This window comes from Solihabitans fulvus, assembly GCF_008386585.1.
Lineage (GTDB): Bacteria > Actinomycetota > Actinomycetes > Mycobacteriales > Pseudonocardiaceae > Solihabitans > Solihabitans fulvus.
On record NZ_VUOB01000042.1, the window covers coordinates 55,594 to 164,827 of the forward strand.

The 109,234-nt window shown below is 71.6% G+C and carries 96 protein-coding genes, 1 pseudogene and 1 riboswitch; of the genes and pseudogenes, 50 read left to right on the forward strand and 47 right to left on the reverse strand.

The genetic code is table 11. The features are described 5' to 3' along the window. Nucleotides 1–40 precede the first annotated feature (40 nt). The 5 genes from F0L68_RS24115 to F0L68_RS24135 all read right to left on the reverse strand — a co-directional run bounded on the left by F0L68_RS24115 (nucleotide 41) and on the right by F0L68_RS24135 (nucleotide 6,611). Complete coding sequence (locus F0L68_RS24115; RefSeq protein WP_149852042.1) at nucleotides 41–292, reverse strand: hypothetical protein; 252 nt, start codon at nucleotides 290–292, stop codon at nucleotides 41–43. 35 nt (nucleotides 293–327) lie between these two features. Next, on the reverse strand, nucleotides 328–1,281 hold the full coding sequence (locus tag F0L68_RS24120; protein WP_149852158.1) for an amidohydrolase family protein: 954 nt from the start codon (nucleotides 1,279–1,281) through the stop codon (nucleotides 328–330). 10 nt (nucleotides 1,282–1,291) lie between these two features. Next, nucleotides 1,292–1,858 (reverse strand): NADPH-dependent FMN reductase, encoded by a 567-nt coding sequence (locus F0L68_RS24125; RefSeq protein WP_149852044.1) that lies wholly within the window; start codon nucleotides 1,856–1,858, stop codon nucleotides 1,292–1,294. 255 nt (nucleotides 1,859–2,113) lie between these two features. Further along, nucleotides 2,114–5,749 carry a methionine synthase gene (gene metH, locus F0L68_RS24130; protein WP_188316785.1) on the reverse strand — a complete coding sequence of 1,212 codons (3,636 nt, stop codon included), beginning with the start codon at nucleotides 5,747–5,749 and terminating at the stop codon, nucleotides 2,114–2,116. 14 nt (nucleotides 5,750–5,763) lie between these two features. Further along, nucleotides 5,764–5,841: riboswitch (S-adenosyl-L-homocysteine riboswitch) on the reverse strand. A gap of 158 nt (nucleotides 5,842–5,999) precedes the next feature. Next, complete coding sequence (locus F0L68_RS24135) at nucleotides 6,000–6,611, reverse strand: LysE family translocator (protein ID WP_149852045.1); 612 nt, start codon at nucleotides 6,609–6,611, stop codon at nucleotides 6,000–6,002. Between the two features lie 58 nt (nucleotides 6,612–6,669). On the opposite strand from F0L68_RS24135, the gene F0L68_RS24145 reads away from it, so the two are divergent. Next, nucleotides 6,670–8,562 carry an aminotransferase class I/II-fold pyridoxal phosphate-dependent enzyme gene (locus F0L68_RS24145; protein WP_223199086.1) on the forward strand — a complete coding sequence of 631 codons (1,893 nt, stop codon included), beginning with the start codon at nucleotides 6,670–6,672 and terminating at the stop codon, nucleotides 8,560–8,562. 99 nt (nucleotides 8,563–8,661) lie between these two features. On the opposite strand, the gene F0L68_RS24150 is transcribed toward F0L68_RS24145, so the two are convergent. Together F0L68_RS24150 and F0L68_RS24155 are read right to left on the reverse strand one after the other, a co-directional pair. Further along, nucleotides 8,662–9,366, reverse strand: coding sequence for a nucleotidyltransferase domain-containing protein (locus tag F0L68_RS24150; protein WP_149852046.1), 705 nt, complete (start codon nucleotides 9,364–9,366; stop codon nucleotides 8,662–8,664). A 216-nt stretch (nucleotides 9,367–9,582) separates the two neighbouring features. After that, nucleotides 9,583–9,945 carry a nuclear transport factor 2 family protein gene (locus tag F0L68_RS24155; RefSeq protein ID WP_149852048.1) on the reverse strand — a complete coding sequence of 121 codons (363 nt, stop codon included), beginning with the start codon at nucleotides 9,943–9,945 and terminating at the stop codon, nucleotides 9,583–9,585. 237 nt (nucleotides 9,946–10,182) lie between these two features. Here F0L68_RS24155 and F0L68_RS24160 point away from each other — a divergent pair, with 237 nt between their 5' ends. After that, on the forward strand, nucleotides 10,183–11,121 hold the full coding sequence (locus tag F0L68_RS24160) for a bifunctional DNA primase/polymerase (protein WP_223199087.1): 939 nt from the start codon (nucleotides 10,183–10,185) through the stop codon (nucleotides 11,119–11,121). 34 nt (nucleotides 11,122–11,155) lie between these two features. Here the strand turns inward: F0L68_RS24160 and F0L68_RS24165 are convergent, their stop codons facing one another. From F0L68_RS24165 to F0L68_RS24175, 3 genes are all read right to left on the reverse strand, one after another. After that, nucleotides 11,156–11,812 carry a nuclear transport factor 2 family protein gene (locus tag F0L68_RS24165; protein ID WP_223199088.1) on the reverse strand — a complete coding sequence of 219 codons (657 nt, stop codon included), beginning with the start codon at nucleotides 11,810–11,812 and terminating at the stop codon, nucleotides 11,156–11,158. Then, nucleotides 11,809–14,172, reverse strand: coding sequence for a helix-turn-helix domain-containing protein (locus F0L68_RS24170; protein ID WP_149852049.1), 2,364 nt, complete (start codon nucleotides 14,170–14,172; stop codon nucleotides 11,809–11,811). The genes F0L68_RS24165 and F0L68_RS24170 overlap by 4 nt, the downstream gene beginning before the upstream one ends. Nucleotides 14,173–14,519: 347 nt before the next feature. Beyond that, nucleotides 14,520–15,824: a COG1470 family protein gene (locus F0L68_RS24175; protein WP_149852051.1), complete on the reverse strand. Its 1,305-nt coding sequence runs from the start codon at nucleotides 15,822–15,824 to the stop codon at nucleotides 14,520–14,522. A gap of 155 nt (nucleotides 15,825–15,979) precedes the next feature. Here F0L68_RS24175 and F0L68_RS24180 point away from each other — a divergent pair, with 155 nt between their 5' ends. From F0L68_RS24180 to F0L68_RS24195, 4 genes are all read left to right on the forward strand, one after another. Continuing rightward, entirely contained in the window at nucleotides 15,980–16,606 is a 627-nt protein-coding gene (locus F0L68_RS24180; RefSeq protein ID WP_149852053.1) for a helix-turn-helix transcriptional regulator, read from the forward strand. A 117-nt stretch (nucleotides 16,607–16,723) separates the two neighbouring features. Continuing rightward, nucleotides 16,724–19,816 (forward strand): TolB-like translocation protein, encoded by a 3,093-nt coding sequence (locus tag F0L68_RS24185; protein WP_149852054.1) that lies wholly within the window; start codon nucleotides 16,724–16,726, stop codon nucleotides 19,814–19,816. A 9-nt stretch (nucleotides 19,817–19,825) separates the two neighbouring features. Then, entirely contained in the window at nucleotides 19,826–20,512 is a 687-nt protein-coding gene (locus tag F0L68_RS24190; protein WP_149852055.1) for a Pvc16 family protein, read from the forward strand. Beyond that, nucleotides 20,509–22,542, forward strand: coding sequence for an AAA family ATPase (locus tag F0L68_RS24195; protein WP_149852057.1), 2,034 nt, complete (start codon nucleotides 20,509–20,511; stop codon nucleotides 22,540–22,542). The genes F0L68_RS24190 and F0L68_RS24195 overlap by 4 nt, the downstream gene beginning before the upstream one ends. Nucleotides 22,543–22,553: 11 nt before the next feature. Here F0L68_RS24195 and F0L68_RS24200 read toward each other — a convergent pair whose 3' ends face one another. Next, nucleotides 22,554–23,126 (reverse strand): eCIS core domain-containing protein, encoded by a 573-nt coding sequence (locus F0L68_RS24200; protein ID WP_149852058.1) that lies wholly within the window; start codon nucleotides 23,124–23,126, stop codon nucleotides 22,554–22,556. 217 nt (nucleotides 23,127–23,343) lie between these two features. Here F0L68_RS24200 and F0L68_RS24205 point away from each other — a divergent pair, with 217 nt between their 5' ends. The 14 genes from F0L68_RS24205 to F0L68_RS24265 all read left to right on the forward strand — a co-directional run bounded on the left by F0L68_RS24205 (nucleotide 23,344) and on the right by F0L68_RS24265 (nucleotide 36,860). After that, nucleotides 23,344–24,879 carry a phage tail sheath family protein gene (locus F0L68_RS24205; RefSeq protein WP_149852059.1) on the forward strand — a complete coding sequence of 512 codons (1,536 nt, stop codon included), beginning with the start codon at nucleotides 23,344–23,346 and terminating at the stop codon, nucleotides 24,877–24,879. 36 nt (nucleotides 24,880–24,915) lie between these two features. After that, nucleotides 24,916–25,356 carry a phage tail protein gene (locus F0L68_RS24210; protein WP_149852061.1) on the forward strand — a complete coding sequence of 147 codons (441 nt, stop codon included), beginning with the start codon at nucleotides 24,916–24,918 and terminating at the stop codon, nucleotides 25,354–25,356. Next, entirely contained in the window at nucleotides 25,353–25,826 is a 474-nt protein-coding gene (locus F0L68_RS24215) for a hypothetical protein (protein WP_149852062.1), read from the forward strand. The genes F0L68_RS24210 and F0L68_RS24215 overlap by 4 nt, the downstream gene beginning before the upstream one ends. Next, nucleotides 25,823–25,981 carry a DUF6760 family protein gene (locus F0L68_RS42610; RefSeq protein WP_188316786.1) on the forward strand — a complete coding sequence of 53 codons (159 nt, stop codon included), beginning with the start codon at nucleotides 25,823–25,825 and terminating at the stop codon, nucleotides 25,979–25,981. Before F0L68_RS24215 ends, F0L68_RS42610 begins: the two co-directional genes overlap by 4 nt. A 5-nt stretch (nucleotides 25,982–25,986) precedes the next feature. Next, entirely contained in the window at nucleotides 25,987–28,758 is a 2,772-nt protein-coding gene (locus tag F0L68_RS24220) for a hypothetical protein (protein ID WP_149852063.1), read from the forward strand. Nucleotides 28,759–28,777: 19 nt separating this feature from the next. After that, nucleotides 28,778–29,200, forward strand: a complete 423-nt coding sequence (locus tag F0L68_RS24225) for a phage tail protein (protein WP_149852064.1) — start codon at nucleotides 28,778–28,780, stop codon at nucleotides 29,198–29,200. A 19-nt stretch (nucleotides 29,201–29,219) separates the two neighbouring features. Further along, complete coding sequence (locus F0L68_RS24230) at nucleotides 29,220–29,948, forward strand: CIS tube protein (RefSeq protein WP_149852066.1); 729 nt, start codon at nucleotides 29,220–29,222, stop codon at nucleotides 29,946–29,948. Then, on the forward strand, nucleotides 29,945–31,744 hold the full coding sequence (locus F0L68_RS24235; protein WP_149852068.1) for a VgrG-related protein: 1,800 nt from the start codon (nucleotides 29,945–29,947) through the stop codon (nucleotides 31,742–31,744). The genes F0L68_RS24230 and F0L68_RS24235 overlap by 4 nt, the downstream gene beginning before the upstream one ends. Before the next feature lie 28 nt (nucleotides 31,745–31,772). Then, a complete protein-coding gene (locus F0L68_RS24240) occupies nucleotides 31,773–32,078 on the forward strand; it encodes a PAAR domain-containing protein (RefSeq protein WP_149852070.1) in 306 nt (101 codons plus the stop codon). Continuing rightward, a complete protein-coding gene (locus F0L68_RS24245; RefSeq protein WP_149852072.1) occupies nucleotides 32,075–32,494 on the forward strand; it encodes a GPW/gp25 family protein in 420 nt (139 codons plus the stop codon). Before F0L68_RS24240 ends, F0L68_RS24245 begins: the two co-directional genes overlap by 4 nt. After that, entirely contained in the window at nucleotides 32,494–34,419 is a 1,926-nt protein-coding gene (locus F0L68_RS24250; RefSeq protein ID WP_149852074.1) for a putative baseplate assembly protein, read from the forward strand. Before F0L68_RS24245 ends, F0L68_RS24250 begins: the two co-directional genes overlap by 1 nt. Continuing rightward, nucleotides 34,416–34,979, forward strand: coding sequence for a phage tail protein (locus tag F0L68_RS24255; protein ID WP_149852076.1), 564 nt, complete (start codon nucleotides 34,416–34,418; stop codon nucleotides 34,977–34,979). Before F0L68_RS24250 ends, F0L68_RS24255 begins: the two co-directional genes overlap by 4 nt. Before the next feature lie 4 nt (nucleotides 34,980–34,983). After that, nucleotides 34,984–35,874, forward strand: coding sequence for an NADase-type glycan-binding domain-containing protein (locus F0L68_RS24260; RefSeq protein ID WP_149852078.1), 891 nt, complete (start codon nucleotides 34,984–34,986; stop codon nucleotides 35,872–35,874). A gap of 125 nt (nucleotides 35,875–35,999) precedes the next feature. After that, nucleotides 36,000–36,860 (forward strand): NAD(P)H-binding protein, encoded by an 861-nt coding sequence (locus F0L68_RS24265; RefSeq protein ID WP_149852079.1) that lies wholly within the window; start codon nucleotides 36,000–36,002, stop codon nucleotides 36,858–36,860. Between the two features lie 32 nt (nucleotides 36,861–36,892). On the opposite strand, the gene F0L68_RS24270 is transcribed toward F0L68_RS24265, so the two are convergent. Both F0L68_RS24270 and F0L68_RS24275 read right to left on the reverse strand, forming a co-directional pair. Next, nucleotides 36,893–37,303, reverse strand: coding sequence for a nuclear transport factor 2 family protein (locus F0L68_RS24270; protein WP_149852081.1), 411 nt, complete (start codon nucleotides 37,301–37,303; stop codon nucleotides 36,893–36,895). Nucleotides 37,304–37,375: 72 nt separating this feature from the next. Further along, nucleotides 37,376–37,987, reverse strand: a complete 612-nt coding sequence (locus tag F0L68_RS24275) for a TetR family transcriptional regulator (RefSeq protein WP_149852083.1) — start codon at nucleotides 37,985–37,987, stop codon at nucleotides 37,376–37,378. Nucleotides 37,988–38,114: 127 nt separating this feature from the next. Here F0L68_RS24275 and F0L68_RS24280 point away from each other — a divergent pair, with 127 nt between their 5' ends. Beyond that, nucleotides 38,115–38,579, forward strand: a complete 465-nt coding sequence (locus F0L68_RS24280) for a nuclear transport factor 2 family protein (RefSeq protein WP_149852084.1) — start codon at nucleotides 38,115–38,117, stop codon at nucleotides 38,577–38,579. A 53-nt stretch (nucleotides 38,580–38,632) separates the two neighbouring features. On the opposite strand, the gene pip (F0L68_RS24285) is transcribed toward F0L68_RS24280, so the two are convergent. Next, entirely contained in the window at nucleotides 38,633–39,592 is a 960-nt protein-coding gene (pip, locus tag F0L68_RS24285; protein WP_149852085.1) for a prolyl aminopeptidase, read from the reverse strand. Further along, nucleotides 39,589–40,557 carry a prolyl aminopeptidase gene (gene pip, locus F0L68_RS24290; RefSeq protein WP_149852087.1) on the reverse strand — a complete coding sequence of 323 codons (969 nt, stop codon included), beginning with the start codon at nucleotides 40,555–40,557 and terminating at the stop codon, nucleotides 39,589–39,591. Before pip (F0L68_RS24290) ends, pip (F0L68_RS24285) begins: the two co-directional genes overlap by 4 nt. Before the next feature lie 428 nt (nucleotides 40,558–40,985). Here pip (F0L68_RS24290) and tuf point away from each other — a divergent pair, with 428 nt between their 5' ends. From tuf to F0L68_RS24310, 4 genes are all read left to right on the forward strand, one after another. Further along, nucleotides 40,986–42,170, forward strand: coding sequence for an elongation factor Tu (tuf, locus tag F0L68_RS24295; RefSeq protein ID WP_149852088.1), 1,185 nt, complete (start codon nucleotides 40,986–40,988; stop codon nucleotides 42,168–42,170). A 154-nt stretch (nucleotides 42,171–42,324) separates the two neighbouring features. Then, nucleotides 42,325–42,507, forward strand: a complete 183-nt coding sequence (locus F0L68_RS24300; RefSeq protein WP_149852089.1) for a hypothetical protein — start codon at nucleotides 42,325–42,327, stop codon at nucleotides 42,505–42,507. Between the two features lie 2 nt (nucleotides 42,508–42,509). Beyond that, on the forward strand, nucleotides 42,510–42,845 hold the full coding sequence (locus F0L68_RS24305; protein ID WP_149852090.1) for an ArsR/SmtB family transcription factor: 336 nt from the start codon (nucleotides 42,510–42,512) through the stop codon (nucleotides 42,843–42,845). Between the two features lie 39 nt (nucleotides 42,846–42,884). Then, nucleotides 42,885–43,895, forward strand: a complete 1,011-nt coding sequence (locus F0L68_RS24310) for an asparaginase (RefSeq protein WP_223199089.1) — start codon at nucleotides 42,885–42,887, stop codon at nucleotides 43,893–43,895. A 157-nt stretch (nucleotides 43,896–44,052) separates the two neighbouring features. On the opposite strand, the gene F0L68_RS24315 is transcribed toward F0L68_RS24310, so the two are convergent. Beyond that, nucleotides 44,053–45,573 (reverse strand): glycoside hydrolase family 28 protein, encoded by a 1,521-nt coding sequence (locus F0L68_RS24315; RefSeq protein WP_223199090.1) that lies wholly within the window; start codon nucleotides 45,571–45,573, stop codon nucleotides 44,053–44,055. 245 nt (nucleotides 45,574–45,818) lie between these two features. Next, nucleotides 45,819–46,772: a GlxA family transcriptional regulator gene (locus F0L68_RS24320; RefSeq protein ID WP_149852096.1), complete on the reverse strand. Its 954-nt coding sequence runs from the start codon at nucleotides 46,770–46,772 to the stop codon at nucleotides 45,819–45,821. Nucleotides 46,773–46,960: 188 nt separating this feature from the next. Here F0L68_RS24320 and F0L68_RS24325 point away from each other — a divergent pair, with 188 nt between their 5' ends. Continuing rightward, entirely contained in the window at nucleotides 46,961–47,467 is a 507-nt protein-coding gene (locus F0L68_RS24325; RefSeq protein ID WP_149852097.1) for a hypothetical protein, read from the forward strand. 56 nt (nucleotides 47,468–47,523) lie between these two features. On the opposite strand, the gene F0L68_RS24330 is transcribed toward F0L68_RS24325, so the two are convergent. Further along, nucleotides 47,524–48,273, reverse strand: a complete 750-nt coding sequence (locus tag F0L68_RS24330) for an alpha/beta fold hydrolase (RefSeq protein WP_188316787.1) — start codon at nucleotides 48,271–48,273, stop codon at nucleotides 47,524–47,526. 55 nt (nucleotides 48,274–48,328) lie between these two features. After that, entirely contained in the window at nucleotides 48,329–50,611 is a 2,283-nt protein-coding gene (locus F0L68_RS24335) for an ATP-binding cassette domain-containing protein (RefSeq protein WP_149852100.1), read from the reverse strand. Nucleotides 50,612–50,686: 75 nt separating this feature from the next. On the opposite strand from F0L68_RS24335, the gene F0L68_RS24340 reads away from it, so the two are divergent. Both F0L68_RS24340 and F0L68_RS24345 read left to right on the forward strand, forming a co-directional pair. Further along, nucleotides 50,687–51,484, forward strand: a complete 798-nt coding sequence (locus tag F0L68_RS24340) for a TetR/AcrR family transcriptional regulator C-terminal domain-containing protein (protein WP_149852101.1) — start codon at nucleotides 50,687–50,689, stop codon at nucleotides 51,482–51,484. Between the two features lie 55 nt (nucleotides 51,485–51,539). Beyond that, on the forward strand, nucleotides 51,540–54,575 hold the full coding sequence (locus F0L68_RS24345) for a glycosyltransferase family 4 protein (RefSeq protein WP_149852103.1): 3,036 nt from the start codon (nucleotides 51,540–51,542) through the stop codon (nucleotides 54,573–54,575). Nucleotides 54,576–54,581: 6 nt separating this feature from the next. Here the strand turns inward: F0L68_RS24345 and F0L68_RS24350 are convergent, their stop codons facing one another. The 10 genes from F0L68_RS24350 to F0L68_RS24400 all read right to left on the reverse strand — a co-directional run bounded on the left by F0L68_RS24350 (nucleotide 54,582) and on the right by F0L68_RS24400 (nucleotide 66,518). Continuing rightward, nucleotides 54,582–56,699 (reverse strand): NB-ARC domain-containing protein, encoded by a 2,118-nt coding sequence (locus tag F0L68_RS24350; protein WP_149852105.1) that lies wholly within the window; start codon nucleotides 56,697–56,699, stop codon nucleotides 54,582–54,584. 93 nt (nucleotides 56,700–56,792) lie between these two features. Beyond that, a complete protein-coding gene (locus F0L68_RS24355; protein ID WP_149852106.1) occupies nucleotides 56,793–57,425 on the reverse strand; it encodes a hypothetical protein in 633 nt (210 codons plus the stop codon). Between the two features lie 39 nt (nucleotides 57,426–57,464). Continuing rightward, complete coding sequence (locus F0L68_RS24360; RefSeq protein ID WP_149852108.1) at nucleotides 57,465–58,580, reverse strand: EndoU domain-containing protein; 1,116 nt, start codon at nucleotides 58,578–58,580, stop codon at nucleotides 57,465–57,467. A gap of 77 nt (nucleotides 58,581–58,657) precedes the next feature. Then, nucleotides 58,658–59,221, reverse strand: coding sequence for a YbaB/EbfC family nucleoid-associated protein (locus F0L68_RS24365; RefSeq protein WP_188316788.1), 564 nt, complete (start codon nucleotides 59,219–59,221; stop codon nucleotides 58,658–58,660). A gap of 40 nt (nucleotides 59,222–59,261) precedes the next feature. Next, nucleotides 59,262–60,308, reverse strand: a complete 1,047-nt coding sequence (locus tag F0L68_RS24370; RefSeq protein WP_149852111.1) for a WXG100 family type VII secretion target — start codon at nucleotides 60,306–60,308, stop codon at nucleotides 59,262–59,264. Then, entirely contained in the window at nucleotides 60,305–60,619 is a 315-nt protein-coding gene (locus F0L68_RS24375; RefSeq protein ID WP_149852113.1) for a type VII secretion target, read from the reverse strand. Before F0L68_RS24375 ends, F0L68_RS24370 begins: the two co-directional genes overlap by 4 nt. 20 nt (nucleotides 60,620–60,639) lie before the next feature. Further along, nucleotides 60,640–62,682 carry a hypothetical protein gene (locus F0L68_RS42615; RefSeq protein WP_188316789.1) on the reverse strand — a complete coding sequence of 681 codons (2,043 nt, stop codon included), beginning with the start codon at nucleotides 62,680–62,682 and terminating at the stop codon, nucleotides 60,640–60,642. Between the two features lie 66 nt (nucleotides 62,683–62,748). After that, nucleotides 62,749–64,176 (reverse strand): WXG100 family type VII secretion target, encoded by a 1,428-nt coding sequence (locus F0L68_RS24385; RefSeq protein ID WP_188316790.1) that lies wholly within the window; start codon nucleotides 64,174–64,176, stop codon nucleotides 62,749–62,751. Nucleotides 64,177–64,213: 37 nt separating this feature from the next. After that, the gene (locus tag F0L68_RS24395; RefSeq protein ID WP_149852118.1) at nucleotides 64,214–64,732 is read right to left on the reverse strand and encodes a YbaB/EbfC family nucleoid-associated protein; all 519 of its coding nucleotides are present in this window, start codon (nucleotides 64,730–64,732) and stop codon (nucleotides 64,214–64,216) included. 88 nt (nucleotides 64,733–64,820) lie between these two features. After that, nucleotides 64,821–66,518: a caspase, EACC1-associated type gene (locus F0L68_RS24400; protein WP_188316791.1), complete on the reverse strand. Its 1,698-nt coding sequence runs from the start codon at nucleotides 66,516–66,518 to the stop codon at nucleotides 64,821–64,823. A gap of 185 nt (nucleotides 66,519–66,703) precedes the next feature. On the opposite strand from F0L68_RS24400, the gene F0L68_RS24405 reads away from it, so the two are divergent. Further along, a complete protein-coding gene (locus F0L68_RS24405) occupies nucleotides 66,704–68,044 on the forward strand; it encodes an MFS transporter (protein ID WP_149852120.1) in 1,341 nt (446 codons plus the stop codon). Nucleotides 68,045–68,155: 111 nt separating this feature from the next. After that, the gene (locus tag F0L68_RS24410) at nucleotides 68,156–68,644 is read left to right on the forward strand and encodes a PH domain-containing protein (protein WP_188316792.1); all 489 of its coding nucleotides are present in this window, start codon (nucleotides 68,156–68,158) and stop codon (nucleotides 68,642–68,644) included. A 122-nt stretch (nucleotides 68,645–68,766) separates the two neighbouring features. Here F0L68_RS24410 and F0L68_RS24415 read toward each other — a convergent pair whose 3' ends face one another. From F0L68_RS24415 to F0L68_RS24430, 4 genes are all read right to left on the reverse strand, one after another. Continuing rightward, complete coding sequence (locus tag F0L68_RS24415) at nucleotides 68,767–69,675, reverse strand: Gfo/Idh/MocA family protein (RefSeq protein ID WP_149852122.1); 909 nt, start codon at nucleotides 69,673–69,675, stop codon at nucleotides 68,767–68,769. A gap of 464 nt (nucleotides 69,676–70,139) precedes the next feature. Continuing rightward, on the reverse strand, nucleotides 70,140–70,307 hold the full coding sequence (locus F0L68_RS42620) for a hypothetical protein (RefSeq protein ID WP_188316793.1): 168 nt from the start codon (nucleotides 70,305–70,307) through the stop codon (nucleotides 70,140–70,142). Nucleotides 70,308–70,437: 130 nt separating this feature from the next. Then, nucleotides 70,438–71,745: an aspartate--tRNA(Asn) ligase gene (aspS, locus tag F0L68_RS24425; RefSeq protein WP_149852123.1), complete on the reverse strand. Its 1,308-nt coding sequence runs from the start codon at nucleotides 71,743–71,745 to the stop codon at nucleotides 70,438–70,440. A 166-nt stretch (nucleotides 71,746–71,911) separates the two neighbouring features. Beyond that, nucleotides 71,912–74,656: a helix-turn-helix transcriptional regulator gene (locus F0L68_RS24430; protein ID WP_149852124.1), complete on the reverse strand. Its 2,745-nt coding sequence runs from the start codon at nucleotides 74,654–74,656 to the stop codon at nucleotides 71,912–71,914. Between the two features lie 145 nt (nucleotides 74,657–74,801). Between F0L68_RS24430 and F0L68_RS24435 the strand changes: the two genes are divergently transcribed. After that, complete coding sequence (locus F0L68_RS24435) at nucleotides 74,802–76,049, forward strand: M24 family metallopeptidase (protein WP_149852125.1); 1,248 nt, start codon at nucleotides 74,802–74,804, stop codon at nucleotides 76,047–76,049. Nucleotides 76,050–76,066: 17 nt separating this feature from the next. Then, nucleotides 76,067–76,534 carry an SAM-dependent methyltransferase gene (locus F0L68_RS24440; RefSeq protein ID WP_223199091.1) on the forward strand — a complete coding sequence of 156 codons (468 nt, stop codon included), beginning with the start codon at nucleotides 76,067–76,069 and terminating at the stop codon, nucleotides 76,532–76,534. Between the two features lie 60 nt (nucleotides 76,535–76,594). On the opposite strand, the gene F0L68_RS24445 is transcribed toward F0L68_RS24440, so the two are convergent. Beyond that, nucleotides 76,595–76,969: an STAS domain-containing protein gene (locus tag F0L68_RS24445; protein WP_149852126.1), complete on the reverse strand. Its 375-nt coding sequence runs from the start codon at nucleotides 76,967–76,969 to the stop codon at nucleotides 76,595–76,597. 320 nt (nucleotides 76,970–77,289) lie between these two features. Here F0L68_RS24445 and F0L68_RS24450 point away from each other — a divergent pair, with 320 nt between their 5' ends. The 4 genes from F0L68_RS24450 (at nucleotide 77,290) to soxR (ending at nucleotide 80,877) form a co-directional block, all read left to right on the forward strand. Beyond that, on the forward strand, nucleotides 77,290–78,240 hold the full coding sequence (locus F0L68_RS24450; protein WP_149852127.1) for a sensor histidine kinase: 951 nt from the start codon (nucleotides 77,290–77,292) through the stop codon (nucleotides 78,238–78,240). Between the two features lie 49 nt (nucleotides 78,241–78,289). Then, nucleotides 78,290–79,810, forward strand: coding sequence for a CYTH and CHAD domain-containing protein (locus tag F0L68_RS24455; RefSeq protein ID WP_149852128.1), 1,521 nt, complete (start codon nucleotides 78,290–78,292; stop codon nucleotides 79,808–79,810). 133 nt (nucleotides 79,811–79,943) lie between these two features. Next, nucleotides 79,944–80,351 (forward strand): cold-shock protein, encoded by a 408-nt coding sequence (locus tag F0L68_RS24460; protein ID WP_149852129.1) that lies wholly within the window; start codon nucleotides 79,944–79,946, stop codon nucleotides 80,349–80,351. Nucleotides 80,352–80,418: 67 nt separating this feature from the next. Next, nucleotides 80,419–80,877 carry a redox-sensitive transcriptional activator SoxR gene (gene soxR / locus F0L68_RS24465; protein ID WP_149852130.1) on the forward strand — a complete coding sequence of 153 codons (459 nt, stop codon included), beginning with the start codon at nucleotides 80,419–80,421 and terminating at the stop codon, nucleotides 80,875–80,877. 377 nt (nucleotides 80,878–81,254) lie between these two features. Here soxR and F0L68_RS24470 read toward each other — a convergent pair whose 3' ends face one another. Next, the gene (locus tag F0L68_RS24470) at nucleotides 81,255–81,974 is read right to left on the reverse strand and encodes an SDR family NAD(P)-dependent oxidoreductase (RefSeq protein WP_149852131.1); all 720 of its coding nucleotides are present in this window, start codon (nucleotides 81,972–81,974) and stop codon (nucleotides 81,255–81,257) included. Between the two features lie 94 nt (nucleotides 81,975–82,068). Here F0L68_RS24470 and F0L68_RS24475 point away from each other — a divergent pair, with 94 nt between their 5' ends. Beyond that, nucleotides 82,069–82,716 (forward strand): TetR/AcrR family transcriptional regulator, encoded by a 648-nt coding sequence (locus F0L68_RS24475; protein ID WP_149852132.1) that lies wholly within the window; start codon nucleotides 82,069–82,071, stop codon nucleotides 82,714–82,716. A 7-nt stretch (nucleotides 82,717–82,723) separates the two neighbouring features. On the opposite strand, the gene F0L68_RS24480 is transcribed toward F0L68_RS24475, so the two are convergent. Beyond that, a complete protein-coding gene (locus F0L68_RS24480) occupies nucleotides 82,724–83,206 on the reverse strand; it encodes an Lrp/AsnC family transcriptional regulator (protein WP_149852133.1) in 483 nt (160 codons plus the stop codon). Nucleotides 83,207–83,342: 136 nt separating this feature from the next. Between F0L68_RS24480 and F0L68_RS24485 the strand changes: the two genes are divergently transcribed. Beyond that, complete coding sequence (locus tag F0L68_RS24485; RefSeq protein ID WP_149852134.1) at nucleotides 83,343–86,900, forward strand: indolepyruvate ferredoxin oxidoreductase family protein; 3,558 nt, start codon at nucleotides 83,343–83,345, stop codon at nucleotides 86,898–86,900. On the opposite strand, the gene F0L68_RS24490 is transcribed toward F0L68_RS24485, so the two are convergent. Both F0L68_RS24490 and F0L68_RS24495 read right to left on the reverse strand, forming a co-directional pair. Then, a complete protein-coding gene (locus tag F0L68_RS24490) occupies nucleotides 86,823–87,401 on the reverse strand; it encodes a LysR substrate-binding domain-containing protein (protein WP_223199099.1) in 579 nt (192 codons plus the stop codon). The two genes, F0L68_RS24485 and F0L68_RS24490, sit on opposite strands and share 78 nt — an antisense overlap. Beyond that, nucleotides 87,401–87,997: a PadR family transcriptional regulator gene (locus F0L68_RS24495; protein WP_149852136.1), complete on the reverse strand. Its 597-nt coding sequence runs from the start codon at nucleotides 87,995–87,997 to the stop codon at nucleotides 87,401–87,403. The genes F0L68_RS24490 and F0L68_RS24495 overlap by 1 nt, the downstream gene beginning before the upstream one ends. A 98-nt stretch (nucleotides 87,998–88,095) precedes the next feature. Between F0L68_RS24495 and F0L68_RS24500 the strand changes: the two genes are divergently transcribed. Further along, complete coding sequence (locus F0L68_RS24500) at nucleotides 88,096–89,268, forward strand: FAD-dependent monooxygenase (RefSeq protein WP_149852137.1); 1,173 nt, start codon at nucleotides 88,096–88,098, stop codon at nucleotides 89,266–89,268. A 139-nt stretch (nucleotides 89,269–89,407) separates the two neighbouring features. Here F0L68_RS24500 and F0L68_RS24505 read toward each other — a convergent pair whose 3' ends face one another. The 4 genes from F0L68_RS24505 to F0L68_RS24515 all read right to left on the reverse strand — a co-directional run bounded on the left by F0L68_RS24505 (nucleotide 89,408) and on the right by F0L68_RS24515 (nucleotide 92,747). Further along, the gene (locus F0L68_RS24505; protein WP_149852138.1) at nucleotides 89,408–91,063 is read right to left on the reverse strand and encodes an alkaline phosphatase family protein; all 1,656 of its coding nucleotides are present in this window, start codon (nucleotides 91,061–91,063) and stop codon (nucleotides 89,408–89,410) included. A gap of 170 nt (nucleotides 91,064–91,233) precedes the next feature. Further along, entirely contained in the window at nucleotides 91,234–91,629 is a 396-nt protein-coding gene (locus F0L68_RS24510; RefSeq protein ID WP_149852139.1) for a cytidine deaminase family protein, read from the reverse strand. A 121-nt stretch (nucleotides 91,630–91,750) separates the two neighbouring features. Beyond that, nucleotides 91,751–91,912 (reverse strand): hypothetical protein, encoded by a 162-nt coding sequence (locus F0L68_RS42625; RefSeq protein WP_188316794.1) that lies wholly within the window; start codon nucleotides 91,910–91,912, stop codon nucleotides 91,751–91,753. 154 nt (nucleotides 91,913–92,066) lie between these two features. Continuing rightward, nucleotides 92,067–92,747, reverse strand: a complete 681-nt coding sequence (locus F0L68_RS24515; RefSeq protein WP_149852140.1) for a Crp/Fnr family transcriptional regulator — start codon at nucleotides 92,745–92,747, stop codon at nucleotides 92,067–92,069. Between the two features lie 203 nt (nucleotides 92,748–92,950). Here F0L68_RS24515 and F0L68_RS24520 point away from each other — a divergent pair, with 203 nt between their 5' ends. The 5 genes from F0L68_RS24520 to F0L68_RS24540 all read left to right on the forward strand — a co-directional run bounded on the left by F0L68_RS24520 (nucleotide 92,951) and on the right by F0L68_RS24540 (nucleotide 98,043). Beyond that, on the forward strand, nucleotides 92,951–93,898 hold the full coding sequence (locus F0L68_RS24520; RefSeq protein ID WP_149852141.1) for an effector-associated domain 2-containing protein: 948 nt from the start codon (nucleotides 92,951–92,953) through the stop codon (nucleotides 93,896–93,898). Nucleotides 93,899–93,989: 91 nt separating this feature from the next. Beyond that, a complete protein-coding gene (locus tag F0L68_RS24525; protein WP_149852142.1) occupies nucleotides 93,990–94,802 on the forward strand; it encodes a serine hydrolase domain-containing protein in 813 nt (270 codons plus the stop codon). A gap of 153 nt (nucleotides 94,803–94,955) precedes the next feature. Then, nucleotides 94,956–95,876: a proteasome assembly chaperone family protein gene (locus F0L68_RS24530; protein ID WP_438672313.1), complete on the forward strand. Its 921-nt coding sequence runs from the start codon at nucleotides 94,956–94,958 to the stop codon at nucleotides 95,874–95,876. 144 nt (nucleotides 95,877–96,020) lie between these two features. Next, nucleotides 96,021–97,490, forward strand: coding sequence for an SDR family NAD(P)-dependent oxidoreductase (locus F0L68_RS24535; protein ID WP_188316795.1), 1,470 nt, complete (start codon nucleotides 96,021–96,023; stop codon nucleotides 97,488–97,490). Nucleotides 97,491–97,584: 94 nt separating this feature from the next. Beyond that, entirely contained in the window at nucleotides 97,585–98,043 is a 459-nt protein-coding gene (locus F0L68_RS24540; RefSeq protein ID WP_306463180.1) for an SRPBCC family protein, read from the forward strand. Nucleotides 98,044–98,282: 239 nt separating this feature from the next. On the opposite strand, the gene F0L68_RS43645 is transcribed toward F0L68_RS24540, so the two are convergent. From F0L68_RS43645 to F0L68_RS24560, 5 genes and pseudogenes are all read right to left on the reverse strand, one after another. Then, nucleotides 98,283–98,498 (reverse strand): Atu4866 domain-containing protein, encoded by a 216-nt coding sequence (locus tag F0L68_RS43645; protein ID WP_223199100.1) that lies wholly within the window; start codon nucleotides 98,496–98,498, stop codon nucleotides 98,283–98,285. Nucleotides 98,499–98,543: 45 nt separating this feature from the next. Further along, nucleotides 98,544–98,957 (reverse strand): annotated as a pseudogene (locus tag F0L68_RS43650) (SRPBCC family protein); the annotation flags it as partial. Between the two features lie 215 nt (nucleotides 98,958–99,172). Then, the gene (locus F0L68_RS24550; protein ID WP_149852146.1) at nucleotides 99,173–99,898 is read right to left on the reverse strand and encodes a GntR family transcriptional regulator; all 726 of its coding nucleotides are present in this window, start codon (nucleotides 99,896–99,898) and stop codon (nucleotides 99,173–99,175) included. Between the two features lie 96 nt (nucleotides 99,899–99,994). Next, on the reverse strand, nucleotides 99,995–101,242 hold the full coding sequence (locus F0L68_RS24555; protein WP_149852147.1) for an ROK family transcriptional regulator: 1,248 nt from the start codon (nucleotides 101,240–101,242) through the stop codon (nucleotides 99,995–99,997). 472 nt (nucleotides 101,243–101,714) lie between these two features. After that, the gene (locus F0L68_RS24560) at nucleotides 101,715–103,547 is read right to left on the reverse strand and encodes a multicopper oxidase family protein (protein ID WP_149852148.1); all 1,833 of its coding nucleotides are present in this window, start codon (nucleotides 103,545–103,547) and stop codon (nucleotides 101,715–101,717) included. A gap of 310 nt (nucleotides 103,548–103,857) precedes the next feature. On the opposite strand from F0L68_RS24560, the gene F0L68_RS42630 reads away from it, so the two are divergent. The 6 genes from F0L68_RS42630 to F0L68_RS24590 form a co-directional block, all read left to right on the forward strand. Then, complete coding sequence (locus tag F0L68_RS42630) at nucleotides 103,858–104,406, forward strand: non-canonical purine NTP pyrophosphatase (RefSeq protein WP_188316796.1); 549 nt, start codon at nucleotides 103,858–103,860, stop codon at nucleotides 104,404–104,406. 335 nt (nucleotides 104,407–104,741) lie between these two features. Next, entirely contained in the window at nucleotides 104,742–106,082 is a 1,341-nt protein-coding gene (locus F0L68_RS24570) for an ATP-grasp domain-containing protein (RefSeq protein ID WP_223199092.1), read from the forward strand. An 87-nt stretch (nucleotides 106,083–106,169) separates the two neighbouring features. Then, nucleotides 106,170–106,775 carry an RNA polymerase sigma factor gene (locus tag F0L68_RS24575; RefSeq protein WP_223199093.1) on the forward strand — a complete coding sequence of 202 codons (606 nt, stop codon included), beginning with the start codon at nucleotides 106,170–106,172 and terminating at the stop codon, nucleotides 106,773–106,775. Between the two features lie 103 nt (nucleotides 106,776–106,878). Next, complete coding sequence (locus F0L68_RS24580) at nucleotides 106,879–107,691, forward strand: methylated-DNA--[protein]-cysteine S-methyltransferase (RefSeq protein ID WP_149852151.1); 813 nt, start codon at nucleotides 106,879–106,881, stop codon at nucleotides 107,689–107,691. Nucleotides 107,692–107,961: 270 nt separating this feature from the next. After that, the gene (locus F0L68_RS24585; protein ID WP_149852152.1) at nucleotides 107,962–108,522 is read left to right on the forward strand and encodes a methylated-DNA--[protein]-cysteine S-methyltransferase; all 561 of its coding nucleotides are present in this window, start codon (nucleotides 107,962–107,964) and stop codon (nucleotides 108,520–108,522) included. A gap of 97 nt (nucleotides 108,523–108,619) precedes the next feature. Continuing rightward, nucleotides 108,620–109,234: hypothetical protein (locus F0L68_RS24590; RefSeq protein ID WP_223199094.1), on the forward strand; the 615-nt coding region annotated here is incomplete at its 3' end.

Here is a 109,234-nt window from a genome sequence, read left to right on the forward strand (position 1 = left end):
ATTGTCCGCGGCCGGTTGTCTGCGGCCGAGCGGACAGCGATCAGCACGGCAGGGCGGACGGGATCCGGCTCTCGGCGACCGACGCGCGTGCCGGCGCGGCCTTGGCCGCCGTCTTGGCCGCCGTCTTCGCCGCCGCCATCGTGAGGGCGGTCGCGTTGGCTATCGCGTAGATCGCGACGGCGAAGGGCACCATGGTCGGCCGGTGGACAGCGAGCAGGGCGGCTGCGGCCACGGCGAGCAGCACGGCCCTGACGACGACGCCGTTGTGGGCCAGCGTCCTGATGATGGTCATGATCGGTTCTCCGTTCGGCACAGCGGGGTGGTTGGTCAGTTGGTCGCGGCCGGGAGCCGGAGCAGCGCGGCGGCGTTGTGGTCGAGGACGGCCGAGGCGTCGGCGGGGGCCAGCGCGTCCCGCACCGAGGTCACGGCCCTGCGCAGCAGATCGCCGCTCTGGTAGGGGAAGTCGGTGCCGAGCACCAGTCGGTCCGCGCCGAAGGTCTCGGCCGCGGCGCGGATGGCGGGCAGGTGGCCGTGACTGACGGTGTCGAACCACATCCTGCGAGCCGCGTCGCTCGGCTTCTCCGGCGTCTCCGGCGACTCCCAGCGGTACTGGTTGTCGGCCCGCTGCAACAACATCGGCAGCGCGCCGCCGAGGTGCGAGTTGATGATCCGCACGTTGGGATAGCGGCTGGGGACGCCGGCCAGGATGAGGTGCATCGCGGCGATGGTGTCCTCCATCGGCGCGCCGACCATCCAGCGCATCCGGTGCTCCCCGATCAGGGGAGTGTCGGCGTCGTGGCCGGACGGGTGCACGTAGAGCACGCCGGCCCGTCGGTCCAGTTCCTCGAACAGCGGCGCGAAGGCCGGGTCGGCGAGCGTGCGGCCGAGCACGTCGGTGGTGACGGCCGCGCCGACGAAGCCGAGCTCGTCGATGGCGCGGGTCAGCTCGGTGAGCGCGGCGTCGGTGTGCGGCAGGGGAAGCGCGGCGAACGCGGAGAAGCGTTCCGGCCAACGCGCTACGACCGAGGCGTAGAGGTCGTTGGCGTGCTTGGCCGCGTGCACCGCGTGCCGCTGCTCGGCGAAGTGCGGAACCTGAGGGGACACCGACAGGACCTGGTGGTCGATGCCGACGGAGTCGTTGAGGGCGAACCGCGCCGCCAGTTCCTGCTCGGTGGCCCCGGCCCCGGTGCCGCGCTGGGTGCCGGTGTCGGTGCGGCCGTAGGAGTCGAGCAGGTCGAGGTAGTCGTCGGTCCAGAGGTGGGCGTGCACGTCGATGCGCATGGTGGTCACGTCACTTCTCCGTGATCTTGTTCTTCAGGGCGGAGAGCAGGTCGCGCAGCAGTCCGATGGTGGTCTCGTCGATGAGGTTGCCCTCGTCGTCGAACCGCTCGTGCGACCGGAAGGCGATCACCTCGGGCTTGACCACGACGTCGGTGTCGGTCCACACGAACGCCTGACGCAGGGCCAGCTGGGCGCGCACCGAGCCGAAGTTCGTCGGCGCGGCGCCCATGATCGCGGCGGGCTTGCGGGCGAGCGGCTGCCCCTCGGTCCTGGTCCAGTCGGTGCTGACCCAGTCGATCGCGTTCTTGAGCACGCCGGGAATGGAGTAGTTGAACTCCGGGGTGGCGATCAGCAGGCCGTCCGCCTCGTTGACGCGGCGGCGCAGGTCGGCCACGACCTCCGGGCGGGTGTGCGGGTAGTCGAAGTCCATGTCGTAGGGCGGGATGTCGCGCAGGCCCTCGTAGATCTCGATCTGCATGCCGTCCGGGGTGAACTTCTGCGCGGCGCGCAGCAGGGATGTGTTGTGCGAGTCGGCGCGCAGGCTGCCGGAAATGCCGAGGATCTTCAGGTCACTCATGTCTGCCCCAGGTGGTGCGGTTCGGTCTGACATGGAGAACACTAAACCGTTCAGTTCAATCATGCAACTGCACGGTTTAGTTTCTTGCGACACACAACACTGTGTAGTTCAGTGCACCGGCTCCGTGACTCCCCCGCCGGATCCGCCCAGACCAGCGCTACCGCGCCTGACCAGCGCACAAAGGCGGGCCGCACGGGTTGACACACCCCTGCGGCCCGCCATCGTGCGTGCGGTCGACTACTCCGGCTAGCTCGGCTACTTCGGCTCGTAGGCGAGGTTGGGCCGCAACCAGCGCTCGACCTCGGCGAGGTCCTGGCCCCGGCGGACCGCGTAGTCCTCGATCTGGTCCCGGCCGACGCGCCCGACCGTGAAGTAGCGCGAGGACGGGTGCGCGAAGATCAGCCCGCTGACGCTGGCGGCCGGGGTCATCGCGAACGAGTCGGTCAGCCCGAGGCCGAGGCTCCCCGCGTCGAGCAGGTCGAACAGCGCCTGCTTCTCGCTGTGGTCCGGGCTCGCCGGGTAGCCCAGCGCCGGCCGGATGCCCCGGAAGCGCTCGGCGTGCAGGTCCGCGAGCAGCGGGTCCGCATCCGGCTCGAACCAGGAGCGCCGCGCCTGGAGGTGGATGTGCTCGGCGAACGCCTCGGCCAGCCGGTCGGCCAGCGCCTTCACCATGATCGCCCGGTAGTCGTCGAGCTTCGCCTCGTACTCGCCGGCCAGGTCCTGCGCGCCGTGGATGGCCACGGCGAACCCGCCGAGGTGATCCCCTTGCGGCGCAACGTAGTCCGCGAGACATCGGTTGTGCCGCCCATCGGGCTTCACGGTCTGCTGGCGCAGCATCGGCAGGCTGACGATGCCCGACGAGCCGGTGTCCAGCAGGATGTCGTCGCCGTCGGAGTGCGCTGGCCAGAAGCCGAACGCGCCCTTCGCCGTGAACCGCCGCTCGGCGATGATGGTGTCCAGCAACGTGTTCGCGTCGTCGAACAGCTCGCGCGCCTCGGGCAGGTCCAGGATCGCCGGGTACTTGCCCTTCAGTTCCCAGGCGAGGAAGAGGAACTGCCAGTCGATCATCTCGCGCAGGGTGGTCAGGTCCGGCTCGACCGTGCGGACCCCGATGAACTCGGGCACCGGCAGGTCGTCGAACGGGACCACCTCGTGGTTCGCGCGCGCCTCCGCGATCGTCAACAGCGGACGCTGCTGCTTGTTCGCGTGCTGCTCGCGCAGCTTCTCCTGCTCCTCGCGGTTGCGCACGCCGAGTTCTGCGGCCCGGTCTGCGTTGAGCAGGTCGCCGACGACGCCGACGACCCGGGAGGCGTCCAGCACGTGCACTGTGTTGGCGTCGTAGGCCGGCGCGATGCGCACCGCGGTGTGCTGGCGCGAGGTCGTCGCCCCGCCGATCAGCAGCGGCAGCTTCAGACCCCGACGCTCCATCTCGCTCGCGACGGACACCATCTCGTCCAGCGAGGGCGTGATCAGCCCGGAAAGCCCCACCGCGTCGGCGTTCTCAGCGACGGCGGTGTCCAGGATGACCGAGGCCGGCACCATCACGCCGAGGTCGATGACCTCGTAGTTGTTGCAGCCCAACACGACCCCGACGATGTTCTTGCCGATGTCGTGCACGTCGCCCTTGACCGTCGCCAGCACCACCTTGCCCTGGCCCCGGCTGAGCTCGACGCGGCCAGCCAGCCTGGCCTGCTCCTTCTCCTCCTCCATGTACGGCTCGAGGTAGGCGACCGACCGCTTCATCACGCGCGCGCTCTTGACCACCTGCGGCAGGAACATCTTCCCCGCGCCGAACAGGTCGCCGACGATCTTCATGCCGTCCATCAGCGGACCCTCGATCACGTCGAGGGGGCGCGCCGCGGTCTGCCTGGCCTCCTCGGTGTCGGCCTCGACGAAGTCGACGATGCCGTGCACGAGGGCGTAACCGAGGCGCTCGTGCACCGGGGCCTCGCGCCAGGACAGGTCCACGGTGCGCTTGGTGCCGGACCCGCTCACCGTCTCGGCGAAGGAGACCAGCCGGTCGGTCGCGTCCTCGCGGCGGTCGAACAGCACGTCCTCGACGAGTTCGAGCAGGTCGGCCGGGATGTCCTCGTAGACGGCGAGCTGGCCGGCGTTGACGATGCCCATGTCCAGCCCGGCGCGCACGGCGTGCAGCAGGAACGCCGAGTGCATCGCCTCGCGCACGACATCGTTGCCCCGGAAGGAGAACGACAGGTTGGAGATGCCGCCGCTGGTCCGCGCGCCGGGACAGCGCTGCTTGATCAGCGGCAGCGCGTCGATGAACGCCTTGGCGTAACCGTTGTGCTCGGCGATGCCGGTGGCGACCGCGAGCACGTTGGGGTCGAACACGATGTCCTCCGGCGCGAACCCCGCCCGCTGCGTGAGCAGGTCGTAGGCGCGGCCGCAGATCGACACCTTGCGCTCGACGGTGTCCGCCTGGCCCTGCTCGTCGAAGGCCATTACGACCACGCCCGCGCCGTAGTCGCGGATGCGCCGCGCCTGCCGCAGGAAGGGCTCCTCGCCCTCCTTCAGGCTGATCGAGTTGACCACGCCCTTGCCCTGCACGCACTTGAGGCCGGCCTCGAGCACGCTCCACCGCGAACTGTCGACCATGATGGGGATCCTGGCGACCTCCGGCTCGGTCGCGATCAGGTTCAGGAACGTGGTCATCGCGCGCTCGCTGTCGAGCAGGTCGGCGTCCATGTTGACGTCGAGCAGGTTCGCCCCGCCCCGCACCTGCTCAAGCGCGACGTCAACGGCGCCCTGGTGGTTGTCGGCCTCGATCAGCCGACGGAAGCGCGCGGAGCCCGTCACGTTGGTGCGCTCGCCGATCATCACGAACCCGGTGTCGGCGCCGATCGAGAACGGCTCAAGGCCGCTGAACCTCGGCTGCGTCGGCGGCGTGGGCACGTGGCGCGGCGGCAGGTCGGCCACGGCCGCCGCGATCCGCGCGATGTGCTCGGGTGTGGTGCCGCAGCAGCCGCCGACGATGTTGACCATGCCCGACTCGGCGAACTCGTGCAGCAGGACCGCGGTCTCCCCCGGTGTCTGGTCGTAGCCGCCGAACGCGTTGGGCAGGCCGGCGTTGGGGTGGCTGGCCGTGTAGGTGTTGGCGAGCCTGGACAACTCGGCCACGTGCGGGCGCATCTCCTCCGCGCCAAGCGAACAGTTCACGCCGACCACCAGCGGGTCGGCGTGCTCGATCGAACTCCAGAACGCCTCGACGGTCTGCCCGGACAGCGTGCGGCCGCTCAGGTCCACGATCGTCACCGAAATCCACAGCGGCAGGTCCGGCGCGACCTCGCGCGCGGCGGCGACCGCGGCCTTGGCGTTGAGCGTGTCGAAGATCGTCTCGATCAGCAGCAGGTCGACCCCGCCCTCCGCGAGCGCGGCCATCTGCTCGGCGTAGGAGTCGCGAACCTGGTCGAAGGACACCGCGCGGTAGGCGGGGTCCTCCACACGCGGAGACAGCGACAGCGTCACGTTGAGCGGCCCGATGGAGCCCGCGACGAAGCGCCCGTCCAGCTCGTCGACGGCCTGGCGCGCGAGTTCCGCGCCGCGCAGGTTCATGTCCCGCACCAGCGACTGGAGGCCGTAGTCCGACTGGCCGATGCTGGTCGCGGTGAACGTGTTCGTGGTGGTGATGTCCGCGCCGGCGGCGAGGTACTGGCGGTGCACGTCGAGGATGAGGTCGGGGCGCGTGAGATTCAGCAGATCGGGGTCGCCCGTGACGTCGCGCGGGTGGTCCGGCAGCAGGTCGCCCCGGTAGTCGGCCGGGGTGAGCGAGGCGCCCTGGAGCATCGTGCCCCACGCCCCGTCGAGCACCGCGACACGTCGGTCGAGCAGGTCCCGCAGTGCCTGAATCCGGTTGCTCGCAAAGGACTTGCCCAACACGCCACCTCCCGTTGTGGGAGGCGCCCTTGCTGCACGACGGCTGGTCGAGCGTGGCGGGCGAATCGCCCGTTGCAGCGCCTCTCGACCTGGGAACCAGAAGGTACCGGGCGGGCACTGGTCCACGCCAGCGACGCGGCCCGTGTCCCAGGGACTGGACTCCTTCTGGGTGGACACTTGCGGTTGCGGGGCGGACCCGCTCCACACAGGAGCGGACACGCCCCACGATCGGGCTACAGGCACGATCGGGCTACAGGTCGGTCAGGGCGAGCTTCGCGCCGAGCGCCACGAAGGAGACGGCGAAGACCCGACGCAGCCAGGCGAGCACCTTCGGCCGCGAGATCACGTGGTCGCGCACGGACGCCGCGAAAACGCCGTATGCGGCGAAGACCACAAACGTGCACACCATGAACACCGCGCTCAGCTCCACCATGCGCAGCAGGGAGTTCGGCTCGCCCGCGGTGACGAACTGCGGCAGGAACGCGAAGAAGAAAATGGTCAGCTTCGGGTTGAGGATGTTGATGAGGACGCCGGAGAGGATCACCCTGGCCGCCGACCGGGGCTCGGCCTCTCGGTCCACCACGATCGAGTCCTTGTCCCGCAGCGTCGCGATCGCCATGTAGAGCAGGTAGGCCACCCCGAGGTACCTCAGCACCTGGAAGGCCACCGCGCTGGTGTGCAGCAGGGCGGCGAGGCCGGTGATCGTCGCCAGCATGTGCGGCACGATGCCGAGGGTGCAGCCGACCGCGGCGACCACGCTGGCGCGGCGACCTCGGGAGATGCCGGCCGACAGCGTGTAGACCACGCCGGTGCCGGGCGTGACGACCACGATGAGCGTGGTCAGCAGGAACGCGAGACTCACGGTGAAACCTCCTGGAACCGGCCGGCGAACACGCTCACTGTGCTGCCACAATGGTCCAATGAGTAGGGCCAAAACTGGCCGGAATGACAGGTCCATAACTTCCGGGTCCGACTTCCTCCAGCTCGACATCAGCGACGCGCCGCGCGGCGGCCGGGCCGACTGGCTCGCCACCCGACTGCGGCTGGCGATCGCGGACGGCCGCCTGCCCGTCGGCAGCAGGCTGCCCGCCACCCGCGTGCTGGCCGGCGAACTACGCGTGTCCAGGGGCGTGGTCACCGAGGCGTACCAGCGACTGACCGAGGACGGCCACCTCGAAGGACGCGGCCGTGGCGGCACGATCGTCGTCGCCGTCCCCGTCACGGCCCGTGCAGCATCCGGGGGCGCGGGACGGGTCCCGGCAGGCTACGGCCACGCCGACGCCGTCCCCGGCGCGACGCACGCGTCCGCTGCGGCCGGGCCGCCATCGACGCCGTCCGCAGGCACTGCGAGTCCGAGACACCCTGCTTCCTCTGCCGATTGCTCTGCCGAGCCGCCGCCAACGCTGTCCGGCGGCACCCCTGACGCGGCGCAGCCGCCAACGGCGTTCGACGGCACCCCCGACGCGGTGCAGCCCTCCACCCTCACCGAGCCACCATCGACGTTGTCCGTCAGCGTTCGAGGCGCAGCGCCGATCTCAGCTCACCCCAGGCCGCCATCGACACCGTCATCCAGCGCGCCCGGCGCGACACGGCTCCCCTCGCCTGCCGAACCACCGTCGGCGCTGTCCACCCTTGCCCGAGGCGCTGCGCACCCCTCTCCGACCGGGTCGCCATCGACGGTGTTCGGCGGTACTCCCGGTGCCGATGTCTTCGACGCGTTGCGGGCGGCACCGGCCAAGATCGATCTGTCGCCCGGTGTGCCCGACCTCGCGGCGTTCCCGCGCGGGGCATGGCTACGCGCGGAACGCGGCGTGCTCAACTCGCTCGCGCCGGCCGAACTCGGCTACGGCGCCCCCAGGGGCACGCCCGTCCTCCGACGCGCCGTCGCGAACTGGTTGGCCCGCAACAGGGGCGTGCTGGTCGATCCCGACGAGGTGGTCATCGTCGCCGGCGTGGCGCAGGCACTTGGACTGCTCGCGCAGGTGCTTCGGGAGGACGGAATCACAGCGCTCGCGGTGGAGGATCCCGGTTCGCTCGGCGTGCGCCAGCACCTGTGGCACTGGGGGCTGGCGACGCCGCCGGTCGCCGTCGACGCGGCTGGCCTCCGCGTGGACGACCTGCGCGACAGCGGTGCCCCTGCGGTCGTGATCACCCCGGCGCACCAGTTTCCGATGGGTGTGGTGCTCGACGGCGACCGGCGGCGTCAGCTGATCCGGTGGGCCGACGAGGGCGGGCTGATCGTCGAGGACGACTACGACGCCGAACACCGCTACGACCGACCGCCCGTGCCGGCGCTGCGGTCCATGCTCGCCGAACAGGTCTGTTACACGGGCAGCGTGTCCAAGCTGCTGGCACCGACGCTTCGGGTGGGCTGGCTGCTCGTGCCGACGCGGTACCGGGAGGCCGTCGTGGCTGCCAAGCGGTTCGCGGACCTCGGCAATGCCGCGCTGCCGCAGCTGGTGCTCGCGTCGCTGATGGAGTCGGGCGAACTGGAGCGCCAGCTGAGGTTGTTGCGCCGCCGCCACATCCGGCGGCGCGACGCCATGATCGAGGCGATCGGGGCCGATCTGCCGGGCGCGGTCGTGCACGGCGCGGCGGCCGGCCTGCACCTCGTGATCACCTTCGATGCGGACTTCCCCGACGCCGACCTCGCCGCCGCCGCCCTGGCACGAGGCGTGAAGACGCAACCGTTGTCCTGGCACCGTCAGCGACCTGGCCGACCGGGTCTCGTGCTGGGCTATGCCGCGAACCCACCGACCGCCGTGGCGGAGGGTGTCGCGACGATCGCGGCGGCCTTGCGCGAGCTTCGATGACTGGCGTCCACGGAACCACACCAACCAGGAGAGGCTGTGGAGGCCGTGCCGGCCGGTGTCGAGAGCTGCGGCAGAGGGCTCTCCAGGAAAAACAGGTTGTCAGGCGGGTGCGGTCCAGAACTCCCTGCGGACGCGGAGGAGCCAGTCCTCCGCCTTTGCCGTGTCGGGTTCCTCGGACAGGACGCTGCGGGCCGCGTCGAACCGCGCCTCGGCGGCAGCGAGGAACGGTCGTGCCGACTCGGGGTCGGCGGCGACCCTCCGGCCGAACTCCAGGTAGCGCTCGGGATCGGACAGGCGGACCTGCATCCGGCCGGTGGCGTAAAGCTCGTAGCCCTGGTCGACCAACCGCATCAGGTGCCTGGCGTGCTTGGCGGTGCGGCGGCGCGTGTCGGCGGAGAACGTGCCGTCGGGGCGAGAGATCAGCTTGCGGAACTGTTGGCCGGCGTACCCGAGGTACGCGTCGCGGACGCGGCCGGCGCACAGGAACGCGTCCCTGATGCCGATGGCCTCGTCGCCGAGCGCGGTGCGCGTCTCGTACAGATTCTCCGGCAACCACAGCAGTTCGGCCACGGTCGGGTTGCCGCGCAGCAGCAAGCGCACCGCCTTCGCCACCTCGTGCAGGGTCACGTCGGGATCCGTGGTGACGTGGCTGTCCGCGGGCGGATGCAGACCGAGCACGGCCGAGGTCGGCGCGGCGAACATGCCAAGGCGGTCGACATCCGAATCCGGACCGGCCAGCCCGTACGCCGTCGAGCCGACGACTCCGGACAGCAGGACGGTGCCGAGGGTGGTCAGCGTCGCCATGCTCGTTCCCTTCTGTTCGTTCGGGCGCGGGATTCGGGCGGTCGCAGGACTGTAGCTGGAGGTGGATTGGGGACACTTGTGAATATCTCGCCGGTACGGCCTTGGCGGGACCCTGGTCTGGTGAGTTCGCGGTTCTGCTGTTGACGATCGAGCCTGTTGTCGGTCGAGCAGAGCGGCGTGGGTACCAGGCCGTCGCCGAGGCATGCACCCCGCGGTTCAGGCGGTGGGGACCTTGTCGAGGAAGCCGTAGACCTTGGTGATGCGGTCGTTCTCGATCACGGCGACGTCGAAGCCGATCACCAAGGGCTCGTCGCCGGGAACGCCCAGGTGCCAGGTGAAGCGCGCGGTGTTGTGGTGCGCGTCGACCGGGCCGCCCGAGGTGAACACCAGGCCGGCGAACTGGGCCTGGGCCCCGGCGATGACCTGGTCGATGACGTCGCGGCCCTCGGCGTCGACCAGCGGGTCGGTGTAGCGGGCGTCCTCGGTGAACACCTCGGCCAGCACTGCGGCGCGCTCGGCGGGGTCGGTGGTGTTCCACGCGTCGAGGTAGCGGGCGACGAGGTTCTCGGTGCTGCTCATGGTGATTGTCTCCCTGTTCGGTGGTGATCTCCTGTTGTGGGACAAGCTTCGCCGAGCAGAGGTCATCGGGTCGATTACCTCGGAAGTAAGGGTGCGGGTGACAGTCACCACACGTGGTTCCCGGCGGGAGGCGTCGTCGGATCGGCAGCGAGAGGCGTCGTCGGATCAGCTCGTCGGCGTGCTGGTCTCGGGGCTGTGGCGTTGCCTATTCTCGAGAGGCGAGGGACGGGGGTCGCGATGGCTGTCAGCGCCCGTGCACGACCGGCCAACCGCCTGCTGCGGGCGGCACTCAGCGCGGCCGAACGCGGCTGGCACGTGTTTCCGGTGTGCCCGCGCGGCAAGCGGCCGGCACTGCGCGACTGGGAACATCGCGCCACGACCGATCCCGACGTGGTGACCGCCTGGTGGACCTCCTCTCCCTACAACATCGGTGTCGCCACCGGGCCTTCGTGCCTGGTGGTGGTCGATCTGGACGCCTCGCACGGTCAGCAGCCGCCGAGCGAGTGGGCGCAGCTGGGGGTCAGCCACGGTCGTGAGGTGTTCGCTGTCCTCGCCCACCGCGCCGCAGCCCCGCCGAGCCGCACCTACACGGTGGCCACGCCGACCGGCGGTTGGCACCTGTACTACGCGGCTCCGGAATACGCGGCACCGGACCACGCGGCGCTGCGCAACACCGTCGGCGCGCTGGGTTGGCATATCGACACGCGCGCGGGCGGTGGTTACGTGGTTGCCGCCGGCTCGGTGCGCGACCAGGGCCGCTACACCGTGGTCGACGCCGGTTCGGTGGCGCCGCTGCCGGACTGGCTGCGCGACGCGCTCACGCCGCCGCCGGTGATCGTGCGTCCACGAACGCCGGCGACCCACTCACGCGCGTACCTGCGTGCCATCCTCGACGGCGAGGCCGCCACGGTGGTGCGGGCTGCGCACGGCACCCGCAACCAGACCCTGTTCAAGGCCGCCGCGACCCTCGGCCGGCTGGTCGCCGGTGGCGCGCTCGACGAGTTCACCGCAGTGTCAACGCTTCGACAGGCGGCCTCCGTCCATCTTGGAGTCGACGATTTCACGGGGGGCGGAGGCCGAGCGCACCATCGAGTCCGGGCTGCGCCGGGGCGCGATGGAGCCGCGCTCGGTCGGCTGAGACCGCCGCTCGACATCGTTGCCGTGGCGGGATGTTGAGCGCGCGTGAGGGGGCCGTGGTCCGGTGTGAAACTCACGGTGTCGGGTTCGGGCGCTGCGGACATAAGGTGTCGTTGACCGCCGCGGTGTCCCAGTAGAACGGACGGATCTCCGCTACCAGGCCGTTTCTGACCGTCATCCACTGGATGACCCAGGTGTCCAGGACCCGGCCGGTGGCCCGCGACCGCAGCAGGCCGCGGTTCATCACCATGACGGTGTCGCCGTCGACCGAGAACTCCTGTTCCAGGAACTCCAGCGACGACCATTCGCGACTCATCGCGGCCATGAATCCCGCTATGCCGGCATGTCCGCGCCATTCACCCCCGTAGGGCAGGCCGGGGGCCTGGCGCATCACGACCTCGGGGTCCAGGCACGCGGCCATGTCGGCGAAGCGCGCCCCGCCTGGGTCGACGGTGGTACCGACGGCGGCATCGACGGCGCTCAGGTAGGCGGCCTCGGCCGCGAAGAAGCGTGCCAACACGGCCAGGGTGGCGGCCCTCGATCCGGTGGCGTGGGTGGCGGTGGTGGTGGCGGGCGGTTGCGGGTGATTGGTGGTCATGTTCTCTGAACACCGGGAGGGGCGGATCGGTTGCAGTTCTGGCCGGGAAAGTTGATCTGTCCATTGGCGATGCCAGCGGCCGGGCGGCTGTTGCCGGCCATGCACCGGTCGGTCGGGTGCGGTGGCGCTCACACCACGCGGCGGACCCTCAGCGTGTCGCGGTCCGGCACGTCCGGCCTCGGGCGGTGCGCGGTCGACCGGTCCGGGTCGACGGTGGCCAGCAGGGCGAGAACCCGTTCCTGCTGCCCGGATTCGCCGATCTCCGTGAACACCTCGAGCGCCCGGCCGAGCAGTTCGGCCGCCACCGCGCGATTGCCCAGCGCCTCCTGGCACCTGGCCAGGCCGAAGGATGCCAGTCCCTCCACGACGGCGAAGTGGTCGTCCGCCGCGAGGCCGAGCGACTCGCGGAACGCCTCGGCCGCCTCCGCCGACTGGCCGGCCGCCTCCAACGCGTCCGCCAGTCGCAGCAGGCTGACCGCGAGATGATTGCGGTACTGCACCATTTCCGGCGATCGGTAGTAGCCGACCACCTTGCGGTGCACCGTGATCGCCTCCTCGAACCGGCCAACCTGGTGCAACGCCATGCCCAGCAGCGACAGCGCGACCTGCTTGCCGAACGGCTCGCCCAGCTCGTGGAACACCGCGAGCGCGGCGCGGATGCGCTCGGCCGCCTCGGTCGGCCTGCCGAGCATCAGCTGGATGCGCCCGCAGTGCTGCAACGCCCACGCCTCGAGCTTGCGGTTGCCGGTCTCGCGCGCCACGCGCCAGGCGCGCTCGTGCGCGCGCAGCGCCTCGTCGTGCCTGCCCCGCACCGCGCTGAGCACCGCGCCGAGGAAGTTCAGCTGCACGGCCTCCTCGGCGCGCATGCCGAGCGCCCGCGCCGAGGCGACCCCGTGCCCGAACACCTCGCACCACAGCAGTGGATCGGTGCGGAACTCCGAGTAGCTGTGCACCGCGTGGCTGAACGCCAACACCTCGGCGTGCCGGTCGGCGGCGGCCTCGTGCCGCAGGGCGGCCAGCCACAGCGGTTTCTCCGTGTCCAGCCAGTCGATCGCCTCCGTCCTGGTGGCGATGGCGGTGTCCTGCGGCGACGAGGCCGTCGGCAGGCAGCCCGGCGGCGAGAGCAGCACCCCGGCGTGTGTGCCGGTGGTGAGCAGCCACGTGGTCATCCGCTGTTCCGTCGCGCGGAGCTGCTCGGCGGGTTCCTCCAGCGCCAGCCGCTCGCCGGCGAACACCCGCATCAAATCGTGCAGCACGTACCTGCCGGCGACCGGCGCGCCCTCCAGCATGCTGGCGTCGACCAGCTCCTCCAGGCTGCGTTCCGCGGTGTCCCGGTCGGTCGCGCTGAGCGCGGCGACGACGTCCGCGGCGAAGTCAGGGCCTGTCACCAGCGAGATCCGCCGGAACACCGACCTCGTCTCTGGGTCGCACTGCCGGTAGGACACCTCGAACGCCGCCCGCACCTCGAGGTCGCCCGCCGTCAGCGCGTTGAGCCTGCGCTGCTCGTCGTCCAGCTGGCGCACCAGGTTGTCGACCAGCCAGCGCGGCCGGGTGGCCAGCCGGTTGCCCGCGATCCGCAACGCCAGCGGCAGGTTTCCGCACAGCGCCGCGACCCGCCGAACGGACTCCGGTTCGGCCGACGCCCGGCTCGCTCCGATGATCGACCTGAGCAGGCGCACGGAGTCGGCCGGCCGGAGCACGTCCAGTTGCATCCTGGCGACCGATTCCAATCCGGAGAGAACGCGCCGGCTGGTCACCAGGACGAGGCAGCCGGGGCTGCTCGGCAGCAGCGGCCGCACCTGCGCCTCGTCGGCGGCGTTGTCCAGCAGCAGCGCCATTCTGCGGCCGCGCAGCAGCGACCGGTAGAGGCCGGCGCGCTCGTCGACGTGCGGCGGCAGCTGCTGTTCGGCGACGCCGAGGGCCACCAGGACCATGCCGAGCGCCTGTTCCGTGGTGATCGGTTCCGGGCTGGTGCCGCGCAGGTTCACGAACAGCGAGCCGTCGGGATAGCGGTCGGCGAGCCGGTGGCCCGCGTGCACGGCGAAGGTCGTCTTGCCGACGCCGGGGGCGCCGTGGACGCTGATCACGGTGGCCGTGCGGTAGACGGGGGCCGATTCGTCGTCCAGCAGCGCGATCAGCTCGGCCAGTTCGTCCTCGCGGCCGGCGAGGTCGGCGACCTCGGGCGGGAGCTCGCGCGGCAGCGGATCCGGCTGGGCGGCCGGTTCCGGCGGCACGACACGCGGTGTCGGTTCGCCTCGGCCGACGACGCGCAGGAACTCCGACCGGTCCCGCTCCCCCAGCGCCAACGCGACGGCCAGCGCGTGCGAGGTGCGGCGTTGCGGACGGCGCACCAGGCCGCGTTCCAGGTCGCTGATGGCGCGGGTGCTGACGCCGGACTTCTCGGCCAGTTCCTCCTGGGTGAGGCCGCTGGACTTGCGGTGCTGGATGAGCAGGCGAGAGAGGGGCAGTCGTCCTGATCCACCGCTCGCCATCCGCACACCCCGCCCTCGGTCGCGACGTCCAGCGCGGATCGTCCGTCCACACGAGGCGTCGCTCTGCCCCCTCGGTGGAACCGCTTCCATCGTTCATCCTGGGGCACCGATATTCGTCCCGTGAACCGCCTTCCGGGCGACCCGAGCCCCCACGACCGGCCGCCGTGACGATCACCACAGGTGCACAGTGCATCGAGTGACGGAACGGCCGCGTCATCGGCAGATACACAGAAATCGTTCTGCGCGTGGAACTTCGTGGTGCACGGGTCGGGCCGGTGCTTGGCTCGACACAGCGGAAGCGGGTGGGAGGGCCAAATGCCGAGCAGGGCGGGGCGTGCGGTGGAGTGTCAGCGCGACGGTTGGGGCTGGTCACGCAGTTCACCGTTGACGTTGAGCACCTCGACGCAGCCGGCCGCCTGCTGCCCGCTCGCCGGGGTGCCCGGCTTGGCGCAGGTGACGGCCGCGCTCACGGTGGCGTCCGCCGGCACCTCGATGGGGGTGACCCAGTGGTAGTCCTGGTTGCGGAAGGTCTCCATCGCGATGGTGGTGATGGTCCGGTCGCCGAACGCGACGGTCAGCACGCCCTCGTCGCCCTGGAAGTTCGCCAACACCAGGTCGGTGATCAGGAACACCTTGCCGGTCGGGACGGTGTACGCGCCGGTGCTCTGCGCGCCGCCGTTCGTGCGGACCTCGATGGTGGCGGAACTCTGCTGCCCGTTGCCGCCCGCCGTGCCGGGCTGCGCTGCGCCGGTCTGCGCCGGGTTGGCCTGCGAGGTGTTCGCCGCCGCACCGGGTTTCTGGGCGGCCGGCGCGTTCGGCGCGGACGGACCCGGGGCCAACTGTCCTGCCTGGACCAGTTGGTTCGCCTTGTCCTCCGCCGCCTGCTTGGCCGCGCTGCGCACCGCGGGCCGGACCAGCGCGAACCAGGCCACCACCAGCGCGATCAGCAGCGCCAACAGGGCGAGCAGCCACCGAGGCAGAATGGCGAGTTGCACCAACTCGCCGTCGAGTGCCCTCGGCAGCGGCGGATCCTTCTCGATCGGCGGCGTGGCCTCCGGAGTCGCGACGAGCTGGAACGGCGTGCCAACGGACTTGCCGAACCAGATCAGCTTCCGCACGCGCACGCGAAGCCGGACCTCCGCCGTGTCACCGGGTTCGATGGCCACGCTGGACGGCACGCCCCGGTAGCGCAGCTCGGCGGCGGCGTCGGTCGCGTCGAGCGCCACCGTGATCGGCGTGTTGCCCTCGTTGCGCAGCTGGGCGCGGAAGCGGGCGCGCCACCAACCGCGCCGACGCTGGGGCACCAGCGTGGCGTCGAGCTGCCCGAACGCCTCAATGGTCACCGTCGTCTCCGGAACGGCCACCAGTTCGGGTTTCTCCGTCGGCAGCACCCTGACGGCGAGCGGCACTTCGCCGGCGCGCACCTCGGGCGAGCGCGGCGGGTGCAGGCGAATCGTGACGGTGCCCGAGGTGCCCGGGTACAGCGACAGCCGGGCGGGTTCGACCTCGGCCCACGGCGCGCATGGGCCGATCACCTCGAACGTGTAGGCCTCCACGATGTCGCTGTCGTTGCGCACGGTCAGGCTGGTCGTCGCGGTGTCGCCAGGGGTGACCACGACGGCCGTGAAGTCGAGCTCTGCTGAGGTCGTCACGCTCCGCACGCTAGGCGCGGCCCGCACGCGGCCGGCAGGTAACGGCGGGCACCCGGCAGGCAGACCCGGTGCCCTCGCGGGGCAGCGGGTGGTGCCCGAAGGCTCCGGAGCACGCGGGGTAGCGCGGAGTTCCGGATCGAGGAAGGGAGTTGGCGATGGGGCCACGAGTGCCGGTCGCGACGTACGCGGCTGACCCGATCCTGCGTTTCGGCGTCGCTCATCAGCTGCGTCCCCGGCCCGAGGTGGAGCTGCTCGGGCCCGACGAGGAGGACCGCGCGAAGGTCGCCCTGGTGGTGGTCGACCAGGTCGACGAGGACGCCGTGCAGTTGTTGCTGCGGCTGCGGCGTTCGTCGGCGGCCCGCACGGCGCTGGTCGTCGGCCGGTTCGAGGGCGCGGCGCTGCGCAGCGCGATCGAGTGCGGGGTCGCCGCGGTGCTGCGGCGGTCCGAGGCCGACCAGGATCGGCTCGTCGCGGTCGTCACGGCCGTCGCGCGGGGCGAGGGCGTGCTGCCTGGCGACCTGCTCGGGCAGCTGCTCGACCACGTCGGGCAGCTTCAGCGCGCCGCGCTCGACCCGAGGGGCGTGACGCTGTCGACCCTGGCGGCCAGGGAGGTCGACGTGCTCCGGCTGGTCTCGGAGGGCTTCGACACCAACGAGATCGCGGACAAGCTGTCCTACTCCGAGCGCACGATCAAGAACATCCTGTACGAGATCAACACTCGGCTGCGGCTGCGCAACCGGGCGCACGCGGTGGGGTATGCCATGCGGAACGGGCTGATCTGATCCGCCGTCCGTGCCCCAATTACTCCGGCGGACTTCCCGTGGCCGTGCCCGCGCGGTCCTGCTTGCCTCGCCCGCGCCGCAGCACGATGACTGGCAGCCCTAGGTTCGGAGGTGGCCGTGTCCGGTGGAATCCGACGTGCGGCGCGCGCCAGGATCGCCACCGCCGCCGTGGTGGTCATGCTGTCCGCGCTGGCGACCGTGGCGGGTTCCCCTGCCGCCGCAGCGGATCCGACGCCGGAGGCGAGCGGCCGGATCGGTTTCGCCGGCACCGGGCACCACAGCCTCGGGCAGGTGCTCGACCCGAATCCGGGGCGACAGCAGGGCAGCACCGAGCTGTTCGGCGCCGGCCCCGCCCACTTCGACGACCAGCCGTCGGCCAGGGGCGGCCTGCTGGTGTTCACCAGCCTGCGGGACGCGCCGACCCCGCAGGTGTACCTGCGCGACGCGACCGGGGCGACGCGGCGGCTCACCACCGGCCGGGACGCCGCGCACCCGCAGCTGTCCCCCGACTTCGCCTGGGTGGTGTTCGACTCCGCCGAGCCGGCGGCCGGCGGCCGGCAGCAGCGGGTGGTGTGGCTGGTGCGCGCCGACGGCACCGGGCTGCGCAGGCTCACCGACACGGCGGCCGACGAGGCCTGGCCGACGTTCTCCGCCGACGCCGGCCGGATCGCCTTCTCCAGCAACGCGAGCGGCCGCTGGCAGATTTTCGTGCGGCCGGTCGCCGGCGGCCCGGCCACCCGGCTGACCGACGAACCGGCCGGCGCGGCCACGCAGCCCGCGTGGAACCCGGTGAACGACGCGGCGCACCGCGACCAGCTGGTCTACGTCCTCGACGCGGACGGCGACCTCGGCACCACCCTCGACCAGAGCCTGCGGCTCACCAGGGGCGCGCCCGTCGGCGTCCCGGTGCTGACCGGCGCGCAGGCGGGCTGGCAGGGCAGGCTGCCCGCGTGGCAGCCCAACGGCGACGGGCTGCTGTTCCTCAGCGTCGACAGCAACACGGCCGCCGTCCGCGGCACCGTCGACCAGGTCTACGTCGTCCCCAACGCCTCGGCCGGGCCGCCCGGCAACGCCCCGCTGCTGCTGCTCGCCGAGGACCGGCTGGTGGACTCGGCGACCTGGTTGGTCGACGCGGCCGGCCAACATCTGGTGGTCGGCAGGACCACCGCGATCACCCGCAACGTCGTGTCGTCGCAGGACATCCGCACCGACGGCAGCGACCCGCGCGACCTGCGGGTGTCGGTACTCACCGAGGATCCGGCCGCGGCGACCAACAGCGCCGTCCTGTTCAACCCCGCCCCCGGGTTCGATCCGTGGACGATCCGGCAGAGCTACTCGCCGGACGGCCGGCGCGTCGCGGTGAGCCGGTTCGAGACGGTGAACGGCGTGCGGTCCGAGCGGATCTGGATCAGCGATCCAGACGGCACGAACGCGCACCTGCTGCCCATCGCGGACCGCAGGGACGGCGACTGGGAGACCGACGTCGAGTGGTCGCCGGACAGCAGCACGATCGCACTCGCCCGCCGCTCGCCCGGCGCGATCAACCGCAGGGGCGGCCCGAGCCGCATCATCCTGGTCCGCGTCGACACCGGCGCGGTGATCGGCAGGCTGCCCCCGAACCCGGCCGCCGACCAGGACGACGGGCAGCCGACGTGGTCCTCGGACGGCACGCTGCTCGCGTTCAGCCGGGGCACGGTGGCCGGCGGGCCGGACGGCCAGCCACGGGACCAGCACATCTGGATCACTCGCGTGGCCGCCCTTGACCAGCAGCGGGACCTGAGCGCCGCGATCTGCGGCTGCGGCGTCACGGACGACAGCCCGGTGTTCGCGCCGGACGGCCGCAGCCTGGTGTTCAACCGGGAGAGCGACGGCCTGCTCCAGATCTCGCTCGCCGACGGCGGCTGCCAGGTGTTGCTGCCGGTCGGCCAGAACTCGTGCATCGGGCCGGTGACCGCGCCGGGCGGGCCGTTCCAGCCGCGCGATGTGGCGTGGTCGCCGGACGGCAAGCGGATGGTGCTGACGGTCCGGCGCGCGGCCGACCCGAACTCGCCGGAGACCCTGGCCGTCCTCGATCCCGCGACGCGGGCGCTGACCACGCTCGGCGCCGCGCTGCCCGGCCGGCAGAAGGAACCGAGCTGGCAGGCCACCTCGGACCTGTCCATCGCGGCGCCGCCCGCCGCGCCGCCCGTGCTGACCGGGACGGACGAGCGAATCACGGCCGTGATCACCAACCGGGGCCTCGCGCCGACCGGCACGACCGTGTCGGTGTCTATGCCGGGTGGGCTGCGGCTGGACGGCCTGACCGGGCTCCAGGGCGCCTGCGACACCGCGACGCTGGCCTGCGATCTCGGCGTGCTGCCGCCGGGCGGCACGGCCACGGTCGTCGCGACCGTGACGGGGCTGGTCGCCGGCGACCAGCGGCTCGGGTGGTCGGTGGCCGGGACGGTGCTCGACCTCGCGCCGGCCGACAACGCCGCCGAGACGGTGGTCCCGGTGACCTCGCCCGCCCCGCCGCCGCCACCTCCACCGCCGCCTCCCCCACCACCGCCGCCTCCCCCACCGCCACCGCTGCCGACCTCGGCCGTACCGACCGTCGCGGTGATCGCGCAGCCGAACCCCGCCTACGTGGGCGGACGGACGACCGTGCGCTACACGGCAGGCAACCAGGGCACCGCCGTGGCCGCCGGGCTGCGGCTCGACCTCGGCCTGCCGGCCGGCATCCCCGTGGTCACCCTCCCGCCCGGGTGCACGGCGGCGAGCTGCGCGCTGCCCGACCTGCCGCCCGGCGCGACCGCCGTGGTGCAGGTCGTGCTGGCCCCGACCGCGCCGACCGTCGCCACGATCCCCACCGCGCTGCGGTCCGCCAACGCCAACACCGCGCAGGCCGCCACCACGCTGCGGGTGCTGCAACCCCGCATCGTCGCCGTGCCGCCGATCGGCAAGCCCGGCTTCGTGACCTCGGTGCGCGGCCTCGACTTCCCGCCCGGCGCGCCGGTCCAGTTGACCTGGACACCCGGCATCACCGCGGCGGCGGCCCCGACGCTGCCGCTGGCCGACGGCCGGTTCGTCGCGCAGCTGCTGATCCTGGCCAAGGACCAGACCGGGCCCCGCGTCATCACCGCGACCGGCGCGGGCTTCAGCCCGGTGACCACGCCGTTCCTGGTGGTGGCCGGCACCATCGGTCCCCCTTCAATGATCTCTCGCCGCTAGGAGGCATCGGTGATCCACGAGGTGGACGAGGGGCTGCGGCTGCTGCTCGCCGAGGAGGGCCTGCCCGGCGACGGCGTGGAACTCGTCTTCGACGCCCCGACCAAGGACTGGGCCGCCAAGCGCAACGCGCCGACCGTGAACGTGTTCCTCTACGACCTGCGCGAGGACCTGACCCGGCGGCGCACCGGCACGCAGGAGGAGCACGACGGCGACGGCACGGTCGTCGGCTGGCAGGAGCCGCCGCTGTGGTACCAGCTCTCCTACCTGGTGAGCGCGTGGACCACCCGGCCGATCGACGAGCACCGGCTGCTCTCGGAGGTGCTGCGGGGCGTGTCCCGGCACGACACGCTACAGACGGACTGGCTCACCGGATCGCTCGCCGAGCTGGGCCTGGCCGTGCTGGTCGACGCGGGAGGCGCGGTCCCCGACGGCAACGCGGCGACGGACCTGTGGTCCGGGCTCGGCGGACAGCTCAAGCCCTCGATCGGCCTGCGGGTGATCGCCCCGCTCCAGGGCAACCGCGAGCCGGCCGGGCCGCCGGTCACCGAGGGCATGGTCGTGCGCGTCGGCGGGACCGACGAGGACGGGCGGCGGCTGCGGTACGAGGGGCCGACCACCGCGCAGGGCACCGGCCTGGCGCCGACGCGGCCGAAACCGCCGCCGGGGGCCGGGCGGCGACGGCGGGGGCGCCTGTGACGACGACGGCCGACCCGCCGGGCGTCGACGACCTGCTCGCCGGGGTGGCTCGCGTGTGGGAGCTGGTGCGGGACGCGGTGGCGGCGCGGCGGGCCGTCGACCCCGACCCCGACGATCCGTTCCGGGGGCTGCACCTGAGCCACGACGCGGCGCTGCGCATCCTGCGCGCCCCGGCGAACGGCGTCGCCCGGCCGAGGGACGAGCCCCCTGCGGAGGGCTCGCGGCTGTCCCTGGTCGCCGAGGCGTTCGGTATCGACGCGCTGGACGTGGCGTTCCTGTTGGTGGCCATGGCTCCCGACCTGGACACCAGGTTCGAACGGCTCTACGGCTACCTCAACGACGACGTGACGCAGCGCCGCGCCACCGTCCGGCTGGCGCTGGACCTGCACGGCCTCGCCGCGACCGGGCCGTGGCGGTTCCGGTTCGCGCCGGACGCGCCGCTGGTGGCCGGCGGACTGGTCGAGGTCCGCGAGCGGGACCGGCCGTCGCTGTCCCGCGTGCTGCACGTGCCGGACCGGGTGCTCGCGCACCTGCTCGGCCACGACGAGCCGGACCGGAGCCTGGCGGAGCTCGCGGCGCGCGTGGCCGACGGCCGGCCGTACCCCGCCGTGTCGGCGGCGCTGCGGGTCGGCGTGTCCCCGGTGTACCTGCGGCACGACGGACCCGGCTGGCCGGAGTTCGGGGACGACACGTTCGCCGCGCTCGGCCGCGCCGCGCTCGTCGTGACCACGAGAGTCCTTGCCGGACACCAGGAACCGCTCGACGCGCTGGCCGAGCTGCTGCGGGAGGCACGGCTGCGGCGCGCCGGGATCGTGCTCGGCCCCGTGGAGGAGCTGGACCCCGACCGGCCGGAGCGCGCCGGGCTGCTGCGGGCCGTCGGCGCGCTCGCCGACCACGTCCCGCTGGTCGTGTACGGCCGGCGCACCTGGGATCCCCAGTGGGCGCACCAGGTTCCGCTGTCGGTGCCGGCCGAGCCGGTCGACGCGGCCGAGCGCGCCGGGCAGTGGCGTGGCGCGCTGGCCGGCCAGGGGCATCGGGTGCCGGAGTCGGCGTTCGCCGAGGTGCTCACCACCTACCGGCTCGACTCCCGGCAGATCCGCGCCGCCGCGCGGCTCGCCGGCCAGCACGCGCGAGCCGAGGGCCGGCCGGTGCGGCTGGACGACCTGCGCGCGGGTGCGTTGACGCACAACGGAACCGGCCTCGAACGGCTGGCCAGGCGCATCGCGCCGTCGGTCGGCTGGCCGGACCTGGTGCTGCCGGACCAGACACGGCGCACCCTGGCCGACGTGGTGACCAGGGCGCGGCACCGGGACACCGTGCTCGGCCGGTGGCGGATGCGACCAGGCGGCGGGCGAGGGCTCGGCGTCACCGCGCTGTTCGCCGGCGAGTCCGGCACCGGCAAGACCATGGCGGCCGAGGTGATCGCCGCCGAGCTCGGCATGGACCTCTACGTCGTCGACCTGTCCACCGTGGTGGACAAGTACGTCGGGGAGACCGAGAAGAACCTGGAGCGGATCTTCTCCGAAGCCGTTGGGGTCAACGGGGTTCTGCTGTTCGACGAGGCCGACGCGATCTTCGGCAAGCGGTCCTCGGTGCAGGACGCGCAGGACAGGTACGCCAACATCGAGTCGGCGTACCTGTTGCAGCGCATGGAGTCCTTCGACGGGATCGCGGTGCTGACCACCAACCTGCGGGCGAACCTCGACGACGCGTTCACCCGGCGGTTGGACGTCATCGCGGACTTCCCGGTGCCCGACCGGGCGCAGCGGCTGGTGCTGTGGGACCGCTGCCTCGGGGCGGCGCTGCCCCGCGCGGACGACCTCGATCTCGGTTTCTGCGCCGAGCGTTTCGAGCTGGCCGGCGGGTCCATTCGGTCCTGCGCGGTGACCGCCGCCTATCTGGCCGCGGCGGCGGGCGAGGCGGTGACGATGGCGGACGTGATCGCCTCGGTGCACCAGGAGTACCGCAAGCTCGGGCGGTTGGTGCGGGCGGAGGAGTTCGGCGCCTCCGGCGGCGCCACGGCTTCGTAGCGCCGCGCGACCTACTCCTCCGTCTCCGTCTCCGTCTCCGTGTCCTTGGCCGGCGTCGGGCCGGCCAGCGCGCGCGTGGCGTTGGCCTCGGCGGCGCGCTCGAACCGGTCGGACGGGTCGGACACCCGAAGGCCGGTCCCGTTGTCGGCGCCCGAGACCGGGCCGGACCGCTGCTGGATCACGTGGGTCAGCTCGTGGGCCAAGGTGTGCCGGTCCGCCCCGCCGTCGCCGAGGACCACATGCGAGCCTGCGGTGTAGGCGCGGGCGCCGAGCTCCGCCGCCGACCGCTGCGCGGCGTCGCCGGTGTGCACCCGCACGTCGGAGAAGTCCGCGTCGAGCCTGGCTTCCATCTCCTGCCGCACCGGCTCGCCAAGCGGCTGACCGGAACCCGCGAGCACCTCGTCGACCGACGACCGCTGCACCCCCTGGCGCGCCTCGTCGACGAGCCTGGACACGGCCGCGTTGCCGACGGTTCGTTGCAGCGCGGCGAGATCCGCGGCACTCCGGCTGCGGCGGGACGGCGGGACCGGCTTCGCGGCCTTGCTGAATTCGTTCGTCCTTTGTGGATAGTTATGCTCGTGCATGCCGTTCCTCCTCGGATGTCCTCACCGCACAGTTACCGACAACACCGGTGTGACGGAAGGTGTCCCGGGGCAGACCGGGGTGCAGCGGGAGGCCCCGGCGCCCGGTGGCCGGAGAGGCAGCCGGGCTGCCCCCGTCCTGGGTCGGCGGAGTCTGCCGTGCCGCGACCCGGGCGACCACGCTTGGCGGAGAGCATCCGGGCAGACGAAGGAGCGCAGCATGCCGTCGTATCTCTCGCCAGGCGTGTACGTGGAGGAGGTCCAGAGCGGGGCGCGGCCCATCGAGGGAGTCGGCACGGCCGTCGCCGCCTTCGTCGGCTTCGCCGGGCAGGGACCGTTCCACCAACCGACCCTGGTCACCAGCTGGGACCAGTACGTCCGCGCCTTCGGCGGGTTCTACGAGGACGGCTACCTCGCGCACGCCGTCTACGGATACTTCGCGAACGGCGGCGGCAGCGCGTACGTGGTGCGGGTCGGCGGATCGGCCAGCGGATCGGCCGCGAAGGACCAGCCACAGCAGACGACGTCGACGCCGGTCTCGTTGGGCGAGCTGCGGATCGCGGCGCTGCCGGCGGCCGACTCCGACCTGACCGTCGAGGTCGCCGACGTCGACGGCGAGAACCCGCCGGAGGACCGGTTCCGGCTGCTGGTCAGCCAGGGCGGCAAGGTCGTCGAGAGCTACGACGTGTCCACCAGGAAGAACGTCAGGAGCTACGTCGTCACGCAGGTGACCGAGCGCTCCAAGCTGATCCAGGTCACCGCGCAGCCGGAGACCCCGCTGACCCGGCCGGACAAGCAGACCGTCACCGTGCCGGCCCCGACGCCGACGCCGAACACCCCGGCCGTCATCAACGCTGGCGAGTACGTCGGCCAGCTCGCCGACCGCACCGGTTTCGGCGGCCTTGAGGCGATCGACGAGATCACCATGGTCTCGGTGCCCGACCTGATGAGCGCCTACCAGCGCGGCGTGATCGACGCGGAGGCCGTCCGCACGGTCCAGCTCGCGGTGATCTCGCACTGCGAGCAGCTGGGCGACCGGGTCGCCGTGCTGGACGCGCCACCCGGACTGAACGCGCAGCAGGTGCGGGCCTGGCGGATGGACGAGGCAGGCTACGACTCCCGCTACGCCACGCTCTACTACCCGTGGATCAGCGTGTTCGACCCGCCGAGCGGCCGAAACAGGCTGGTGCCGCCGAGCGGGCACATCGCGGGCGTGTGGGCGCGCAGCGACGCCGAGCGTGGCGTGCACAAGGCGCCGGCCAACGAGGTCATCCGGGGCGCGGTCGACCTGGAACTGGCGCTGAGCAAGGGAGAACAGGACCTGCTCAACCCGATCGGCGTCAACTGCGTTCGGTCGTTCGCCGGCCGCGGCATCCGAATCTGGGGCGCCCGCACGCTGACCTCCGACCCGGCGTGGCGGTACCTCAACGTGCGCCGCCTGTTCAACTACCTCGAGGAGTCGATCCTGGTCGGCACCCAGTGGGTGGTGTTCGAGCCGAACGACGACCGGCTGTGGTCCAGCATTCGTCGCAACATCAGCGCTTTCCTCAACGAGGAGTGGCGGCGGGGCGCGCTGTTCGGCCGCACGGCCGAGGAGGCCTACTACGTCAAGTGCGACAGGGAGAACAACCCGCAGGAGTCCATCGACCTCGGTCAGGTGGTGTGCGAGATCGGCATCGCGCCGGTCAAGCCGGCCGAGTTCGTGATCTTCCGGTTGGCCCAGTTCTCCGACAGCACCAGCCTGATCAGCGAGTGACACCCGGCAGTCCATTTCGAAAGGCGGTAGCAGGTCATGGCGCAGGGCGACACTCTTGCCACGCATAGGTTCGGCGTGCAGCTTGGCGGGATCACCGTGGAGTCCGTCAAGGAGATCAGCGGGCTCGTGGTCGAGCAGGACGTGGTCGAGAACATGCAGGTGAGCGCGCAGGGCAAGGCGATGAACAAGAAGCAGCCCGGCAGCCACAAGGGCGGCGAGGTCACCATCACCCGTGGCATGGACAAGAGCCCCGAGTTCAGCGACTGGATCAAGAAGACCCTGTTCGACGGGGACGTGGACAGCGCGCGGCAGAACCTGACCATCGAGATCATGGACCCCAAGGGCGACGTGGTCCGCCGGATGCAGCTGTTCGACGCGTGGGTGAGCAAGTGGGAGGGGCCGAACCTGACCGCGGGCCAGTCGGCCGGCGCCGAGGAGAAGGCGACGATCACGTTCGAGCGGATCGAGGTCGAATGAGGCGGCGGATCGTCTCCATCGGGGACCTCGACGAACTCGCGCAGTCCACCGAGCCCGCCGTGCGGCCGGCCGAACCGGCCGGCCGAGGCGAGCGGGCGGACCTGCGCACGGAGTTCGACTTCGAGCTGCCGCGCGGATACCTGCACTCGGACGGGACCCTGCACCGACACGGCCGGATGCGCCTGGCGACCGCGCGGGACGAGCTGCGCCCGCAGATCGACGTTCGGGTCAGGGAGAATCCGGCGTACCTCAGCGTTGTCCTGCTCAGCCAGGTGATTACCAAGCTGGGGACCATCACCGACATCCACTCGGGTCTGGTCGAGCAGATGTACGCCACCGACATCGCGTTCCTCCAGGACTTCTACCGGCGGATCAACAGCGAGGGGCACACCCGCGCCGAGGTCGAGTGCCCGACCTGCGGCACGTCCTTCGAGGTCGACATCGCCGGTGGCCGCCTGGGGGAATCGTGACGTACGCGGTCGACCGACTGCACGAGGAGATCGCGTACATCGCATACCACTTCCACTGGACCCGGTCGGAGATCCTCGATCTCGATCACCAGGAGCGGCGACGCTGGGTGCGGGAGATCGCGGGCATCAACACTCGGGTGAACGAGAGCGGGTGAACACGGTGGGGTTGTGGCAGAGGCTGTTCCGGCGGCAGGTGCAGCGCCGGCCGGACGACGCGCCCCGGCCGTCGGCCACGGCCCCGGCCGACGGTTGGCTGCGGGCCGCCCCGATGCCCAGGGTGATCCAGCGAATCCCCGAGACGCTCGGGGACGGCGACGCCTTTCGCGGCACGCTGGCCTCCTGGCGAAACCCGTCGCTCACCGGACAACTGGGCCACCGCTTCGCCTCGGACGCGCCTGCCGGGGTGGCACGGGGTCTCGCGCGGCCCGTGCCCTCGTCGACGGCCGACGAACTGCCCCTGGTCGCCAGGGCGACGGCCGGCGAACAGCCGCCCGCCGATTCCACGGATCCGCTGCCGGCGGCCGCACCGGCCGTTCCGGGGCGGCGCATCGGCCTGCCCCCGGTTCGCCGGATTCCGATGGCCCGAGCACGGGCGCGCCGGGCCGAGGAACCCGCACCCGCCAAGGAGATCACCGGTCCGGTCGCGCCTCTCGTCGAGCCAGCACGGCGAAGCCAGGACGAACCCGAGGCGCGCACGGCACTCGTCGTCGAGCGGGCTCCCGCAGCGAAGCCGGCCAGCGCGGGCACGGTTCCCTCGGTGCAGCGGCTCGGGGTCGGCGAACCCCTCACGAGCCTGCCGCCGACCGCGCGTCTCGTGTCACCCACCGTCGAATCCGACAGTCCACAGTGGACATATTCCGGTGGGAAGCCGGTCGTGCAGCGGTCCGTCGGACCGGATCCGGGCGACGACCGGGGCTCGGCGGTACCGCTGCTCGGCACGGCACCCGTGATCCCGACGGGCAGCGACCAGGCGGCAGCGCCTCGACCCGCCGACACCGGGCATCGCGCGTCGATGCCGGATTCTCCGGTCGTAGCACGGAGAACGGCCGTCTCGGCACCCCAGCAGGCGGCACCCCAGCAGGCGGCACCCCAGCAGGCGGCGCGGCAGCCGGCTCCCCCGGACGTCGCGCCTCGGTCGACGCCGCGAGCCACGGAGTCCCGTGCCGTTCCCGCCGACGATGGTCCCGCAGTGCCGCGCCTCGGCGAGGCCACGACTGGCCGAACCAGCATCTCCGGTGCGCAGACGCAGGCACCAGGGCCGTCGGACACGCCAACGCACCGAGCCACTGGTGCGCCGAGGATCACGCCGCAGGACGCGGCCGATCCGGTGGCACGGGCCATGGCGCACGTCGCCGAGGCACCGGACCCGCTCCCCATGCCAAGCGCCCCGACGAGCCGAGAGCCTGCCGGCCTCGAGTCGCCCGACGCCGTTGTCCAGGAAGCGCCCCTGCTCGGCGGCGGCTCGCCGGCCCCGGCCCCGCCGCTCGGCAATACCACGGCGGCAGCGGCCAACCCGGCGAGTCCGCTGCCGCGCGGCGGAACTGACGCGCTCGCGCTGCCGATGGTTCAGCGCGCCGCCGACACACCAGCCGTGCCGCGGGACGAGCCCGCGAACCGCGCCCCGCAACGGGAGAAGCCGCCGCCCACCATGCGGTCGAGTCATCAGACGCCGTCGGTGCAGCGGCTCGGTGTCGGCGAACCCCGCACGAGCCTGCCGCCGACACCGCCACGGGCTGTCCATCAGCAGGGTGCTCCCCAGTCACAGCACCAGACCCGGTCGACCGACCGTGCCGGATCCGCGGCCACCGAGGTCCCGATTCTCGGTGCCGCCCCATCGCCGGCCGACCCGGCAACGCGGGACGCTCCTGCGCCGCCCTCGGCCGTCCGAGCGCCGCTCGTGCAACGAGCGCCCGTGCACCCACAGCACCACCCGGCCCCGGAGCGGCAACGGCCAACGCTCGGGGCCAGCCCGGCCCGGCCGGCATCGCGTGATCTCGCCACCGGCACGCCGAGGGAACCCGACGGCCCGAGCCCGGCGCGGTCAGGCACGACCGACGCAGCGCCGAAGAGCACCGTGACTCCCGGCTTTCCCGCTGTGGCGCAACGGGAATCACCGGCGCGGCCGGTCGCCCATCGCCCGGCCCCACCCAGGTCCGGATGGCGGGGCGCCGCCGCCCCCGTCCAGCTCGCGCGGGGAACCGCACCGGCGACGAAACCCGCTTCCGGCATCGCGCCCCCGACGGATCTCGCGCTGCACCGCCGAACCCGCGGCGGCACCCGGCCGGCAGTCCCGTCGTCGACGCGGCCGGATCAACTGGTGCCACCGGCGGCCGGGTCGGCGGAGTCGCACACCCTGCTCGGCCCGATCTCGGTTGCCGTGCTCCCGCAGGCCGGGGCACAGGAATCCCGGCGACCCGCACTACCGCACCGCGCGACCGACCGATCCGTACCGCTGCTCGCGACCCAGGCACCGCCGATATCCACCGCCGCCGGCCCGGTCACGGCCGTCCAGGCGCGCCGATCGAGCACGGCCGCACCCGGTGTCCGCGTGGTCCGCCCGGCACCGCCGAAGCCCGCAGACCCGCTGCCGCACACCGAGATCCGCCGGCCGACGCCTCCGCACGCGCCCGCCGCGACCTCCCCGCAGCCCGCCGTCGTCCAGCGACAGGCCGCGCCGCAACGGCAGGCCGCCGACGCGCGGTTGCTGCGGGTGGCCGGGATCCCGTCGAACATCCCCGTCACGGTGGTGCAGCGGCGAACCGAGGTGTCCGAGGCCGAACCGTCGACACGGGAGCAGGCAGGGGTCGACCTGGACGGGCTCGACATCGACGAGCTGGCGCGGCGGCTGTTCGAGCCGATGACCCGCATGCTGCGCGCGGAGCTTCGGCACGACAGGGCACGCGCCGGTCGATCGCACGAACGACGGTACTGAAGCGGAAGGGAGTCCATCCATGTCCGAGCTGTACGCCTCCTCCGTGTTCTTCCGTCTCGCCATCGGCGGCAACGACCTCGGGGCGTTCCACACCTGTAGCGGACTCGGGGCCAGGGTGGAGATCGAGCAGTTCAGCGAGGGCGGCAACAACGGCTTCACGCACCAGCTGCCGTCGCGGATCACCTGGTCCAACATCACGCTGTCCCGGCCGGTCACCTCGGACACCGCGAAGGTGTCCAGGTGGCTGGACCAGATCATCCGCCAGGTCGAGCGCAAGAACGGCGAGATCGTCGCGCTGAAGCCGAATCTGACCACGATCGCGAAGTGGCAGGTGCTCGGGATCGTGCCGGTGAGCTGGCAGGGGCCGTCCTTCGACCCCGCGCAGTCGCAGCCCGCGATCGAGACGCTGGAGATCGCGCACGAGGGGCTGCTCTCGTCATGACCATCGGAGAGGAGTCCAGGTGACCTCGCTCGGCCGAAGCCTGGCCAGGGCCGAACTCCTGATCAAGGAGCCGCCGTCGAAGGTCGGCGCACGCCCCGGCACAACCATTGCCAAGGTCACGTTCCAGTTCAACCCCAACCGGTTGTCGCTGACCAAGACCACGGAGTGGCGGCGCAAGCCATCGCGCATGGCCAGGGCGTCCGCCATGCCGGAGTTCGTCGGCAGCGGCCCGAGGTCGCTGTCGTTCGAGATGTTCCTCGACGCGACCGCGAAGCACGACAACTCGGTGGAGGAACAGGTCGAACAGCTGATGAAGGCGTGCGTGCCAACCGCCAAGAGCATCAGCAGCAAGAAGCCGGCCAGCCCGTGGGTGCAGTTCGACTGGGGCAAGGCGAAGACGACCTCGTTCGACGGCGTGCTGTCCAGCCTCTCGGTCTCCTACACGCTGTTCGACGTCGACGGCACGCCGTTGCGGGCGACCTGTTCGCTGGCCATCGAGGAGGCCGCGGTCGACGCGTCCGGCCAGAACCCGACCTCGGGTTCGCGGGACGTGTCCAGGACGCACCAGGTGGTGGCCGGCGACAGCCTGCCGCAGATCGCCTGGCGGGAGTACGGCGACGCGACCGCGTGGCGGCTGATCGCCGAGGCCAACGACATCGACGACCCGTTGCAGCTGGTCCCTGGCAGCGAGCTGTTGGTCCCGGCGTTCGGCGAGTCCACCGCGTCCACTGTGGACGGTGTGCGATGAGCGGCGAAGCCAGGTCGTTCACGGCCGATCCCGTCGTGTCGGTCGCCGGACCGCTGCCGCCGATCTGGCAGGAGCAGCTGGTGCGCACGGTCGTCGACGAGAACGTCGGGCTGCCGAGCGAGGCTACGCTGACCTTCCGCGACCCCTACCACGAGCTGCTCACCCAGACCGGCATCACCATCGGGTTGCCCCTCAAGGTGTCGGTCGTGATCTCCGAGGGCCAGGCGGCGAAGCAGCTGTTCTTCGGCGAGGTGACGTCGCTCGAGCTGGACATCGACAGCACCGGTTCCTTCACGGTGGTGCGGGCGATGAGTCGGGCGCACCGACTGCTGCGCGGCAGGCGGGTCGTCGCCTTCCGGAACATGACCGCGGCGGCGATCGTCCGCAAGGTCGCGGGCAACGCCGGGCTCGCGACGGGCCGCGTCGAGGCGCCGGCCATCGTCTACCCGGGGCTCACCCAGGCAGGCGTGTCGGACTGGGACTTCCTCCAGGACCTGGCAGCCCAGCTCGGCGCGGTCGTGCGGGTGGATGACACGGGCCACCTCGACTTCATCGCGCAGACGCCTGCGGCCGGGGCGCCCACGCCGGGCACGCCGGCCACCGCGAGTCCGTTCGTGTTGGAGTACGGGAGAAACCTGATGGCGTTGCGCGCGGTGCTCAGCGCGGTCGACCAGGTGGACTCGGTGCAGGTGCGCAGCTGGAACGTGGACGCCAAGTGGGCCAACGTGGCCAACCGGGCCAGCACGCCCAGCAGCACCGTGCGGCCCGGCCTGACCGGGCCGGGCTCGTTCGGCCCGGCCACCGCGCTGGTCACCGGCACCCCGTACGGCACGCACGCGGAGGCGACCGCGGCGGCGGCGGCGCTGGCCGAGTCGATGAGTTCCGGTGTCGGCGAGCTGGAGGCCGTGGTCGAGGGCGAACCGCAGCTGCGCGCCGGCACTCCGGTGACCCTCAGCAACGCGGGCGCGGACTTCTCCGGTCGCTACACCGCGTCGGCCGTGCAGCACGTGCTCGACGCCGACTCCGGCTACCGGACCACGGTGTTGGTCAGCGCCACACCGGATCGGACGCTGGCCGGGCTCACCGCGGGCGCCACCCAGCGGGCCCGCGCTCCCCGGTTCCCCGGCGTCGCCACCGCGATCGTCACCAACATCAGGGAGCCCGGCCGGAGCGAACGCGGCCAGGTGAAGCTGAAGTTCCCCTGGCTGGACGAGATGTACGAGTCGGACTGGGTGCGCACGGTGCAGTGGGGCGGTCAGGGCGGCGGGGTGTTCAGCCCCGAGGTCAACGACGAGGTGCTGGTCGGCTTCGAGCAGGGCAGCATCGACCGGCCGTATGTGCTCGGCGGTCTCTACAACGGCGTCGACGCGCCCTCGCCGCACCACGTCCCGCTGATCGACAGCGCGGGCAAGGTGAACCGGCGGTCCCTGGTGTCCCGCAAGGGACATCGGCTGGAACTGGTGGACGGCCTGACCGGGCCGCCAGGGGTGCGCGTGGCCAGCGGGGACGACCGGTTGGAGATCCGGCTCGACGATGCCAAGAAGACGATCGACATCACCGTGTTCTCGGCGGGCGGGACCGGCCCGCTCAGCTCGATAAAGCTGTCCCCGCGAGGCATCGCGCTCGACGCGGGCACCGGGAGCCTCACGCTGTCCGCCGGATCGATCTCCATCGACGCCGGCGCGGGGAGCCTCACGCAGTCCGCCGGGTCGATCTCCGTCGACGGGCGGGCCAGCGTCGAGATCGACGGCGGCGCGCTGGCGAGGCTGCGCGGCAGGCTGATCGAGATCAACTGAGCACCACCGCACCGGAAGGAGAGTGGCCGTGCCCCCCGTAGCCAGGATCGGAGACACGACCGCGCACGCAGGGACGCTCCTGCCACCCGTGCCGCCGCGGCCGGGACTCCTCGCCGTGCTGGTCGCCGGCCGCCCGGTCGCGGTGGCCGGCAGTGTGCACGAGTGCGCCCCGCACGTGGAGTTGGGCCCCGCGAACCTGGTGCTGCCCAAGCCGGGCCCCGGCCGCATGGTGTTGGTGTGCGGCCTGCCGGTGGCTTGCGTCGGCGACCAGACCGTGTGCGGCGCGAACATCGTGACCGGTGCGCCCAACGTGCTGCTTGGAGGCCTGTTGTGAACACGCAGTTCATCGGGCGCGGCTGGGCCTTCCCGATGGGAGTGGCCCCGACCGGCGGCGTCGCGATGGTGGAGCAGGACCTGGAGATCCAGCAGGCGATCCGGATCGTGCTCGGCACCGCGCCGGGCGAACGGCCGATGCGGCCCGAGTTCGGCTGCGGCATCCACGACTACGTGTTCGCGCCGAGCGACGGGGCCACGGCCGGCCGGATCGCGCACGAGGTCAGGATCGCGCTGGACCGCTGGGAACCGCGCATCGAGGTGTCCGACGTGGTGATCGCGTTCGACGCTGTCAACGACGGCGTGCTCTACGTCGACGTCCGCTACACCATTCGGTCCAGCAACAGCGAACGCAACCTGGTGTTCCCGTTCTACACGATCCCCGACGAAGGCCCTGGCGAGAGAGAAGTGTCGTAATGGTGTTGCCCTCGCCCAATCTCGACGACCGCCGCTTCCAGCAGCTCGTCGACGAGGCCAAGCGGTACGTGCAGCAGCGCACGCCGGAGTGGACCGACCACAACGTGTCCGACCCCGGCGTCACGCTCATCGAGACGTTCGCGCACATGGTCGACCAGCTCGTGTACCGGCTGAACCGGGTGCCCGACCGTAACTACCTAGCCTTCCTCGACCTGCTCGGCGTCGGGCTGTTCCCGCCGGCGGCGGCGCGGGCCGAGGTGACCTTCTGGCTGTCGGCGGAGCAGCCGGAGACGGTGCTGTTGCCTGCGGGGACGGAGGTCGCGACGGAAGACACGAACTCCGACGACGCGGTCGTCTTCGGCACCGTCACCGATCTGCCCTTGGTGCCGTGCGAGCTGTCCAGGCTGGTGTCCGTGTCGGCGGCCGGCGACCAGGCGGACCGCACGAACGACCTGAACGCCGGCCGGGACGTGCGGTGCTTCCAGACCAGGCCCGCGCCGGGCGACGTGCTGATGTTCGGCCTGTCCGCCGCGGTGCCGCGCTGCGTGGTGGCGATCCGGCTGGACAGCCAGGTCGAGGGCATCGGCGTCGACCCGAGGCAGCCGCCGCTGGTGTGGGAGGCGTGGAACGGCGCGGACTGGACGATCTGCGACACCTACGAGGACACCACCGGCGGCCTGAACCGGCCGGGCGACGTGGTGCTGTTGTTGCCGCCGACCCACGCGCTGTCGGTGGTCGGCGGGGCGCGGGCAGGGTGGCTGCGCTGCCGGGTGGTCGCGCCGATCGAGGACCAGCCGTTCTACTCGGAGTCGCCGACGATCCGGGTCGCCGAGGCGTCGACCATCGGCGGGGTCTGCACGGTCGAACACGCCGAGACGGTGGTGGACGCGACGCTCGGCGTGTCGGCCGGCGTGCCGGGCCAACGGTTCCGGCTCGCCACGGTGCCGGTGCTCGTCGACGCCGAGCCGATCGTTGTGCAGGTGTCCGGCGAGCAGGGCTGGCAGGAGTGGACCGTCGTCGAGCACTTCGGCGAGTCCCGTCCGGCCGACCGGCACGTGACCCTCGACCCGACGACCGGCGAGTTCTGTTTTCCGCCAGCGGTAAGGGAATCCGACGGCACGCTGCGCGCGTACGGCGCGACGCCGCCGAAACAGGCCAGGCTGCGGGTGCCGCGCTACCGCACCGGCGGCGGTCGGGCCGGCAACGTGTCGCGCGGCACGATCTCGGTGCTGCGCAGCTCGGTGCCCTATGTGGCCAGGGTGGAGAACCGCGAGGCCGCAGGCGGCGGGGTGGACGGCGAGACGGTCGACGAGGCCAAGGTGCGTGCGCCACACCAGTTGCGGGTGCAGGAGCGCGCGGTGACCGCGACGGACTACGAGCAGATCGCGCGGCAGGCCGCGCCGGCCGCCGCCAGGGTGCGCTGCCTGCCGCTGGACGCGGAGCCCGGCGCCGCGCGGGTGCTGGTGGTGCCGGACGCGGTGGCGGACGAGGGTGACCGGATCAGGTTCGAGCAGCTGATCCCGCCGGAGGGCATGCTCGCGGCGATCACCGAGCGGCTCGACGAACGCCGGCTGCTCGGCACCCGCATCCTGGTGGAACCGCCGTTCTACCAAGGGGTGACGGTGGTGGCGCGGCTCGTCGCGGCCGAGCCCGACGTGGACAAGACCGCCGTGGACGCCCTGTACCGGCACCTGAGTCCGCTGCGCGGCGGGATCGCCGGCACCGGCTGGCCGTTCGGCCTGTCGCTGCACTTCGGCGAGGTGTTCGCGATTCTCCAGCGGGTGCCGGGGGTGACGTCGATCGAGGAGGTGCGGCTGTTCCCGGCCGACCCGATCACCGGGCGGCGCGGCGGGGCCACCGACCGGATCGACCTCGCCGAGCACGCGCTGCTCTTCTCCTTCCAGCACCAGGTGTTGGTGTCATGACGCGCGCGGCGATCCCCGACCTGCCCAGCCGGCATCCACTCGGCGGGCAGCTGCCGGCCCTGTACGCGGCGGACGGCTTCGCCCAGCGGTTCACCTCGGGGCTCGACGTCGTGCTCGCGCCCATTGTGTCCACTGTGGACAACATCGCTCGCTACCTGGATCCGCGCCTCACGCCGCCGGACTTCCTTGCGTGGCTGGCCTGTTGGGTGGCGGCGGACCTCGACGCCGACTGGCCGCAGGAGATGCGCAGGACGGCCGTGGCCGGCGCCGTCGCGGCGCACCGCTGGCGGGGCACCGGGCGCGGGCTGGTCGAGCGGCTGCGGCTGTGCGCCGACGTGCACGCGCGGGTCCTGGACGGTCCCGGCGCGACTTGGTCGACCGCGCCAGGCGGCGACCTGCCCGGCGAGCCGACGCGCGAGGTCGTGGTGGAGGTCTGGCCGGCCGGCCCCGGCGAGGTGGACCGCGAGCGGGTGACGGCGCTGGTCGCCTCGGCCTGCCCGATCCACCTCACCTGCGTGGTGCGGGTGCTGGCCGGCCCGCCCGACCAGGACGGAGAGTGAGGACATGCGCCCCTGTCCGGTATGCGGCACGCTCGTCGGCGAGTCCGACGAGTTCTGCGGGAACTGCGGCAGCTACCTCGGCTGGAGCCAACAGCAACAGCAGCCCACAGCCGAAGAGTCCACTGTGGACGAACCGGCACCGGTGCAGCCGGCCAGGCCGGTCGCGCCGCGCCCCGTCCGCTCCACCCAGGTCACCGAGGCCCCGGTCGACGGCGTGCCCTGCCCCAACTGCGGCACCACGAACCCGCCAGACCGGCGCTACTGCCGAAAGTGCGCCACGCCGCTGACCGAGGCCGCGCAGGCCGCGCCGCCACGGCGCCGAGGGTGGTGGTCCCGGCGGCGCGACGGCTCCGGGCGGCTGGCCCGCGCGCTCGTGTTGCTCGCCGTGGTCCTCGCGCTGGCGGTGGCCGGCTTCCTGTTGCAGCCGCTCGGGGTTCGGCTGTTCCAGGACGTGCTCGACAAGACCTCGCAGGCGGTGCCGGTGCACCCCTCCGGCGAACGGGCCAGCGCCGAGTCCCCCGGCCATCCGGCCGCGGCGGCCGTGGACGGCGCGACGAACCGGTACTGGGGCGCGCCGGGCAAGGACGCGTGGATCGAGTTCACCTTCGACCACCCGTTCCGGCTGCTCTCGCTGATCATCAACACCGGGGCGTCCACCACGCCGAACGAGTTCGCCGCGCAGGCCAGGCCGACCCAGTTCGACGTGCTCGTGACGGGCTCGGACGGCACGGTCACCACGGTGCCGGCACCGCTCGCGGACCGGCCTGGGCCGCAGACCGTGCAGACCGGCATCAGCGACGTCGTGCGCATCCGCCTGGTCGTCCGCGCGGTGGCGGGGTTCGCGCCGGGCAAGGAGGTGGCGCTCGGCGAGGTCGAGTTCTTCCAGCGCTCCTGACCGCGTGGCGCGCGCCACACCTCCCAGGGCCGGCGTTGACTTGAACCTTTGTTCAGGTTTTAGCGTTCGGGTGTCGAGCCGATCAGGAAGATCGGCTCGGTCGAGGACAACCTGGGAGGGTTTCCATGGCACCGCAGAACGTCATCCTGGTGACCGGCGCGACCGGCAAGGTCGGCCGCGAGGTCGTGTCCGGACTGCTGGACACCGGCGCAACCGTCCGGGCGCTGGTCCGCGACCCGGCCTCGGCCGGCCTGCCCGCCGGCGTCGAGGTGGTGCGCGGCGACCTGTCCGCGCCGGACACCGTTGCGGCGGCGCTGGACGGGGTCGGGGCCGTGTTCCTGCTCTGGCCGTTCCTGACCGCCGAGCACGCTCCCCCGGTCATCGACGCGATCGCGCGGCAGGCCGGGCGGATCGTCTACCTGTCCTCGATCGGCGTCCGCGACGATCTGGAGGAGCAGACCGACGCGATCAACACCTTCCACGCCGGCGTCGAGCGACTGATCGAGAAGTCGACGCTGGCCTGGACGTTCGTGCGACCTGGCGGGTTCGCGTCCAACGTCCTCGGCTGGGCGGCGGGGATCCGCGCCGAGGGCGTCGTGCGCGCGCCCTTCGGGGACATGGCGCGGCCGCTGATCCACGAGCGGGACATCGCGGCCGTCGCGGTGCGCGCGCTGACCGAGGACGGCCACGGTTCGGCGAAGTACCAGCTGACCGGCCCCGCGCTGGTCACCCAGACCGAGCAGGTGGCGGCCATCGGCGCCGCGATCGACCGCCCGGTGCGCTTCGAGGAGCAGTCCCGCGAGGACGCGCGCGCGGGCATGGTCCAGGCGTGGGGCGACGCGACGGTCGTCGACCAGGTGCTCGACGCCTGGGCGAGCCTCAGCGCGAATCCCGAGCCGATCACCGACACGGTCGAGCGGGTCCTCGGGCGGCCGGCGCTGACCTTCGCCGACTGGGCCGTCGACCACGCCGAGGACTTCCGCTGACGTTCTCCCGTTGGGGCTCTCCCGGTGGAGTCTCAGGCCATCAGGTCCGGCGCGAAGTAGTCCCGCAGCCGCGCGATCTTCCCGTCGCGGACGCGGAAGATCTGCACGAGTGAGACCGTCACCGGGCCGTCGGCCGTGGTGAGCACGGTGTCGATCTCGGCGACGAACACGTCGGGATCGCCGGTGGTGTGCATCGCGTACCCGGACTTCGCCACGTCGACCTCGCCGGCCTGCTGCTCGGCCGGCAGCCGGTAGTACTCGGCCATGGCGGTCCTGATCTGCTCGCGGCCGACCAGCCGATTCGGGAAGGTCGCACCCGCCGGCACGAGCGGCGCCTCCAACACGCCGTCCTCGGTGAACATCTCGGCCAGCGCGTCGGCATCGCGGCTCAGCGCGCCCGCCCAGACGTAGCGCTCGAAGATCTCCTTCGGGGTCGCCGGCACGGCGAACTCCTTTGTTCGGAGGGGGTTTCTTCCAGCCTACTGGCGGCCGCGCCGTTGGCGCAGCGGACCCGGCTACGGTGTGGCGGTCTCGGCGAAGGCCGCGCGCAGCAACGCCAGCGCCTTCGCGCACTCCTCGGCCGGCGAGCCGCGCCCGCCGGACCGGAACCAGAAGGTGACGGCGACCCGCATCGCGTCGGTGACGGCGTGGGTGAGCACGTGCGCGCGCAGCTCGTCGTCGCGGGTCCTGGCCGTGCCGGCGAGTAGGGCCTCGAAGAAGTGTTCCTGTCCGCCGCGCCAGACGAGCTGGAACATGCGCGCCTGGAGCGCGGGCACGGCCTGCACGAGCTGGTAGCCGCGCATGGCGCGGGCCGGGTCGCCCGCGGCGAAACCGGCGAGCATCGCCCGCGCCACGAAGTCGACGTCCGTCTCGCCCGGCAGGCGTTCGGCCAGCGCCAGCCTGGTCGCGTCCTCGGCGGTGGAACCGCCGACGAGCACGTCCTCCTTGGCCGGGAAGTACCGGTAGAAGGTGCGCGGCGAGACGTCGGCGGCCGCCGCGATCTCCTCCACGGACACCGCGTCGTAGCCGCTGGCCTCGAACAACCGCAGGGCTGCTTCGACGATGGCGTCCTCGGTGCGCCTCCTCTTGCGCGCGCGAAGCCCGGTCTCCGAATCGCTGTCAACCACGTCGCCAGGCTAGCCGAGCACCTGACACACACGCCAATTGCCAGTCTTGCCATTTGGCAGATCTGTCATTACCTTCGTGGCATGGCCGGCAGTCGCCGCGCCACCACCACGTGAGGGGGACCAGGCAATGAATGCCGAGGAGACGGTCGACCAGTACTGGCAGGCCTACCGCCGGCACGACCTCGACGGCGTGCTCGCGCACTTGGCCGACGACGTGGTCGTCGAGTTCCCGACGAGCCAGGAACCCAGTCGGGGCAAGGACAGCATCCGCACGGTGTGGGCGAAGCTGTTCAGCACGATCATCCCGGACATCAGCCCGGAGGTGGTCACGACGGTGGCCCAGGGCGACACCGTCGCGTGCGAGTTCGTCGAGACCGGCACGCTCGTCATCCCGGCCGAGGCCGCGGCCGCCGGCATCGAGCCGGGCGGCCGGCCGTACACGATGAGCATGGTGACGTTCTTCCACCTCAACGGGGACGGCCTGATCGACCGGCTGCGCTCCTACTGGGACACCGGGAACTTCGCCGGGCAGCTCGGCATCAGCATCGGCGTCATCAGCGCCATGCAGGCCGAGGCGCACGCCACCGCGTAGACGGTTCCGGTGCGGCGGCAGGAAAAGTCGCCGCCGCACCGGAACCCCTCAGCTCACCTCGCGGCGAAGCCGTCCAGCGCGGCGAGTGCCTGCTGCGCCATCGCGCCGCTGCCCTGGTGCCCGGAGTCGTTGATCGCGACGAGTTTCGCGTCCGGCCACGCGCGGGCGAGGTCCCACGCGGTCTGGAGCGGGCCGCTCATGTCGAGCCGCCCGTGGATCAGCACGCCGGGAATGCCGGCGAGGCGGCCGGCGTCGCGCAGCACCGCGCCGTCCTCCAGCCAGCAGCCGTTGGCGAAGTAGTGCGCGCAGATCCGCACGAACGCGAGCGCCGCCGCGGGCGGACGATCGCTGTACGCGTTGGGCTTCCCGCCGGGCTCCAGCGCGACGACCGCGTCCTCCCAGGCCAGCCAGTCGTGCGCGGCCCTGTCCCGCACCTGCTGGTCGGGGTGTTCCATCAGCCGCGCGTAGGCGGCCACGAGGTCCCCGTCGCGGTCAGCCTCCGGCACGCCGTCCCGGAACCGTTCCCACTCCTGCGGGAAGAAGCTGCCGACGCCCCGATAGAGCCAGTCGATCTCCGACTGCCTACCGGTTGTCACGCTGACGAGGACAATTTCCGTTACCCGGTGCGGAAAACGCTCCGCGTAGGCGAGCGCGAGCGTCGAGCCCCACGAGCCGCCGTAGAGCAGCCAGCGGTCGATGCCGAGATGCTCGCGCAGCCGCTCCATGTCGGCGATCAGGTGCTCGGTGGTGTTGTGCCGCATATCGGTCGCCGGGTCGCTGGCGTGCGGGGTGCTCCGCCCGCAGCCGCGCTGGTCGAACAGCACACCCCGATACCGCGCCGGATCGAACCCGCGACGCGCGCGCACCGAGCAGCCGCTTCCCGGACCGCCGTGCACGTACAGGGCCGGCTTGCCATCGGGGTTGCCGACGGTCTCCCAGTAGACGTGGTTCCCGTCGCCGACGTCGAGCATCCCGTGGTCGTACGGCTCGGTCGGCGGGTATGGCTTGGTCATCGGACGATCTGGGGGGCGAACGCGGTGAACGCCGCGGCGAGGCGTTCCCGCATCGCCTCGCTGCCCTTGTGTCCGGAGTCCTCGATGACGGCGAGCTCCGCACTGGGCCAGGCCTTGGCGAGGTTCCACACGGTTTCCAGCGGGCAGCTCAGGTCGTGGCGGCCGTGCACCAGCACGGCCGGGATGTCGGCGAGCCGGTCGATGTCGCGCATGATCGCGCCGTCCGCCAACCACCCGCCGTTGCCGAAGTAGTGCGCGCAGATGCGGACGAACGCCAGCATCGAGTCCGAGGGGCTGGCGGCCTCGAGGCTGAACATTGCGTTGGGCTCCAACGAGAGGACCGCGTCCTCCCAGGCCATCCAGTCCAGGGCGGCCCGTTCCCGCACCTGTTGGTCGGGGTGTGCCATCAGCCGCGCGTAGGCGGCCAGCAGGTCCCCGTCGCGGTCGGCCTCGGGCACGCCGTCGCGGAACCGCGCCCACTGCTCGGGAAAGATCCGGCCGGCGCCCCGGTAGAGCCAGTCGATCTCGGTCTGCCTCGAGGTCATCACGGACACGAGGATTATTTCCGTTACGCGGTCAGGAAAACGCTCCGCGTAGGCGAGGGCCAGCGTGCACCCCCACGAGCCGCCGAACAGCAGCCAGCGGTCGATGCCGAGATGCTCGCGCAGCCGCTCCATGTCGGCGATCAGATGCTCGGTGGTGTTGTGACTCATGTCGGTCGCCGGATCGGCGGCGTGCGGAGTGCTCCGCCCGCAGCCGCGCTGGTCGAACAGCACGCCCCGGAAGAGCTCTTGATCGAACCTGTTCCTGGCGCGCGGCGAGCAGCCGCTTCCCGGGCCGCCGTGCACGTACAGGGCGGGCTTGCCATCGGGGTTGCCGATGGTCTCCCAGTAGACGTGGTTCCCGTCGCCGACGTCGAGCATGCCCTGGTCGTACGGCTCGATCGGCTGCGTTGGCGCGCCCATGTCCTGCTCCTCTTCTGCTCTTCTGCGGATTCTGTCGACGGCGCGACGATGATCGCCGCGCGGAGGCAGACCAAAATCGCCAGTGTGCCGTCCGCGCACCGGGAGCGCGACCGAGAAAAACGCCTCCCGCGGGACACCAGCCGAAACCCGCATGACAACCGTTGCGGCGCCTGACATTGTGATCGTCATGTTCCTGATGGTCGTCGCCGACGCGCGGCCGGGCACCAGCCCGGCACGCGCGGTGGCGGCCGTCCAGGCACGGCTGGCCGGCGCCCGAAGCTGACCCTCCTCCCTTCCGCAGAACCGCAGGAGGAGGGTGGCCCGTTCGTCAGGTTCTGCGCGCGGAGGCGGATGGCCCCGCCCGCGCGCTCCCCGCCAGCCCGACGCGGCGACGCGTGACGCGTCCCCGCCATGCCAAGGAACTCCCTATGAGCAAGCAGCAGTTCGTGCGGACCAAGCCGCACCTCAACATCGGCACGATGGGCCACGTCGACCACGGCAAGACCACGCTGACGGCCGCGATCACCAAGGTGCTCGCGGAGCGCGACGGCGCCACGAACCGGTTCGTGGCGTTCGACCGCATCGACCGCGCGCCGGAGGAGGTCGAGCGCGGCATCACGATCAACATCGCGCACGTCGAGTACGAGACGCCGACGCGCCACTACGCGCACGTCGACATGCCGGGCCACGCCGACTACGTGAAGAACATGATCACCGGTGCGGCGCAGCTCGACGGCGCGATCCTCGTGGTGTCGGCGCAGGACGGGTCCATGCCGCAGACGCGGGAGCACGTCGTGCTCGCGCGCCGGATCGGCGTGCCGCACATCGTCGTCGCGATGAACAAGGCGGACGCGGTCGACGACCCCGAGCTGCTCGACCTTGTGGAGCTGGAGATCCGCGACCTGTTGTCGCACCACGGTTTCCCCGGCGACGAGGTGCCGGTGGTCCGGGTGTCGGCGCTGCGCGCGCTGGCCGGCGACCCCGCCTGGACGGGCGGCATCGTCGACCTCCTCGCGGCCGTCGACGACTACGTGCCGGTGCCGCCGCGCGCGTTGGACAAGCCGTTCCTGATGCCGATCGAGAACGTGCTGACCATCACGGGCCGGGGCACCGTCGTGACCGGGGCCGTCGAGCAGGGCGTGATCCGCGTCGGCGACGCGGTGGAGGTGGTGGGGTTGGCCCCGACGCTGTCCACCGTGTGCACCGGGATCGAGACGTTCGGCAAGTCGCTCGAGCAGGCCCAGGCCGGCGACAACGCGGCGGTGCTGCTGCGCGGGGTCCGCCGCGACCAGGTCCGACGCGGGCAGGTCGTGTGCCTGCCCGGCAGCGTGACGCCGCACCAGCGGTTCCTGGCCAGGGTGTATGTGCTGCCCGAGAACGAGGGCGGCAGGCGGACGGGCTTCGCGGACAACTACCGGCCGCAGTTCTACTTCCGCACCACCGATGTGGTCGGGGTGGTGCGGCTGGACAGCGGCGCGATGGTGCTGCCCGGCGACACGGTGGAGTTCACCGTCGAGCTCGGCAAGCCGATCGCGATGACCGAGGGGCTCGGCTTCGCGATTCGCGAGGGCGGCCACACCGTCGGCGCCGGCACTGTGGTCAGCCTGCTCTGACGATCGACCGCCGCTCGGCCCCCGTGACGCGCAGGTCACGGGGGCCGAGCGCGCCCGAAAGCCGACCATGTCACTCGACTGTCGGCTTGAAGAGTTCTGCAATTCCACGCATAGTTGACTCTTCAAATGAGTGGGGCGGCGTCGGAGGTGGCAGTTGAGCGAGTTCGCGGCGAGCTTGCGGGACCGGATCCGGCAGGCGCGGGAGGCCGTGCGGTTGGCCAGCGAGGCCGGCGACGAGCACGGCGCGTCCGCGCACGGCGCCGACCTGGCGAACCTGCGGCGGCTGGCGAGCGAGCACGGCGTCGACGTCTCCGAGGCCGGTCAGCCGGAGTCCTGACCATGCCGGTTCCGCTGTACCAGGCCAGAGCGGAATTCTTCCGGATACTCGGGCATCCGGTGCGGATCAGGGTTCTGGACCTGTTGTCGGACGGGCCGATGGCGGTGCGCGACCTGCTCGTCGCGATCGAGATCGAGCCGTCGAACCTGTCGCAGCAGCTCGCCGTGCTGCGCCGCGCCGGGATCGTCACCGCGACCAGGGCGGGCACCACGGTGGTCTACGCGTTGTCCGGCGTCGACGTGGCCGAGCTGCTCCGCGCCGCGCGACGCATCCTCGCCGAGGTGTTGACCTGTCAGAATGCGCTGCTGACCGAGCTGCGCGAGGCTGAACTCGGCTGACCGGTCAGCCACATGTCCGACAGCACCAGGGAGACGCACTTGTCAGCGCCCGCAGACCGGTCGCGCCGGGTGGTCGTGTTCGGCCTCGGCGGCACGATCGCCATGACCGCCGACGCGACCGGCGGGGTCGTGCCGGCCCTGTCCGCCGCCGACCTGGTCGCGGCCGTGCCCGGCCTCGCCGACACCGGCATCGAGGTGCGAGTCGAGGACTTCCGTCGGGTGCCCGGCGCGTCGCTGACCATCGACGACCTCGCCGCACTGGCCGAGGCCATCGCCGAGACGCTCGACGGCGGGATCGACGGAGTCGTCGTCACGCAGGGCACCGACACCATCGAGGAGACCGCCTACCTGCTCGACCTCGCGCACGCCGGCCAGCAGCCGATCGTGGTCACCGGGGCGATGCGCAACCCGACCATGGCGGGCGCGGACGGGCCGGCGAACCTGCTGGCCGCCGTCCAGGTCGCCGCGGCCCCGGAGGCCCGCGGCCTCGGCACGCTGGTGGTCCTCGCCGACGAGATCCACGCGGCCGCCAGGGTCCGCAAGACCCACAGCACCAGCACCGCCGCCTTCCGCTCCCCCGACGGCGGGCCGCTCGGCCACGTCGTGGAGGGCGCGGCGCGGATCCTGAACCGGCCGAGGCACCGCGTCACCGTGCCAGCGCCGCCGCCGGGCCGGACGGTGGAGGTCGCCGTGCTGACGATGACCCTCGGCGACTCCGGGGTGCTGCTGGACGGCGTGGCCGATCGTCTCGACGGGTTGGTCGTCGCTGGCTTCGGCGTCGGACACGTGCCGGCCGGCCTGGTCGCGCGGCTGGCGGAGCTGGCCGCCGCGATGCCGGTGGTGCTCGCCTCCCGCACCGGCGCGGGCTCGGTGCTGGCCGCCACCTACGGGTTCGCGGGCTCCGAGTCGGACCTGCTGGCCAGGGGCCTGATCCCGGCGGGCTTCCTCGACCCGCTCAAGGCCCGCGTCCTGCTGCACCGCCTGCTGGCCCTCGGCGTCGACCCGGCCGAGATCCGCGCCGTGTTCGGCACCGCGAGCGGCCACGCCTGACGGCGGCCGGACTGCTCCCAGCCTGCCCGCGCGTGTGCTGTGGGCGGCGCTGTCCACGGCCCTGCACACAGACCGCTCCCCGCGTGCCCGCGCGTGTGCTCGCGAAACGTCAGAGCCCGCGAGGGGTGGGCACGGCCGCCCGTGCCCACCCGCGCGGTCAGCAGCCTGCGGTAGAACCCGTGCTGCCGACCCGAAGCGCGCCACCCGAGGTGTTCGCGCCGCCGGTCACGCAGTAGCCGGTCACGTTCTGGAAGAGCAGGTCCGACGGGCTGTTCCCGCCGCGCTGCGCGACGAAGTGGTCGAACACGACGGCGCCGCCGGTGTTCGCGATGACCGAGGGCCTGCCGTCGTCCTTGCTGAATCGCACCGAGCTGTTGACGAACTTGATGCCGTCGACGTTGTGCAGGTACCAGCCGTACGCCGGGCGCGTGCCGATGCTGGTGGGGTTGTAGTCGTTGGGGTTGTTGCTCGGCACGCCGGTGCTCATCGTGCCGTTGCCGCCGGGCAGCGTGAGGTTGACGTTGGTGAAGGTGACGTTGCGGATCTGGTTGCTGCCGGCCTCACCCCACAGCGTCGGGCTCAGCGAACCGGCGTTGGTTCCGGTGATGTTGTCGTAGGTGATGTCGTGGATGGAGCCGACACCCGGGCTGTTGCCGCACCGCTTCCTGGTGCCGATCTTCTGCATGATGGGCGACTTCGTGCCGGACAGCGTGATGTCGCGGTAGTGCACGTCGGAGATCACCGCGCCGTCCATGGACACCATGCCGAGGCCCGACTTGCCGGCGCCGGTGATGGTGATCTGGTCGAAGTTGTAGTCGGTGAAGTCGCCGCAGGTCTCCGAGCCGAACATGAGCGCGTTGCAGCAGCCAGCGGACAGGTGCGCGCCCGTCACGGTGACGTGTCCGTTGGGCAGCTTCGCCCCGAGCGCGTAGTCGCTCTTGAACACCAGCGCGTCGTCGTTGGCCGCGTCGTTGATGTTGGTGATCTTGACGTTCTGCGTGCTGATGATGTTCCAGCCGTCGCGATCGCTCGCCGTGCTGATGGTGAGGTGGTCGGAGGTGACGCCGGTACAGCCGTTGATCAGCGCGGCGAAGTGGCCGCCGCGCTTCAGCGTGATCCCACTGAGCGTGAGGTTTGTGCACCGGGTCAGTGAGATGATCTTGTCGGCCTGGCCGCTCTTGGGGTTGCCGGTGATCAGGTGGCCACCGCCGTCGATGGTGCCGCCGCCGGTGAAGGTGACGTTGTCCACCTTGTCGCCGAAGAACATAGCGTCGTGGAAGTGGCTGTGGCCGAAGTCCTGGTACTTGTCGTAGGGGTTGGGCTCCGGCGCGTCGTAGCCGGAGCCCGCGCCGGTGATGGTGGCCCCCGGGTCGACCTTGATGGTGACGTTGCTCTTCAGGTGAACGGTGCCGGCGGCGAGGTACGTGCCGGACCTGAACTCCACGATCCCGCCGCCTGCCCGGTTGGCGGCCGAGACCGCGCGGTCGATGGCGGGCGAGTCGTTGGCCGCGCCGGTGCCGGCGGCCCCAAAGCCCTTGACGTCGAACACTTTCGCGCTGACCGGGGCGGCGAGCGCCGACCCCGCTCCGCTGGTTAGGATCGCCAGTCCCGTGACCGCGACGATGGCGAGCCACAGTTTCCGTTTCGCGGCCTTGGCCGACAAGACGTTTCCGAGCACCAGTCCGTCTCCCTCCGCGCATGTAAACCTTTTCATGGCGGCGGCCTTGCCCAGGCTAGGCGGGAGGGATCCGATGAGTCAAGCGCGAGCGCCTGAAGGTCTGCGGCCGGCGGGTTTCGTCAACACCCGAACAGGAAAGGAGCTTCGCGTCGCTCGGCGGCCGCGACGGGCGGGTCGGTGCTGCGCGCACGTCACCCAGTCATCGGATGTCTGGTCGGCGTCGCGGTCACCCTCGACCACTCGGCTCAGCTCGCGACGGCCCCGCGGAACGCCCGCCGGTAGGCGTTCGGGCTGGTGCCGACGACCCGCTTGAACCGGTCGCGAAACGCCGTCGGGGAGCCGAAACCGACCTGGGCGGCGATCCGGTCGACCGGGTGGGCCGTCGTCTCGAGCAGGTGCTGCGCCCGCCGGATTCGCGCGCGGTGCAACCACTGGAGCGGCGTGCTGCCGGTCTGCTCCCGGAAACGGCGGTTGAGGGTGCGGGTGCTCATGCCGGCGAGCGCCGCGATGTCCTCCAACGCGAGGTCGCTGCCGGCGTTGTCCTCCATCCAGCGCAGCACCGGTTCCATGGTCGAGCCGCGCGGCGCGGGCGGCTGTTCCGGCACGATGAACTGCGCCTGCCCACCCTCCCGCTCCAGCGGCATCACCGCGAGCCTGGCCGCGTCGGCGGCCACGGCCGAGCCGAGGTCGCGCCGGATCAGGTGCAGGCACAGGTCGAGCCCGGCCGCCGCGCCCGCCGAGGTGAGGAACTGGCCGTTGTCCACGTAGAGGACGTCCGGGTCCACCGTCACCGCCGGGTGCCGCGCGGCCAGCTCCGCCGCGGCGAGCCAGTGCGTGGTGGCTCGCAGCCCGTCCAGCAGGCCGGTGGCGGCGAACACGAAGGCCCCGGTGCAGATCGAGGCGATGCGGGTGCCGTTGGCCGCGGCGCGCCGCAGCGCGGCAAGGACCTCGGCGGGAATCGGCGCGGTGGGGTCGACGCAGCCCGGCAGGAAGATCGTGTCGGCCTCGGCGAGGGTCGCCAGCCGCCACTGGACGCGGAGGGTGAACAGGCCGGCGTCGACCTCCTCCGTCGGCGCGCACACGCGGACCCGGTAGGCCGCGCGGCCGTCGGGCAGTCGGCTGCGGGCGAACACCTCGATCGGCGTGGTCAGATCGGCGGCGATGACCCCGTCCAGAGCGAGAATGACCACCGTGTGCATGGCAAGAACCTAGAACACCACCGGATTCCGGCCAAGGGCCCTCGGCCTGTGCGCAAGCCCACAGCGACGCGTGGACGTCGTGGCGAGAATCCGTTGCCGACTGGCAATCCAGCCACTTCCCGGTCCCGGCGCGCTCGGTTAGCGTCGTCGCGGAATCCGTTCCCCCGCATGGACAGGACCGCGACCTCGTGACGAAGTTCTTTCTGGCGCTGCACGTTCTGGTCGCGATCATCGCGATCGGCCCGGTCGCGGTGGCCGCCAGCATGTTCCCCGCCGCGGTTCGCCGGGCCGGCGAACGGCCAGGCGACGGCCAGGCCGTCGCGGTGGTCCGGATCCTGCACCGCGTCTGCCGGGTCTACGCCGTGATCGGCATCGCGGTGCCGGTGTTCGGCTTCGCGACCGCAGGCCGCATGCACGCCACCACCCAGCCCTGGGTGCTCGTCTCGATCGGCCTGACGGCGGTCGCCGCCGCCGTGCTCGCGCTGCTCGTGCTGCCGAGGCAGGGCGCGATCCTGGCCGCCGTCGACACCGCCCCGCCCGCGACACCGGAAACGGCCGCGCTGGGGCCGATCGCGCTGGGGCAGGCGAGTCGCGTCGCCGCACGGCTCGCCATGCACACCGGCGTGTTCAACCTCCTGTGGGCGATCGTCACCGTGCTGATGATCCTGCGTCCCGGCTCGACCACCGGGGCGTGACGCCCGCTATGCGGGCACCGCAGGGCAGTGCGCGTCCTCGGCGGGAACCCCGTCGATCAGGTACCGGTTGACGGCCGCCGCCACACAGGCGCGAAATCGGTCCGCCAGTCCGAGCAGAAGGACACTCCAGGGTCGTCCGCCAGCTCGACCGCGGTGTGGCCGATCCCCTGTCTGGCACCGGAAACGGCCGGTTGATCGGCCAACATCCTGAGCTGGCCGGCCAGGTGCGCCCAGTTCGGCTGGTACGCCGTGCCGCGCTGGCTGTGGTCGATGACGCCGTCGAGAGCGAGGGCCCTGATGTGCTGCGGGAAGTTCTCCGCGTACATCTGGCCGGTGAACGTGCCGTAGGACAGCCCGTACAGGCTGATCCGGTCCTCGCCGAGCGCCGCCCGCAGCGCGTCGAGGTCGCGGGCCACGTCGACCATGCCGACGTGGTCGAGCAGCGGCCCGGTGTGCTCGCGGCAGTCCGCGCCGAGCTTTGCGTTGAACGCCACCAGGTTCCGGTAGACGGACGGGTCACTCGGGTCGAACGGAATGGTGTTGACGTTCGCGTTCACCAGGTTCGCGTCGCACTGGATGGGGTGGCTGCGGCCGACACCCCTCGGGTCGTAGCTGACGACGTCGAACCTGGCGGTCAGGTCGGCCGACAGCGGGATCCCGCCGAGGATCGCGCTCACGCCGGAGCCACCGGGTCCACCGGGCAGGTAGAAGAGCGTGCCCACCCGGTGGGCCTGGTCATCGGCCCTGCGCCGCGCCACGGCGACGTCAATCCGGTCGCCGCCCGGCCGGCTCCAGTCCACGGGCACCCGGATCGTGCCGCAGTCGACCGAGCCGGCCGGGACCTCGCGTTGCCGCCGGGCGTCAGGACAGGTACTTGCGCAGGTGCGTCGCGGTGAGCGAGTCGCCGCTCGCGACGAGGTCGGCAGGCGTTCCCGTGAACACCACCCGGCCACCGTCGTGGCCCGCGCCGGGGCCGAGGTCGATGATCCAGTCGGCGTGCGCCATCACGGCCTGGTGGTGCTCGATGACGATGACCGTGTTGCCGTCGTCGACGAGCCGGTCGAGCAGCGCGAGGAGCTGGTCCACGTCGGCGAGGTGCAGGCCGGTGGTCGGCTCGTCCAGCACGTAGGTGGTCGCCTTCTCCGCCATGCGGATGGCCAGCTTGACCCGCTGCCGCTCGCCGCCGGACAGGGTGGTGAGCGGCTGGCCGAGCCCGAGGTAGCCGAGCCCGACGTCGGCGAGCCGGTCGAGGACGGCGCGGACGCCGCGCTCGGTGAAAAAGTCGCGGACCTGCTCCACCGACATCGCCAGGACCTGGCTGATGTCCTTGCCCCGCAACGTGTGCGTCAGGACCTCGGGGGTGAACCGCTTGCCCTCGCACCGTTCGCACACCGACGCGACCCCGGCCATCATGGCGAGGTCGGTGTAGACGAGGCCGATGCCCTTGCAGTTCTGGCACGCGCCCTCGGAGTTCGCGCTGAACAGCGCGGCCTTCACGCCGTTGGCCTTGGCGAAGGCGGCGCGGATCGGGTCGAGCAGCCCGGTGTAGGTGGCCGGATTGCTGCGCCGGGACCCCCGGATGGCGGACTGGTCGACCACCACGACACCGTCGCGGCCGGGCAGCGAGCCGTGGATCAGCGAACTCTTGCCGGAGCCAGCGACACCGGTGACGACGGTCAGCACGCCGAGCGGAATGTCGACGCTGACGTCGCGGAGGTTGTGCAGGGTCGCCCCGGTGATCGACAGGTGCCCCCGCGCCTGCCGCGCACGCTCGCGCAGCCGCGCGCGGTGGCCGAGGTGCCGGCCGGTCAGCGTGCCGGACGCGCGCAGTCCAGGGACGTCGCCGCTGAAGCAGACCTGCCCGCCGGCCGGGCCCGCGCCGGGACCGAGGTCGACCACGTGGTCGGCGATCTCGATGGTCTCGGGCTTGTGCTCGACGACGAGCACGGTGTTTCCCTTGTCGCGCAGGCGAAGCAGCAGGTCGTTCATCCGCTGGATGTCGTGCGGGTGCAGCCCGACGGTCGGCTCGTCGAAGACGTAGGTGATGTCGGTGAGGCTGGAACCGAGGTGCCGCACCATCTTCACCCGCTGCGCCTCGCCGCCGGACAGGGTGCCGGACTCGCGGTCCAGGCTCAGGTAGCCGAGTCCGATCTCGACCAGCGAGTCCAGCGTCTCGCGCAGGGTGCCGAGCAGCGGCCCGACCGACTCGGCGTCGATGCCCCTGACGAACTCGGCGAGTTCGCTGACCTGCATGGCGGAGCACTCCGCGATGGTCCTGCCCTCGACCTTGCTGGCCAGCGCGGCCGCGTTGAGCCTGCTGCCCGCACAGTCCGGGCAGGTGGTGAACACGACGGCGCGGTCGACGAACGCGCGGATGTGCGGCTGCATCGACTCCCGGTCCTTGGACAGGTAGAGCCGCCGCAGCTTCACCACGAGACCCTCGTAGGTGATGGCGCTGCTGCCGATCTTGACCTTGGTCGGCGGCTTGTGCAGGAAGTCGTCCCACTGGGCTGGGGTGTAGTCCTTCAGCTTCGCGTCGGGGTCGACGAGCCCCGAGTTGATGTAGGCCTGCGTGTACCAGGCGTCCACGCCGAAGTTCGGCACGGTGATCGCGCCCTCGTTGAGCGACCGCTCGACGTCGACCAACTGGTTGACGTCGATGTCGGTCACCCGGCCGAGCCCCTCGCAGCGGGGGCACATGCCCTCGGCCAGGTTGAAGCTGAAGGCGCTCGCGGAGCCGACGCGCGGCGTGCCGAGGCGGCTGAAAATGATCCGCAGCATGGTGTTCGCGTCGGTGGCGGTGCCGACCGTCGAGCGGGAGTTCGCGCCCATCCGCTCCTGGTCGACGAGGATCGCCGCGCTCAGGTTGCGCAGGGCGTCGACGTCGGGCCGGCCGAGGCTGGGCATGAAGGACTGGAGGAACGCCGTGTAGGTCTCGTTGATCAGGCGCTGGGACTCGGCCGCGATGGTGCCGAAGACCAGCGAGGACTTGCCCGATCCGGAGACCCCGGTGAAGACGGTGAGCCTGCGCTTGGGGATGTCGAGCGAGACGTCGGCCAGGTTGTTCTCCCTCGCGCCGCGGACCTCGATGGCGTCGTGGCTGTCCGCGTCGCGCCACCCGGTGCCGACCGGTTCCGAACCCATACCGTGTCCCCCTGATATCTTTACGGCATAAACTGGCGATGTCGACCGATCACTTTACACCATAAGGAGCCAGACGTGGTGGTCTTTGCCGCACAGGGCGACGCGCGACGGTCCATGGCCCTGCTGTGGCGCGGCCCCGGCTCGCCGGGCGCACACACCGGCCCCGGCCCCAAGCCCGCGCTGAGCGTCGACGCGATCGTGGACGCGGCGATCGCCGTCGCGGACGCCGACGGCATGGCCGGGCTGTCCATGCGCGCCGTCGGCGACCGGCTCGGCTGCACGGCGATGGCGCTCTACACCTACGTGCCCAACAAGAGCGAGCTGCTGGACCTGATGTACGACAGGGCGCACGCGGAGCTGCCGAGCGCGTACGAGCTCGGCAGCGGCTGGCGCGCGGCCGCGGCCGGCTGGTCCGGCGACCTGCTGGCGTTCTACCTGTGCCACCCGTGGGTGCTCCAGGTGTCGCAGGCGCGGCCCGTGTTGGGCCCCAACGAGTACGTCGTGCTGGAGACCGTGGTGCGGATCCTGCACGGCACCGGCCTGCCGGCCGTCATGCTGCGGCGCGTCGTCGGCACGCTGTTCAGCTTCGTGCGCGGCGCGGCACAGACCGTCGCCGAAACCCGGCAGGCCCCGACCGTGACCGGCGTGTCCGACGAGGAGTGGTGGCTGGCCCGCTCCGCCATGCTGACCGAGCTGGCCCCGGACTTCACCGAGCGGTTCCCCGCGATCAGCGCGATGGAGTCCGCGGGCGCGTTCGCCCCCGCCGACGACGCGATGCCCTACCTGGAGCGCGAGGCGAGGGAGACCTTCGCCGCCGGGCTCACCGTCCTGCTCGACGGCGTCGAGGTCGCCATAGCGAAAACGGCGTCATGAAGGGACTCTTCACGACATCGTCGCCGCGAGTCGCGCGTGGCTATCCTCGGCCTCCGTGACCACGCGCCGCCCGACCGTCGTCGTCGCGGTGCACGACGGCCTCTACGGTTGCGGAACTGGCGCCGGGTACGCGAACCGCGCCTTCCTCGCCGCCGTGGTCGGCGCGCTGTCCCCCGCAGTGCGGCTGGTCGTGCTGCCCGTCCGGCTGAGCGCGGCGAGCTCCGAGCGGCACCCTGCCTGGCACCGCGACCTGCTCGGTCTCCTTGGCGCGGCCAACATTCATCCGGTGGACAACGGCACCTCGGGGCTGGACCGCTGGGGCGGGCTGCCGAACTTCCGCCGACTGTGCGACCACGCGGCGCGGGTCCTGCGCGAGCACGTGCTGCCCGTCGCGGGACCGCTGCTGATCGTCGCCTTCGACGTTCCCTTCCTCGGGCTGTCCGCGCTGCTGCCCGCCGAGGCGGTGCCGCACCTCGTCCTCGTCCCCAGGTCCAGCGGGCTCAGCCACACGCCGTGGGACCGCGACCGGATCGAGTGGGAGCGGGACGGGCTGCGCCGGCACGTGGCCCACGGCGGTCGGGTCGGCGCGATCTCCGGCCACATGGCGCGGCACCTGCGCCGCGACTACGGCGTGCCGCCGCGGGCCCTGATCGACCTGCGCGACGGCCTCGCGCCGGACGACTGGGCGCTGCCGCGTGACGCGCCGATCCCGTTGCCGCCCTTCGTGTTCGCGATGGGGCGCGCCGAGCCGTACAAGGGCTTCGACGACCTCCTCGATGCGCTGGCGATCCTGCGGTCCGACGGCCACCGGCTGCCGCATCTCGTCCTCGCGGCGACCACCGAAGCGGCCACGACCGAGTACCAGCGTCGGCTGGCCGCACGCGTCGACCGGCTCGGCCTCGACGCGACCCTGCGCACCCGCTTCGGCCCCGAGGTCCGGGGGCTGCTGACGCATCCCGCGCTGCGTGCCGTCGTGGTGCCGTCGCGGGCGGAACCCTTCGGCCGCATCCCGGTCGAGGCCTTTGCGGCGGGCGCCGGCCCCGTCGTCGCCACCACCGCGGGCGGCCTGCGCGAGCAGGTCGTCGACGGGGTCACCGGGTTCACCAGCCCGCCGGGCGACCCTCGGCGGCTCGCCGCCGCGATCCGCCGGGCGCTACTGGCCGACGACGCGTCCCTGGCCGCGCTGCGGACTGCGGGCCGCGCGCTGGCCGAGCGCCGCTTCGACTACGGCAGGAGCGTGCTCGGCTTCCTGGCCGCGCTCGCGCCGTGGGCGACCGACGAATCCGCCGCGATGATCGGCTACGGTCAGCACAACGGTACGGCGGCCCACCTCGGTCCGTCCGCGAGGGGGGTGGGGTCGGTGAGCAGCGCGCCGTGGGTGAAGGCACCGGTCGGCCGCCAGACCCCGCACTGGAACACGATTCGCGCCGAGCGGCAGATCCTCGTCGTGGTGCACAACGTCACCGCGGCGACCAGGCTGCTCGACGTGATCGGCGCGTTCGACAGCGACCCGCGCGTGCAGGTCGTGTTCTCCTGGAACGGCTCCGACCCGTTCCACCACGGCCTCGACGAGCTGCTGAACCGGCTCGGGGTGATCGTGATCCCGTGGGAGCAGGCCATCCAGACGGAGTTCCACCTCGCGATCACCGCGAACCACGGCGGCCTCACCGAGCTGACCGCGCCGATTGTCGTGTTGTCACACGGAATTGGCTACACTAAGAATTCACCCGGAAACCGGAAACCGGAAACCGGAAACCGGAAACCGGAAACCGGAAACCGGAAACCGGAAACCGGAAACCGTCAGGTCTTCGGTCTTTCGCCGCAGTGGCTGCTGTACGACGGGCAGCCCATCGCCGCCGCGCTCGTGCTGTCCCACGAGGAACAGCGCGAACGGCTGGCCAAGGCCGTCCCTGAGGCGCTGTCCACGGCCGTGGTCGCCGGCGATCCCTGCTACGACCGCATCGCGGCCAGCCTCCGACACCGGGCGCGCTACCGGCGGGCGCTCGGCGCCGAGGACGGGCGCCGGGTCGTCGCGGTCACCTCGACCTGGGGGCCGCGCTCGCTGCTCGGGTCGTGGCCGGAGCTGTTCGGGCGGCTGCTCGCGGAGCTGCCCGTCGACTCCTACCGCGTCGTCGGCATCGTGCACCCCAACGCGTGGCACGGGCACGGGCCGTGGCAGGTCCGCACCTGGCTGGCCGACGCCGTCCGGTCGGGTCTCGTGCTGGTGCCGCCGCTGGAAGGCTGGCGGGCGGCGCTGATCGCGGCCGACGGCGTGATCGGCGACCACGGCTCGGTCACCACCTATGCCGCCGCGATCGACCGGCCGACCCTGCTCGGCGCGTTCCCCGAGGACGACATCGCCGACGGCTCCCCGGTGGACCTGCTCGGCCAACTCGCGCCGAGACTGCACCGGGACCGGCCGCTGCGGGCGCAGCTGGACCGGGCCATCGACGACCACGCGCCCGGCCGGTTCGCCGCCGTCGGCGACCTGGTCACCTCGGTGCCGCACGAGTCCCTCGAGCGGCTGCGCCGCCTGTTCTACTCGCTGCTGGACCTGCCGGAACCTCCGGTTGAACCGCCCGTGTTCCGCCTGCCCCGCAAGGGTTTGTCCGCGCCGCGCACCCCGTCGGCCACCCTCGTGGTGTGCGCGGTGACGGACCGGACGGCCACGATCACCCGCTATCCCGCCGAGGTGCGCGCCGACGGTTTCTCAGGCGGCGGCCGCGAGGCGGCGCATCTCGTGGTGCACGCCGACCATCCGGGGCGGCGCATGCTCGGCACGGCGGACATCGTCGTCGGCGAGCACACCGAGGACGACCCGGATCCCGAGGACTGGCTGCGCGCAACGATGGTCGAGCACCCCGGCATCGCGCTGGCGGCGCTGATCGACGGCCGGGGCGCGTGCCTGGTGCGCACCTGCGACGGCGACCGCCTCGACCTCGTGCCGGACGGCGCGGACGCGGACCCGACGCTGTGCGCGTCGGTGGTGCACAGCTGGCTCGCCGACGGGCGCGACCCGGCCGCGCTCGGCCCCACCGTCACGATCCGCGCCGGACACCGGGTGTTCGACGCGCGGGTCGTGCCGCGCTGACCCGCGCTACTCCCCCTCGGCGGCGGGCCGACGGGTGAGGTCCGCCTCGGCGTCGCGCTGACGTTCCGCGAGTTCCGTCGCGATCCGTTGCGACTCCGCGCCGTGCCGCAGAGCATGGTCGGCCAGGCCGAGCCGCTCGCTGGCGACGGCGGCCGCCGCGTGCAGGTATGCCTGCCACGCCAGGGATCCCTGCTCCCCCAACACCTCCAGCGCCTGGCGCAGGTTCGCCAGCGCCTCCTCGGTGCGGCCGAGGTCGAGCTGCGCCTGCCCGAGGCTCACCGCGGTCTTGGCGACGTTGACCGGATCCCCGTTGCCGGCGAAGAAACTCCACGCGTCGGTCAGCCTCGCCACGGCCTGCGCCGCCCGGCCGGTCGCGACGAGCACCCGCCCGCTGTGCATGTCGTACAGGGCGAAGGCCCTCGGCTTCTTCGTCTCATCGGGCCACTGCTCCGCGAGCGCCCGTGCCTCGTCGAAACACCGCAGCGCCTCGTCGAACTCGCGGGCGCGCTCGTGGATGAACCCGATCCACTCCCTGGGGCTCTGCCGGCCGACCGGTCCGTCCGCGAGGTCGAATGCCCGCTCGAACTGTTCGCGCGCCCGCGCGTTGTCCCCCAGCTCGAAGTACGCCGACCCGAGCTGGTTGTGCAGCTGCACCCGCGCGGCGAGGTTGTCGACCCGCTCGGCCTCGGCGAGCCCGGCCTGATGGGTGGTGATCCAGTCGTCGAAGTGGCTGCGCTGGAAGTACAACGGGAACAGACCGACGCACAGCTGCCAGGCGCTGTCGCCGAACTCGCCCTTGGCCGCGGTCAGCACCGCCGCGAGGAGGTTCGCGCGTTCGGCCTCCAGGTCGGCCAGCGCCCGCGCGGTCGCCAGCGGGCCGGCGTACTCGGCGGGGACCGCGTCGTACAGGTCCTCGCACGCGCGGGGACGCGCGGACAGTACCTTGTCGCGGGCGACCAGGAAACGCAGGTAGTGGGCCACCATCCGGCGCAGCGCCTCGGTGCGCTCCTGCTGGGCGTCGAACTCCTCCGCGCGGGCGCTCGCGTGCAGGCGAACCAGGCTGTGGAAGCGATAGCGGTCCGCGCCCTGTTCGCCGAGCAGGTTGGCCTGGACGAGGTCCGCCAGCAGCTCCTCGGTGTCATCGGGCGACCGGTCGAGCAGCGTGGCCGCGGCGCGCACGTCGAAGTCGGCGCCGTCCCAGAGGCCGAGCAACCGGTACGCGCGGGCCTGCTCGCCGGCCAGCTCCCGATAGCTGACCTCGAACACGGCCCCCACGAACAGGTCCTCGTCGACGGCCAGGGCCTTGAGCCGGTTGCGTTCGTCGCCGAGGACCGTGACGAAGCGCGTCACCGAGCCCCGATAGCGGGTCCTCAGCTGGATTCCCGCAATGTGCAACGCCAACGGCAGGCCGTCGCACATGCCGACGAGGGTCTCCAACGCGATCCGGTCCTCCGGCCGCAGCGTCCCGCCGATCACGTCCGAGATCAGTTCCAGCGCGACCGGCGTCGCGAGGGGATCCAGCTCCGTCGGGTGAAAACCCTTGATACGCAGGCCATCCAGCCGATTTCGGCTGGTCACCAGCACCGCGCTGCTGGTCGACGCGGGGAGCACCGCGTTGACCTGGCGCGCCGTGTGCGCGTCGTCCAGCACGACCAGGATGGCCCGGCCTGCGGTCCGCCGCTGGTACTCGGCCGCCTTGTCCGTGTCCGACGCGGGTATGTCCGTGCAGCCCAGCTGACGCAGCAGCGTGGCCAGCAAGCTGCCGACCGGCACGGCCCCGGTCGGCGCGGAACCGCCCAGCTCCGCGAACACCACGCCGTCGACGAAGCGGGACCCGATCTCGTACGCCAGGTGCACGGCGAGCGCTGTCTTGCCGACGCCGCCGATCCCGGTGATCGCGAACCGAGCCAGCTGCTCCCGCTCGGCCGCCTCGTCGAGCAGGCGGTTGACCTCGGCGATCGGCCCGGCACGGTCGACGAACGGCGAGTGGGCCGCCGGCAGCACCCACGGCGGTTTCGGCGCGGCCGGCGCGGCCTGGATCACCAGATTGTCGATCCGGTACGCCTGCACCAGGTTGCCGAGGACCGTGCCGCTGACCTCGTTGTGCCCGGTCGACTCGCTCACCAGCAACCCCCTGCCTCGCAGGGTACGACCATACCGAGGCTCGTCCGCGCGGAGTCACGCAACACGCACACCCGGTGACCGCCGCGCCTGGCGCTAGGGCGAGATCACCGGGAAGTACACGAGCGGCTGGTTGGACACCGTGTCGTAGTAGCCGGCGATCTCCATGCCACGCCACAGGCCCGACCAGGCGCCGGTGGTCTCGTCGGCGATGAGCTCCGCCGACTGCCAGGCGCCCTGCCCTGCCTCCACCACCTCGTTCCCGCTCCACTCCCGAGGAAAGCTGGTGCGGTTGACCAACACCGCGCCCGCCCCGCCGGCGAGCTCCAGCCACGTCGCGGCGCGCTCGATCGTGGGGTAGCCGGCCGGCCGGCCCAGCCCCGGTTCCCGTGCGGTGCCGACGAGGAACTGCCGAAGTCCCGTCAGCACCGGCCAGAACAGGTCGGCCGGCAGGAACAGCGTTTCCCAGCGGTCGTACAGGCTGTCCAGCCGAACCCCGCCGGGCTCGAACGCGACCACCCCGCCGTTGCCCTGCACCATGCGCAGGCGGGGATCCGGCGCGCGCGCCGCGGTCTGTAGCTGACCTACGAACGCGTCGAGCGCAGCCACGTTGGGCTGCGCGTCGGTGCACAGCCACGCCGCCAACGGCAGCAGCGGCGCCGGCGCCGTCACGCGCAGGCGACGCCACTCGTCGAACGTGAAAACGATCCGGTCGTCGATTCCGAACATCTCATCCTCGTTCCGTCGGGCAGGCACGCGAGGCGCGGCCTAGTAACCTTGCGGCAGCTCGGCGAAACCGTTGCGAAGCTCCTCTTGCCGCTTGGCGAGCGCGGCGGCCTGCTTGTCCGGGTAGTAGGTCGACGCCTGACCGGTCTTCGGATCGTAGTAGCCGCCGATCTGCACGTACTCGCCGTTGGGCAGCCGCCCGGTGCCGGTCCACTTGCCCGGCCCCGCTGGCTTGCTGTGGTTCCAGGCGTCCTGCGCGGCCGACTGGATGTCGGTGGGGCGCACGCCGATGGGGAACATCGTGCTGACCGGCTTCTCGACCGTGCTGAGGTGCTTGTTCGGGCCGACGGTGAGATTCGGGTTGTTGTGCCCTGGATTGATGATCGGGTTGTTGACGCTGTAGACGCCGTTCCACTCCGTCCGGCCGAACGTGCTGTTGGGCCCGATGGTGACGCCGCCGCCGTCGTGCACCGAGACGTGACCGCCGGTCGGCTTTCCCTTGCCGTTGAACCCGCCGTACAGGACGTGTTCGTGGGTGTGCTGCGGGATCGGGCCGACACCGAGCGGCGGCCGGCCTCCTGGCGGCGCGGACGCCGGAGCGGGATGGGGTGGCCTAGCGGCACCGGGACCACCGGCCGGCGGCCGGCTGGACCCGTTGCCACCGGCCGGCGGCCGACCCGAACCGCCACCCTGTGGGGGACGGGGCGGCCGACCGGAGCCGGACTGGGCGGGACGTGGCGGCCGACCTCCACCAGAGCCGGACGGCCTTGGGCCCGAGTGCGCCAGGTTGTTGACCATCCCGCCGGCGTTCGCCGCGTGTCCGCCAAGGGCCTGCGCGCCGTTGTTGTACCCGTTGACCGCGTTGGCCACGCCGCCACCGCCACCGCCACCGCCGCCACCAGGAGGACGACCACCACCGCCACCAGGGGGACGGCCACCGCCGCCGGGCGGGCGACCGCCGCCACCGGGCGGTCGGCCACCACCGGGCCGACGGCCACCCGGCGCGCCGCCGCCGGGGTTGCCCCCGCCGTGCGGGCTGCCGGCCCCACCGCCGTGCGGCGCGCCGCCGCCGGGGTTGCCCCCACCGGCCCCACCGCCGTGCGGGGCGCCGCCGCCACCGTGATAGCCGCCCCCGCCGCGACCGCCTCTGCCTGGCATGCGCTACACCGTCATTCGGTAGTTGGTGTCCGAGACGGTCGACCGCCTCCGGGAACAGCTGGGCAGGTTCGGCCCGGTCACCACGGGTCCGCCATGACGTCGTCGTCCTCGTCGCGGCTGGCGTGGCCGCGCGCCGGGCTCGCCGCGACAGCGGCCACCGGTGCGGGTGGCGGGGCGACGGGGTACGACCGGCTCGACGGGATGTCGTCCTCGACGTGACTCAGACCGAAGCCGGCGTTGACCTGCGTCGACGGCAGGGCACCCTGCTCTTCCGACGGCTGGGGCGGGAACTTCTGCTGGTAGTTGCCGACCACGGCCGCTGCGGCCTCCGGATCGCCGGGCGCGACCTCGGCCATGATGCCCTGCACCCGCCCGGCCAGCTGCGCCTGCGCTCGCTTGATGCAGCCCATGATCTGCTGCGCCACCGTCGACGCGCTCATCCGCTGGATGTCCTCGGACAGCGCGATGTCCCGCACGTTCCCCGACGAGTCCACCGTCACGCGGATCGCGCCGCCCGCGGCCTCCTCGGACACCACGACCGAGGAGACGCCCTGCTGCACGACCTGGAACTGGCGCGCCCGTTCGGCGACCCGCGCGCTCCACTGGTCGACGAGCCGCTCGACGTCCTCTGGTCCGTTCACGATCTTCCGTCCTTCGTTCGGTGGGCCGGTTTCCCGGTCCTCATGCCCAGTTCGCGACGATGCCCGAGGCGTCGGCCATGACGGCGTTCATGCCGCCTGTCGGATCGGCCACGAGGTTGGCGTTCCAGGCCGGGATGCGGTTGACGATGTCGTTGACGCATCCCGCCGCCGCCTGCTGGATCTGGGCTCGCGCGGAGCCGGCGAGCTTGCCGGCGGACTCGACGATGGTGGCGATGCACTCGGCCGCCTCGGCAAGGCCGCTCAGGTCGCCGTGCTGTCCCTGGGCCTGCGTCCGGTAGTTGTCCGCCGCCGCGCCCTGCCAGTCGCCCAGGTGTGCGGTGAGGGTGCCGTGCAGCTGGTCGCAGGAGTCGCGGGCGAGCTTGGCGACCTGCCGCCACAGCTCGACGTACTGCGCGACCGCCGAGGGGTCGCCGGCAAACCACGACATGGCCTCGTGCATCGGTTGCAGCATCTGGGGAAGCCCTGGCACCTGGAGGCCGTCGAGCGCGTCGAGCGGGTTGGCTACCGAGCCGAGCGCGGCGATGCCGTTGTCCATCACGCCCAGCTGCGGATCGACCCAGTCGCCGCCGGCGACGGCGGAGTTGACGCCAGCCAGTTGGCCGGCAATCTCGTATCCGGAACCGGAACCAGCGCTCTGGCCGGAGCCCGCGTTGCCGCCCTGGCCGGAATCCGAGTAGCCGCCGCCAGCGCCCTGGCCGGGATCGCCGTAGCCACCGCCGCCGTAGCCGCCCTGGCCGGAATCCCCGTAGCCACCGCCGTTCTGCTGGGCCGGCTGCTGCCCGTAACCGCCAGCCCCGTAACCGCCCTGGCCGTAACCGTTGTTGCCGAACATCCGGTCGCCCAGGTTCTGACCGATGCTGCCACCCAACCCGGAACCGAGGCCCTGCCCAAAGGACTGGCCGAACCCGCCGCCCTGGCCACCGCCGTAACCCTGGCCGCCTGCGTGGTTGTCACCGCCGTAACCGCCGCCGGGGTGCGGCTGGCCACCGGCGCCGCCGCCGGGGTGCGGCTGCCCGCCGGCCGGCGGTCCCTGGGAGTGGTGCGGCGTGCCGCCCCGGGGGCTCACGCGGACACCGACCCGGAGTTGAAGGCCGCCGCGTTCGCGCTCTCGGTCGCGTCGTAGGACGCCACGGTCGCGTGCACACCCTCCACACTGGACCGCAACGACTCAGTGCCGCGCTGGAATGCCTCCTGCGCGCCCTGGATCAACGGCTGGATCATCGACGCCACCGACGCGCCCATCGGGCCGAAAGCCTGTACCGGCAACGCGGCCTGGGTAGCCGCCGCCAACGCCTGCGTCAGCTGGTCGCTGACTCCGCCAAGGTGCTGGGCATGGGTTCGCAACGCGACCAGGTCGACCTGCTGACCATCCACCACGACATTCCCCTCCTAACTGACTACTGGCCCGCGAGCTTCGCGGAGATGGCCCCGATCACCGGCGGCGGGATGTTCTGCCCGTCGTCCGCGCCGAAGATGTTCTTCTGCCCCTTGATGTAGGACTTGGACTTGCGTTCCTTGTCCTCGCCGCCCTGACCGCCCTTGGCGCCGCCCATGCCCTGTCCCATACCGCCGCCCGCCGGTCCGCCGGGGGTCGCCGGGCCGCCGTGTGCCGCGCCGCCGCCGAAACCGCCCGGCTGGGCCGGCTGGCCGGGCAGCGCGGCCGAGGCCGCGCCGCCGGACATCGACGAGCCGCCCTGGTTGGCCGCGACACCCGGCGTGGCCGTGCCGCCCGGCGTCGACAGACCACCCGGCGTCGACAGCCCGCCGACCGAACCCGACGAGCCGCCCGCGTGTCCCGGCATCTCCGGCGCCACGAACCCGGACGCCGAGGTGGTGCCCGGCATGACCGGGTGCGGCGTCGGGGGCAGGCCGGGGAAGTCGATCCGCTGCGGCGGGGGGATCACGGGTCCGTGGCCGAGCGGCGGCAACGTGCCGCCGTTCGGGTTGAAACCGCCGCCCCCGAAACCGCCACTGCCGCCACCGAAACCGCCGCCGAGGCCACCGCCACCACCACCGGGCAGGTTCAGGTGCGGCACGTTCGGCTTCGGGAAGTCCATGGGCGGCGGGGCGGAACCGCCGCCGCCACCACCGCTGCTGCCGCCTCCGCCGCTGCCGCCGCCGAAACCGCCGCCACCGCCGGAGTCGCCGCCACCGCCACCGGAGTCGCCACCGCCACCGAAGCCGCCGCCCGACGATCCGCCGCCGCCACCAAGGCTGAGCGGCGGCGGGCCGCCGCCCGCTCCCGGGCCGCCGCCGAGGCCGCCGCCTGGACTGCCCGCCCCGAGTCCGTCAGGGCCACCCGCACCGGGACCGCCAAGGCCAAGCCCACCGGGACCACCCACGCCGAGTCCACCGGGCACGGCCGCACCGAGTCCCCCAGGGCCACCGACACCAAGCCCACCGGGGCCACCCGGGCCAAGCCCGCCAGGGCCGCCCACGCCGAGCCCACCGGGGCCACCGGCGCCAGGACCGCCCGTGCCGAGCCCACCGGGACCACCCGCGCCGGGACCACCCGCGCCGGGGCCGCCAAGGCCGAGCCCACCGGGACCGCCGGCCCCGCCGGGACCGCTCTGCGTCCCGATACCGCCGCCACCGGCAGGACCAACGCCGTTCGGGCCGCCAGCACCGCCGGGGCCGCTCGCGCCGCCGCCCGAACCGCCACCCATCAGTTGGGCGGCGTGCTGGTCGACGTTGTTGTAGTCCGCCGCCGTGTTCTGCAACCCGGTGACCGCGTTGCCGACCGCCTGCGAGGTCTGGCTGACCAGGGAACCCGCGCGGTCGCAGGCCGACCGCGCCATCGTCGCGAACACCTGCCCGACCAAGCCGAACGTGTCGACGCCGAAGCTCAGCCCGCCGATCGACTGCGCGCACCCGTCGAGCCGGTCAGCGCGCTGGCCGAGCCCCTTGGCGAAACCCTCGATGGCGGACCCGTCCACCGCGTAGCCGCTGCCCGAACCACCGCCCGGCCCCGCTCCCGAACCGCCCTGGCCCGCGCCGCCCTGACCGGGATCGCCGGAGCCGCCGGCACCGGAGCCGTAACCGCCCGCGCCGGAACCACCCTCCTGCCCGTAGCCGCCCGAGCCCGAACCGCCGTCGCCCTGCCCCGAGCCGTAGCCACCGCCCTGGCCGGAGCCCGAGTAGCCGCCCGCGCCGGACTGCTGCTGCCCGTAACCGCCCTGGCCGTAACCGTTGTTGCCGAACATGCGGTCGCCCAGGTTCTGGCCGATGCTGCCACCAAGCCCGGAACCGATGCCCTGCCCGAAGGACTGGCCGAACCCGCCGCCCTGGCCACCGCCGGGGTTGTGCTCGCCGCCGTAACCACCGGCCGCACCGCCGCCCGTCCCACCACCACCAGGATGCGGAGCAGGAGCAGGCGCACCGCCACCAGGGTGCGGCGCAGAGGCCGGCCTGCCGGCGGAACCGTGCCCAGAGCCCTTCATGCCATTCGCCTCAATCCCACGTCAACGAGCGTCTCGGGCCTCCACGCGCCGCGGCGGCCGTCAGCCTCAGTACAGGTTCTTCGTGTTCTGGTGCTCCGGCGGCCACTCGATCGGCGCGGACCGGGCGGGCGGGACCGGAGCGCCCTGCGGCCCGGACACGCTCTGCTGGGCGGTCAACGACGACCCGTCCGACGCGACCGGTGTCCGCATCGCCGGCACGTTCTGGCCCGACGGGATGGTGCCGCTGCTCGACGATCCGGTCGCCAACGAGTTCAGGTTGTCGATCCCGTTCGCGATGCCGTTGACCGCACCGGGCAGGGCGGTCACCACACCGACCGCGGCGGCGAAGCGACCAAGGATCTTCGCGATCTTCTCCATCACCTCGATCACCTTCGCGAACCGACCGGCGTTCCGGCCGAGCGCCGCGACCAGCTTGGCGATCTTCGCGGCGCACTTGGCCGCCAACGCCGCCGCCTGGCCGACGGCCGCGCCGATGAACGCCGGTATCGACGCGCCGAAGGTGAAGGCCGCCGCGGCGAGCGCCGCCAGCCCCTCCATGATCAGGTCGCTGAGCAGCTGCGAGATCAGGTCGCGCACCACATCGCGCAACGCCGACACGAGGTCGCCGGACACCGAGACGACCAGCTCGGCGCCCTTGACCGCCTTGGACAACGTGACCAGCTCGCCGGTGAGCCGCGACATGCTGCCCTTGCACGCGTCCGCGGCCGGCCCCTGCCAGTCCTGGAGCTGGCCGACGTCGCTGTCGTGCTCCTGCGCGATGGTCTGGATCTCGACCGAGATCTGACTGAGCTGGTCGCTGTTCGCCGCGATCGCCTGCGGGTCGCCGAGCAGGGCGTCCAACGGCTCGCGCAGGAAGCTGATGTTGTCCAGCAGCCAGCCGACTCCCGCCGACAGCAGCGAACCGAACGGGTCGACGATCATGCTCGCCACGTCGGCCGCGGCACCGACCGCCACACCCACCTGGGCGGCCTCGTCCGACGCGCCCTTGGTGATCTCGTCGAGCTGGGCGTCCAGATCCGCGGTGCCGCCGTCCGCGCCGGAGGAGCCGCCGGCCGCGCCGCCGGGCCCCGCCCCGCCGCCGGAACCGCTCGGGCTGACCTGCGCCGGCTGCGTCGACCCGTCGTAGGGCGCCTGCTGGCCGCCGCCGTACTGCCCGCCGCCCGACTGTCCGCTGCCCGACTGGCCACTGCCGTACTGACCGTTGCCGTACTGGCCATTGCCGTACTGACCGTTGCCGAACATGCGGTCGCCCAGGTTCTGGCCGATGCTGCCGCCGAGCCCGGACCCGAGTCCCTCGCCGAAGGCCTGGCCGAACCCGCCGCCGCCCGAGCCACCCGGGTGCTGGTCGCCACCGCCCGACTGCCCGCCAGGATGCTGGCCGCCGCCACCGCCCGACTGCCCGCCGGGGTGCTGCCCGCCACCGCCGCCCGAGTGGTACTGGCCGGTGCCGCCTCGCGAGCCGTGACCGGTCATGCGATCCGCTCCCATCCGGGTGCCAACGTCATGTCATTCACCAGGGCAGCCTGTTCTCGTCCTCGTCGTCACCCTGCGCCGCGGGCCGCGCCGGAGCCTGCCGCGCCGCCGGCCGGCTCGGGGCGTGCATGGGCGGTGCGGCCGGGGGCGGCGGAGCGTCGACCGGGGCGTAGGGATCGGCCTCCTCCGGCTCACCGACCTCGTCCTCGTCCGGCGGCGCGTAGCGGGTGAGCATCTCCATCGCCTGCGTGCCGGAGCCGAGCGGCGCGAACGCCTCGACGACCTGGCTCGCGGCCTGGCGCTGCGCCTGGCCGACCGTCTTCATGATGATCGTGGTGAGCTGGGCAGGCGTGTGGGTGTAGGCGTGGCGGCCGAGAACGAGGTTGAGCAGGCTCCCCGTCGGGCTCACCGTCACGGTCACCGTCTCGTCGGGCGAGACCGAGGTCGCCGTCGACTCCGCGAGCCGCTCCTGAAGCTCGGCGGATCGGCGCTGAAGCTCGGAGACCTTGCTTCCGAAGCCATCCAGCCACTGCTGCGACTCCACCCGCGCCCCCATGGTCCGATGCCCGGGATGTGGCCACCTAATGGCCGGGGCACGTTCCCAAGGCACGTTAACCGTCTCCAACTAGGCGAATTCCTAGTTCTCAGGAAGCGGGTCGCACCAGGTCGGCCGGGACGGCCACCAGCGCGTCCACGCCGTCACCCCCGTCGCCGTCGCTGAGCCGGACGGCGATGCGGTGCCGCGTGGCGAGCCTGGCCACCACGAACATCCCGGTCCGGTGGATCACCTCGCCACCGGGATAGATCGCCGGCGGATCGGCGAACCGCCGGTTCGCCTCGTCGAGGTCCCGGTCGGTCATGCCGACACCCCGGTCTCGGACCCGGATCACCAACCGCCCGTCGGCGGCCTCCACCACGGTCACGGTGACCATCGTCTCCGGCGACGAGTACGCGGTCGCGTTGTCGATGAGCTCGGCAAGCAGGTGCACCAGGTCACGGGCCGCGGAGCCCGCCACCAACAGCGCGGGCGCGGTAGTCCAGGACACCCTCGAGTACTGCTCGATCTCCGAAACCGCCGCGCGGACCACGTCGACGACAGGCACCGGGTTCGGGCTCTCTGGGCCGAGGTGGTGGCCGGACAGGATCAGCAGGTTCTCGCTGTAGCGCCGCATCCTGGTGGCCAGATGATCCAACTTGAACAGGGAGGCCAGGTGGTCGGGGTCCCGCTCCTCCTGCTTCAGCCTGTCGATCACGCCGAGCTGGCGTTCCACCAGAGACTGGCTGCGCCGCGAGAAGTTCACGAACAGGTGGTTGAGCTGTTCGCGCTGTGCCGCCTCCTGGACCGCCAGCTCGACTGTCTCGTGGTGCCGCGCGGACGCGCTGGCCTGATTCGACACCGGCTGCCCCGGCGAGGCGATGGCCGACCGCGCCGCGCGCGCCACCTGGCTGTCCGGGTCCGCCGTCAGCTGGTCGAGCGCCCGACGCGCGCTGCCAGCCAGCAGCGGATCCTCGCCGTCGACGAACTCGATCAGGTAGCCGAGCGCGGCGTGCCGCACGGCGGACAGCGGGCTACGCAGCGCGTCGACGACCTCCCGGGGCAGCCCGACACCCAGCCGAGGCCCCTTCGGGCTTCGCGCGATGATCAGCGGGCCGGCGAAGGTGCAGTCGAACTTGGGTGTCTGCTTGGGATTGCGGTCGCGAACCTGGTGGTAGACGTACCGGTACAGCTCGTCGACGTCGACGAGACCGTCGCCGTCGAGGTCGGCGTCGCCGGTGCGCAGCCCCTCGACCAGGACCTCGGTGAACACCGACCGGGTGCTGCCCCCGGTGATCGCCACGCCGTCGATCTCGTAGGCGTACTCCAGGGCCGTCGACGCGGTCAGGATGACGCTGCCGCGCCCGGACAGGAACTCCTGCACCGGGACCTCCTCGCCCGCCCGATGCACGTGCGAGCGCGGAAAGGCGCCACCGAAACAGCAGTCCAGCACCACCATCGTGCGCCGGGAGTAGCTGCGGTCGATCTGGTCGCGGACGAACTGCGCGGGGACCGTAGTCGACCTCGGCAGGCCGTGCTCGGTGTCGGTGGTGGCCAGGTACAGCTGGCCGGCGTCGTCCTTGATGCCGTGGCCCGAGAAGTACAGCAGCAGCACGTCGTCGTGTCGCGCCTTGGTGAACACGCTCTCGATCTCGCGCGTCACCCTGGACGCGGAGGCGTTGCGCAGCACGGAGGTCCGGTAGCCGCCGACGGCCGGGTCGCACAGGACCTCGGCCAGTGCGGTGGCGTCGTGGTGCGGCGCGGCGAGCGTTCGGAGCGTGCCGTCCTGGTACTCGTCGGTCGCCACGAGTAACGCAATGAGTCTGCCAGCCATGCGCACCCGTCCCACCGACACCCTGTGTGTCCCCGCGATCCTCCCACGGGCCGTCCGCGCGGTCGGCCAGCATGACAACCGAGGCACGATCGGGCGGTTCGCTGGACGCCGGCAGGACGGATCCGCTACGCATCTCTCCTGAGCAACCGAGGAGGACCATGTCGGTGCTGCCAACCAGGACGCGGATCAGCTACTCGCTCGGCTCGTTCGTGACCGGAGCGTTCGGCACGGTCCCCGGGCTGCTGCTCCTGCCCTACCTGACCGACACGATGGCCGTGCCGGCCGCGGTCGCCGGGCTTGTCGTGTTGGTCCCGAAGGCGTGGGACGTGCTGTTCAACCCGGTCGCCGGCCGCCTGTCCGACAGCAGCCTGACCAGGCGCGGCAGCAGGCGGCGGTTCCTGTTGCTCGGCGGGCTCGGCGTGGCCGCGCTGTTCGCCGTCATGTTCGGGCATCCCGGCTTCGGCACGACCGGCGGCGACGTGACGTACGTGGTGGTCGCGTTCTTCCTGTGCGCCACGGCGTACGCGTTCTTCCAGGTGCCGTTCAACGCGCTGCCGGCGGAAATCACCGACTCGCCGCAGGAACGCACCAGGTTGACCAGTTGGCGGATCGGCTTCCTCGCCATCGCGATCCTGGTCTCCGGCGGCGGCGCGCCAGCGATCACCACCGGCGTCGGCGGGGTCGCCGGCTACCGCGTCATGGGCGTCATGATCGGGCTGTTCATGCTCGTCGGGACGCTCGGGGTGTTCTTCGGACTGCGGAACGCGCCGGTCGGCTCGCTGCGGCCGACCACGGTCGGCAGGCTGGAGCTGTTGGCGACGATGCGCCAGTGGCGGCCGTTCCGTTGGCTGCTCGGGGTGTACTTCGTGCAGGCGTTGGGTGTCGGCACGGTGCTCGCCGGGATCAGCTACCTGGCCCGCTACATCCTCGGTGACGCCGGCTACCAGACCGTGCTGTTCGGCGTGTTCGTCGGGCCCGCGCTGGTGATGATGCCGGTGTGGCCAAGGATCGGGGCGCGCTGGGGCAAGCTGGCCGGGTTCCGGATCGCGACGGCCGCCTTCGGCGTCGCGCTGTTCGGCATGCTCGGCGCACGGGTGTTCCCGCTCGGCGTGACGTTGTGCTTCGCGGCGCTCGCCGGGATCGGCTACGCGGGGATCTCCGTGTTCCCGCTGGCGATCCTGCCCGACCTGATCAGCGCCGAGGAGGAGCGCACCGGCGCGACGCGCGCGGGTGTCGCGGCCGGCGTGTGGACGGCGTCCGAGACACTGGGTCTCGCGCTCGGGCCTGGCCTGTTCGGCCTGGTGCTCGCCTCCGGCGGCTATCTGTCCAGTGTGGACTCCTCGGCGGCGCAACCGCCGAGCGCGCTCACCGCGATCATGATCGGTTTCGCCGTGGTGCCTGCGGTGTTGATCCTGCTCGGCATCCCGCTGTTGCGGCGATCGGTGCTGGAGGAACGCCCGCCGGCCGCCGTGCCGACCCCGGTCCCGAACGAGAGCTGACGCCTGCCAACGCGCTGTGCGACCCGACCGACCACATCGAGCCGTCGCCGCTGCGGGACACCGGCCGCGCGCACCCGAGAACCCGGCCGATCAGCGCCTATGCTGCCGCACGTGAGCCCAGCCGCGAGCGCCGCCGACGATCAGCAGGTCAGCTACCGGCTCGCCCCGGCACAGCGGACCAGGATGCGCCGCGTCGCCGGATACCTCCTGATCGTCCCCGCCGTCGGCATCGTCGCCACCTGGCTGGCCGGCCCCGGCCCGTGGACCGTCCTCGTGCTGCTCGGCGTCGGGTTCGCGGTGGCCACGGTGGCGCTGGTCTACCCCACCGCTGGCCGCACCGTCGTCGACGGCGCCGGCATCCACGCCAACCGCCCGCTCTCCCGCCACCACTATCGGTGGGCGGACATCACCGCCGTGGAGGTCGTCCGGACCAGGGACCGCAGCGGTGTGCAGACCCGCCTGGCCGTCCGCACCGGCCGCCGCCGCCCGCACCTGCTGCCCGCGCCCCGCAGTTACTCGCTCTGGGCGGATCCCCGGTTCGAGGACCGCGCCACCGAGATCATCCTCGCCGCCAGGCAGCGGCAACCCGGGCAGCGCTGACCGCGCGACCGGACCCGTCGACGACCGCCCGCTGACGATCACCCGTTAACGATCACCCGTTAACGATCACCTGCTGACGATCACTCGCCGACGACCACTCGCCGACGATCACCCGGCGGCGACTACCCGCCGACCTGCCCGCACGCCGCCTCGACGACGCGTTCGCACAGCTCGTGGGTGCGCAGCGCGTCGGTCGGGTCGACGAGCCGCCCGGCCACGACCTCGTCGAGGAAGGCGACCACGATCTGCTCGATGCCGCGCTGGCGGGCGACGGGTGTCCAGTCGTCGCGGCGGGTCAGGGTCGGCCGGCCGTCGTGGTCGACCACCTCGGTGAGGTTGCGGATCTCCCGCCTGGTGTCCCGCCCGGACACCTCCAGGATCTCCTCGACGGACCCGCTGCGGCGGTTCATCACGCCGACGGCGGTGCAGCCGTCGCCGGAGAGCTGGAGCAGCACGTGGTCGACCAGGCCGTCCCGGCCCCGCGCCCGCACGTCCACGTGGTCGATCTCGCCGGGCAGCAGGAAGCGGAGGGTGTCCACCACGTGGATGAAGTCGTCGAACACCATCGAGCGCAGCTCCTGCGGCAGGCCGACGCGGTTCTTCTGCATGACGACCAGGTCGCGCGGGTGGTCGAGGCAGGAGGCGTAGGCGGGCGCGTAGCGGCGGTTGAAGCCCACCATCAGGCTCACCCCGCGCTGCTGGGCGAGGCGCGCCAGGCGCTCGCTGTCGGCGAGGTTGTCCGCCAACGGCTTGTCCACGTAGGTGGGCACGCCGGCCTCGATCAGCCGCGTCACGATCTCGGGGTGCGCGGCCGTCGGCGCGTGCACGAACGCGGCGTCGAGGCCGACGGCGAGCAGCGCGTCGAGGTCGGCGTGCCGGTGCGCTTCGGGGATCCGGTGGATGTCCCCGATCCGCCGCACGGTGGCGGGGGTTCGGCTCTGTAGGTGCGGTTCGACACCGGGCCGGGTGGTCAGCACCGGGAGGTACGCCTTCTCCGCGATGTCCCCGAGCCCGATGCAGCCGACCTTCACGACGCCTCCATGGTGCGCCGCTCCGCGTCTGGGAGGCCGTGCGCGCACGGCCGAGCATAGGTAACGGCCCGCGCCGACGCCTCCCTGGCCTCGACCGACACGACCGCCAACCCGGTCGAACCCGTTGTGCGCGTTCAGGTTCACGCGTCAGCGGCGACAGGGCGCTGCCGTTGCCGCGGCTCGGCCTGTCCGGTTCGGTCTGAGGTACGCTGCGTCCACGCCGCGACTACGTGAGGAGGTGAGCCCGATGACCGGAACCGGTTCCAACCGGGCACTCCTCGCCGGCGCGTTCGCCTTCGCGGGCTGAACCGCACTGGGAGTGTCCGTCCACGACACACACTCTCAGTGAAGGAATCATGACAGCCACACCGTTCCAGATCGCCGTGTCCGACGACGTCCTCGACGACGTTCACCAGGAGGGGCGTCGCCGAGACCTGGCACGAGCTGATGACGAAGACCCTTGGCTACCAACGGTTCGGGGCCGTCGGCGGCGATATCGGCGGCGGCGTGACGCAGTGGCTCGGCGCGCTGTGCCCCGGCGAGGTCGTCGGCGTGCAGATCACCTCGGCGGTCATCGCGGCCGATTTCGCCGCGCAGCCGCCGACCACGCAGGAGCAGGCGTTCCTCGACACCGTCGCCGCGTACGACGCTGAGGACCAGGGCTACAGCGAGATCATGTGCACGCGGCCGGACACGATCGCCGCACAGCAGCGTGCCCCCTCGACCGCAGGGGTCGAGGGGGCACGCCGGCGAAACTTGGTACTACGGCTCCAGGCGGTTGGGGCCGCGGAACAGGAACGTGGTCTCGCGGATGCTGTCGACGCCGAGCAGCACCATCATGATGCGGTTCAGGCCGGCGCCGAGGCCGCCGTGCGGGGGCGTGCCGAACCGGAACGAGTCGAGGTAGGGCTTGAGCGGCTCGGTGGCCATGCCCTTCTCCTCGGCCTGCTTCATGAGCACGTCGTAGCGGTGCTCACGCTGCGCGCCGGTGGTGATCTCGATGCCCTTCCAGAGCAGGTCGAAGCTCTCGGTCACCTCGGGCCGGTCGGCATTCCGCATGTGGTAGAACGGCCGGACGCCGATCGGGAACTCGGTGATGAACACGAACTGGTGGCCGTACTTCTCCTGCACCAGCGCGGAGATCGAACGCTCGCCCTCGGGGTCGAGGTCGCCCTTGACCTTCTCCGGCTTCCAGCCCTGCTCGGTCAGCTGCTCGATCGCGTCGCGCATGGTGATGCGGGGGAACGGCAGCTCCGGCACGACGACCTCGACGCCGAAGAGCTCCTGGATCGCCTCGCCGTGCTTCGCCTTCACCTCGGCCAGCACGTGCGCGAGCATGCGCTCCTCGAACGACATGACGTCCTCGACGCCGTCGATCCAGGCGAGCTCGAGGTCGATACCGGTGAACTCGGTGGCGTGCCGCGAGGTGAACGACGGCTCTGCGCGGAACACCGGGCCGATCTCGAACACCTTGTCGATGCCGCCGGAGATCGCCATCTGCTTGTAGAACTGCGGCGACTGCGCCAGGTAGGCGGTGCGGTCGAAGTACTTCACCTTGAAGACCTCGGCGCCCGACTCCGAGGCGGTGCCCATGAACTTCGGCGTGTGCAGCTCGGTCGCGCCCTCGCCGTAGGCGAACTCGCGCAGCGCGGCCTCGACCGTGGTCTGCACCTGGAAGATCAGCGTCCGCGCCGGGTTGCGCAGGTCGAGGAAACGCCAGTCGAGACGCTGGTCGATGCCGGTCAGCTCGTTGATCGGCAGCGGCGAGTCGGCCGCGTTGACGACCTCGACGGAGTCCGGCACCAGCTCGATGCCGCCGAGCTTGACGATCGGGTTCTCCACGATCGTGCCGGTCACCTTCACGGCCGACTCGATGGCGGCGTGCTCGAAGGTCTCCTCGGTCTCCGAGGCGGGCTCGGTGCGCTTGTTGGTGACCTGAACCATGCCCGTGTGATCACGCACCAGGACGAACTGCATCTTGCGCTGGAGCCGGGAGGTGTTGATCCATCCGTAGACGGTCACACGCTCGCCGATGTGTGCGGGGAGATCCCGCACCAGAGTCCTGGGCATCGCACATCCTCGATAGCTCGTGCACTAGACAGATTCGCGCTGGTCGGGCCGACGCTCGCGGCCGGTTGAGGTTATCGCATCGTCGGTGCGCGCCCGGCGACCGGTGCGCGGGCCCGGACACGCGCGGTGACCGCGCGCTCACCCCGCCCCGGCCGCCCAGGGCAGATCACGCCTGCCGCGCCGCGGTGTCCAGATCCAGCCTGGCGAGCTCCGTCCTGGTCGCGACGCCGAGTTTGGGGAACGCGTTGTACAGGTGGTAGCTCACCGTCTTCGGGCTGAGGAACAGCTGCGCGGCGATCTCGCGGTTCGTCACGCCGGTCGCGGCCAGCCGGACGACCTGGAGCTCCTGCGGGGTGAGTTGGTTGAGCCGGTTCGCGGCGCCCGAGGCCGGCGCGAGGGTCTGGCCGGTGGCGCGCAGCTCGGTCCGGGCGCGGTCCGCCCACGCCATCGCCTGCACGCGCTCGAACGCCTCGACGGCGCGGCCCAGCTGGGTGCGGGCCTCGGCGCGGCGGCGCTGCCGCCGCAGCCACTCCCCGTAGACCAGCTCGGTCCTGCCGCGTTCGAACGGGCAGTCGTCCCTGCCGTGCAGGGCGAGCGCGGCCAGGTAGCTCTCCTCCGCCGCAGGGCCGTCGGTCAACAGGCCGCGACACCTGGCCAGCACGGCGTCCGCCCAGTCCTGCCCGATGTGCTCGACCCAGGCCATGAGGCGCGCCAACGGTTCGGCGGCCCGGTCGGGTCGGCCGAGCCGCACCGCGGCCTCGATCCAGTCCGGCATGCTCCTGGTGATGGGCAGCTGGTAGCCGAGCGGCCCGGTGAACAACGCCTCCAGCCGGTCCAGCACGGCCGCGTACCGTCCGGCGCCGAGGTCGAGCAGGCTCAGCGCCGCGTGCGCCCACGACGGACCCGGCGCGCGCCGCAGCAGCTCGGTGCCGAGCAGGCACTCGTTGGCGTGCGCGCGGCACTCGTCCTCGGCTCCCCTTCGGGCCGCGACATAGGCCAGTACCCCGTGCACGTGCACGGCCCTGTGGTGTTGTCGGGTGTCGCGGGCGATCCGCAGCGCCTCGGTCGCCGACACGAGCGCGTCGCGGTGCAGCCCCGCGAACAGCTGCGCGACCGACTGGTAGATCAGCGACAGCGGCAGCCAGCCGACCACGCCGTGCGTGCGGCAGTCGGCGGCCATCCGCGCGGCCTGGTGGTAGGTCCGCCGGTAGTCGCCGGTCAGCAGGAGCAGCGCGGCGAGCATGGATCGGTGCGAGAAGCTGACCTCGCGCGTCTCGGCGCGCTCGGCCCACACCCGGAGCCGTTCGAGGTCGCCGGGCGGCCAGCCGACGGTCAGGCCGCTGCCGAGGAGCTGGCCGAGCTGCATCGGGCCGTCGGCGTCCGGCGACAGCCGAGACAACAGTTCGGTGGCGCGCCGGCCGAGGTCCGCTTCGCCGACAAGCCAGCAGTACTGGATCGTCTCGGCGAGCATCCCGTCGGCGACCCTCGGGTGCTCCGCCATGATCGGGACGACCGCATCGACCAGGTCAGGGAAGGCGCTGTCGTCGGTGCCGTCGCGGAACTGCGTGGTGGCCCTGACATAGGCGAGCCTGGCCACCATCAGCGGGTCGGTGGTCTCCCGGATCGCCACGGCGGCCAGCGCCCGCGCCTGGTCGACGTCGCCGGCGTACGCCGAGGCCTCCGCGGCGACGGCGAGCCTGCGCACCTTCGCGACCGGGTCGACGCTCAGCGCGGCGGCCCTACCGTAGGCGGCGGCGACCGCGCCGTAGCCGCTGCGGTCCCTGGCGCGTTCGGCCGCGCGTTCCAGGGCGGACGCGGTCGGCTCGTCCGGCCCGGTCGCCGCCGCCGCGTACTGCCAGGCCCGCAGGTCCACGTCCTGCTCACCGTCGAGGACGCGCGCGAGCGCCCGGTGCGCGGCGAGCCGCTCGGACAGCACCGCGCCCTGCCGCAGCGCGGTGCGCACGAGCGGATGGCGGAACTCGATGGCCTGGCCGCGCGCGGTGACCAGCCCGACGCGTTCGGCCGGCGCGAGGGCGGCGGGCTCGACCCAGAGCGTCGCGGCGGCCCGCAGCACGACGTCGAGCCGCCCCGTGTCGTCGCAGGCCGCCACGAGCAGCACGGTCCGCGTCTCGACCGGCAGGGCGTCGATGCGCTTGCGGTAGGCGTCCTGGATGCGTTGCGGCAACGGCAAAACCCCGAGCCCGAACACCCCGGCCGCCGCCGAATCGGCCACCCCTCGGCCGGCCAGCTCGATGAGCGCCAGCGGGTTGCCGCCGGTCTCGGCGAGCACCGCGTCCCGCAACCTGGCCGGCATGTCCGGGGCGTGTTCGGCGAGCAGCACCGACGAGGACTCCTGGTCGAGCCCGTGCAACCGCAGCTCGGGCAGGCCTGCCGACGGGAACGCGCTGTGCTCGTCCCGCGCCGCGAACACCAGCGCGACACCCTCGGCCTCCAGCCGTCGCGCGGCGAACAGCAGCGCCTCGGCCGAGGCCGTGTCCAGCCACTGCGCGTCGTCGACCAGACACAGCAGCGGGCCGTCCTCGGCGAGTTCGGACAGCAGGGTCAGCACGGCGAGCCCGATCAGGAACCGGTCGGCGCGCGGCGCGGCGTCCAGGCCGAACGCGCCGCGCAACCCGGACGCCTGCGGACCGGGCAATGTTCCGATGCGGTCCAGCACCGAGCGGAACAACAGGTGCAGGGCGGCGAAGGGCAGCTCGGCCTCGGTCTCCACGCCGACGCCGCGCAGCACCCGCAGACCGGTGTCCGCCGCGGTTCGGCCGGTGTGCTCCAGGAGGGCGGTCTTGCCGACCCCTGGCTCGCCGCGCAGCACCAGCACGCTGCTGCGGCCGGACCGGGCGTCGGCGAGCAGGCGACCCAACTCGCGTTGTTCCTCGGACCGTCCATAGAGCACGGTCGCGAACGTACCCGAGCAAGGTCATCCGAACCCGGTCATCCGCCCGATCCGCTCGGCCACTCCCGCGCCATAGCGTCCTGATCAGCACGAACCGCCGCCCGGCCCGGATCGGAGTTTCGGGCCACGCAAAGGAGAAACCGCCATGGGGGAACAGATTCCGACCTACTCGATCGCAGAACGTGACCGGCGTTGGGCGCTGGCCCGCGACCTGATGGACGCCGAGGGCGTGCAGGCGCTGGTGGCCTACGGCGAGCACGAGTCCACCGGTCCAGCGCAGTTCGCGCCGGACGTCTACTTCACCAACGAGCGGCCGGGATCCATCGTGATCTTCGCCAAGGACGCCGACCCGATCTCGCTGGTGTGGTCGCCGATGCACGTCGAGGACCACATCGAGGCGCGGCGGCGCGGCGAGGCGTGCTGGACCGAGCCGAAGAACATGCGGGTCGCCAAGCACGCGGCCGGTGTCGTGCAGGTGCTGCGCGAGTTCGGTCTCGAGAAGGCCGCGGTCGGCGTGCTCGGGCTCGAGCCGTACCCGCCGTTCCACTTCAACCCGATCATGCCCTACGGCCTGTGGTCGGAGGTGCTGCGGGAGCTGCCGGACGCGACGTTCAAGCCGGTGCAGCTGGCGTTCTCGATGCGCACCATCCGGTTGTCCGAGGAGGAACTCGCCGTCGTCCGGCACGCCGCGGGAATCGGCGAGGCGATGGCGAACGCGATGGCCGAGGTCGCGCGGCCCGGTGTCACCGAGGCCGAGGTGTACGCGGCCGGCATGACCGAGTCGTTCCGGCTCGGGTCGGTCGCGCCGGGCATGCTGTTGCAGTCCGGCAAGGGCTACGCGTGCTGGGGTCCGCCCGCGTGGCAGTACCGGCCGCAGGCGCCGAGGATCATCGAGGACGGCGACATCATCCAGGCCGAGGTGTTCACCAGCTTCGGCATGCGGGAGACGCAGCACCAGGTCGCCATCCAGGTCGGCGCGGCGAGCGCGGAGACCGAGCGGGCGGCCGCGATCGCCAGGGCCAGTTACGAGGCCGGGTTGGCGACGCTGCGGCCAGGCAACAGCTTCGGTCAGCTGGTGGACGCCATGCTGGCACCGCTGACGGCGGCGGGCGGCTGGAACGTGCACCCGATGGTGCACACCCTCAATCCGTACGGCCCGGTGTGCGGGTTCGGCGGCGGCCTGACGAACCTGCCGGAGGCCGAGGACTACGGGCAGCTGTTCACCGTGCCGACCGTCGGCGGGCAGCTGCCGCTGCTGCCCGGCATGACCTTCGCGTTCGAGCCGAACTGCGTGCTGGACGGTCACCTGGTCAATCTCGGCGGCACTGTGGTCGTCGGCGATCATGGCGCGATCGAGCTGAACGATGTCACCACGCGGCTGATCCGCGTCTAGGAAACGGAGGTCACGGCGTGACGCAGGACCTGACCATGCGGCCGGTCGGCACGGTCGTCGGAGGCCGGGAGGCGGCCGTCGACGACGACTGGGGCGGCGAGCGGGCGGTGATCCGGCTGGACGGCGACCGGTTCACCGAGGCCGCGCTGGCCGGCCTGACCGAGTTCTCCCACCTGGAGATCGTGTTCGTGTTCCATCTGGTCGACCCGGCCACGGTGCAGACTGCCGCGCGGCACCCGCGCGGCAACCAGGACTGGCCGCTGGTCGGCATCTTCGCGCAGCGCGGCAAGAACCGGCCCAACCGGCTCGGGGTGTCGCGGTGCCGCCTGCTCGGGGTGACCGGGCTCGATGTGCTCGTCGAGGGCCTCGACGCGATCGACGGCACACCGGTGTTGGACGTCAAGCCCTACCTCGCCGAGTTCGGCCCGCAGGGCGCGCAGTCCCAGCCCGACTGGTCCACCGAACTGATGCGCGACTACTACTGACCCACCCGAGTCACCGGTGTGGCGCGGGCCTCTCGCCCGCGTCACACCGCTGGCCGAGTGCTAGATGGACCCGGTGCCGGCGGTCACGGCGTCGGCGACGCTGGCGTGGATGACGAAGTGCTCGGCGAGGCCGGTCGCCTCCAGCGGCCGCAGCACGGCGTGCTGGTCGGCGACGATGATCAGCCGGCAGCCGGTCTGCTCCCCCGCCTCGCTCGCCTCGACCAGGGCGCTGAGCCCGACCGAGCCGAGGAAGGTCACCTTGGTGAGATCGACCACGGCCAGCGTCGCGGCGGGCGATCCGGTCGCCTCCGACAATCCGGTGCGCACCTGGTCGATCGTGTTCATGTCGACCTCGCCGGCCACTGCGACCACGACGGTCGCTGGATCCGGCCAAGCCAGGCTCACTCGGATCAGCTCGGGCGAGTGCTGGGACATCGTAAGGCCTCCGGGATGGTGCGCATCTGGCGCCCAAGCGTACGCGGGCAAACAGTGTGGGCTACCGCCGCATGACAGGGGAAACCACGGTGTGGTCGCCGCTGACGAAGCGTGGTGCAGCTGTCTGCTCAACTGCTGGCGGTCAATCTAGCGTCGAGTCCCCGTGTGTCGCTACCAGGTCGTATCCATCGCGCTGCATGCGCACATCGGACTCGGTAGGGTGAAATGGCGTCCGTTTGAGGAGGGAGATCACCGACAAGCCGTAACGCTCAGTTGCGCCAGGTGATCCCGCGGACGGCGAAGACCAAGATGGGCAGCAGATGAACGCGCCGACGATCGTGGGGTCGCTCCACCACCCCGCCCTGCTCTACCGCGGCCCCGCCGAGTACCTCGCCGGGACGGTCCCGTTCGTGCTCGACGGGCTCGCCGCCGGCCAGCCCGTCGCCGTCGTCGTTCCCCCGGGAAACCTGACGCTGCTGCGCTCCCACCTTGGCGACGCGGCCGAACGAGTCCTGATGATCGACATGACGGAGGCCGGTCGCAACCCCGGCCGGATCATCCCCGGGGTGCTGCGCGCGTTCGCGGACAAGCACGACGGCGTCCACGTGCGGATCATCGGCGAACCGGTCTGGGCGAGCCGTTCCGCGAGCGAGTATCCCGCCTGCGCCCAACACGAGGCGCTGATCAACCTCGCGTTCAAGGACAGGGATGTCAGCATCCTGTGCCCGTACGACGCGGTGGCGCTCGACGCCGTCGCCATCGCCGACGCGTTCAGGACGCATCCGATGCTGCTGGACACCGACGGCAGCAGGACGAGCCCCGACTACGCGCCGGACCGCGTGCTGGCCGACTACAACGAGCCGCTGCCCGTGCCGCCCACCGCGGCGACCTGCCTGGTGCGCCCGAACGACTTCGTCTCGCTCCGACGCTTCGCCGTGGCCCAGGCCGCGTCGCGTGGCATGGTCGGCGACCGGCTCGACGACCTGCTGCTCGCCGTGACCGAGTTGGCCACCAACAGCGCCGAGGTCGTCCTCGACGCCGCGCGGCGCGACGATCCGGTCACGATGGCGTTCTGGGCCAAGGACCGGCACCTCGTCTGCCAGGCGCACGGCCCCGGCGTGCTGCGCGATCCCCTCGCCGGTCGTCGCCCGATCTCGGTCCACCAGTTCCGGGGCAGAGGACTGCTGCTGGTGAACCAGCTCGCCGATCTCGTCCGCGTCCACACCGGGCCGGACAGCACGACCGTGCGCGTCCTGTTCCGCCTGCCGTAGCCGGCGCGTCGAATGATTACCGCCGAGCGGAACCGGGTATTCAGGTCAGATGGCCACCCGAACCCGTGAGACCGAACGCAAGTACGAACTGCCGGCCGGGGGAACACTGCCGGCGCTGGACGACCTGCCCGGTGTCACGGTCGCGAGCCCGCCGGACGACCTGTCGCTGGACGCCGTCTACCACGACACCCCGGACCTGCGGCTGGCCGCCGCCGGCATCACGCTGCGCAGGCGGACCGGCGGCTCGGACGCCGGATGGCACCTGAAGTTGCCCGCCGGCAAGGACTCCAGGGACGAGCTGCGGGTGCCGCTTGGTCGGACGGGCAAGCGGGTGCCGAGGGAACTCGCCGAGCTGGTTCGCGCGTACTCCCGGGGCGCCGGCCTGATCCCGGTGGTGCACCTGCGCACGGCCCGCCGCCGCTGGACGTTGCTCGACGCGGACGGGAACCCGGCGGCCGAGGTCGCCTCGGACGACGTGTCCGCGCAGACGCTCGGCGAGTCCGCCACGCTGGACTCCTGGCGCGAGGTCGAGGTCGAACTGCTCGGCGGCGACCGCGACCTGCTCGACACCGTGGGGGCCAGGCTGCGCGGCGCCGGCGTGCTGCCCTCCGACGGGCGCCCGAAACTGGTGCGGCTACTGGGAAATCGGGTCCCGGTAGCGCCGGCACGGTCCGCGCCGAACCGGAGGTCGACCGCCGGCCAGGTCGTGCTCGCCGACCTGCGGACCCAGGTGGCGAGGATCAAGCGCGAGGACCCGAGGGTGCGGCAGGACGAGCCGGACTCGGTGCACAGCATGCGGGTCGCGACCAGGCGGCTGCGCAGCACGCTCCAGGCCTACGGCAGCGTCGTGGCGCGCAAGCACACCAGGATGCTGACCGAGGAGCTGCGCTGGCTGGCCGGCGTGCTCGGCCAGGCAAGGGATCTCGAGGTGTTGGAGCGCAGGTTCGTCGACGCCGTCGCGGAACTGCCGGACGAGTTGGTGCTCGGCAACGTGCGGGCCAGGCTGGTCGAGCACTTCGCCGGGAGGGCGGCGTCGGCGCGCGCGGACGTGCTCGCCGCGCTGGACGGCCCGCGCTACCTGGCGTTGCTCGACGCGCTCGACGAGTTGCTGGCGAACCCGCCGCTCACCCCGCTGGCCGAGGGCCGCGCGGCCGGGGTGCTGCCCGAGCTGGCCGGGCGCGCCTGGCGGACGCTCGCCAGGGCGACCGCGGCGACGGACGGGCTCGACCAGGGCCACGAACTCGACCGCGCGCTGCACGAGGTGCGCAAGAAGGCCAAGCGGTTCCGCTACACCGCGGAGTCGGCGGTTCCCGTGCTCGGCAAGGGCCCCAAGCGATCCGCGCGCCGGGCGAAGGCGTTGCAGCGGCTGCTCGGCGACCACCAGGACAGCGTGCTGGCGCGCGGCGAGCTGCGACAGCTCGCCGTCGAGACGCACCTGTCCGGTGACAACTCCTTCACCTTCGGGCTGCTGCACGAACGGGAACACAATCGGGCGGACGACGCGGAAGCCGCGTTTCCCTCGGCGTGGCGAGCGGCCGCGAAGCGCGGGCAGCTCAGGTGGCTGGCGTGACCGACCCGCTACTCGTTCGGGTGGGCCGCGGCCGCGACGCGCCGGGGTTGGCCAGGTTGTTCACCTTCCTGACCCGAGGTAGCCTCCGGCCGATGTCTGATTGAGACGCTGCACGTTTCGAGGCGGGGTACTGGTGGTTACGGGTCGGGTTCTGCGTTTTGACCAGGTGCGCGGTTACGGTTTCATCGCACCGCATTCCGGTGGCGAGGACGTTTTCCTGCACGCGAACGACCTCGTCGACGAGAAGCATCTCGTCCGTCCCGGCGCGGTGGTCGAGTTCCAGGTCACCGGCGGCGATCGCGGCCTGAAGGCGACGGGCGTGCGCGTCGTGGAGCAGGCCGCCGGCGTGCCGGCCGGGCAGCCGCATTCGGTCGCCGAGGTCGGCGACGGACTGTGCGAGGTGCTGCCGAGCGCGGAGTTCCAGCAGGAGATCACCGAGGTGCTGATCAAAGCCGACCCGACGCTGACCGGCGCGCAGATCCTTCGGGTGCGCCAGGAATTCGCGCGCCTGGCCGAGAAGTACGGCTGGATCGAGAACTGACCACCGCGTCGCGGACCTCGACCATGGTCGAGACCTGCCGGAACACTGCGGACCCAGGGTGACCGACATGGCCGAACTCGCACCGACCGCCACCGAACTCACCATCGGCGAACTGGCCGACCGCAGCGGCGTCCCCGCCTCGGCACTGCGGTTCTACGAGCGCGAGGGCCTGATCCACAGCAAGCGCACGTCGGGAAACCAGCGCCGCTACAGCCGCGCGACGCTGCGCAGGGTCGCGTTCGTGCGCGCATCGCAGAGCGTCGGGATTCCGCTGTCGGTGATCGGGGAGGTACTGGCCTACCTGCCCGCCGACGAGGCCCCGAACCGCGCGATGTGGGAGCGGGCGTCCGAGTGCTGGAGCGAGCAGGTCAACTCCCGCATCGAGCAACTGGAGCGGATGCGGGACCGGTTCACCGAGTGTATCGGCTGCGGCTGCCTGTCATTCGAGCAGTGCGCGTTGGTCAATCCCAACGACGCGCTCGGCGCCAAGGGCCCCGGCCCACACCGCCTGCTCGGCCCTCAGTAGTCGCACCCCGAACGCCTTCACACACATACCGACCATCGGTCTGTGCTCAAACGACCATTCACCCCAAAGCCGACCGACGGTCGGTATGCCACCAACCACCACTCACAAAATCGACCGACAGTCGGTACGCCGACCGCAGCCCGTTCACACAGACCGTCAGTCGGTATGCCGGCAGCCACTACCCGGACAGCACGCCCCAACCCCGCACGCCGCCCGCCCTCCACCGCGCACACCGACCGACGGTCGGTACGTCAACACCGACGACCCAAAAACAGACCGACAGTCGGTACACACAAACGGCCAGCCGCAGAAAACCGACCGTCAGTCGGTATGCACGCACCCACTCGCCTCCCGAAACCGACCGGCAGTCGGCGCAGCTAGCGCGCCGCGCCGCCAACGACCTCCTCGAACCGGTCCCGCTTCACGTAGAGATCCCAGAACGCGTCGGCCAGGTCGGCTGCGTCGAGCGGTGCGGGCAGCAGGGCGGGGTCCCAGTTCTCGGCGACGTACTTGGCACCGTCGCTGCCGGCGATCATCCCCGCCACCTGCACCAGGCCCGCGTACACGCCGGTGTCCGCCAAGCTCGCGTTGAGGTTCTGTAGGTAGCCGCGAGCTGCGGCGGCCGCCGTGCCGATGTTGGCGAGCGACGGAACCGGAGCGCTGGCGGTGACGGCGAGCCCGAACAGCAGCGCGCCGTCGCCGCGCTCGACCATGCCGGGCAGCAGCTCTCGAACCAACGCGACCGGCGTGCGCAGCAGCAGGTCGAGCGGGAACTCGAAAGATTCGACGGTCACCTCGCGCACGTCGAGCTGTCGCTCGATCCAGTCGAGCGAGGCCGGCGCGTACTCCACGACGTCGAGTTGGCCGAACCGCCGCGTGATCGCCTCGATGACGCCCGGCAGCGCGGCCCGATCCATCAGGTCGGCGGCGAACCCCGCCGCCTCGATGCCCTCCCCGGCCAACTCGCCCACCAGGGCGTCCAGTCGGGTCTGGGTCCTGGCGACCAGGGCGACCCGGAACCCCTCCCGGCCGAACCGGCGCGCGACTGAGCGGCCGAGGCCGGGACCGGCCCCGAAAACGGCGATGGCCTTGGACATGTGTTGTCCCCCTCCAGAGTTAATATGACGATGCCGTCAACTTCGCCCAGTCAACCAGGAACTTGACGATGCCGTCAACTAATAGACTCACGACATGGCCCCCTCGACCGAGCCCACGCGACCGCTGCGCAGCGACGCCCAGCGCAACCGCGAACTGCTCCTCGGCGCGGCCCGCGAGCTGTTCGCCGAGCGGGGCATCGACGTCGCGATGGCAGACATCGCGCGGCACGCCGGGGTGAGCAACGGGACCCTCTACAACCGCTTCCCCACCAGGACCGACCTGATCGAGGCGGTGTTCCTCGACCGGTTGGAGAGGATCGTCGACCTCGCCGGGCAGGCGCTGGCGGTCGCCGACCCGTGGCAGGGGTTCGCCTCGTACCTGATCGGGGTCTGCGAGCTCCAGGCCGACGACCGAGGCTTCAACGAGGTGGCCGCCCGCAACCTGGCCGACTCCCCCGCCGCCAGGAACCTGCGCGCGGCCGCGCTGACCGGGGTGACCGAGCTGCTGACCAGGGGCGCGCGCGCCGGCGTGCTGCGCGCCGATGTCACCGTCGAGGACCTGGCGTTCGTGATCTGGGGCATCTCGCGGACCGTGGAGATCACCGCGGGGACCGCGCCGAGGGCGTGGCGCCGACACCTGGCCCTGGCCATGGACGGCTTCCGCGCCGAGGGCGCCCACCCGCTGCCGGAGCCGCCGCTCCCGCCCGGCGGCGTGCACCCCGCACCGCCGAAGGAAAACTGACCCGGCGCTACTCGGCGGCCACACCCTCCTCAAGGGCGTCCAGCAGCGGGCCGACCCGGAACGGAATCTGCTCGGTCAGCGCGACCGCCGTCGTGCTGCGGATGACGCCCCGACAGGCCAGCACCGCGTTGACCACCTCGTGCAGGTGGCGGGTGTTGCGTGCGGCGACCCGCACCATGATGTCACCGTCGCCGGCGATGGTGTGCGCCTCCAGCACGAACGGCACCGCGGCCATGTCTGCGACCGCGGCGGAGAGGCTGCCCTGGGCGACCTGCATCGTGACGAACGCGGTGACCTCGACGCCGAGGGCGGTGTAGTCGACCTCCCTCCCCCGGTGACCGACGACGCCCTGCCGTTCGAGGCGGGTCGTCCTGGCGTGCGCGGTGTTGCGGGCGATGCCTAGGCGCTCGGCGAGTTCGGTGATGCCGATCCTCGGGCTCGCCACGAGCTCCCGCAGCACCTGGAGATCGAGGCCGTTCAACGTGACCACGGTGCGCAACCTTCTCAATTCGGCCGACCCACTTTTGCGCGAATCGCTCAACTTTTCTCTCGGAGTCTTGCACAGCGCTCACCTCGCACACTTCAGTTGCCCGCAGCGCGCAGGCAGTGGGAAAGGTGTGACGACGATGACGCACGATGCTGCGACCGGTTCTCCGGTCGGTGCCGAGGCACTGCTGGACGGTTACGTGCCGGGTGACGTGCTGCGCAGGACGTCCGGCCTCGGCGCGATGACCGGCGTCCAGGCCCTCGGCAGGCTGCTGTTCGACCAGCACCGCGCCGACCAGCGACGGGGCTGGCACACCGCGGGACTCGTGTCCGGGTACCGAGGCTCCCCGCTCGCCGGCCTCGACCTGGTCCTCGAACGGCACGCCGACCTGCTCGCCGAGCACGACATCCGGTTCATCCCCGGCGTCAACGAGGAGCTCGGCGCGACCGTCGTCTACGGCTCCCAGCTCGCCCCGCAGCTGCCCGGCCCGCGCTTCGACGGCGTGTTCGGCCTCTGGTACGGCAAGGCGCCCGGCGTGGACCGCTCGGTCGACGCGTTCAAGCACGGCACCTGGATGGGCACCACCCCGCGCGGCGGCGTGCTCGTCGCGGCCGGCGACGACCCGGCGAGCAAGTCCTCCTCGCTGCCGTCGAACTCGACCATGGCGCTGGCCGAGTCCTACATGCCGGTGCTCGCGCCCGTCGACGTCGCCGACGTGTTGCGGTTGGGCCGGTTCGGGTTCGAGATGTCCCGGTTCAGCGGCGCGTGGGTCGGGTTCACCGTCGTCACCAACGTCGGCGACGCCTACGAGGTGATCGACCTCGGCGTCGAGCAGGACTTCGTCGTCCCCGAGTTCGAGTGGAACGGCGCGCCGTGGCAGCCGACCTTCAAGCAGGGCGTGACGATCCCGGAGGCCATCGCGCTCGAACGGGAGGTGCTCGACGGCAGGCTCGCCGCCGCCACCGCGTTCGCCTCGGCCAACGGGTTGGACCGGATCGAGGGCGCGGTCGGCGAGGCCCGGCTCGGCCTGGTCGCCTCCGGGCACACCTACGCGCAGCTGCGCGACGCCCTCGACCGGCTGGGCCTTGGCGAGGACGCGCTGCGGCGGCGCGGGATCAGGGTGCTGCGGCTCGGCCTGACCCACCCCATCGACCGCGCCGGCCTGCTGCGCTTCGCCGACGGCCTCGACGAGATCGTCGTCGTCGAGGACAAGCGGGCGTTCATCGAGACCCAGATCAAGGAAGCGCTGTACGACCTGAGCGTCCGGCCGAGGGTCTTCGGCAAGCAGGGACCGGACGGCAGGGCGCTCGTGCCGGTGCACGGCGCGCTGGAGGCCGACCGGATCATCGTGGCCCTCGCCAGGCTGCTGGCCGACCGGGTCGGCGGCGAGCACGTCGACCTACGCCACCCCGCGCTGCGCCCGCAGCTGCCCGCGCTGACGCTGACCCCGGTCAACCGCACGCCGTTCTTCTGTTCGGGCTGCCCGCACAACCGCTCGACCGAGACGCCGGAGGGATCGCTCGCGGGGGCCGGCATCGGCTGCCACGCGATGACCACCTTCATGGACCGCAGCATCGGCTTCACGCAGATGGGCGGCGAGGGCGTCAGCTGGGTCGGCGCCGCGCCGTTCACCGACACCGAGCACCTCTTCCAGAACCTCGGCGACGGCACGTTCTTCCACTCGGGCAGCCTCGCCGTCCGGCAGGCCGTCGCCGCCGGCACGAACATCACGTTCAAGCTGCTCTACAACGCGGCCGTCGCGATGACCGGCGGGCAGCACGCGGACGGTTCGGTCGACCCCGCGTCGGTGACGTGGCTGCTGCACGGCGAGGGCGTCGCGCGCACGGTGATCGTCACCGACGAGCCGGGAAAGTACCCGCGTGGCACGAAGTTGGCTCCGGGTGTCACGGTCCACCACCGCGACCAGCTCGACGAGGTGCAGCGGGAGCTGCGCGACACCGCCGGGGTCACGGTCCTGCTCTACGACCAGGCGTGCGCGGCCGAGACCCGCCGCAAGCGCAAGCGGGGACAGGCCCCCGACCCCGAGCGGCGGGTGCTGATCAACGAGGCGGTGTGCGAGGGCTGCGGCGACTGCGGCCAGAAGTCCAACTGCCTCAGCGTGGAGCCGGTCGAGACGGAGTTCGGCCGCAAGACGCAGATCGACCAGACCTCGTGCAACAAGGACTACTCCTGCCTGCGCGGCGACTGCCCGTCCTTCCTCACGGTCGTGCCGGGTTCCGCGCCCGCCGGCAAGGCGACGCGGCCGGCCGTCCGACGCGCCAACCTGCCCGCCGACCTGCCCGAGCCCTCGGCCCGCCCCTCGGCGGCCAACCTGGTGATGGTCGGCATCGGCGGCACCGGCGTGGTGACCGCGAACCAGGTCCTGGCCACGGCCGCGCTGCTGTCCGGTTTGGACGCTCGCGCGCTGGACCAGACCGGCCTGAGTCAGAAGGCCGGCGCCGTGGTCTCGCACCTGCGGATCACCCCGACCGCCGAGGGTCGTCCCGGCCTGGTCGGGGCCGGTGCGGCCGACGGGTATCTGGTGTTCGACGCGCTGGCCGCGACCACCGAGGTGAACCTCGGCCGGTGCGACAAGGAGCGCACGGTCGCGGTGGTGTCCACCAGCGAGGTGCCGACGGGCCGGATGATCACGGATCCCACGGCGGCCTATCCCGGTCGCAGCGCGCTGCTCGGCCGGATCGCCGCGCGCACCCGCGCCGCCGAGTTGTCCGCGATGGACGCGCTGGACCTGGCCGAGCGCCTGTTCGGCAACACCGCTGCCGCGAACTTCCTGGTCATCGGCGCCGCCTACCAGAAGGGGCTGCTGCCGGTGTCCGCCGAGGCGATCGAGCGGGCCATCGAACTGAACGGTGTCGGCGTGAAGACGACCGTCCAGGCGTTCCGCGCGGGCCGCAAGTCCGTGCTGGCCCCGGACTGGCTGGCCGAGGAGACCGTCGAGGAGACGGCCGCGACACCGGTCCGGGCCAGCCGCGACGCGACAGCCGCGCTCGCGCTGGTCGAGGCGGCGACGGCGGGCTCGGTCGAGGTCGGCGAGGAGCTGCGCCGGATCCTGGAGATCCGCGTCCCCGACCTGGCCGCGTACCAGAACCTCGGGTATGCCCGACGGTACCTGGACGTCGTGACCTCGGTTGCCCGCGCGGAACGCGGAATCGTTGCTGGCGAACAGGTTCTGACCGAGACTGTGGCGCGCAACCTGTACAAGCTGATGGCGTACAAGGACGAGTACGAGGTGGCGAGGCTGCACCTGGACCCGGAACTCGACCGTCAGGTGCAGGAGCGGTTCGGCGCGGGCGCCAGGGTGAAGTACCAGTTGCACCCGCCGGTGCTGCGCGCGCTCGGCATGCAGCGCAAGATCTCCTTCGGCCGCACCGCACGACCGATGTTCCGGGTGCTGCGGGCGCTGCGCGGACTGCGCGGCACGGCGGCCGACCCGTTCGGCTACGCGAAGCTCCGCCGCGTGGAGCGAGAGTTGGTCACCGAGTACGTCCAGGTCGCGCTGCGGCTGGCCGCCGAGTTGACCGCCGGCAACCACGCCTTGGCCGTGCGGATCGCCGGCCTGCCGGACGTGGTGCGCGGGTACGAGGAGATCAAGCTCGCGTCAGTGGAGACCTACCGGGCCAGGATGCAGGAGTCGTTGCGGGACTTGGCTGTCCCGGCCGAGGCCGCCAGCGTCTAGGCCGGCGACCTCGCACGCGGCCCGGACGAACGCGCGGACGCGGTTGGTCGCCGAGGAGGTCGGCCAGAGCAGGCCGTACTCGACCGGCGGGGCGTCCGCGAAGGGGACGAACGCGACTCCGGGTCTCGTGTGGTACTTCGCGGCGCGGGCGGAGACGGGAGTGACGCCCCTGCCGGCCGCGACGAGCGAAAGGACCTCCGGCCAGTAGGTGACGGCCGGGCCCTGCGGAACGGGCTGGCCTGCCGGCGTGCTGGTCGGCAGGTGGTGGTCGAGCCAGCCCTGCGGGATGTTCCCCGCGATGGTCACGAGCGGGACGTCGGCGAGGTCCTCGACCGACACGCTGTCCCGGCGGGCGAGGGCGTGGTCGGCAGCGAGGTGCCCGTTGTCGTGTCGCTGACCGCCGGTCTCGGCCACATCCTGCTCACGGTCGGGCTGATCCTGCTGTTCGTCCTCCTCGGCAAGCGCGTCAGGGACCGAACCGCGGACGCCTGACACCACCATCACGGACCGTCCGCGATGTCCTGCACCCCCTCCTGCGACCACGACAACTCGCCGCTTCGCAGCTGCCCGACGACCCCGCGCAACCAGCTCAGCTCCGCCTCGGTCACCACGCGCAGGTACTCCGCTTCCAGCATGCTGACGCGCGGCAACTTCGCTTGCGCGACAAGGTTTTCGTCGATCTCCGCCAGCGTCGCGGCGACCGCCGCCGCACGCCGTTCCAACACGTCGAGCGCCTCAAGCGGGGAGAACATCAGCACGTTCGACAGGGCCGCTGGGAACTCGGGGAACTCCTGCCTCGGCGCGGCGAGCATCTCCGCGAGCCACTCGCGCGCCGCCGCGCGGCCGACGTCGGTGATCTCGTACACGGTCCGCTCGGGATACAGCTGGTCCCGTTCGGTCTGTTGGACCGTGATCAGCTCCGCCGCGTACAGCCGTTCGATCGTCCGGTAGAGACTCGCCCGCTGCCCGACGTTGACCACCTGGTCCTTGCCCCACTGCCTGATCAGGCGCTGGATCCCGTACGGGTGCAACGGCTTGTAGACCAGCAACGCCAGCACGGTCAGGGCCAGCGGCGAACTGCGGACTGTGGCGCTCATGTGACGGATCATAGCCCCAGAGTGACTAGTTGACTCAGAACTAGTTGCAGTGAAACTATCGATCCATCAACCGAGCGGAACACACAGCGGAGGCAGACATGACGGGGGTCAGGACCGCACTGGTCATCGGGGGCGGCATCGCCGGTCCGGTCACGGCGCTGGCACTGCGCAAGGCCGGCATCGAGGCGACCGTCCACGAGGCGCACCCCGGCCCGTCGGACGGCGTCGGAGCCATGCTCACGGTCGCGCCCAACGGGCTCAACGCGCTGAAGGTCGTCGGCGCCGACGACGTGGTCCGCGCCGTCGGCCAGCCCGTGCCCGGCATGGTCATGGGCGACAGCAGGGGCAACCGGTTCGTCGAGTCCCCAGGCCTTTCCGGCCTGCCGGCCAGCCAGGCCATGGCCCGCTCGGACCTCTTCCGCGTGCTGCACGACCACGCCGTGGCCAACGGGGTCCGGGTCGAACACGGCAAGCGACTCGTCGGCGTCGATGAGACCCCGACCGGCGTCACCGCCCGCTTCGCCGACGGCAGCACCGCGACCGCCGACATCCTGATCGGCGCCGACGGCATCCGTTCCACCGTCCGGACGCTGATCGACCAGGACGCGCCCGGCCCCGAGTACGGCGGCGTGCTCAGCTTCGGCGGCATCGCCACCGGCAGCGGAGTCCCGGCCGAACCCGGCGTCATGCACTTCGTGTTCGGCGCGGCGTTCATCGGCTACTGGGCCCAGCCCGACGGCACGATCGTCTGGTTCGGCAGCCTGCCGCACGCCGAGCCGATGACCTCGGCGCAGGCCCGCGAGGTGCCCTCGGCCGACTGGATGGCGCGGCTGCGCGAGCTCTACACCGACGACGACCTGGCGAGCACCCTGCTCGCGCACAGCGATCCCGACGAGCTGTTCGTCACCGGCCCCATGGAGATGATGCCGCCGGTGCCGCACTGGCACCGCGGCCGCATGGTGCTGGTCGGCGACTCGGCCCACGCCCCGTCGTCCAGCTCCGGCCAGGGCGCGTCGCTGGCCGTCGAGAGCGCGATCGAGCTGGCCCGCTGCCTGCGCGACCTCCCCGACGCGTCCTCGGCCTTCGCCGCCTACGAGAACCTCCGCCGCCCCAGGGTGGAGAGCATCGCGGCCGCCGCCGCGCGGACCAACCGGAAGAAGGCAGGCGAGGACGCCGCCCCCTCCGGTCCCCCGTCCTTCCCCACGCCCGAGCAGATGCTCGGCCCGGTGCACCGCCACCTGATCGACTGGGACCAGACCGTCACCGCCTGACCGCCGCCACGCGCCACGCCCGGCAGCACCGCCCGGACACGCCTGGCAGCACCGCCCGGACACGCCTCGGCCCGCACCGTCCCCTCCCGGATTGGAGGGGCCGAGGCGGGCCGAGGCTCGTCAGCGTTACCGAGGACCGTTACCGGAGGTCGGGCAGCACCCTGGTGTGCTCGTGCCGAACGGCCTGGAGCGCGGAGGGGTCGAGGTTGAGCAGCCGCAGGATGGTCGGCGCGATCTGCGTGGTCTCCACCGGGCAGGTGACCTTCTCGTGGTGGTCGACGTGCGCGCCGGACACGACCAACGGCACATCCCGGTCGGCGGGCGCGGCGCCGCCGTGCTCCGCGATCTTGCCCTTGCCGCCGGTGTAGACGACGCCCTGCTGCACCACGCCGAACAGGTCGGGCACGCGGGAGTCGCCAGCGGACACGTGGAAGTACCGCGCGGCCTCCGCACCCGCGTAGACCGTCGCCAGGCCGGACGCGGTGAACGCCTTGGGCTTGCCGTCGATGTCGGTGCCGGTGCCGGACTGCGCCAGCAGGAACTTCTTGGCGAAGTCGGCTGCGGCCTGCGATCGGTCGGTCAGCCACACCATCATGGCGTCGTCGTTGGTCGACTGGGCGACCAGGTCACCGGCGCCGGGGTGGGCCGCCTTCCACGCCGCGTTCAGCCCGTCCATCAGCTTGCCGTCGGCGATCCTGGTCAGCTCGGCAGGCTTCGTCGGCGACTGGCCGTGCTTGGCGGACAGGATGACCGTGGTGTTGCCGGCGAGGTGCTGTTTGGCGATCTCCCCGACCAGCGCGCCGACCTTCTGGTCGACGAAGTCCAGCGCGCTGGACAGCACCGGGCCGGGGGTCACGCCGTCGGCGAGGTAACCGCCGGCCAGGCCGCCGGACTTCGGCAGCTTCTCCGCGGTGGACACCGACTGGAAGTTCATGCCGAAGATCCCCGGCACGCCGACCCTCGTGCCGCGGCTGTGGTCGTAGCCGTCGATCTCGTTGAGGACCGCCTGCACCTTGTACCCGTCGTACTGCTGGGTCTTGGCGTTGTCCTTGGTCCAGTCGACGCCGCTCGGCGCGCCGGCGGCCTGGCTGTTGATCTCCGGGGTGAACAGGTCCTGCACGCCGGTGCCCGACGGCCCGTTCAGGATCTCGTACGCGGCGTGCTTGTCGGACCACGCGGTCCGCAGGCCGTGCTGCCGCGCGACCTCGAAGACGGTGTTCACCTTGAGGTACTGGTGCGGGTACACGGGCTTGCAGGTCTTCGGGTCGACCGGCAGCTTGCTCGGGTCGATCAGCGTCTGCGGCGCGCCGGTGAGCTGGAGGATGCTGTCGGGCAGGCCGGCGAGGCCCTGGCCGGCATCCAGCGACAGCGGATCCTTGTCCAGCAGTTCGGTGTAGCTGACCTCGGTGCCGGTCGCCTGGCCCGGCGTGCACGTGGTGGTGCCGGGCGGCAGGAGCGCGTGGTTGAAGCTGTCGTCGTAGTAGACGCCGGTGGTCGCCGGGTTGCCGCCGGTCACCTGCCCGACCATGCCGGGGAACGAGTCGGACGGCACCGGCGTCTGCGCGTGCGTGTAAGCCACCCCGTTGCCGACCAGCTTGGCAAGCGCGGAGTCCGGGTGGTGCGCCACAAACCAGTCGAGGTCGGCCTGGTGCAGGCCGTCCACGCTGAGCAGCAACACGTGCCGGTCCGACCGATGCCGGTCGTCCTGGGGCGCGGCGCCGGCCGTGGTGGCGGTGACCGCCGCCAGGGCGCACGCGACCGCGAGCGCGCCGGCGCTGCGTTGACGAAGACCCATCGTGTCTCCTCGTTGTTGATCAGGCTGCGGCGTCGAGAGATCCGCATGCCGGGGTTGGCCGCACCCTGCCCTCCCCGACTTACCGGCAACCCGCAGCCACCCGGCACCTCGGTGACCGCCTGCCGAACTCTGGGTGTCCTACCAGCAAAGATCGCTTTGCCCAGGATTTCCTAACCAGCCCTGAGATACGCGTCGGGCAGGAGTTCGGCGATGCTCACCTGCCTGGGCAGGTCCCGCGTCCCGATGATCACGTCGATCGAGGGGAAGTAGTCGACGAGCACCTGCCGGCAGCGGCCGCACGGCGGCAGCACGCCGCAGTCGCGGCCGCCGACCGCGACGATCGTGTCCAGGTCGTACGCGCCCCGGGCCGCCGCGGTGCCGATGAGCACCAGTTCGGCGCAGGGGCCACCGTTGAAATGGGCGACGTTCACCCCGACGATTATCCGGCCGTCCCGCGACCGCGCGGCCGACGCCACGGTGTGGTTCTCACCTAAACAGTAGTTCTTCGCCACCTCGCTGGCGGCCTCGATGAGCTCGCGGTCCACCGCAGTGGAGTTCGTGGTCATGGTGATCAGCCTCGTCTCGGGGGCAGGACCGGGACCGCCGTACCCCACACGCCGGCGGTACCGGTCCGTCAGTCGGTTGATGTGCACAAGCGTGGTGTGACCCAGCGAAGGGGTGCTGTCCTCAACGGCTCTCGCGGCCGAGCGAGCGCCACGAGCGACACGCGTCGAGCACCGCGACCATGGCGCCGGCCAGCGCGAGGGCGAGCGCGACGCTCGTGGCGCCGTCGACCTGCACGGTGGTCAGCACCACGACGACCGCCCAGACCTCCAGGCCGATGAACACGGTGCTCAGTACCAGCTGACAACTGCCGGCCCGTCGTGGATCGCGACGACGATCCAGAGTCCTCATGTGCTGCCCTCCAAGTCGGAATGCGTCATCACCCTGTCTAGTGAGGGCTGTGCCGTTCGTCTGTGTCACCTGACGCAGAACGGCGAACTCATCCGGCGAGGCGACGCAACTCGGTCAGCTGGTGGATCACGATGTGATGGCGTCTGGTGCTGACCAGCCCGCGTTCGCGCAGGTCCCGCAGCACCCTGGCCATCGACTCCCGCGAGGTGGCCGCCATGGCGGCGAGTTCCTGCTGCGAGGCGCGCGTGACGATGTCGATTCCACTCGAGGTGACCACGCCGTGCCGGACGGCGAGTTCCAGCAGCAGTGCGTGAACCCGCTGCGCCGCAGTGCCTCCACCGAAGTCGACCCGCTGCCGGTCGGTCTCTCGCAGCCTGCCGACCACGACCTCCAACAACACCCAGGCGATGCGCGGTTGCGAGCGGCACAGCGCGGAGAACCGCGCGGCCGACACGATCAGCGCCTCCACCTGGTCCACCGCGCGCAGCGTCGCGGACCGCGACCGGCCGTCCACGGCGGCCAGCTCGCCGAGCACGTCGCCGGGCCCCCGCACGGCCACCATCACCTCGGACGGCCGCCGGGAGCTGATGTCCACCCGAACGTGTCCGCGCAGCAGCACCACCACGTGCTCGGATTTCTCACTCTGATGGAAAATGACGGCACGGGGGCGAAAGACGTGCCGGGTGGCGGTCTGCTCGACCACCGCGCGCTCGACCGGCCCCAACCTCGCCCAGAAACTGTCGTTCGGAAACCCGTGCGCGCCGTCCATGCCACTCCCTCGCGGTGCTCGAAGTGACGCGGACTCCAGGTTGTCCGGCTTTCACCTGCCGCACAATGGCTGACGCCCTCACCAAAGGGGGACACCGCCCGTCCGGCGGTGCGGCACAATCCCCGAAAGGTCTCGGCCACGCCGCGCCACGACGGGAGTGATGCCCTGTGCCACAACCCGCGCCAGCTCTACACCATGCCATCGTGCTGTTCGACATCGCTGGGTTCAGCGGGTCCGCACGCAGCGACTACCACCGTCAGGCCGCGCACAAGGGCCTCTACGAGATCATGAACCAGGCGTTCGCAGACGCGGCCATCGACCTGGCCGCGTGCCACGTCGAGGACCGGGGCGACGGCGCGATGATCCTGGTGCCGCCATCGGTGCCCAAGTCCAGGCTGGCGGACGCGTTGCCGCCGAGAGTGGTGGCCGCATTGCTGCGGTACAACACGATCAGCTCAAGCGAGGCGCGGATCCGGCTCCGGCTGGCGCTGCACGCGGGCGACCTCCGCGACAACGGGCAGGGCAAGGTGGGCCACGCGCTCAACTTCGCCTTCCGCATCCTTGAAGCGCCCACGGCCAAGACCGAGTTGGCGCGGTCGAACGGCCTGCTCGCGGTCATCGCCTCGGATCCGTTCTATCGCGAGGTGATCTGCGCCGACCCGGCGACCGAACCGGACGCCTACCGACAGACATTCCTTGCTGTCAAGGAAACACAGACGGTCGCCTGGCTGCGAATGTTCAACCCCGCGAACGGCACCGAACGGGGTCAGGCGCCACCGGGAGAGCCGGCACCCACGCATCTCCCCACGACGTCAGGTGATTCGACGTCGACGCCGGCCGAAGTCCCGCAGCGATCAACGAATTCCCTGGTCGAGCTGGTGGACGCGCTGCTGGCGCTGCCGATCATGCGCGACGAGAACGGTCTTCGGCTGGTGCTGGAGGCCCTTCCCGCGGAGATCGCCAACGCCGTGCCGCACCACTCTCGGGCCAGGTGGCACGTGTTCGGACTGGTGCGCGCGTGCCTGGACCACGACAACGGCCTGACCGAACTGTTCGACACGGTCCGCAGCCTGGAGGCCAGCCCCTCCGCCCCCGCGATGCGCAAACTGGAGACGGTCGTGCGGGAGTGGCTGTCGGGTCCGTCGCACTGAGAGCTCCTGAGCTTGGCCCGCATGCACGCGCCGGGCCTGCGGTGTCGGGCCTGCGGTGTCGGGCTTCCGCGCGTCTCGTAACCTCACGCGCATGCAGAGCGCACAGACCGCAGCGGCATGGCCGGTCGACAACGTCGCCGTCGCCGTTGTCGCGGCGGACGGCCGGATCCTCGGCCGACACGGCGACCAGGATCGGCGGTTCCCGCTCGCGTCGGTGACCAAGCCGCTCACCGCCTACGCGGTGCTCGTCGCCGTCGAGGAGGGGGCCGTCGAGCTGGACCAGCCTGCCGGTCCCGACGGCTCGACGCTGCGGCACCTCCTCGCGCACGCCTCCGGGCTGGCGTTCGACCAGCGCGCAGTGCAGGCCGCGCCGGGCACCAGGCGGATCTATTCCAACACGGGCTTCGAGGTGCTGGCCGAGTTCGTGCGGGACGCGACCGGGATCCCGTTCGACCGGTACCTCGCCGAGGCCGTGTTCGAACCGCTGGGCATGGCCTCGTCGACGCTGCCGGGCAGCCCGGCCGCCGGCGGGGAGTCCACCTGCGCGGACCTGGCTCGGTTCGCCGCGGAGTTGCAGGCGCCGAAGCTGGTGTCGGCCGAGCTGCTCGGCGAGGCGACCACGGTCGCGTTCCCCGGCCTCAACGGCGTGCTGCCCGGCTACGGGTCCCAGCGTCCCAACGACTGGGGCCTCGGCTTCGAGCTGCGCGACCACAAGAGCCCGCACTGGACGGGCGCGCTGAACTCACCCAGCACGTTCGGGCACTTCGGCCAGTCCGGCACGTTCCTCTGGGTGGATCCGGCGGCCGGCGTGGCGTGCGTGGCGCTCGCCGACCGCCCCTTCGGCGAGTGGGCGATCGCCGCGTGGCCGCCGTTCAGCGACGCGGTCCTCGGCGAGTTGCGCTAGTCACCTGGAATTCGTCCCGATCGGCGCGGAGCACCGGGACGAGTTCGAGAAACGCGCGATCGACGCCAGCTGGTGTCGGTGAACGGGGATGGATTCGCCGCCGCCACACGTTGGAAGGTAGAACAGGGACCTTGGACGGGCTGTTTGGAGGCTGTGGTGGGGGATCCGGAGGATCTGTACGAGGTCGACTACGACGCGCCTGAGCTGGCCGGAGCGGTGCTGTTGCACCACTTCGACGGGTTCATGGACGCGGGCGGAGCCGGGCGCCTCGTCGTCGAGCATCTGCTGGAGCAGTTCGAGCACCGGGTCGTCGCGCGGTTCGACGTGGACCGGTTGATCGACTACCGCTCCCGCCGTCCCACCATGACCTACGTCACAGACCACTGGGAGCACTACGAGGCTCCCGAACTCGTCGTGCACCTGCTGCACGACTCGATGGACACGCCGTTCCTTCTGCTGACCGGCCCCGAGCCGGACCACGAGTGGGAGCGGTTCGCCAAGGCCGTCGCCGCGCTGATGGACCGCTGGGACCTGCGCAACACCGTCGGGTTCTACGGAATCCCGATGGGCGTGCCGCACACCCGCGTGCTCGGCGTGACCGCGCACGCGTCCCGGCCCGAGCTGGTCGGCGACTACCAGCCGGTACACAACCGCCTCCAGGTGCCCGGCAGCGTGGCGGCGCTGCTGGAGTTCCGCCTCGGCCAGAGCGACCACGACGCGCTCGGTTTCGCCGCGCACGTCCCGCACTACCTCGCCCAGGCCAGCTACCCGACGGCCGCGCTGACCCTGCTCGACTCGATCATGCGGACCACCGGGCTCGCGCTGCCGGCCGACGCGCTGCGCGACGCGGCGAAGCGGACCAACGTCGAGATCGACCGCCAGGTCAGCGAGTCCGACGAGGTCGCCGACATGGTGCGCGCGCTGGAGCGGCAGTACGACGCGTTCGCCGACGCGGCCGGCAAGGACAGCCTGCTCGCCGACGCCGAGAACCTGCCGACCGCGGACGAGCTCGGCTCGCAGTTCGAGCAGTTCCTCGCCGAGCAGCAGGGGCACGCCGACCCGCGCGACCACTGACCGCGCCAATCCACGACCCGCCCGCCCCTCGGCGTGCGGGCCGTCGTGGTGCCCCTCGGCAGGCGGACCACTGGTCGACGCCCACCCCGTAGAGTGTTCGGAGGCCACTCGGCCACGACAGACGCGATATGAACGGTAGTTGGCATGACTGTGTGTGAGGACGGCATGACCGAGCTGGGCACGGACCAGGGAGGCATCGACCCCGCACAGCTGGAGGTCTGCCTGCGCGTGCTGGCCGAGGTCGACGGGTTGCCGGTCGAACACCCCGACGCCGTTCGGGTCCGCCGCGCGACCGCGCGCCTGTACAAGACGGTCCGCAAGCGCCGCCGCACCGAGCGCCGCGACGCCGTCTCCGCGGCCGACCAGGCCGTCACCGAGGCGACCGCCACCGGCTCGCCCGCGCGGATCGACGACGAGACCCAGGGCATCCCGCTCGTGGCGACCGCGACCGGCGCGACGGCCGGCACCCTGATCCGGGCGCGGGCCTGCTACACCTGCAAGCAGCGGTATGTGGACGTGGACGCGTTCTACCACCAGCTGTGCCCGCCGTGCGCGGCGCTCAACCGCAGCCGCAGGGACGCGCGGACGGACCTCACCGGCCGCAGGGCGCTACTGACCGGCGGGCGCGCGAAGATCGGCATGTACATCGCGTTGCGGCTGCTGCGCGACGGCGCGCACACCACCATCACCACGCGGTTCCCGAACGACGCCGTGCGCAGGTTCACCGCGATGCCCGACAGCGCGGACTGGCTGCACCGGCTGCGGATCGTGGGCATCGACCTGCGCGACCCGGCGCAGGTGGTGGCCCTTGCCGACTCGGTCGCCGGGCAGGGGCCCCTGGACATCCTGATCAACAACGCGGCGCAGACGGTCCGGCGGTCTCCTCGGGCGTATGCCCCGCTGGCCGAGGCGGAGTCCGCGCCGCTGCCGGACGGTCCGCTGCCGGAGCTGACGACGTTCGGCCACACCAGCGACGCCCACCCGGCGGCCCTGGTCGGCGCTCTGCCAACCAACTCGGGGCACACCCCCGCCGAGCTGACCGCGCTGGCCCTTACGGCGGGTTCGGCGTCGCTCGACCGGGTCGCGGCGGAGATCGCGATCGACGCGGGCGGCCTGGTGCCGGACCTGCACTCGGTGAACAGCTGGACGCAGCGGGTGAACGAGGTGGACCCGGTCGAGCTGCTGGAGGTCCAGCTGTGCAACCAGACGGCGCCGTTCATCCTGGTGAGCCGGCTGCGCCCGGCGATGGCCTCGGCGGTGGCGCGGCGCAAGTACGTGGTGAACGTGTCGGCCATGGAGGGCCAGTTCAGCCGCAACTACAAGGGGCCGGGCCACCCGCACACGAACATGGCGAAGGCCGCGCTGAACATGCTCACCAGGACCAGCGCCGAGGAGATGCTGACCGACGGCATCCTGATGACGAGCGTGGACACCGGGTGGATCACCGACGAGCGGCCGCACCCGACCAAGGTGCGGTTGGCCAGCGAGGGCTTCCACGCCCCGCTCGACCTGGTCGACGGCGCCGCGAGGGTCTACGACCCGATCGTGCGCGGCGAGGCGGGCGAGGACGTCTACGGCTGCTTCCTGAAGGACTACGCGCCGTCCAACTGGTGAGACACTGAGCTGGGCCGATTGGTCGAACTCGAGGAAGCCGAACTCGAGGAAACGGAGAGCAGCGATGGCGGCAGTGGCGAGTAGCGGTACGGCAGTGGTCACGCTTCCGACGGACACCCAGATCCTGATCACCCGGGAGTTCGCCGCCCCCAAACACCTGGTCTACCAGACGTGGACGACGCCGGACCTGATCAAGCGCTGGTGGAGCGGCGACCGGGGCGAGGTCACGATCGCCGAGGTCGACCTACGGGTCGGCGGCACATGGCGGTACGTGATGACCGCGAACGGCGGCTTCGAGGTCGCGTTCCACGGCGAGTACCGCGAGATCGTGCCGAACGAGCGCATCGTCTCGACGGAGGTCTACGAGGCCATCCCCGACGGCGAGGCCCTGACCACGCTCGAGCTCACCGAGGAGGACGGTCGCACCACCCTCACCCTCCTCGTTCAGCACGCGGACAAGGAATCCCGCGACGGACACATCAACTCCGGCATGGAAGGCGGCATGCAGGAGGGGATGGACCACCTCGAGAAGCTCGCGATCGCGCTCGGCTGAGCGCAGCGCACGCCAACAGACCACGGGACGGCATGCCCCCGGTGGTCCGGCCGTCGCATGACCAGCGCGAGTCAGCAACAGCCCGGCCAAGCGGCCAAGGCAAGAACCACCTCGGCCTACCCCAACCACCTCGGCCTGCTCCGGCCACCTCTGTCTGCTCCGGCCACCTCTGTCTGCTCCGGCCACCTCTGTCTGCTCCGGCCACCTTTGTCTGCTCCGGTCCCGGACGCGCAGGCCGTTCACCTCTCGCGGTACAGCACCAGACCCTCGTGGTGGAGCACACCGTCGCGGACATCGCCCGTCGCGGTGAAGCCGCTGTCGTCGACGTAGTCGAGGTGATTGCCCGTCACGGTGTAGCGGCCGGTGTACGCGCTCCCCCGCGCACCGCGCGCCTCGTCGTAACGCCCGTCCGCCCGCAACTCCTGACGAATGTGCCCGTCGGCCGTGACCCACATCCCCACCACGGCGCGAATCCGCACCGCGATGTCGAGAGCGTCCAGGCCCGCCAACAGAAAGCCGGAGAACAGCTCCGCGCCCTCGTCCTCGGACATCTCACCGGAGTCGAAGGTGGACACCCATGTGATCGCGCAGCGATCGTCAGGCAGGTCGTCGACGCGGATGGTGGAGCAGTAGTTCGTCACGTACCGGGGTCCATCCACGATCCGGTAGCGATAGTGGCGCTCACCCTGGTCGACGAGCTGCTCCACGAACCGCTCACCACTGTCGGCGACGACGCACTCGCGCAGTCGGTCACCGATCCTCGCGCTGTAGCCCAGGACCGGCTGCCAGTCTGCGATCGCGTAGAAGTCGTGGATCCGGCGCCACATGGCATCGGCGGGCTCGTCGTACTCGCGACGCAGCTCAATGCGAGCCGACCCGATGACGGTGGTTGGTGCGGTGTTCGCGTCGTGCATGTCGGTCTCCGTTGCGGTCACTGGCTTTGTGACCCCAACGATCGCGCTGACCACGTCACCGAACCAGTGCGCCGTGCACCCTGGGAGTGCCGCACCCACGGCCCTCACAGCCCAGTGACCGCACGCACGCCCGGCGTGGCGCGCCCATCCGCGGCACACCTATCCGCGGCGCACCTGACAACGTCGGCCCACCGGATGAAATCCCACCAGCCGAATCAGCGCGGCAGCGCGGACCTCAGCAACAGCGAGCAGCGGTCGGCCCGACACACGAGCACCGCGACCGACACCGTGTTGTCCGTGTCGTCGTAGTAGCGGCGGTTGACCGCGAACACTGGCGTCCCCGCGCGCACCAACAGTTCGTCCGCCTCGGCAGCGGTCGCGGCCCGATGCTCGACGGCGGTGTCCACGCTCCGCGCACCCTCCGGCGCCCCGTTGATGCTCACCACCACGGAGTCCCGGTCGAGCAGGTAGCTGCTCTCCACGCACAACGGCACATCACCCACGAGCCACGAGCGGCCGACCTCCAGCACGCCGACACCCTTCGGCACGCGGAGCTGCCCGGTGACCACGGCCGGCACCGAACTGTGCCGAACCCGGCACGACTTGAGCACCGCCTCTGGCGGCCCGACGACCGTGCCCCGCACACCCGGTTCGAGCAGGAAGGTCACCTTGGGGCCGCACACGTAGGTCCCGCTGCCGTGCCGCCTGGCCAGCCGACCGACCGCCACCAGCTCCTGGGTGGCCTGCCGGACGGTGGTCCGTGACACGAGCAGCGTGTCCGCGAGGTCCCGCTCGGCGGGCAGCCGCGCCCCGTCGGGCAGGTCCGCGACGAGCTCGGCCAGGCGTTCGCGCACGTCGTCGCGTCGCCACGCGGTCTGACGCACTACCTCCGGCATCATCGCGCCAGCCTCCCCCGCCCAGCCCACCACGGCGTCACTCAACCGGCGCGAGCATTTTCTAAAGGTCCTTTCGTCAAAGGTTGCCGGAGCCAAGCACGGGCGTCAAGGCTTCGGACGGGCTTCGGACTGCGAGCGTGATCACGGCTCGGCCACGGCAACCGGGTCGCCGAGTTCGTCGAGCCACCGCTGTTCGACCAGGTCAAGGGCGCGACGGAGCGCCCCGGTGCCCACCGCGTTCGTGCCGAGCGCGCTGAGCACGACCCTCGGCGGCGTGAGCACCATGTTGGCCGTCATCAGCCGCACCAGCTTGCTCAGCGGCTCGAGCAGCTGGTCGCCCACCTTCGCGATGGCGCCGCCGACGACGATCAGTTCCGGGTTGAGCACCAGCGCGACGATCGCGATCGCGTAGCTGGTGCGCGCCAGGAACCGCTGGAGCACCTGCACCGCCTCGGTGTCGCCGTGCCGGGCCGCCGCGAGCACCGCCGCCGTGTCGACCTGACCCGTCGACGGGTCGTGCGTGTCCCGCCAGTCCGCCGACCCGGCCGCACACGGCGCGGACTGCTCGACCAGCTCGGCGACGATCTCGGTGGTCTGTAGCGCGAGCGCACTGTGCGCACGCACGTCGACCTCCTCCCACAGCCCGAGGAAGCCCAGCTCACCGGCCCCGCCGCCGAAGCCCTGCACGGGGTGACCGCCGACGATGATGCCCGCGCCGGCGTGGTATCCCGCGATCAGGAACACCACGTCGTCGACGGCCGTCGCGGACCCCCGCCAGCGCTCGCCGATCACCGCGAGGTTCGCGTCGTTGCCGACGGCGGCCCGCCGCCCGTACGTCGACTCCAACAGTGTCCGCAGCTCCAGGCCCGTCCAGTCCGGCATGGCGGCGCAGTAGTTCACGGTGCCGGTGGCGACGTCCACGGTGCCGGGTGTGGCCGCGCCGATCGAGAGGACGTCGTCGATCGACATCGCGGCCCGCCCGAGCACGTCGGCGACGGCGGCGTGCATCTCGGCGATCCGCTCGGGCCGACCGACCGTACGGCCCACGGGCCGCTCTGCCCGGGCGACCACCCGCCCAGCCAGATCGGCGACGAACACCCGCACGCCCTCGTCGAACACGTCTATCGCCAACACGTGACCCGCCTCGGGTCGGAAGGCGAGCCGGCGCGCCGGACGACCGCGCCTGCGCTCCTCCTGCCACGCCTCGGCGACCAGCCCCAGCCGAACGAGGTCGTCGGCGACCGCGTCGACCGTCGGCCGGGACAGCTCGGCGCGCTCCGCGACCTCGGTGACCGTGAGCGAACCGACGTCGCGCAGCAACTCCAGCACCAGGCCGGCGTTGATGCGGCGCAGGAGTGAGGTCTTCACTGCGGCACGCGGCTTGGCCATCGTCGGTCCACCTCAGGCGTCGTGTGAAAACCGGATGTTATCCGTACCGTTGGCCACCGCAGCGCGACCGCACCCTTTCCTCCCTTCCAGGCCGCATGACCCGCTCTACCACGCTCCCCCGCGCCGACGATGGCGCCTCGACGCGCCGACCACGGACCGGCGCAGGGCAGCACGAGCCGCCCGGCTCTCGCGCGCACCGGGCCCTGGCGGTGCGTGACTCGATCGGAACGACGGCCGCCGTACACGCCGCTCCTGCCTGGTGGCTCACGCTGACCACTCTCCTTTCTGGACTGAGGTGATGTGTGTGTCTGCTCTTTAGAACACCGATGGCGAGAAACGGTTGCAGGGAATTTTGGATCGGGATGGACGGGTGTGCCCGGAGAGCTGGTTCGCCAGAGGCGACCCGAGCGCGCATGCGCCAGGACCCCGGAGCGGCGCGGCTCCGGGGTCCTGGCTCCACAGGCCACCAGTGCTACATGGGCATGGGCTTGCCACCCATGGGCCGGTAGTCGAGGATCTCCCTCGGCATCACCACGAACGGGCGCATCATGCCCTCGTCCTCATGCTCGAGGATGTGGCAGTGGTACATGAACTCACCGGTGCCGCCGTCGAACCGGCCGAACACCGTCGCGAGCTGGTTCGGCGCGACCCTGATGACGTCCTTCCAGCCAATCTCGTTGTCCGGCAACGGTTCCACGGCGGCGCGCGTGACCGGACCCGCCGTGCCCTCGATCGGGACGCCGGCCGGATCGGTGGCCTGCTCGAACGTATTCACGTAGCTGTCCCTGGACAACAACTGGAACGCCGTCAGGTGAATGTGGACCGGATGAGTGATCGGCCCCAGGTTCAGGATGTTCCACTGTTCCCAGCCGCCGAGGTCGGTGAAGAAGTTCACCGTGTCCTCGAACATCTTCGCCACTCGCCGCAACAGCGTCGTCTCCTTGGCGCCGGGCAACAACACCTCGATGACGCCGTCGGTCGCCTTGCCCGCCAGCGAACGGTCGTCGGTCATCGCCATCTCCCACAGCTCCGGCATCCCGGAGCTGGCCGGCAGCGTCAGCACCAGCCACCGGTGCTCGTGCGGATGCGAATCGTGGGTCAGCCGAACGAACGAGCCGGAAAGCTTGCGCGGTAATGCGAACGGGTCGCCCACCTGCTGATCGTCGACCCGGAACTCCAGCACCGCGCCGTCGTCAAGGGCGTTGACGAACCTGACCTTGCGACCGCGAAACACACTGAAGTCGACCAGCAGATCGGCCCGCTCGGCCGGCGCCAGCGTCAGCCCACCATCCGGAATGGACACCGGTTCGGGCAGCAGTCCGCTGTCGGTGCCGATCTGCCACACCGCCCTGCGCATCAACTCCTGCGGCACGGTCGAACCGTCCTCGTACACCAGCCGCAACGAGTAGAAACGTCCGTTCGCCGCGTTGAGCACACGGAAGCGATACCACCGCGCGTCCACCTCGAAGTGCGGCCAGATCGTCCCGTTGACCAGCGTGAACGGCCCACGGAAATTGGTGTCGACCTCGCCGCCCGCCGCATTCGTCAGCCGCTGGACCTTGTGCAGCAGCTGACCGGTCAGCTGACCGTCCGGAGTCGTGTCCAGATTGCGGTCCGACAGGATCAGCGGCACCTCGTGCGGGCCGCTCGGCAGCCGCAGCGCGTCCTCCTCGTCGTCCCTGATCAGGTACATCCCGGCGAGTCCGGTCTGCACGTTCAGCGCGGTGACGCCCATGGCGTGGTCGTGGTACCACATCGTCGCGGCCGGCTGGTCGTTCGGATACTCGGCGAGTTGCGCGCCACCGGTCGGCACGGCGTTGAACGCCCAACCGTCGTTGCCCGCGTTGGTCCTGGCGCCGTGCAGGTGCACCACCGTCCACGGCGGCAACGCGGCGACCTTCGGGTCCGCCTCGACTCCGTCCCGACCCGCTCGCCCCATGGGATCGGGGTTGCTGGTGCTCGCCGCCACCGCGACGTGCCGCAACGGGTAGTCGCCCGTGATCTCGTTGGCCCAGGACACCCGCAGCCGCTGGCCGCGACGCACCTCGATGGTCGGACCCGGGAAGTGCCCGTCGTAGGCCCACACCCGGCTCGGCGGCAGCTCCGAGTGCAGGCGCGCCCAGGTCGCGCGCATCCGCACGGTCACGTGCGACACGTCGCCCTGCGGCCGGGGACGGAGCAGCGGCGGCACCCGCATCGGATCCAGGTACGGCGTGAGCGTCCCGCCGAGGATCGCCTCGGCCTCCCCGACCACGGCGTGCCGCGGCTCGACCCAGGACACGGTCGAGTCGATGAGTTCGGTCATGCTTCCCCCTACGTGCCAACGATCTCGTCGCTCCCCAGCGACGGTTGGCGGTGATCGTCAAGCCACCGGTCGGCGGCTTTCGTCGGCGACGCGACGTGCGGGACGCGGGACATGCCCGGACAGCGCCACTCCCCAGCGCGACCCCCCGGTCGACGGCGCCCGCTCCCCAACGCGCTCCGCTGCCTCCACCCTGCTGCACGGACAGTCACCTGCCAGCGTCCAATCGGGCGACATAGACAGAATTCATGTTTCGGACAGCGCCCTGGCGAACACCGTGAGTGACAGATCGTCGCGCACATATGATGATCGGATGTTGACGAGCTTCACTTTCGTGACCGGCAACCCGGGCAAGGCCGAACAGCTCGGCTACCACCTGAGCATCCCCGTGGCGCACCAGGACGTCGACCTTCTCGAGATCCAGTCGCTCGATCCGCACGACGTGGCCGAGCACAAGGCCAGGGAGGCGTACCGAGTGCTCGGTTCACCTGTTCTGGTGGAAGACACGTCGCTGACCTTCCACGCGCTCGGCCGGCTGCCCGGACCGCTGATCAAGTGGTTCCTCACGGAACTGGAGAACAGCGGTCTGACTCGGTTGCTCGATGGGCACGAGGACCGTTCCGCCACCGCGGAGGTGGTGTTCTGCCTGTATGACGGCGAGACGGCACGCACGTTCCACGGCGAGGTCCGCGGCCGGATCGCCGAGCGGCCGAGGGGCGTCATGGGATTCGGCTGGGATCCAATCTTCGTGCCGGACGGCCACGACCGCACCTGGGGCGAGATGAGCCCGGCCGAGCAGGCCGCGACCTCCGTGCGGCGGATCGCGCTCGCCAAGCTGGAGGCCGAGCTCGCCGCGTCCTAGGACACGGCTGGTTCCAGGACACGACAGACACCCGCCATCCGTCGATGCCGAGGTGGGCGCTGGCGGAGCATGGGTCAGCGCAACGACATGCCCCGAGTCGGTGTTCATTACCCGACCGCCTGTCCGCACCACCCGTCCGCGCACTGCGTCCACACTTCACTGCAACCGAATGTCCACTTCGGGTGTTCTACCCAGTGCAGCACCCGCTCCAGAATTTCCCGAATCACCCATCCCTCAACCGCAACCGAACCGACCCCCTCGGTGTTCTCTCTCATACAGCCCCAACCAACCCCTGCCACACCCGACCGGCAGTACTGACCTTGGAGGTGAGTTCATTGAGTCTCGACGATCCGCAGCAGGAGCAGGGCGAGCGCCCCCTGCTCCTCCTGATCGGCAGCAGCGCGCGGCGAAACCGCGAGTTCATCCTGCGCTCGGTCACCCGTCGGTATCGGCTGTGGCTGTTACAACCGACCGAGGTGTCCTGGGAGGAGCCCTACTTAACGGGCTTCACGATGGTCGACAACACCGACCAGGACAAGCTGGTCGCAGCGGCGCTCGAGGTCGCGGCCGCGCACCCGGTCGCCGGGGTGTTCTGCTACGACGAGGGTCTGGTGTGGCCGGCGGCCTTCGCGGCGGAGGCGTTGGGCGTGCCGGGCAACAGTCCCGCGGCCATCGCCGCGTGCCGGGACAAGGCGACCACCCGCGCTGCCCTGGCAGCTGCGGAGGTGCCGCAGCCGGAGTCGTCCGCCGTCGCCTCGCTGGCTGAGGCACGGGTGACGGCCCAACGGATCGGCTATCCCGTCGTGCTCAAGCCGCGTGGCCTGGCGGGCAGCATGGGGGTGCGGCGCGCGAACACCCCGGGTGAGTTGGCGGACGCCTACGCGGCGGCGAGCGCGGCGTCGTACCCGAACGTCCCGGTCTATCGCGACGGCGTGCTGGTCGAGGAGTACGTCGACGGGCCGGAGATCAGCGTGGACAGCGTCTTCTACCAAGGCGTGTGCACGCCGTTGGTGGTGGCACGAAAGCAGGTTGGTTTCGAACCGTTCTTCGAGGAGGTGGGGCATCTGGTCGACGCGGCGGACCCGCTGCTGACGGACGACCGGTTGACGACGCTGTTGGACCGCAGCCATCGGGCGCTGGGGTTCCTCAACGGGGTGACGCACACCGAGTTCCGGCTGACCGAACGCGGGCCGGTGCTGCTGGAGGTCAACGCGCGGCTCGGTGGCGACCTGATCCCGTACCTCGGGTGGCTGGCCGGTGGCGTGGACTCGGCGATGGCTGCCGCCGACGTGGCTGCCGGACGGGAGCCCGAGGTCGACCGCTCGCGGCGCGCCGTGGCCGCGGTGCGGTTCCTGTATCCGGAGCGGGACACCGAAGTCGTGTCGGTGACGGTGCGGGAGGACCGGGTGGTGCCGCCGATCCACACCGCGTTTCCGATGGCCGCTGACGGGGCTCGGCTGCGGCTGCCGCCGCGCGGGTACATCGCCAGGTACGGCTGCGTGATCGCCGTTGCGGACAGCGGGCACGAGGCGCAGGCCGCGCTGGTCGACGCTGCCGACATCGTGCGGCTCGACGGGCGACCGTTGGGCACGGACGGAGTGCACCTGGGCATGGACGGCGTCATGGACGGGGCGCAGCTGGGCATGGACGGCGGCATAGACAGAGCGCAGCCGTGAGCAACGGCGGTCGGTCGCGGCGGGCCCGGTCCGAAACTGCTCGCGGCGAACTGCATCCAGACGGCGGCGTTCGGTGTTCTACCTGTTATGGGCGTGGATGCCAACGGCGAGGAAGCGCACGCCGCCGAGACGGAGCGGCTCCGCAGCATGCTGGCCGACGATCTCGACGTGGGCTTCGCGGAGTTCGTCCGGGTCTTTCAGCGGCCGGTCTACTCCGCCGTGCTCCGGGCCTGTGGGCATGCGGTGGACGCCGAGGATCTGGCGGCCGAGACGTTCCTGCGGGCGTACCGGGCCCTGCGCGGCTATGACCGGCGGCGGATCATGGCGTTGCAGCCGAGGGCTTGGCTGATGACCGTCGCGCTGAACACCTGGCGGAACCAGGTGCGCGACCGCGCCCGCCAGCCCAGCGAGGTCCCGCTGGACGGCGAGGTGGAGCCTCGGTCGGCGACCGACCCGGTGGCAGACACCGTCAGCCGCCTGGAGGATCGTCGGTTGCTCGCCACCCTGGTAGTAGGCCTGCCGGCGGCGCAACGGCTCGCGCTCGTGCTGCGGTACGTCTGCGACTTGTCCGTCGTGGAGGTGGCCGAGGCGATCGGGTGTCCGGCGGGCACGGCGAAGTCGCACGTCTCGCGCGGGCTGAGACGCCTGCGTGCCGAGCATGCGGTGCGAGAGTTGTACGAGGTGCCCCGGTGACACGGTCACACCGAGCGGGGCTGGCACACCGAGCGGGGCTGGCGCGCAGCGGAAACAGGGCACGCAGCGGAAACAGGTCGCTTGCCGAAGGGAGGAGAGGGCAATGGTGATCATCGACCGGGATGGTGGCGGGAGCCCTCCGGTGGACGAGTTGGAGGCCGCGCTCGCCGCGCTCGCGGTGGATCCGCCGGCGAGTCTGTCCGCTCGGATCTTCGCACAGTGGTGCAGGGTCACGAGCCCGACCGGCGACCTCTACGTGGCGTTCAGCGACCAAGGCATCTCCTACGTGCGCACCGCGGAGGCCGTCGGCGATGACGAGACGGTCTTCCTGGAGTCCTTCCGCGCCAGGTTCGAACGTCCGCTGCTGGCCGCCGACCGTCCCCCACCCGGCCTGCTGCCCGCAGTGCGAACGGGTCGCACGAGACCGCTGCGGTTCGACCTCGGTCAGCTGACCGACTTCGAACGTGCCGTACTGACCGTGACGGCCCAGATCCCGGCGGGGCAGACCAGGCCGTACGGGTGGGTGGCCAAGGAGATCGGCCGGCCGAAGGCGGTCCGGGCGGTGGGTACGGCGCTGGGGCGGAATCCCGTGCCCGTGCTGATCCCGTGCCACCGGGTGACGCGGTCGGACGGCGTTCCCGGGGAGTACGTGTTCGGCCCGCAGGCCAAGGAACGGCTGCTGCGCGCCGAGGCAGTCAACCTGGACGAGGTGCGCGAGCTGGCCAGCGAAAGGATCTTCTATCTGGGCAGCGACACCACCGGCATCGTGTGCTTCCCGACCTGTCATCATGCTCGGCGCATCACCGCCAAACACCGCAAGGGCTTCCGCAACATCGAGCAGGCCGCGGAGCACGGCTACCGGCCGTGCCTGCACTGCCGGCCCGGTATCGCGACCGGCGACGCCGTGGGTGCGTGACGCGGCAAGCAATGACCCGGACTCCGCGTGGCGCGTGCGTCGCGCGAGACGAGGCCGTATGGCGGCCAGAACGACCGACGACGCAATGCCCGAGGACCGTAGCGAATGAGAACTCCGGAGAACGCAGTGCTTTCGTTTCACGCCGGCACGGAACAGGCCAGGCAGGACAGCTCACCTCAGGACGGTTCGGCGCGGGGCGACGTCACGCAGGAGTCTCCGGCTCGCGACAGCACCGCACCGGGCGGTTCTTCGCTGGGTGACGGAGCAGCGATGGACCCGGGGGCGAGCGCGGGGGCGGGGACCCCTGGCCTGGTTGTGGTGGCCACGCACGAGACACCCGTCGGCACGCTGAGTCTCGCGGTCACCGAGGTGGGGTTGGCGACCTGCTGCTTCCTGCCGCCGGAGGCCGTGGCGGCACGGTTCGTCGGCGACGTGCGTGACGAGGAGGCGGCGGCCGGAACGCGTCAGGCCAGCCTGCTCGCGTTGGCGCGCACGGAGTTGGACGCCTACTTCGCCGGGACGTTGCAGGGCTTCACCGTTCCGGTCGACTTGCGGTTGGCGTCGGCCTTCGACCGCAGTGTGTTGCTGGCGCTGGACGTGGTGGGCTTCGGCAGCACAACGACCTACGGGACGCTGGCCAAGAAGTTGGACCTGCCGCCTACGGCGGCGCGGGCGGTCGGCGGGTCGATGGCAGGGAATCCCGTGCTGATCGTGGTGCCGTGTCACCGAGTGGTCGGCTCGACCGGTGCGCTCGTCGGCTACGCGGGCGGCCTAGAAGTGAAGCGCGCACTGCTCGACCTGGAGACCGATACCGAAGGCATGTTGTTCTGAGCCCCACGCTCGCGCCGTTTCCGTGGTGAGGGAGGCCGCCGCGATGGCACCGACACAGCGGAGCAAACGCGGGCCGTCCTCAGCGACACAAAGTGTGGTGAGTCCAGCCGAACTCGCCGGAGCAGCAACATTACGGGCGGCGCAGGAGAACGCGGCGCCGGAGAACACCGCCGCTCCGCGTGATCTCGGGTCGGCTGGGGCCTGCGTGGGCGGCATGACCGCGGAATGCACGGATCCGATACTCGCGACTTCGATGGGTCTCGATCTGCGCGGCGCCGCACCGGAATTCGCCATTCCGCGCGACAGGACTCCAGGACTCGCCGACCTGGAACGGACGAGGTCCGGCGGTGCCGGCTCGCCGCGAGTCGCGCCGGAACGCGCGTCGCTTCACCACACCGACACGCGCGGCGTCGATGCGCGCGGCGTCGACACGGAAGTCACCAACGCGGAAGTCACCAACACCGAAGACAGCAGCACGAAGGCCAGCCGTGCGGAAGCCGAGCGTACGAAAGCCGGCCATGCGGAAGCCGACCGTGCGGAGGGCAGCGACACCGAAGGCTGCGGTGCGGAAATCTGCCGCGCCGAAGCGAACGGCGCGGAAGCACGCGGCGCCGAAGTCAGTGGCGCGGAAACCTGCCACGCAGACGCGAGGGGCGTAGAAGCCTGCGGTGCCGAAGCCTGTGATGCCGAAGCTAGTAGACCGTCGCGTCTA

Bases quoted from the DNA above. Each gene is read 5' to 3' on its own strand.
- aspS (WP_149852123.1), bottom strand. From the start codon at position 71,745: ATGCCCAGGACTCTGGTGCGGGATCTCCCCGCACACATCGGCGAGCGT.
- F0L68_RS24260 (WP_149852078.1), top strand. From the start codon at position 34,984: ATGCGCCCCTGTCCGGTATGCGGCACGCTCGTCGGCGAGTCCGACGAG.
- F0L68_RS24525 (WP_149852142.1), top strand. From the start codon at position 93,990: ATGCAGAGCGCACAGACCGCAGCGGCATGGCCGGTCGACAACGTCGCC.
- F0L68_RS24225 (WP_149852064.1), top strand. From the start codon at position 28,778: ATGTCCGAGCTGTACGCCTCCTCCGTGTTCTTCCGTCTCGCCATCGGC.
- soxR (WP_149852130.1), top strand. From the start codon at position 80,419: ATGGCCGAACTCGCACCGACCGCCACCGAACTCACCATCGGCGAACTG.
- F0L68_RS24490 (WP_223199099.1), bottom strand. From the start codon at position 87,401: ATGGTGGTGTCAGGCGTCCGCGGTTCGGTCCCTGACGCGCTTGCCGAG.
- F0L68_RS24450 (WP_149852127.1), top strand. From the start codon at position 77,290: ATGAACGCGCCGACGATCGTGGGGTCGCTCCACCACCCCGCCCTGCTC.
- F0L68_RS24510 (WP_149852139.1), bottom strand. From the start codon at position 91,629: ATGACCACGAACTCCACTGCGGTGGACCGCGAGCTCATCGAGGCCGCC.
- F0L68_RS24500 (WP_149852137.1), top strand. From the start codon at position 88,096: ATGACGGGGGTCAGGACCGCACTGGTCATCGGGGGCGGCATCGCCGGT.
- F0L68_RS24180 (WP_149852053.1), top strand. From the start codon at position 15,980: ATGGGGCCACGAGTGCCGGTCGCGACGTACGCGGCTGACCCGATCCTG.
- F0L68_RS24155 (WP_149852048.1), bottom strand. From the start codon at position 9,945: ATGAGCAGCACCGAGAACCTCGTCGCCCGCTACCTCGACGCGTGGAAC.
- F0L68_RS24555 (WP_149852147.1), bottom strand. From the start codon at position 101,242: ATGGCCAAGCCGCGTGCCGCAGTGAAGACCTCACTCCTGCGCCGCATC.
- F0L68_RS24335 (WP_149852100.1), bottom strand. From the start codon at position 50,611: ATGGGTTCGGAACCGGTCGGCACCGGGTGGCGCGACGCGGACAGCCAC.
- F0L68_RS24120 (WP_149852158.1), bottom strand. From the start codon at position 1,281: ATGCGCATCGACGTGCACGCCCACCTCTGGACCGACGACTACCTCGAC.
- F0L68_RS24160 (WP_223199087.1), top strand. From the start codon at position 10,183: ATGGCTGTCAGCGCCCGTGCACGACCGGCCAACCGCCTGCTGCGGGCG.
- F0L68_RS24265 (WP_149852079.1), top strand. From the start codon at position 36,000: ATGGCACCGCAGAACGTCATCCTGGTGACCGGCGCGACCGGCAAGGTC.
- F0L68_RS24475 (WP_149852132.1), top strand. From the start codon at position 82,069: ATGGCCCCCTCGACCGAGCCCACGCGACCGCTGCGCAGCGACGCCCAG.
- F0L68_RS24150 (WP_149852046.1), bottom strand. From the start codon at position 9,366: ATGGCGACGCTGACCACCCTCGGCACCGTCCTGCTGTCCGGAGTCGTC.
- F0L68_RS24205 (WP_149852059.1), top strand. From the start codon at position 23,344: ATGCCGTCGTATCTCTCGCCAGGCGTGTACGTGGAGGAGGTCCAGAGC.
- F0L68_RS24385 (WP_188316790.1), bottom strand. From the start codon at position 64,176: ATGACCGGTCACGGCTCGCGAGGCGGCACCGGCCAGTACCACTCGGGC.
- F0L68_RS24210 (WP_149852061.1), top strand. From the start codon at position 24,916: ATGGCGCAGGGCGACACTCTTGCCACGCATAGGTTCGGCGTGCAGCTT.
- F0L68_RS24405 (WP_149852120.1), top strand. From the start codon at position 66,704: ATGTCGGTGCTGCCAACCAGGACGCGGATCAGCTACTCGCTCGGCTCG.
- F0L68_RS24115 (WP_149852042.1), bottom strand. From the start codon at position 292: ATGACCATCATCAGGACGCTGGCCCACAACGGCGTCGTCGTCAGGGCC.
- F0L68_RS24235 (WP_149852068.1), top strand. From the start codon at position 29,945: ATGAGCGGCGAAGCCAGGTCGTTCACGGCCGATCCCGTCGTGTCGGTC.
- F0L68_RS24470 (WP_149852131.1), bottom strand. From the start codon at position 81,974: ATGTCCAAGGCCATCGCCGTTTTCGGGGCCGGTCCCGGCCTCGGCCGC.
- F0L68_RS42615 (WP_188316789.1), bottom strand. From the start codon at position 62,682: ATGAAGGGCTCTGGGCACGGTTCCGCCGGCAGGCCGGCCTCTGCGCCG.
- F0L68_RS24360 (WP_149852108.1), bottom strand. From the start codon at position 58,580: ATGCCAGGCAGAGGCGGTCGCGGCGGGGGCGGCTATCACGGTGGCGGC.
- F0L68_RS24585 (WP_149852152.1), top strand. From the start codon at position 107,962: ATGGACCCGGGGGCGAGCGCGGGGGCGGGGACCCCTGGCCTGGTTGTG.
- F0L68_RS24515 (WP_149852140.1), bottom strand. From the start codon at position 92,747: ATGGACGGCGCGCACGGGTTTCCGAACGACAGTTTCTGGGCGAGGTTG.
- tuf (WP_149852088.1), top strand. From the start codon at position 40,986: ATGAGCAAGCAGCAGTTCGTGCGGACCAAGCCGCACCTCAACATCGGC.
- F0L68_RS24445 (WP_149852126.1), bottom strand. From the start codon at position 76,969: ATGTCCCAGCACTCGCCCGAGCTGATCCGAGTGAGCCTGGCTTGGCCG.
- F0L68_RS42630 (WP_188316796.1), top strand. From the start codon at position 103,858: ATGTTGACGAGCTTCACTTTCGTGACCGGCAACCCGGGCAAGGCCGAA.
- F0L68_RS24395 (WP_149852118.1), bottom strand. From the start codon at position 64,732: ATGGGGGCGCGGGTGGAGTCGCAGCAGTGGCTGGATGGCTTCGGAAGC.
- pip (WP_149852085.1), bottom strand. From the start codon at position 39,592: ATGACCAAGCCATACCCGCCGACCGAGCCGTACGACCACGGGATGCTC.
- F0L68_RS43645 (WP_223199100.1), bottom strand. From the start codon at position 98,498: ATGTGGGTCACGGCCGACGGGCACATTCGTCAGGAGTTGCGGGCGGAC.
- F0L68_RS24200 (WP_149852058.1), bottom strand. From the start codon at position 23,126: ATGCACGAGCATAACTATCCACAAAGGACGAACGAATTCAGCAAGGCC.
- F0L68_RS24320 (WP_149852096.1), bottom strand. From the start codon at position 46,772: ATGCACACGGTGGTCATTCTCGCTCTGGACGGGGTCATCGCCGCCGAT.
- F0L68_RS24435 (WP_149852125.1), top strand. From the start codon at position 74,802: ATGGGGGAACAGATTCCGACCTACTCGATCGCAGAACGTGACCGGCGT.
- F0L68_RS24580 (WP_149852151.1), top strand. From the start codon at position 106,879: ATGGTGATCATCGACCGGGATGGTGGCGGGAGCCCTCCGGTGGACGAG.
- F0L68_RS24455 (WP_149852128.1), top strand. From the start codon at position 78,290: ATGGCCACCCGAACCCGTGAGACCGAACGCAAGTACGAACTGCCGGCC.
- F0L68_RS24170 (WP_149852049.1), bottom strand. From the start codon at position 14,172: ATGGCGAGCGGTGGATCAGGACGACTGCCCCTCTCTCGCCTGCTCATC.
- pip (WP_149852087.1), bottom strand. From the start codon at position 40,557: ATGGGCGCGCCAACGCAGCCGATCGAGCCGTACGACCAGGGCATGCTC.
- F0L68_RS24145 (WP_223199086.1), top strand. From the start codon at position 6,670: ATGAGTAGGGCCAAAACTGGCCGGAATGACAGGTCCATAACTTCCGGG.
- F0L68_RS24560 (WP_149852148.1), bottom strand. From the start codon at position 103,547: ATGACCGAACTCATCGACTCGACCGTGTCCTGGGTCGAGCCGCGGCAC.
- F0L68_RS24280 (WP_149852084.1), top strand. From the start codon at position 38,115: ATGAATGCCGAGGAGACGGTCGACCAGTACTGGCAGGCCTACCGCCGG.
- F0L68_RS24305 (WP_149852090.1), top strand. From the start codon at position 42,510: ATGCCGGTTCCGCTGTACCAGGCCAGAGCGGAATTCTTCCGGATACTC.
- F0L68_RS24215 (WP_149852062.1), top strand. From the start codon at position 25,353: ATGAGGCGGCGGATCGTCTCCATCGGGGACCTCGACGAACTCGCGCAG.
- F0L68_RS24250 (WP_149852074.1), top strand. From the start codon at position 32,494: ATGGTGTTGCCCTCGCCCAATCTCGACGACCGCCGCTTCCAGCAGCTC.
- F0L68_RS24255 (WP_149852076.1), top strand. From the start codon at position 34,416: ATGACGCGCGCGGCGATCCCCGACCTGCCCAGCCGGCATCCACTCGGC.
- F0L68_RS24495 (WP_149852136.1), bottom strand. From the start codon at position 87,997: ATGAGCGCCACAGTCCGCAGTTCGCCGCTGGCCCTGACCGTGCTGGCG.
- F0L68_RS24125 (WP_149852044.1), bottom strand. From the start codon at position 1,858: ATGAGTGACCTGAAGATCCTCGGCATTTCCGGCAGCCTGCGCGCCGAC.
- F0L68_RS24355 (WP_149852106.1), bottom strand. From the start codon at position 57,425: ATGTTCGGAATCGACGACCGGATCGTTTTCACGTTCGACGAGTGGCGT.
- F0L68_RS24505 (WP_149852138.1), bottom strand. From the start codon at position 91,063: ATGGGTCTTCGTCAACGCAGCGCCGGCGCGCTCGCGGTCGCGTGCGCC.
- F0L68_RS24575 (WP_223199093.1), top strand. From the start codon at position 106,170: ATGGGCGTGGATGCCAACGGCGAGGAAGCGCACGCCGCCGAGACGGAG.
- F0L68_RS24535 (WP_188316795.1), top strand. From the start codon at position 96,021: ATGACTGTGTGTGAGGACGGCATGACCGAGCTGGGCACGGACCAGGGA.
- F0L68_RS24485 (WP_149852134.1), top strand. From the start codon at position 83,343: ATGACGCACGATGCTGCGACCGGTTCTCCGGTCGGTGCCGAGGCACTG.